Raw genomic sequence first — 114,958 nt, 5'->3', positions numbered from 1 at the left:
GAACGCGCCACCAAGGTGGAATGGGCCGTCGATCTCTGGCCACGCGGCTATCTGCAACCGCCTGATGTCATGACCGTTCCGCAGTGGGTGACGGAAGATTGAACGGCTGATCGCTTCTGCTGCGCGCGTTCCGTGGTGTTCCATCCGCATTCATTGTAGGGAAGGCGATCCGCGTCATTGACGCTGGAACCGAACTCGAAGGGGTCGAATCAACGTTCCGCGCCATCACCATAAGAACCAACTGACGCATTAAGACGGGCAGCATTCGGTCAACCCGAGGCTACGACATGCGTTCACGTTCGACCTGCATCGATGCCGCGATCAGCGGTGTTCGTTTCTCATTATTGCCCGCGCTTGCGCTGCTGTTGTGGCCTGCGCTCGCCGCCCCGGCCCGCGCGGGTGATGTCGAGGATTGCGGCGGCCCACCGACGGAAAAGGCCGAGGCTGCGTGTTCGGGCATCATCAACGATGCCGCGCGCTCCACGGAGGATCGGACCAAGGCGTTTACCGGCCGCTCGCGGTTCTACATCGCTCGCAACAAGATCGATCAGGCCTTGAGCGATACCGATGCGGCGCTGCAGCTGAACCCGCAATTCGTGCCCGCGCTGATCGCGCGCGGCTATCTTCGGCAGCGAAAAGGCAGTCTCGATCAGGCGCGTGCCGATTTCGATCGCGCGATCGAGCTCGAGCCGAAGAATCCGTTCGGCTTCCTGGCGCGCGGCAATCTGCGCGCCGACCAGCACGCCTGGAGCGATGCGATCTCCGATTACGGCGAGGCGATCACGCTGCGGCAGGATCTTCCCGCCGCCCATGTCGGACGCGCGCGGGCCTATGTCGAATCCGGCCAGCCCGATGCGGCGCTGGCCGACGCCAATACCGCGATCGCCGTCAATGCAAGCACGCCGAACGCGTTCTACTGGCGCGGTCAGGCTTATCGTCGCAAGGGCGACATCGATCATGCGATCGAGGATTTCTCGCGCGCGATCGCGCAGGCGCCGCAGACCGAACGCAATGCCTATTTCGCCCGCGCCCAGCTCTACAGCGCCAAGGGCGACTACGTCAGGGCCATCGGCGATTTCGACCGGCTGTTGACGTTTCTTCCCGACAACAAGGAGATCCAGCAGCAGCGCCAGCAGGCGCTCGCGATGCAGGCCGAGCTGGCCAAGGCCGGTGCGGCCCCGCAATCGCCGGCGACGCCGGCTCCAGCCGCGCCGACGGCGGCCGCGGCCAACCAGCAGGTCGAGCAGGCCAAGCAACTCGTCACACAGGGCAACTACACCGGTGCGATCGCCAATCTCAGCCGGCTGCTGAGCGGCGATCCCCGCAACGAGGCTGCGCTGCGGGTCCGCGCGCTGGCCTATTCACGGCTCGGCCGGATGGCGGACGCGCGCAACGATCTCACCGAATTGCTCAAGCTCAAGCCGAACGATCCGCAACTGCTGGCCTTCCGCGCGCTCAATGCCGCCGGAATGCGGCAGTTCGACGAGGCCATGACTGATGCCGGTCGCGCCATCACCCTCGATCCGAACAGTTCGCTGGCTTACCTGGCGCGCGGCCTCGTCAAGGCCGGCACCGGCAAGGTGCAGGACGCGCTTTCCGACTACGACCACTCGATCTCGCTCAATGCCAAGGAGACGCTCGCGTTCACCGAACGCGGCCTCGCCTATTTCGGCCTCAACCAGCTCGACAAGGCTCTGCTCGATTTCGATCAAGCGCTGGCGCTGGTGCCGACCAATCTGATCGCCAGATCGTGGCGCGGCCTTGCGCTGATGCTCAAGGGCCGTGCCGATGAAGGACTGGTCGATATCAACAACGTGCTGGAGCGCAGCCCCAACAATCCGACGGCCCAGCTCGGCCGCGGGCTCGCGATGCTGACGTCATCCCAGTACGACCGCGCCGTCGCCGCCTTCGACCAGATCATCACGCGGGCGCCCAACGATGCCTTCCCGCATGTGCTGCGCGCGCGGGCCTATCTCGGGCTGAAGAAGCCGGATGACGCGATGAAGGATCTCAACTTCGTCCTCGCCGCGCGGCCCGATTATCAGCCGGCGCTGACATTGCGCGGCATCACCTGGTCGGCGCTGCGCAACTACGACAAGGCGGTCGAGGATCTCGACCGGGCGATTGCGCAGAAGGAGACCGTGGAGGGGCTGTTCGCCCGCGCCAAGGCGCATGAGGCGCTCAATCACACCGACAAGGCGACCGACGACTTCCGCAAGGCGACGCAGCTCGCACCGTCGAGCGTGTTCGACGTGCTGGCGCAAGCGGAGTCGAAGCGCAAGATCGACCAATTGTCGAAGCGGGTGCCGTGCGGCACCGGGCAGGGCGGCGGCACCTGTCTGTGACGCGCCAACGCAGCCGCACGTCTTCACGGCGCAAAGGATAAGCGTCGGCACGCGATCGAAGGCGGCCCGAAAAAAGTACAATGCCGTGGCGCGCGGGCATCGTGCCCGCTCCGCCGAACGTCACGCATGTGATGTTGGATCGGCCCTCACTCCCGGATGGTGTCCGAGAGTGCGCCGCTGGATCTCGCGCGGAGCGCTAGACCTTGAGGTTCTCGGCTGACGTCTTGCCGCGATTGGCGATCTCTTCGTATTCAACCGACTGGCCTTCGTTGAGGCTTTGAAGACCAGCCTTCTGAACTGCTGAAATATGCACGAAAATGTCCTTGCCGCCCGTTGCGGGCTGGATGAATCCATAACCCTTGGTCGGGTTGAACCACTTCACTGTACCTTTGGGCATTCCAGTCGTCTCCGCGGAATCAATCGAAAACAGACCTGCCGGTCCCCGCACAAACCGGCTTGTCCGCGCCGCACAGGATAGCAGTTTGAAAAAAGCTGGGTAGATCAAACCACGGTGTGTTTTTGCCCGGAAACAACCCGCTTTGCAGGGTTTTGGTGCCGGATTGCCTGTTTCGTGGTCAATTGATGCAGTGCAAAAAGATCTGATTCCACTGACCCGAATTGGATCAAAGGCCCCGCGCGCTGCCTTGTGGCGGGCGCGCGGGGATTGATCGGCCCCGTCTCAATAGGTCGCGGAGAGATACTCGACGATCTTGCCGACGTCGGCCTGGTCGATCGGCGCACCGTAGACCTTGATCATCTTGGTCACCTCGGCCTGCCAAAAATCCTTCTTGAACTTCTCCCCCTGCGGCTGGGTCTTAATGTAGTCCGCCGAGTGGCAGCCGGTGCAATTGCTCTGCACCACGTCGAGGTTGGGACCTGGCTTGAACGCCGCGGTCTCCTCGGGAAGCGTGTAGTTGACGGGCGCAGCGATCGCAGCGCCGATCGAGAGTGCCGCGATCGCGGCGAGGGAGGCAAGCAGCTTGCTGGTCATGATGCTTCTCCTCACGCCGCGGTGACGCGCACGGTTTCGACGACGTTGCGCAGATAGCCCGCCGGATTCCACAACGGGTCCATCGGCTGGGTGTCGCCGGCATTGTTGGTGGCGCGCACCTTCAGCTCCGAGGCACCGGCCGGAAGCACGACCTTCAGCTTCCATTCGCGGAATGCGTATTTGCCGAGATCCCTGCCGAGCTTGGCCTGCGTCCAGCTCTTGCCGCCGTCGGTCGAGACCACGACCTCCTTGATGCCCTTGCCGCCGTCGAAGGCGATGCCGCGCAGCGTGGTGCGGCCGGCCTTCAGCCTGGCGCCGTCGGCAACGCTTGTCATGAACGAGCGCACCGTGAAGCGGTTGATCGGGATCGTCGCCTTCGGTGCGGTGCCGGGCTCGATCGCATTGTTCGGCGTGTCCGGAATCCGGTAGGCGGACTTCATCCAGAAGCCGTCGAACACGCTGTCGATCACGGTGATCTCGTTGAGGTGCTTCACCCAATAGGTACCGTAATAGCCGGGCACCACGAGGCGGAGCGGGAAGCCGTTGAGGAACGGCAGGTCCTCGCCGTTCATGCCCCAGGCCAGCATCACCTCGCCGTCGCGCGCATGGTCGATGTCGAGCGCCTTGACGAAGTCGGGCGTCGTCTCCATGACCGGACCGTCCATGCCGTTGAAGGTGACCTGTTTGGCGCCGGCCTGCACGCCGGCCATGTCGAGCACGGTCTTCAGCGGCACGCCGTGCCAGCGCGCGCAGCCCATCGCGCCGTTGGCGAGCTGGCCGCCGGCGACGCGCGGATTGAAGAAGCCGCGGCTGTTGCCGGAGCACTGGTTGACGGCAACGAGCTCGGTGGTCTTGAGCTTGCGGATGTCCTTCAGCGATAGCTTCAGCGGCTTGTCGACCTTGCCCTTGATCTCGAGCGTGAACTTGTCCGGATCGAGGTCGTAGGGGATGCCGGCGAGGTGATAGCGGACGAAGAACGCGTTGTTCGGCGTCAGCGGACCGTCGTTGAAGATCGCAAACGGGGTTTCGAGCTGCGGCGGCCGGCTGGTCAGGCCGATCATCGGGCGCTTCTGCGGGTAGCGCACCAGCGGCCGTTCGCCGTTGTCGAAGGGCAGTGTCACGGTGTCGAGGGCGAACGCGCCCCTTGATCCCAGCCCCGTCACCAAAGCCGCCAATCCGGCGCGCTTCATCAAGTCTCGTCGATCGAGCATTCCGCTTCCTCCGAAGCTGTTATGTCCCGAGCTGGTCATCACCAGGCTCAGATTGCCTTGCGCGCGTTCACGTCATGGAATGCGCGCGGCGACAAATGTCGCACCTGACAATCCCAAGTCAATTGAGCTTTCGCCGCGGTGCGTCGCAACAACGAAAAGCCCCGGCCGCATCAGGCGACCGGGGCATTTCGATTCCACAGTAAGGTTCGATCAGTAGCAGACGTTCACGGTGCGATAGCGATAGCCGTAGGGCGTCATCACCAGGCGGGTGACGTAGCAGCCGGAGTCGACGAAGCCGACGGAGATGCCCGGGCCACCCCAGAAGTGATGGTGGTACGGATGCCAGAAGAACGGTTTGGCGGACGCCGAGGTCGGCGCCAGCGCGGCGGCGCCGAGGGTTGCGGCAGTAGCGAGAGCAAGCGTGACTTTGCGAAGCATGGTCGTCTCCTTCAGATGCGCGTTGAGCTCTGTCGCGGCGCGGTTGCAGTGTTACCCATCGCCAGTCAGTCGCATCCGGCACGGGACGCGTTCGAGCATCTCCGCTGAACACATCCGCGGATGTGCGGCAGGTCACACTCAGTGAAGGGGGATGAACCGGTCAGGCCGCGACGGCACGCCGCTCGTCGACCAGCGCGGACAACACCCGCGTCGCCTCTACGGTGCGCACGGTCATCGGCTCGTTGCGGCCGCGGATCGCAGCCTCCTGCGCCGGCAGGGCATCGTCGGCAAGGCCTGCCGTGATGCGCACCTCGTCGGAAATGACGGCCTCGCAGGCCAGCGCCTTCGTCATGTCCTGCAGCCGCGCCGCAACGTTGACGGCGTCGCCAAGCGCCGTGAACACCATGTGGTCGCGATAGCCGATATCGCCGACGATCACCTCGCCGCCATGGATGCCGATGCCGAAGCGGATCGGCTCGCGCAAATCGTGGCTGAGAAACTGGTTCAGCTCGTCGATATTGGCGGCGATCAATGCCGCGGCGCGCAGCGCCTGGCGGCAGGCCTCGTGCCGGTCGGTCGAGAGCCCGAACAGCGCCAGCATGCCGTCGCCGATGAACTGGTTCGGCCGCCCGCCGGCTTCCAGCACCGCTTGCGACACCGCGCCCAGGAAGCGGTTGACGATGAACACGGTGTCGAACGGCAGCCGCTTCTCGGCAAGCTGCGTCGAGCCGCGCATGTCGACGAACATGCTGACCAGATAACGCTCCTGGCCGACCCGCGTCGGATTGCCGGCATGCGCGTTCGCCGACGTCGTGCTCGGCAGGAAAAGCTGGAAGAAGGTCAGGTCGCCTGTCGGTCGCAACTGGCAGGCCAGGCGGATCGACGGATCGTCGGTGCCGACCCGGTGCAGCACGAAGGCCTCGCGCGGCGAAGGCTCGGGCAGCGCGGCGTGATCGCCGATGATGCGGATGCGGCAGGTCGAGCAGCGCGCGCGGCCGCCGCAGACGCTGGCATGCGGCACGTTGTAGCGCAGGCTCGCTTCCAGCACGCTCAGTCCCTTCGGCACCCGCAGCGTGCGGCCGTTGCCATAGGACAGCGCGATCATGCCGCCGCGGCGTTCCAGCAGGGTCCGCGCCCCGCGCGCCAGCAGCACGAGGCCGAGCAGGCCGAGATAGCCGACCGTCAGGTCATCGGTGATCTTCTCGAGCATGGCCCCTTGCGCCGCCGTGCCGAGCTTCTGCACCGACAACTCCTCGCGCCGCCAGTCGGGATCCTGATAGTCGGCGATCGTGGCGCGGCCGGCCTGATAGATGCCGAGCATCGCCAGCGTCGGGATCAGCACGGCTGTCCCGAGCAGGAAGGGCGCCGCGCGCTTGAAGAACGCGCGCATCCGCAACCAGAAGTACAGGCCGATGCAACCATGTACCCAGGCAATCACCAGCACCGCCAGCATCGTCCACAGCCGGTTCGGCGACGCGATGAAGAACGTGTAGAGCTCCTGCGGATAGAGCTTCTCGTGCCCGTACAGGGTCTGGCCGAGCCGGACGCCGACGACGTGCGCGACGATCAGCATCGGGACGCTGAGGCCGAGCGTGAGCTGCAGCGGCTCGATCGCCTTCCAGTGGAACTCGCGTCGCTCAAACAGCGCCCAGATACCGAGCGCGGCATGCACCAGGCAGGCCGAGTAGAACACGACGGCGACCGGCAGGAACTGCCAGAACCTGGTGTGGTAGTGCACCCCGATCGCCAACGCCTCGGTCGAGATATTGCCCAGCGCATGGTTCAGGAAATGGCTGATCAGGTAGGCGAACATGATCGCCCCCGTGACTAGGCGGACCTGCCGCTGGCCGATGCCGCGGGCCATGTCCTGCAGGTGCTCGCGCGAGGGGGAGGCCATGTGATTCATGATCGGCAAGTCTAATGTTTAATTCCCGCGCTGAACACCACCACGGGTCCGGACGAGCCGCATGGCGGGCTGGGCGGAACGTTGACACTCCGTTAAGAGTCGAACAAAAAGCGCGCCGTGACGATAGCCCCTTCCGATAACATCGGTGTTAAACCGGCCCGTTCGCGCGCGCCGGACTGGCGCGGCGTCATCGCCGTGATCGTTGCCATGACCGCGATGCGGCTGGTCTATGCCCATGCGCTCGACCTGCGCACCGACGAGGCCTATTACTGGACCTGGTCGAAGGAAAACGTGCTGTCATTCCTCGACCATCCGCCGATGGTCGCCTGGTTCATCCGCTTTGGCACCGCTGTGCTCGGCGACACCAATCTCGGTGTCCGCCTCGGTGGCATCGTGGCGATGCTGGCCACCCAGCTCCTGCTCGCCGACATCGTCCGCCGCGTGACATCAGGCAATGTCCGCGCGGTGATGCTGGCGCTGCTGTTGCCGGAGGCGGCGCTCTATTACGGGCTGTTGATGGCCAAGGTCGCGCCGGACACGGCGCTGATCCCGTTTTCGGTGGCGCTGCTGTGGTCGCTGGTGCGGCTTGCGCAGAGCCATGACGGACGCTGGTGGCTCGCCGCGGGACTGTTCGCCGGGCTGTCGCTGCTGTCGAAATTCACCGCGATCATGTTCGCGCCGGCGGTGCTCGCCTTCGCGCTGGTACCGGACTGGCGGTGGCGCTGGCTGCGCAGCCCCTATCCCTACCTTGCCGCGCTGATCGCGATCATCGTGTTCTCGCCGGTGCTGATCTGGAATGCGGAACATGACTGGGCCTCGTTCCGTTTCCAGGCGGTGCGCGCCACCGTCGAGCGCGATCTCACCTTCCGCACGCTCGGCGAATTCGTCGGCATGCAGTTCGGTCTGGTCGGTTTCGTGCTGCTGCCGGTGACGCTGTTCGCAGCAGGGCTGACGGCATGGCGCGGCTATCTCAGGCGCGAGCCGGTCGCGATCCTGCTGGCGACAGCGGTGCTGGTGCCGTTCATCTACTTCCTCTGGAAGTCGCTGACCTTGCGGGTCGGTGACACCTGGCCGATGTTCCTGTGGCCGGCCGGCTTTGCGGCGGTTGCCATCAACGTGACGCGGATGCCGTTCGAGGGCTGGTCGGTCGGGCTGGTCAAATCGACGGTGTATTGGGCACGGACTGCGATTTCCACCGGCATCGTCTTCGTGGTCTGCGTCTTCCTCTATTACATGTTCGCGCCGTGGAATCTGATCGGCCGCACCGATCCGATCGGCACCGAGGCGGGCTACGACGTGGTGGCCGCGCGCACGCTGGCGCAGGTCGAGGCGACCGGCGCGACCTGGGTCGCGACCACGGACTACCGCACCTATGCGATGCTGCGCTGGATGCTGCGCGGGCGGGCGCCTGTCATCGAGATCAATGAGCGCGGCCGCTTCCAGGGCTTTGCCGATCCCGGCATGAGCCGCATCCGCGATCATGTCGGCATCTATGTCGGGCGCGAGCCCGAGAACAATCTGCCGCTGTGGAAGGAAACATCGGCGGTGCGCACGCCGCTGGAGCGCGTGACGCGGAGCTGGCGCGGCATGGTGATGGACACCTATGCGCTGGAGAAGATCTCAGGCTGGACCCCCGATCTCTCGCCGCCGCCGGACACGACGTTCTTCCGCTGGCGCGTGCTGGCGATGCTCTCAGAGCCTTGCGAGATCACCTTCTCCCCTTGTGGGAGAAGGTGGCAGCCGAAGGCTGCCGGATGAGGGGTCTCGCTCCGCGGGTGAGGTGCGCGTGGATGGATACCCCTCAGGTGGCTCCCCCACTCGCGTAACATACTCGATGTCGTCCCTGCGAAAGCAGGGGCCCATAACCACCGATGCTGGTTATCTTGCATCTCTGTAACGGCGAGCCCGCTCACAATATCCGCTGCGGCGTATGGGTCCCTGCTTTCGCAGGGACGACAGCTGTGTTTGTCGCGAGCACGACGTGGATGGTGGGCGCCGCGCAAACGTGTCTTTGCCGGCTCTGCGCCGCTATTCCTCTTCGTCGCGCTTGCGGATCAGGTCTTTTGCCAGATCGGTCAGCGCCGGGCGCGGCAGGGCGTTGAAGGGGAGCGGGCGGGTGACGTCGATCGCGGCGAGGCCGAGGCGGGCGGTCAACAGGCCGTTGAGCATGCCTTCGCCGAGCCGCTGCGAGAGCTTTGCCGCGATGCCGTGGCCGAGCATCTGCTGGATCAGGCTGTCGCTCGCGGCCATGCCGCCGGTGATCGCCAGATGCGCGATGACATGGCGCAGCAGGCGGATCATGCCGAGCGCGCCGGGCCGGCCGCCATAGAGCCGCGCCAGCTGCCGGATCATCCGCAAGCTCGCCACGAACACGAACAGCACGTCGAACAGCGCGCGCGGACTGACCGCGGTGACGACGGAGACGCGCTGCGCGGCCGAAGACACCAGCCGCCGGGCCTCCTCGTCGAGCGGCGTCATCAATTCGCGCTCGGCGAGACGGATCATGTCGGCACCGTCGATGATGTCGTCGGTGTGGCTCTGCAGCGCGCTGCGGGCGCGGGCGAGCTGCGGGGTCCGGTGCGCGAGCTTGAGCAGGTCGGCGACGACAGCCCGGCTCGCCGCCCGGTCGTCGCTGATCAGCACCTCGGCGGCGCGCAAATGCAGTTTCTCGATGGCTGCAAGTCGCGTGAGACCGACGAGCTCGCGCATGGTGACGACCGCGAGCGCCACCGCGGCGATGACGGCGAGCACGAGCCCGAGGAAACCGAGGCCTTCGTTGCGCGCGAACAGATCCTCAATCAGGTTGAGGACGCCAAGCCCGGTGCCGAGCACCACGAGGCCCGCGACCGCGCTCCAGAACAGCGTGCCCCAGCGGAAGCCGCGGCGCGCCGGCAGCAGCGGCGTATCGACCGGCACCGGCAGCTGCGCGGGCTCGCCCTCGGGCACGATCTGGATCGTGCCGCGCATGAGGCGGCCGCTGTCGTCCGGATCGATCACGACCACGCCGGGATCGTCGAGCTTGAACGTCGCCGGCCGCCGGGGAGGCGTCTTCTCGTTCATTGCAGTTTGTCTCCAATCAGGAACTGGAGGACGCGGTCAAGGCGGATGTGAGGCAGCGCCGGCTCCGCATCGCCGCTGCGTTCCAGCTTCGGCGGGCGGAAGCGCAGGAAACGATAATCGGCGGCCTCGGCGCCCGAGCTCGAGAGGCCGCGGAATCCGCCGTTGAACAGCTCCTCCGGATTGTCGGGCAGGTCGCCGGGAAAGGTCGCAACTTCCGTCTCGCCGTCCAGAATCTCGCCATTGGCGACTTCGCCCGGCGCCGGCGTGCCGAGGATCGACGGCAGCCTGTCGCGGCCGCGCTGAACCTGCGCCTCGCGGGTGGCGCGCACTGCGGCGAGCGCCACCACGTCGATCTCGGCGCCGGCATATTCGGCGCGCTCGGCGGCCCTGGCCACGATCCGCCGCAGCACGGCTTCGAGGCGGTCGTGGCTCTGGTGATGCAGGTGGTCCGCCTTGGTCGCCGCGAACAGGATGCGGTCGATGCGCGGCCGGAACAGCGCGCTCAGGATCGTGCTGCGGCCGATTCGGAAGCAGTCGAGGATCCCGGCGAGCGCGGCCTCGAGATCGTGCAGCGCCTCTGGGCCGGCATTGAACGCGGCGAGTGCATCGGCCAGCACGATCTGGCGATCGAGCCGCGCGAAGTGATCGCGGAAGAACGGCCGCACCACGACGTCCTTGTAGGCCTCGTATCGTCGCCGCATCATCGCCCATAGCGAGTGATCCGGCGCGCTGCCGTCCACCGGCACGTCGAGCGGCGCAAAGGTCAGCGCCGGCGTGTCGGCGAGGTTGCCCGGCATCAGGAAGCGGCCCGGCGGCAGCAGGCTCATCGCGAAACGCTCGTCGCGGCAGGCGCGCAGATAGTCGGTGAACAGGCGTGCTTCGGTGAGCGCAGCCTGCTCGTCCTCTCTCGCCTCGGGCTTTAGCGTTGCGAGATGGGCGTGCCAGGGCGCTGCGAGTTTTGCGCGCAGCGGCTCGCGCGACAATGCAAGGCTCTCCGCCGACCATTGCTCGTAGCTCTTGCTCAGCAGCGGCAGGTCGAGCAGCCACTCGCCGGGATAGTCGACGATGTCGAGGGTCAGCGTGCGGTCCGCGCCATTTTGCCGCTGATACTCGATCACGAGGCGAAGCTCGGAGATGTCGGTGGTCGAGTTCGGCCAGGTCCGCTCCTCGACCAATGTCCGGACATGGTTCTCATAGGCGAAGCGCGGCACCGCATCGTCGGGCTGCGGGGCGAGATAGGCGCTCGCGATCCGCCCCGAGGCATAGGCCTCGAACACCGGGAAGCGGCCGCCGCGGGTCAGCCCATGCACCAGCGCGGTGATGAACACGGTCTTGCCGGCCCGCGACAGGCCGGTGACGCCGAGCCGCACCGTCGGGTTGAAGAAACCCTCGCCATAGTCGAGCAGCGCCCGCGCCGAGAGACGGGCTTCCTCGACGATATCAGAGAAACTGGGGGGCATGGAGGGTTAACGACAAACCCGGCAGGAGGGACCTAAAGGGCGGGCGATCACCCGCAAGTTGGCGATTATCGGGCCAAAATCAAGCTTCACATTTCCGGCGCCTTTGCAGGCGAGGGATGGTGAGGGGATTTGAACGCGTCCCGCCACCCGCGCTACCCATAGTCAAACGGCCACAGGAAAGCCTGCATGACGGTCTTCCGCCTGAAGCAACTTGCCTCGACCTCGATCCACGCGGCCGGCGCCGCGCTGTGGAACTACGACCGCGCCGAGCTGATCGCCGACGGCGTCGTTCATCTTGTCGGCGTCGCTTTCGGGCTGGTTGCCGCCACCGCGCTGATCGTGCTGACCGCGGTCTATGCCGGCCCGTTCGACGTTGCCGTGGTGTCGGTCTATGTCGCAGGCCTGCTCGGGATGCTGACGCTGTCGGCGACCTATAATCTCTGGCCGGTGTCGCGCGCCAAATGGGTGTTGCGGCGCTTCGATCATTCCGCGATCTATCTGTTGATCGCCGCGACCTACACGCCGTTCATCGTGGAACTGAAGGACAGTTATTTTGCGATCGCGCTGCTGGTCGGCGTGTGGTGTGTGGCGATCGTCGGGATCTGGCTGAAGCTGCGCTATCCCGGCCGCTTCGACCGGCTCTCGGTCGGGCTTTATCTTGCGATGGGCTGGAGCGGCATCATGCTCTACGACCGCGTCGTCAAGGCGCTGCCCACGATGGCGCTCGGCTTTGTGCTGGCGGGCGGCATCCTCTACAGCCTGGGCGTGATCTTCCACTCCTGGCGGCGGCTGCGCTTCCAGAACGCGATCTGGCACTGCTTCGTGCTGCTCGGCGCCGCCTGCCACTATACGGCGGTGTTCGACGTCGTGCTGGCGAGCTGAGCGGCCGGCCGGCGTTACGCGCGGGGCCGGCTCTCGAAAAGATCATGCATCGGCAAAAGATGCGCTATCATGATCGCTCTTCGTTTGAGCATGAGACCGGCTTCCGGATCATGCCCTGAAATCAAGATATCGGGAGGATGGCCATGCAGGTGGCGGGTAAAGTCGTGGTGGTCACCGGCGGTGGCAATGGCATCGGCAAGGCGCTGTGCGAGGCGTTCCACGCCGCGGGCGCGTCCAAGGTCGTGGTGGTCGACCTTGATCACGCGGCGGCCGAAAAGGTCGCGGCCTCGGTCGGCGGTGCCGCCTTCAAATGCGATGTCGGGCAGGAGAAGAACGTCCTGCATGTGATCGAGGAGACCGAGCGCATGTTCGGCCCGATCGCACTGTTCTGCTCCAATGCCGGCATCGGCGGCGGCTTCGATCCGCTGTCGAAGAATGCCGGCGGCACCTCGGACGAGCCGTGGTCGCGGAGCTGGGCGATCCATGTGATGGCGCATGTCTATGCCGCGCGGCATCTGGTGCCGCGCATGAAGGCGCGCGGCGAGGGCTACTTCCTCAACACGATCTCGGCCGCGGGCCTGTTGTCGCAGGTCGGCAGCCCGGCCTATTCCACCACCAAGCACGCCGCGGTCGGCTTCGCGGAAAACCTCGCGATCTCGCATCGCGCCGACAACATCAAGGTCTCGATCCTCTGCCCGCAGGGCGTCGACACCAACATGCTGCGCTCGATCCCCAAGGGCCCGCAATCCGGTGACGGCGATCTCACCGCGGAGCAGGTCGCGCAGGATGCGCTCAAGGGCATCGAGCAGGAGACCTTCCTGATCCTGCCGCACCCGCAGGTGCTCGGCTACATGCGCAAGAAGACCGAGAATTACGACCGCTGGATCGGCGGCATGGCCAAGATCCAGGCCAAGATGCGCGAGAGCCACGGGAAGTGACGCGCGGAGCGTGTTCCGCAAGTCAGCCGCCCTGTGAGGTGAGCACGCTCGTCAGGCTCCCTCTCCCCTTGTGGGAGAGGGTGGGGTGAGGGGTGGCCCCCGGCGAGATGATTGATCGAAGCGTCGCTATCGCAATCTCGCTCGCGTGCCGTTGAGACAATCGAGAGAGCAACCGTGTGGTACCCCTCTCCCCAACCCTCCCCCACAAGGGGGGAGGGAGCCCGTCCGCTAGTGCGTCCCTCACTTCGGTGAGAAGCTGCGTATTGTTTGTGCTGTGATCGCTTCATCACTTGATCAGCGCAATCGCCTCGCGAAACCGGGGATGTTCGGCGGTTTTCAGCCATTCGAACACCACCATCTCGGTGGTCACGATCTCGGCGCCGTGCCGCTCCATGCGGCGGATCGCGGTTTCCTTGTCTTCGGTGCGGCGCGAGCCCAGCGCATCGCGCACGACATAGACCTTGCGGCCGGCGTCGATGAGGCCGAGCACAGTCTGCTGCACGCAGACATGCGCCTCGCAGCCGGCGACGACGAGGTGCCTGTGGGGCGGGACCGCGCCGAGGAATTCGCGCTCGCGGACGGCGTCGAAGGTCATCTTGTGGATCAGTCGCACTTCGGTGGTCGCAAGCTCGGCGACGGTCGCGCCGAGGCCCTTGGCATTCTGCTCGGTGAAGACCATGGGAATATCGACGAGCCCGGCCATGTCGATCAATCGCCGCGCATTCCTCACCGCTGTCGTGCCCTGATCGATCGCCGGCATCAGGCGGGACTGGAAGTCGACGATCAGCAGCAGCGACTTTCTCGGATCGATCGTCAGCATGGCCTCACTCCTTACCGAGTTGCGCGATCTTCTCGCGCAGATAGGCGTCCATCAGATCAGGCGCGGACGCACCGAACATTCGGATGCGGCCGGTGTGCAGCAACAGCAAGAGGCCGGTCGCATGCGCGAAGCAATCCACCATCACGGTGTTCGCCTTCTGCCGGGACGCGCCGAGCGCCTCTGACGCTTCCGCAATCGGATGCAGCGCCGCCTCCAGCGCGGCGTTCAGCTCGTGGTCGCGGTCATGGCCGAGCCCGGCCGGCTTCATGCCGCCGCGGAACAAATAGAAGCCGAGATCGAGATCGCGCGGGTTGTCCGCGTAATAGCGGAAGAAGGCCATCCCCGCCGCATGCAGCCGCTGCTTGGCGCCGCGCGTCGTCGCGACCGCGGCGCTGACGGCCTCGCCGAGCGAGGCCAGCGATTGCCGCAGCACCTCGGCATAGATCGCTTCCTTTGAATCGAAGTGGAAGTACAGCGCCGCCGGCGTGTAGCCGGCCCGCGTCGCAATCGCGCGCAGGCTCGCGCCTTCGAGGCCTTCTTCGGCGAACACGCTGCGCGCCGCATCGAGGATCAGCTCCCGCTTGTGGCGGCTGACCGCTTCCTTCCTGCTCTCGCGCATCTGCATCCGGCCGAATCCGTTCTTGACTCAATTCTAACAGCGTTAGATAATTTAACAGTGTTCAAATAAATGAGCAAGGGAGAAGCGCCATGCTGATGACGGCCGCGGACTACCGGGAATCCCTGCGCCGCTACAAGCCGCGGGTGTTCGTCAACGGCGAGGCCGTAGCGAGCGTCGCGGACGAGCCGTTGCTGGCGCCGGGCGTGGCGGGCGTGGGCGTGACCTACGATTTCGCACATCAGCCCGAGCACGCGCCGACCATGACGGCGCGGCAGGTGACCTCCGGCAAGACCGTCAATCGCATGCTCCATATCAATGCGAGCTCGCAGGATCTGCTCTACAAGCTCGAAGCGGTGCGGCTGGTGTGCCGGACCTCGGGCTGCGCCCAGCGCTATCTCACCCATGACGCGCTGAACGGGCTCTACCAGGCGACCAAGCTGACCGACGATCGCCACGGCACCGATTACAGCCAGCGCTTCCTCAACTACCTGCACGAGGTGCAGGACCAGGACCTGACGCTCGGGGTCGCGATGACCGACGCCAAGGGCGACCGCTCCAAGCGGCCGGGCCTGCAGGCCAATCCCGACGTCTACGTTCATATCAAGGAGCGTCGCCCCGACGGCATCGTGATCCGCGGCACCAAGGCGATCGTGACCGGCGCGCCCTACATGCACGAATTCCTGGTCATGCCGTGCCGTACCCACGTGCCCGACGACAAGGATTTTGCGGTCTGTTGCGCGGTGCCGGTCGATGCGCCCGGCGTCACCATCGTTGCACGCCCCGCCGGCCGGCCCGGCGATGCATCGGCAAAATTCTCGGCGAAGTACGGCCAGTCGGTCGGCGTCGTGATGTTCGACGACGTGTTCGTGCCGCACGACCGCGTGTTCCTCGCCGGTGAGACCGAGGAGGGCGGCTTCCTCACCACGTCCTATGCCACGCATCACCGCCACTCCTGCATCGGTGCGCGCGCCGGCTTCGGCGATCTCCTGATCGGCGCCGGCGCGTTGATGATCGAGGCCAACGGGCTTGATGCCGAGAAGCACGCCCATATCCGCGAGGCGATGGTCGAACTCATCACCATCACCGAGAGCTTCTATGCCTGCGGCGTCGCCTCCTCGGTCTATTGCACCAAGGGCCCGGCGGGCTCGGTGATGCCGGACGCTGTGTTCTCGAACATAGGCAAGCTGCTGCTGGCGACCAAGATCTACGACATGCACCGCGTCGCGCATTATGTCTCGGGCGGCTTGATCGTGGCGCTGCCGGGCCCCGACGAGGACCACAATCCGGAGACGCGCGCTTCGCTCGCCGCCGTGATGGGCGGACGTCCGGATATTCCGGCCGAGCAGCGCGCCGAGGTGGCGCGGCTGATCGAGGATCTCACGGTCTCGCATGAAGCCGGCTGGTACTCGGTGATCTCGCTGCACGGCGGCGGCTCGCCGGAGGCGATGAAGCGCGAGATCTGGCGCAATTATCCCGTCATGGAGAAGGCCGAGCTGGTCGAGAATTTGCTCGGCCGTGGCCTTGTCGACAAGGGACAGCGGGTGTCGAAGCAACCCGGCCGCTGCTGCGCCACCGGCTGCGAGGCGCCGGCGCCGTCAGCGGCTGTGGAGCAGGAGCGTGAAAATGCTCTCGTGAGGTGAGCATGCTGTTTGGGCTCCCTCCCCCCTTGCGGGGGAGGGCTGGGGAGAGGGGTAAGCCCCGGGTGAGGTATTGATATGAGTACCGCTTTCGCAATCCCGACCGCGTTTCGTTGAGACTCATACTGAGAGAGCATGCCGTGTGGCACCCCTCTCCCTAACCCTCCCCCGCAAGGGGGGAGGGAACCCAGCCGCCGGTGCCTTCCTTACGAGTGTGTGGGAGTCGCGGTTATCCCTAGCCCTTCTGCGTGTAAAGCAGCGGCACCGCGGAATCCACCATCACCTCGATCAGGCTGGCGCCTTGATGCGACAGGGCGCGCTTGTAGGCGCCGGGAAGCTCGGCCGACTTCGTCACCCGCATTGCGTCGCAGCCCATGCCTTCGGCGAGCTTGACGAAATCGATGCCGGGCAAATCGAGGCCCGGCACGTTCCGTACCTGCATGACCTGGCTGAATGAGCGCATCGCGCCGTAGCCGGAATTGTTCATCACGACGACCGTCAGCGGCAGCTTGCGCTGCGCGGCGGTCCACAGCGCCTGGATCGAATACATCGCCGAGCCGTCGCCGATCAGGCAGACCGTGCGCCCGGTGCTGCGGCCGAGCGACATGCCGACCGCGGCCGGCAGGCTGTAGCCGAGGCCGCCGCTCGCCATGGTGTAGAAGCTGTCCTGGCCACGCATCGGCATCGCCTTCTGCATCAATGGGCGATGCGACGGCACTTCCTCGACCAGTGCATCATGCGGCCCCATCGCAGCCGAGAGCGCGTGCAGCGCGTATTCGGCGGGGATCGGATCGCCGGCCGCGGGCGCCGGCGGCAGGATGCGACCGGCGGGCGCGGTCCGCCTGGTTTCGGGCAGCAGCTCGAGCAGCGCCGTCAGCGCCGGCTTCATGGTCGCGACGATGCTGTGGCCGGTCGGCGTCATCGCGGCGGCGTCGGGATCGTCGGTGATCTGGAAGATCGTGGTCGCGCCGTCGAAGATCGCGGCATGGCCCTCGACATGGAAGGTGAACACCGGCGCGCCGACCACGACGACAAGATCGTGCTCGCGCAGCGCATCGGAGAGCTGGCCCGGTGCGGCATGCAGGAAGCCGGCAAATTGCGGATGCCGCTCGGGGAACGAGCAGCGCGCCGAGAACGGGCTCGCCCACACCGCGGCCTTCGTCTTCTCGGCGACCTTGACCATGAGATCGACCGCCTCGGCCCGATCGACGGACGGGCCGACGACGAGGGCTGGGCGCTTGGCCTCGCCGAGCGCGGCCACCAGCGCCCGCATCGCGGCCGCATCGGGGCCGATTTCACGGCTGACCTGGCGCGCCTCGAGCGGCTGTGTAGCGTGCGCCCAGTCGTCGATCGGCACCGAGACGAAGGTCGGTCCGCAGGGCGGCTGCATCGCGACGTAATAGGCGCGCGCGATCGCGGCCGGCACGTCCTCGGCACGCGCCGGCTCGACCGCGAATTTCACGTAAGGCCGCGGGAATTCGGAGGCGCGCTCGGCATAGAGGAAGGCCTGCAGTGGCATGATCGAGCGGGCCTGCTGGCCCGCGGTGATCACCAGCGGGGTCTGGTTGCGATAGGCGTTGTAGATGTTGCCGAGCGCGTTGCCGACGCCGGCCGCCGAATGCAAATTGACGAAGCCGGCATTACGCGTCGCCAGCGCATAGCCGTCGGCCATGCCGACGACCGAGGCCTCCTGCAGGCCGAGCACGTAGTCGATGTCGTCGGGCCAGTCGCTCAGGAACGGCAGCTCGGTCGAACCGGGATTGCCGAAAACCTTCTTGATGCCCCACGCGCGCAGCAGGCCGAAGGTGGCGTCCTTGACGCTGACGGTCTTGCCTTTGCTGGCGGCGGGTTTGCGCGACGACATCGGGCGGCTCCCATTTCTGTCTTGTTTGGTTCCGTCATTGCGCGCGGCAAAAGCGGAAAGGCAATCCACCTGTCGATGGATTGCCTGACGATGTCAAGCCGCGGTCCGGATGTGTTCCGGCTTGGAAAAATTCGGGCGGCTATTCCACGTCATCCTGAGGTGCGAGCGGAGCGAGCCTCGAAGGGTGCCGTGGCCCGAGTGGGGCCGTCGATCCTTCGAGACGCGCGCTGAAGCGCGCTCCTCAGGATGACGGATCACCTTTCGCTGTAGTCTTTAATTGGCCTTCAGCGCGGCGGTCTGCTTGGTGAGCTGCTTGTCGAAATCCTGCTCCAGCCCCGCCACATAGGTGGCGTTCTCGCCCGGCTTGACGAACGGGTTCGGCGCGCCGTCCTTCATCTGCGCGCGCTTGGCCTGCATGTCGTAGACCTCCGGATGCGGCCCGAGCAGCACGTCGACCTTCATCGCCTTGACCTTGGCGAAGGTCGAACGGTAGTCGTCGACGATGCCGGGATAGGTCGGACGGCCAACCAGCCGGTTCAGCGCGACGGTCCCGCTGCAGAAGAACAGCACGTTGCGCTTTTCGTTGCCGTCCTTCACGGTCATCTCCCAGCTGGTGCAGCCGGGCGAATGGCCGGGCGTGGCGTGCGCGGCCAGCGTCATGTCGCCGAGCGTGACCTTGTCGCCTTCCTTGACGCTGCGGTCGACCTTCACAGGCGTAAAGGCCAGATCGGCGTTGCTCTCGTCGCCCGGATAGTAGCCGCCCTCGAGCAGGGGCTTGTCGCGCTCGCCGGCGATCATTTGCGCGCCGGTCTCCTTCTTGATCTCGGCAAAGCCGCCGGTGTGATCGAGATGGGCGTGGGTGTTGAGGATGATCTTGATGTCGCCTTCCTTGAAGCCGAGCTTGGCGATGTTGTCCTTGATCATGCCGGTCGACTGCTGCATGGCCGTGTCCATCAGGATCAGCCCTTGCGACGTCTTGATGACATAGACCGCGATCCCGTCGGTGCCGACATAGTAGATGTTGTCGATCAGCTGATACGGTTCGAATGGCGCGGTCCATTTCTTCATGACCGTGGCCATGAAATCCTTGAGCGTCTGTGCCTGCGCACCGGTTGCGATCAGCGCGAGCGCGCACAGCGCGGCTGCGATCGTCCTCATGGTTGCCTCCCTGCCCGTTATTGTTCGTGCACGGGCCGCACTATGCGTGCTGGCAACGTCGGCCGCAAGCGGCCGGCGGCCAGCCGCCGGTCAAGGCGACCCGCCGTCCGGCGCATGCCTTCCGCGGTCAGCTCGCGTATTGGGCGATGCCGTTGCCGAACGACCAGTTTTCCTTGGCGACCTCGACGAGGTTGATGAAAACGTCGTCCGGGCGTACCTGCAGCTGGCTTTGGAGGTCGTCTGCGATCCGCTTGTAGAACGCCTTCTTCATCTCGACCGTACGCCCGGCATTTAGGGTGATCTGGATGAAGACGAGATCGTCGCTGTAAGTGTTGCCGAGATAGTTGTCGGCGTAGTTCAGGTCACCACGATCATGCTCGGTGATGATCTGAAACTTGTCGTTCTCCGGCACGTTGATGATCTCGCGCATCGCATTGTAGACGATCTCGCCGAGGGTCTTGCGATATTCGGCGGACTTGCCGCGCTTCAGGTCGATGCGAACGAATGGCATGGTGGTCTCCTGTGTTGTGGGGGCTCGGCCGGATCAGCCCCATGTGATCGAGACGCTGCGGCGGTGCGAATGCTCTCGCGTCGTCCGCCTGCGCCGGCGGCGTCGGAAAAATTCAGCGGGTTGCCTTGAAAGCCTCCCATCGCGCATTGCGCTCTTTCTGGTATTTGGGCAGTCGCTCCCCGACCATGTCGGCGCGACGCACCGGCTCACCGCAGGACTCGCAGACCGGGCCGAGCCCGGCGGGCTTGCCGCAGACGAGGTGCGTGTAGTTCATCGCACGCCCCTCCTTTGGAGATTTGCACCAGGCCTCGCCCCAGGCGCGCAGCGCCATCAGAACAGGAAAGAACGCTTCGCCCTTCTCGGTGAGGTGATACTCGTGGCGCAGCGGGTGCTTGTTGTAGATGCGCCGCGTCACCAGACCGTCCGCCTCCAACTTCTTCAGCCGTGCGGTGATCATCTGCGGCGTGCCGCCGGTCTGCGCCTGGATTTCCTCGAAGCGATGACTGCGCGCGAACAGCTCGCGCAAAACCAGTACAGTCCAGCGGTCGCCCACGACGGTTTCGGCACGAGCGACCGGACACAGCGTTTGGTCAGTCGTGTTGTCCTTGATTTTCGCCATCACGATTTCTTCGTCGGGCTTGTTACTATGAATTTCATAGCAATATGGCCCGGCATCGTTGCAATTGCAATGGGCCGCATTCGGCCCGGTCTTTCATCACCAAGGAGTGGGCCATGTCCACCGAACCGGCGCCGGCAGCGGCCAAAGTCGATTTGAAGCTCGAGGTCGTCGTCATTCCCGTCGCCGACGTCGACCGCGCCAAGCGCTTCTACCAGGACTTGGGCTGGCGGCTTGATGCCGACTTCGTCAGGCCCGACGGCTCGCGCGCCGTGCAGCTTACGCCGCCGGGTTCGCCGACCTCGATCCATCTCGGCTCGGGAGCTGCGCTGCCGCGCTTCCTGATCGTCAACGACATCGAGGCGGCGCGCGCCGAACTGATCGCGCGTGGCGCGGACGTCAGCGAGGTGTTTCATCGCGGCGCCGAAGGCCGCATCAAGGGACCGGATCCGGCGCGCCCGAGCTACGGCTCGCTTGCCACCTTCAACGATCCCGACGGCAATGTCTGGCTGCTGCAGCAGGTCACGCAGCGGCTGCCCGGGCGTGTCGACGGAAACAGCACGACCTTCAATTCATCTGCCGATCTCGCCGCTGCGCTCCGCCGGGCAGCGGCGGTCCATGGCGCGCATGAGAAGCGGACCGGTGGGCACGATGCGAACTGGCCGGACTGGTACGCCGAGTACATCGTCCGCGAGCAGGCCGGCAAGCCGCTGCCCGAATAGTCAAACTGCAACGCGTGCAACGGCCGCGTCGCGGCCGATCCATTCTGACGACAACCGAGGTGATCGCGGCTTTGCCGGCGGAATCTCGTTCAAAGGAGCCAGTGCAATGACCAAGACATCTCGGACATCGGTAGCCGTCGCAGCAAGCCAATCCAACCAGGAAGCCATCGACCAGGACAGACGCAGGCTGCTTACCGGCGCGGCGCTGGGCCTGGCCGCCGCCGGCGCCGCCAGCCTGTTTCCCGCGCGCTCCGTTGCGGCGGCCGCTGATGATGCGATCCGCCCGTTCCGCGTCAATATTCCCGAGGAAGACCTGGTCGACCTTCGCCGCCGTCTGGCGGCGACCCGGTGGTCCGACAAGGAGACCGTCAACGACGACTCGCAGGGCGTTCCGCAGGCGTTGCTCCGCGATCTCGTCCGCTACTGGCAGACCGATTACGACTGGCGCAAGGTCGAGGCGCGGCTCAACGCCCTGCCGCAGTTCATCACCGAAATCGACGGGCTCGACATTCACTTCATTCACGTTCGCTCGAAGCACGACGATGCACTGCCGATGATTGTCACGCATGGCTGGCCGGGGTCGGTGATCGAGCAGATGAAGATCATCGAGCCCCTGACCAATCCCACCGCGCATGGCGGCAGCGCATCGGATGCGTTCCACCTCGTGATCCCGTCGATGCCGGGCTACGGCTTCTCCGGCAAGCCGACCACAGTCGGCTGGGATTCTCAGCGCATCGCACGGGCCTGGGTCCAGCTGATGAAGCGGCTCGGCTACAGCAAGTTCGTAGCGCAGGGCGGCGACTGGGGTTCGCCGGTCTCCAATGAAATGGCCAAGCTCGGTGCGCCGGAGCTGCTCGGCATCCACGTCAATCTGCCCGGCGTCGTTCCGCCCGAGGTCTTCAAGGCGGTTTTCACGGGTGGTCCGGCGCCGGACAATCTGTCGGCGGAAGAGCAGCACGCGTTCGAGCAGATCAAGCTTCAGTTCGCCAAGCGACGAGCCTATGCGCAGATCATGGGCACCCGCCCGCAGACGCTCGCGGCGTTCGCGGATTCACCGGCGGGCCTCGCCGCCTGGCTGCTCGATCATGGCGACGGCTATGCGCAGCCGGCCTCGGCGATGACGTCGGCGGTGCTCGGACATGCCGTCAACGGCCATTCCGCGGGCGCGCTGACCCGCGACGACGTGCTTGACAACATCACGCTGTACTGGCTCGCCAACAGCGCGATCTCCTCGGGCCGCCTGTACTGGGAAAACAAGACCAACCTTTATCTGCCCGCCAATGTCACGATCCCCGCCGCCGTCACCGCGTTTCCCGGCGAAAGTTTTGTGGCGCCGCGCAGCTGGGCCGAAAAGGCCTATCACAAGCTGATCTACTTCCATCAGGCCGAGGCCGGCGGCCATTTCGCGGCCTGGGAGCAGCCCGACATTTTCAGCAGAGAGGTCCGGGACGCGTTCCGGCCGCTCCGCAAGCTGATCTGAGAATAGAGGAGGAACATCCGTCATGCCGAAACTTGCACTCATCGCCACTGTCGAGGTCGCGCCGGAGAGGCGGGACCAGGTCTTGTCGCTGCTGTCGGCGCACGGCGCCCGCTCGCTCAGGGATGAGCCAGGCACGCTGCACTTCGACATCCTTGTGCCGCGCGAGGACGCGTCGAAGCTGCTGATCTACGAGGTCTATCAGGACGACGCCGCGTTCGAGGCGCATCGCCATGCGCGATCGATCGCACAGTTCCGCGAGGAGAGCGCCGGGCTCGGCATCAAGATCACCGCAACGCGGTGCACGCCCGCCGTCTAGCCATCGTTGCGAGCGGCGTCACGCCCGGCTGAGGCTGGCGCCACGCTCGGACAAAATCTTCTCGGCCTTGGGCGTCAGCTCGTAGAGGTCGCCGTCCTTGGCGACGTATCCCTCCTTGATGAGCCGGTCGACTTCGCCTTGCGCGTCACCGGCAAAGGCAATGGATTGGGCGATGTCGCAGAGAAGCGCGACCTGTTCGTCTCTAAGCATGGCGTCCTCCGTCAGGGCGGGGAACGCGCAGGCCGGCATTCGGTTCCAGCGGCGGCCGAAACGGGCTCAGACGATCTGGCGCAGCAGTTCGATCAGGCGGCCACATTCATCGTCCGTGCCGACCGTGATGCGCAGGAAATCCTCGATCCGCGGCTTCTGGAAATGGCGCACCAGGACGCCGCGCTCGCGCAGCTTCGCGGCGAGATCCGCGCCGCGATGGCCGTGATGGCGTGCGAACACGAAGTTCGCAAGCGACGGCAGCACCTCGAAGCCGAGCGCGGTGAGGCCGCGGACCAGCGCCTCGCGACTCCTGACGATCCGTTGCCGGGTCTCGTCAAACCACCCGTCGTCCTCGATCGCGGCGACCGCCCCCGCGATCGCAAAGCAGTCCAGCGGATAGGAGTTGAAGCTATCCTTGACGCGTTCCAGCGCCTCGATCAGCGGACGCTGGCCGATCGCGAAGCCGACCCGCAATCCCGCCAGCGCGCGCGACTTGGACAGCGTCTGGATCACCAAGAGATTGTCGTGATGGGCGACCAGCGGCACGGCGCTCTCGGCGCCGAAGTCGACATAGGCCTCGTCGACCACCACGAGACGGTCGGGATGCTCGGTGACCAGCGCCTCGATCGCGGCACGCGGCAGCGCGATGCCGGTCGGCGCGTTTGGATTGCACAGCAGGATGGCGCTGCCCGGCCGCCGGTAGTCGGCGAGATCAATCCGCATCGCGGCGTCGAGCGGCACCTGTTCGTATCGCGCGCCATAGAGGCGGCAATAGACCGGATAGAAGCTGTAGGTGATGTCGGGGAACAGCAGCGGCGCGTCGTGCTTCAGCAGCGCCGGGAAGCTGTGAGCCAGCACTTCGTCCGAGCCGTTGCCGACGAATACCTCATCTGATGTGACGCCGCAACGCGTCGCGATCGCCTCGCGCAGCGCGGTTGCGCGCGGATCCGGATAGAGCCGCAGGCGATCCGCGGTCGCTGCGATCGCGGCCAGCGCGCGCGGCGACGGCGGGTAGGGATTCTCGTTGGTATTGAGCTTGATGAGGCCGTCGATCTTCGGCTGCTCGCCGGGCACGTATGGCGACAGATTGTGGACGACCGAACTCCAGAAGCGACTCATGATCTGCGATCCAGGGATGAATGCGATCACAATAGGGAATACGAGGCGCTGATGAAAGCGCCTCGTTAGTTCCTCGCATGCTGATCGGCGTCGTGCGCGCGTGCCTTACCAGCTCGCCGTGCCCTTCATGGTCGGCTGGCCCTCGGCGTTAGCGGTCCACAGCTCCATGCCGCCGTCCTTGTCGTTGGCATTGATGGAGAACTCGCTGCCCTCGAACAGCGGCTGCACGCCGCGATAGGTGAGCTTCTTCGGCGGCTTGCCGCCGCGCAGCCTGGCGGCGAGCTCGACGATGAAGGAGGCCTGCAGCGGGCCGTGGAAGATCAGGCCCGGATAGCCCTCGACCTTGGTGACGTAGTCGCGATCGTAGTGGATGCGGTGGCCGTTGAAGGTCAGCGCCGAATAGCGGAACAGCAGCACGGGATCGGAGACGTGGCTCTCGCGGTGCTGGGCGACCGGGGGAGGCGGCGGCGCCTTGGCCGGCGCTGAGCCTTGCGTGCTCGTCATCTCGCGATAGACGATGTCCTGCCGCTCGCGGACCGCAAGCCCGCGCGAGGTCGTGATCTCATGGTTGACCGAGACGAAGCACAGCGTGCCGGTCGAGCCCGATTTCACCGTGACGTCGGCAATCCTGGAGGTGCGCTTGGCGTCGTCGCCGATGCGCAGTGCGTCGAAGAATTCAAGCTCGCCGCCGGCCCACATCCGGCGCGGCAGCGGCACCGGGGGCAGGAAGCCGCCGCGGGTCGGGTGACCGTCGGGGCCGAGCTGCGACATCGGAAACACCGGCTGCGCCAGGCACCAATGCGTGGTCCACGGCGCGGCATCGCCGGCCTTCGGCTCGCCGATCTCCTGGAACAGCGTCGCGCGCAGCCCCATGACGAGATATTTGGTGACGACGTCGGAGGCCTCAGTGGTCTTGCCGATCCACTGGCGGAAATGATCGAGGTCGAGATTGTCGGTCATGACTGTGTTGCCCGAAGTGAGAGGTGTCTTAGTTAGCCTGCCGGCAGGCTCGGTGCACCTCTCCCGCTTGCGGGGGAGGTCGGCGCGCAGCGCCGGGTGGGGGTTCTCTCCACGGTGGGATTCGTGGAGAGAGCCCCCACCCCAACCCTCCCCCGCAAGCGGGAGAGCGGGCGCAGCTCATTCGTCGTTGATATTTGAGCCAATCTCATTGCAGCTCAGGATCGTTTGATGCGCTCGCCGATCGCGGGCACCTTGCCGTAGTGCCTGTCCTCGCCGACCACGATCGCGCCCGGCGCCGGATAGCTGACCTTGCCGTTCGGCGTGTCGACCTCGATGCGGCGCAGATGCGGATGCTTGGCGAGGTCGTCCATGCTGTTGACCTCGGCAAAGGCGATGTCGGCCTCGACAAGCTTGGCCAGCAAATCCTCGCGCGTCAGTCTGCCAAAACTATCGCTAACGATCTGATCGGTCACGGCGCGGTTGCGCACGCGCTCGACCATGTTGGCAAAGCGCGGATCGTCGGGGAGAGTGGGCTGGCCCAGTACCTTGGCGCACAGCGCCTTCCACTCGCGCTCGCTCTGGACCGAGATCAGGATCTCCTTGCCGTCCTTCGAGCGGAACACGCCGTAGGGCGCGATCGAGGGATGGGCGAGGCCGATGCGTTTGGGCGCCTTGCCGTCCTCGGCGTTGAGCAGCGGCACGGTGAGCCAGTCGGCCATCACGTCGAACATCGAGATCCGGATGTCGGCACCCTCGCCGGTGCGGCCGCGGCCGATCAGCGCTTCGAGAATGGACGCGTGCGCGGTGGCGCCGGTCGCGACGTCGACGATCGACATGCCGACGCGCGAGGCGCCCTCGGGGCCGCCGGTGATCGAGGCAAGGCCGCTGTCGGCCTGGATCAGGAGGTCATAGGCCTTGCGGTCGGCATAGGGGCCGGTGTCGCCATAGCCCGTGATCGTGCACATGATCAGTTTCGGATAGTCCTTGCGCAGCCGCTCGCGCGAGAAGCCGAGCTTGTCCATCGAGCCGGGCTTCAGGTTCTGCAGCAGCACGTCGGCGCCTGCGATCAGCGCCTCGAGCTGCGCGCGGCCTTCCTTGGTGGTGAGATCGACCACCGCGGAATCCTTGCCGCGGTTGAGCCAGACGAAATAGCTGCTCTGGCCCTTCGCCGCGGCGTCGTAGCCGCGGGCGAAGTCGCCCTCGGGCCGCTCGATCTTGATGACATGGGCGCCGGCATCGGCGAGGCGTGACGAGCAGAACGGCGCGGCAACCGCCTGTTCGACGGCGATGACGGTCAATCCCTCAAGCGGCAGCATGATCTGAGAACTCAGTAGGAGCGGGGCATGCCGAGCACGTGCTCGGCGACGAAGGAGAGGATCAGGTTGGTCGAGATCGGCGCCACCTGGTAGAGCCGGGTCTCGCGGAACTTGCGCTCGACGTCGTATTCCTCGGCGAAGCCGAAGCCGCCATGGGTCTGCACGCAGGCATTGGCGGCTTCCCAGGATGCATCCGCCGCCAGCATCTTGGCCATGTTGGCCTCGGCGCCGCAATCGAGCCCGGCCTCGTATTTGCGGGTGGCTTCCTTCACCATCAATTCCGCCGCGCGCATCGAGGCGTAGGCCTTGGCGATCGGGAACTGGATGCCCTGGTTCTGGCCGATCGGCCGGCCGAACACGCTGCGTTCCTTGGCGTAGTTGGTTGCCTTGGCGATGAACCACTTGGCATCGCCGACGCACTCGGCCGCGATCAGGATGCGCTCGGCGTTCATGCCTGAGAGGATGTAGCGGAAACCCTTGCCTTCCTCGCCGATCAGATTCTCCGCCGGCACCTTCATGTCGGTGAAGAACACTTCGGTCGTCGCGTGGTTCATCATGGTGCGGATCGGGCGGATCTCCAGCCCCTTGCCCTTCACCTCGCGCATGTCGACGATGAACACCGACAGCCCGTCGGTGCGCTTCTTCGACTGCTCCTTCGGCGTGGTGCGCGCCAGCAGCACCATCAGGTCGGAATATTCAGCGCGGCTGGTCCAGATCTTCTGGCCGTTGACGACGTAATGGTCGCCCTCGCGCCGCGCGAAGGTTTTTAGCGACGACGTGTCGGTGCCGCTGGTCGGCTCGGTGACGCCGAACGCCTGCAGCCGCAACTCGCCGGTCGCGACCTTCGGCAGATATTTCGCCTTCTGCGCGTCGTTGCCATGCCGCAGCACGGTGCCCATCGTGTACATCTGGGCGTGGCAGCCGCCGCCATTGCAGCCGGCGCGCTGGATCTCTTCCAGGATCGCCGCTGCCGCCGACAGCTTCAGGCCGGCGCCGCCATACTCCTCGGGAATCAGCACCGAGAGATAGCCGGCCTCCGTCAGCGCATCGACGAACTCCTTCGGATAGGCCATCTGGCGGTCCAGCTTGCGCCAGTATTCGCCGGGAAACTGCGCGCAGAGTTTTGCCACGGCGTCGCGGATGTCTGAGTGGTCGTCGGTGTGCTGATCGTGTGTGGTCATTGTTTCGTCTTGCCGAGCGGTTGCGCCAGGGCGTTTTCAAGCGAAACGGAATTCGGTTCGCGTGAGGAAAACGCCCGCTGTTGTAGGGCCCCGGTAAACTCCCTATGCTGTTTTGTTATAGCGTATGAACCTGCCTTCCAGGATTGGCAAGTATGGATTTCCGCCAGCTTAGGACCTTTGCGTGCGTCGCGGAACTCGGCAGTCTGAGCAAGGCATCCGATACCTTGCGAGTCGCGCAGCCGGCGCTGAGCCGGCAGATCAAGCTGTTGGAACACGAGCTGCGCACCGAATTGTTCACGCGCAACGGCCGCGGCATGGTGCTGACCGATGCCGGCCGGCTGCTGCTGGCGCGCACCGGCGGTATCGTCCGGCAGATCGACCAGATCCGCGACGACATCCAGTCCGCGGGCGGCGCGCCGTCCGGGCGCGTCGTGCTCGGGCTGGTGCCGACGGTGAGCTGCGTGATCTCGGCGCGGCTGGCGCGGCGCACGGTGGAGCGTTATCCCGGCATCTCGCTGTGCATCGTCGAAAGCTACAGCGGCCATCTGATCGAGTGGCTGCATCGCGGCGAGATGGACCTTGCGGTGATCTACGGCCCGTCGGTCGACCTGCATCTGGCGGTGCAGAGCCTCGGCCGCGACTCGATCGTCGCGGTCGGCCCGCGCGGCAGCGGGCTGAAGCAGAAGAAGCAGGTCGATATCGGCTGGCTGCTGCGCCAGCGCCTGGTGCTGCCCAGTCATTCGCACGGGCTCCGCGCCATGATCGAGCATGCGGCGGCGAATAAGAAGGTCACGCTCGACGTCAAGCTGGAGGCGGATTCGTTCCGGGTGCTGACCAGCCTGGTCGAGGAGGGGCTCGGATACACCATGCTGCCGCCATCCTCGGTGCGCGGCGAGGTCGCGGAGGGCCGGCTCGAAACCGCGCCGATCGCACGTCCGGCGCCGCGGCGCGAGCTGACGCTGGCTTCGCCGGTCGAGCATCCCGGCTCCAACGCGATCACGCTGATCGCAAGATTGCTGCGCGACGAGGTCGCCGCGTGCCGCGCCGAAGGGCTCTGGGATATCCAGCTCGCCTGAGTGCGGCTGCACTCATTTCCGTCATTGCGAGCCACCCGGTCGGCGCGTAGCGCCGCCGGATGACAGGCTCCGCGAAGCAATCCATTCCTCCACACGCGCGGAAAGATGGATTGCTTCGTCGCTATCGCTCCTCGCAATGACGGTGGTGGATACATTATCCGCTTTCAGTTCACCTTGAAGCCGAGATGGCCGCGGAAGCGGTTCTTGAGGTACGTGCCGTCGCGCGGCGGCAGCGCGCGCTCGACTTCGCCGGCCGCGATCCTGATCCGCGCCAGCCGCGGGCCGCCGTTGAGATCGCGCAGGCTGTTGCGGAAATTCTCGACGCCGGCCATGTCGGCGATATCGGAGACATTGCCGATGCCCGCGCCGCTCGCGATCACCTCGAGCTTCGCCCCTAAGCCGGAGTGGCTGGGCTGCATGCCGGTCTCACCGAAATGGCCGTTGTCGAGCACTGCGATCGAGAGATTGCCGGGTTGCTTGGTCGCGATGGTCAGGAGGCTGCCGATCCCCATCAGCTGCTCGCCGTCGCCGGTGACGACCAGCACCGGGCGCTTCGGCTGTGCCAGCGCGAGGCCGAGCCCGACCATCGCGGCGCCGCCCATCGCGCCCCAGAGATAGAAGTTGCCGGGATGCTCGCCGGCATCGAACACGTCGTAAGAGGAAGAGCCAAGCCCGGAGATCACGAGCAACTCGCCGCGGTCGGCAAGCAGCGCCTTCACGGCGGCGCGGCGATCGAGAGTGCCTGTTGGCGCTGACATCAATGCGTCTCCCTGGTCCACTTCTTGCGGCCGATCATCCGCTGCGAGATCAGCACCGCGACCTGCTGGTCGCCGTCATAGGCGAGCGAGGCGGCGGCCGAGATCACCTCCTCGGCGTCGTCGGGGTTCTCGAGCCGCAGCACTGTGGTGCCCATGATCTCGAAGGCCTGCGGCGTCGCCCGGCCCATCGGGATCTGCCAGGGATTGAACTCGGCCCATTCGCCGCGCATCGTCACCAAGGTCAGCAGCGGGAAGCGGCAGCTCGCCATCAGCGACAGCATGTTGACGCAATTGCCGACGCCGCTCGATTGCATCAGCAGCACCGCGCGATCGCCGCCGAGCCAGGCGCCGGCGGCCATCGCCACGCCCTCTTCCTCGGTCGTCAAAACGGTGGTCTTGATGTCGGCATCGGCGTGCGACAGCTTGATCAGCCTGGAATGTCCTGCATCTGGAACATAGGACACTTGCGCCACGCCAAAGCTCTTCAGCGTGCGGTAGATCGCAACCGGCCAGTCGGTGCTGGTCGCGCTGTCCTGGTGAACGGCAATCTGGTCCATCATGGCCTCGGCTAGGGGACGCGCAGTGGCGCAGTCCTCACACCGGGAGGCTTAGCGGGTGGGGGAGCTCAAATCCCGTCGCATCTGTTTCGCGCAGCTATGCCAGAATTGTATATCCCGTCATTGCGAGCCAACGGGTCGCGCGAAATGCGCGCCCGATGACAGGCTCCGCGAAGCAATCCATCTCTCCTCGCGCGCGGAGGGATGGATTGCTTCGTCGCTTCGCTCCTCGCAATGACGGGGAAGCAGCGCGGCCGGCGATCTGCGAATTCAGGCATTCGGCTGCAGGAACGTGCCGTATTGCTTGCTGGCCGCGACCGCTGCGGCGGCCTGTCCGATGACGCGCATCGCCGCCATCATGGGCCAGGGCCCGAGGCTGATCCTGCGCACGCCGGCACGGGCGAGATCGCCGATTTCGGGCACCCCCTGCGTCACCATGATGTTGACCGGCAGGGGCGTCAGTTGCACGAACCGCTCGATCAGCGCGAGGTCGATCAGTCCAGGCACGAAAATTCCATCGGCGCCGGCATCGGCATAGACCTGCGCGCGCCTTCCCGCCTCATCCAGGCATTGCTCCGGCGAGCCGAACTTCAGCAGAAACGGATCGGTGCGCGCATTGATGAAAAGATCAATTCCGAGCTTTTGTGCCGTGGCCCGCACCGCCTTGATCTTCGCGGCATGCTGCGCGGGATCGACGAGCTGCCGTTTTCCGCCAACAAGCCCGTCCTCGAGATTGATGCCGATGGCGCCGGCTTTCAGGATCCTCGCCACCGAATGCGCGGCGGCCTCCGCCGTATCGCCATAGCCTGCCTCCAGATCGATCGATACTGGAACCGGGACGGCGTCGGTCATCCGCGAGACCAGACCTTCCACCATGTCGAGCGGGGCATTTTCTCCGTCGGCATAGCCGAGCGCGGCCGCGACCGCGCCGCTGCTGGTCGCGACCGCCGGCGAGCTCTTCGCGATGGCCTTGGCGGTGGCGACGTCCCAGGCGTTGAACAGGACGAGCGGATCGCCCTGCTTGTGCAGACTGCGAAACGTTTCGGCGTGGTGTTGCTGTGTCGTGGCGTCCATTGCGCGCACTCCTGTTCAAATGTGAAAAACGCTTTGGTTGGCACGGCCGCTGGTTGCGGCGCGCCTGCTCAGTCGGCGGCGTGCGTCGTGAACCAGTCCATGATCAGACTGGTGACCTCGGCCTCCCGCTCGAGGTGCGGGAAGTGCCCGACATCGGGCAGGACAACGCGCTGATGTGGCCCCTTGAAGAGCGGCTCTTCCTGCATCGAATACCGCGCTGTCGGATCGTTGCCGCCATAGATCGTCAGCGTCGGCGTATGCATGTCCTTGATCGGCAGCCGGCCCGCAACTCCCGCATCGACCAGGCCGTTGTAGTATTTCAGCGCCGCCTTCATGGTACCGGGAGAGCTGAGCGTCTGCTTGACCGAGCGGAGATGCTCGTCGTTCTCAAGGGTCGGCGACCACAGCTTCCAAAGGTAGTCGACGAAGGGAAGTCCCTCGATGTTGACCGCCGAGTGAGCGCCGGGCACCGTAAAGAAATAGACATGGAAGACCGATCGAACGGCATCGGGATCGCTCCTGAGGCTCGGGATTGTGATCGGGTGCGCGGTGTTCATGACCACCGCCGCCTTGATCGACGACGGCGCCGTGGCCAGCGCCTGGAAGGTCGATGTGCCGCCCCAATCCATGCCGACGACGCAAGCCTGTCCGTCGTCGCTCAGCGCCGCGATCAGCGCTTCGAGATCCTGGCCCAGTGCGATCGGATCGAAGATGCCGTCGGCCGGAATCTCGGTCGGCGCATAGCCGCGCAGGAACGGCGCGACCGCGCGATATCCGGCATCCGCGAAGGCCTGCAGTTGCTTTCGGTATGACCAGGCGTTGTCGGGAAAGCCGTGCATGAACATGACCAGCGGTCCGCTGCCCTGTTCGAGATAGGCAAACCGCACGCCGTTGGCCTGCACATATTTCAGGGCGGGTTCGCTGCCTGCGGTTTCAGGCGTTGCCAGTGCGCTGCTTCGGGTCGTCATCGCCGCTCTCCATTTTTGGTCGTTGTTGCTCTCCCGGTTAAATATGTGCGCAGCGCACATATCAGGTCAAGTTGTTTTTTGTGCGCAGCGCACATATTGTTGACCGCATGGAAAACGGAATCGCCAATCTGCTGGGCGCGCTATCGCTCGCCGTCATGGATCGCATCGAGCAGGGCGCGCGCGAAGTCGTCGGCCGCGGCGGCGAGACGCCTGCGGCGCTGATCGTCATCGGCTATGGCCAGGGCATGACCAACGACAAGCTGAGGCGGATCCTCGGCCTGTCGCATTCCGGAACGGTCCGGCTGGTCGATCGCCTGGTGTCGGATCGGCTGGTCGAGCGCCGGGCAGGAAAGGACGGCCGCGAGGTCGCCTTGCACCTGACGCCGTCAGGCACTGCATCTCGCAACGAGCTGCTGGCGTCGCGGATATCGGCCGTCACGTCGCTGCTGGATGTGCTGACATCGGCCGAACGGAAGCAGCTCGCAACGCTGATCCGCGAGCTGCTGGCAAGGCAGGACACCTCCGAGATGGATCGCTTCACGATCTGCCGGATGTGCGACGACCGGGTCTGCACCAATTGCCCCTTGCCGACCAACAAAGGCCAGCACGGCTGACGCCCCACAGCATCGCGGTCGTTCAGCGGCGATGGAGTTACGAAAGCACCCGCAAGCGACCTTGCGTTTCTATCTCGGCTCGATAGCGAAGATCGCGACCCCGCACGATCGTTGGCGGACGGTCGATATCCAGCGCCCGGTAAAGCTCCGAGATCGACGTTGCGTCGGGATGCTGAAGCGAGAACGACATGAGCCGCGCACCGAGGTCGGCAATGTTGGCCATGGAGCGCTCCCTGCCACGCCTGTCGATGAGGGAGGGGGCCGCGCCGTCGAGAGGAAGGGAGCCGTCTTCAGGAATGGCGAAATCAAAGGAGGAGTTCGTCCACGGCAAAGCGATCTTCCTTCCGAAAATGTTCCCCCAACTTGCGAGCACTTCGTCCATCGCATCCGTCCGCGCGACCCATCCTCTCAGACGGCGGCCTGCGTCCCAGTCGGTTGCAATGTTCCTGCTATCGTCCAGCCCAAACCATCGCGCTCGAAGCGGAGGTTGAGCATCGGGGTCCACGGCAACGATCTCCAGATAAACTGTACCGCCCAATCGAAGGAGGTGATTATGGGTCCCCATGTACTCGTGGCGCTGTCCAAAGCTGACATCGAGATCAAGGCATGCTCGGACATGTGTGACGCCTTCTGCCAGGGTAGGCGCGATGACAGTCAGATGATCCAGCTTCAACATGGCCTTGCCGTCAGTGCGCGCGTTTCTGCGCCGTGAAGACGTACATGTCCCAGAACGTCTCGGGGTGATCGATCTCGAAGCGATGCCACTGCTCGAGGTTGCTCTCGTCGGCCGCGCCCGCAAACTGCTTGCGAAATTTTTCCAGCACCGCCGGATCGTCGAACGGCTCGAATCCCCCGAACGTCAGGCCATGTTCGTTCAGGAATGCCGCGATCTCCGGAATCGTGAGGCGATGTTCCATGACGTTGAACAGCAGGTCGCGGCAACCGCTCATGCTGTAGAAATCCTTGGCGCCGATCAGCGGTCTCCATTGCTCGGCTTCGCGGAAAATCTCCTGCCGGCACCGCCTGATGTCGTTGGCGGTAGCGCGATAGTTGCGCGCTGCGATGCGGGCGCGCGCTTCCACAATGACGCGGCGCGCCAGCTCGCTGTACAGGCCGATGCGCATCGTGCCGCCCGGCCGCAGCAGCGAGACCAGCACGCGCCAGCCGGCGAAGGGCTCGGCGAGATGATGCAGCACGCCGACCGACTCGATGCTGTCGAAGCTGCGGCCGATCGAGCCCAACTCCAGGATGTCTGCCTGCGCATAGTCGATGTTGCGCAAGCCCAGCTCGCGCGTCTTGCGGCGCGCATAGGCGAGGCTGGTCATGCTGATGTCGACCGCGAGCAGGCGTGCATTCGGATAGACCTGCGCGATCTGGATCGCGTGCGAGCCGGTGCCGCAACCGGCGATCAGGATATCCCGTTCGGCTTGCTGTTCCGCGGTCGCGACCGTCTTTCCCCGCGCCCGATCGGCGACAAATGCCGTCAGCGGGTTCACGGTCCAGCGCGGATAGGGATTTTCCTCGTACTGGCGCATCACCTCGACCGATACGTCGTTCTTGATCGAGGTGAGCGTTGCAATGGCGCGGCGCTCTTCCATCTCTTCGCGCGGCTCGCGAAGCTGCGCCCGCAACAGGCCGGCTGTGGCCGCAGGCCAGTCCCGGCGCAGCAGCGCGTCCGCCGCCGGCAGGGCATGAAGCGGAAAGTAAGCCGCGACGACAGCGAGCGTGAGCGGCGTGATCGCCGCGCCCGATGCCAGGCCCTGCAGCAATCGTTCGCGCAGCGCGCCCGCGCGTTCGGCTTCCGCCTCGGTCTGTGCGAGGACATATTCGTTGATGAAGCATTGCCGGGCGAGCGCGCATGCAAAGCCAATAATGTCATCGTCGGCTTCATGCTGCTCCTGCTCGCTCGCGAGTCGCAGCAGTTCCGCCCGTGCATGTCCGAGCAGCAGTTCGAGCCGCATGCTCGCCAGCGTCGTCGCTTCCATCGCGCAGCGCAGGAACAGGTCGCCGATAAGCGGGGCCAAGCTTTCGGTGCCGAACAATTCGGCGTTCGTCACCGGTAGCGGCCACTTGCCGGCAATCCGCTGGACATAGCGGGTGACGGTCGGGCTCTGCAGGATGAAGCCGACGGCCTTCGCGTCCATGCCGAGCGCGAGCGCCTTGCTGAAATGCGCGGCGGCTTTGCCGCGATTACCCAGTGCCTGGTATGAATTGCCGGCATTGTAGTGGCAGGCGGCATTCACCTCGTCCGCAGCGATTGCCTTCGCGAAGGTTTTCACGGCTGCCCGATGATCGCCGGATGCCTGCGCCATCAGGCCGAGCAGGTTCAGGCTCTGCACATGGGCAGGCTCGCGCGCAAGAATGTCCCGGCAGATCTGCTGCGCCTCGTTGAAGCGGCGCGTCCCGTAGAAGCGGCTGGCCTCGGCGGCGAGGTCGGCAATGCTGACGCCCGCGGAGCCGAGAGCAGATGTGTTCTTGCCGGACGCGTCCCGCTGCTTACCGGCCGCGCGCCGTTCTTTTCGGTTCATGGTTCGTCAACTGGCCAGTCTGCAAGACGCGGCAAGACATAGGGCCGATCGCAATTGCAGCCAAGGATTATTCAGCCCGGGATCCGAACCGGCAGGTTCTCGATGCCGCGGACGAAGCTGGAATAGACCCGCTTCGGCTCGCCGACCACCTCGATGCGGTCGAAGCGCTTCAGCATCTCCTGCCAGACGATCTTGAGCTGCAACTCGGCGAGCCGCATGCCGACGCAGCGGTGGATGCCGAAGCCGAACGACAGGTGGATGCGCGGCCGGGCGCGATCGATGATGAATTCGTCGGGACGGTCGATCACCTCGTCGTCGCGGTTGCCGGAGACGTACCACATCACGACGCGGTCGCCCTTCCTGATCGTCTTGCCGCCGATCTCGGTGTCGACAAGCGCGGTGCGCCGCATATGCGCCAGCGGCGTCTGCCAGCGGATCACCTCCGGCACCATGGTGTCGATCAGCTCGGGGTTCTCTTTCAGTTCCTGGAACTGGTCCGGATGCTCGTGCAGCGCCAGCACCGAGCCGCTCATGGTGTTGCGGGTGGTGTCGTTGCCGCCGACGATCAGCAGGATGATGTTGCCCATCAGATTGTCGGGATCCATGTGCCGCGTGGCGTCGCTATGCGCCATCATCGACAGCAGATCGTTGCGCGGGGCCGAGTTGACGCGCTCGTTCCAGAGCTTGGAGAAGTAGGCGTAGCACTCGTCCATCTCCTGCCGGCGCTGTTCCGGCGAGTCGACAATGCCGCTCTTCGGCAGCGCGGTGGAGACGTCGGACCAGCGCGTCAGCTTGCGCCGCTCTTCCCAGGGGAAGTCGAACAGCGTCGCCAGCATCTGGGTGGTCAGTTCGATGGAGACGCGCTCGACGAAATTGAAGGTCTCGTTGCGCGGCAGATTGTCGAGCACGCTGGCCGAGCGCTGGCGGATCAGCTTCGCCAGTTCATCCAGGTGGGTCGGCGTGAACATCGGCGACACGGTCTTGCGCTGATGGGCGTGCTTGGGCTGGTCCATCGCGATGAAGCTCGGATAGTCGTAGCCGGGCGGCACGTCGCGGATCGAGATGCCGCCGAGCGTGGAATCCGAGGAGAAGATGCCGTGGCTGGTGTCGACATGCATGATGTCGTTGTACTTCACCACAGACCAATAGGGCTCGATCGGCGCATTGGTGCAGTAGTGTACCGGCTCTTCCTTGCGCAGCCGCTCGAACCACGGCCACAGCGTGTCGTTCTGGAATAGCCGCGGCGCGCCGGGATGGAAATCCTTCAATGGCGTCGCATAGGCTTCCTCGCGCGCCTGGCGCTTTAGCTCGGCCCGGTCGGCACGGATGGCGGTCTGGACGTTCATCTTCATTGGCTCCGGCGGCGGTTCCTACCTCTCCCGCTTGCGGGGGAGGTCGCTGCGCTCGAAGAGCGCGGCGGGTGGGGGCTTTCTCCACTCAGAGACTGTTTCTGCGGTGGCACCCCACCCCAGCCCTCCCCCGCAAGCGGGAGAGGGAGCACAGTCCCGTCGTGGTCGTACTTCAATTTCATTTCGCCAAACGTCAGGCGGCAATGCGCACGGGCAGCGTCTCGTAGCCCTTGATGAAGCTGGAATACACCCGCTGCGGCTCCTCGACCACCTCGATCGTGTCGAAGCGCTTGAGGATTTCCTCCCAGATAATCTTCAGCTGCAGCTCGGCGAGGCGCAGGCCGACGCAGCGGTGGATGCCGAAGCCGAACGAGATGTGGGTGCGCGGCCGGGCGCGGTCGATCAGGAACTCGTAGGGCTTCTCGATCGCCTCTTCGTCGCGGTTGCCCGAGACGTACCACATCACGACCTTGTCGCCCTTCTTGATCTGACGGCCGCGGAATTCGAAGTCGGCAAGCGCGGTGCGCCGCATATGCGCGAGCGGCGTCTGCCAGCGGATCACCTCGGGCACGAAACTGTCGATCAGCGCCGGGTTCTCCTTGAGCTTGCGGTACTGCTCCGGATGCTTGGCGAGCGCATAGATGCTGCCGGACAGCGTGTTGCGCGTGGTGTCGTTGCCGCCGACGATCAAGAGGATCAGGTTGCCGAGGAAGTTCTTCGGATCCATGTTCCGAGTGGCGTCGCTGTGCGCCATCATCGAGAGCAGATCGCTCTTCGGCGGCTGGCCAGAGCGCTCCTTCCAGAGCCGCGCGAAATAGCCGGCGCATTCCATCAGCTCGGCCTGCCGCTCGTCCTCGGTGGCGACCAGGCCGCCGGCGCCGGGCAGGGTGGTCGCAACGTCGGACCAGCGCGTCAGCTTGCGGCGGTCCTCCCAGGGGAAGTCGAACAGCACCGCGAGCATCTGCGTCGTCAGCTCGATCGAGACCTTGTCGACCCAGTCGAACACTTCGCCGCGCGGCAAATTGTCGAGGCATTCGGTCGAGCGCTTGCGGATGTTGATGGCGAGCTCGTCGAGATGCGTCGGCGTGAACATCGGCGCCACGGTCTTGCGCTGCGCCGAATGGCGCGGCTGGTCCATCGCGATGAAGCTCTCGCGGCGCAGATCCGGCGGCACGTCACGGATGGTGATGCCGCCGAGCGAGGCGGCCGAGGAGAACACCGAATGGTTGGTCTCGATGTCCATGATGTCGTTGTAGCGGGTGATCGACCAATACGGACCGAACATCGAGTCCTTGCAATAGTGCACCGGATCCTCGCGGCGCAGCCGGTCGAAATACGGCCAGAAGGTATCGCTCTTGAACAGCTCGGGATGGCCGGGATCGTAGTCCGACAGCGCCAGCGTGTTGGCGCGTTCGCGTGCGGTGTCCAGATGGGTGGTGTCGACGAGATCGATGGTCCCGTGCATGAGCGGCTCCTCAACCGTTGCAGCAGCCGGGGCATCGCCGGCGCGCCATGTTTTACCGAATTACATTCTCATTCCGCGGTTTGCGCAAGGGGCCTCAACGCGCTTTTGGCCGCATTGATGTCAGGCCAAAGCGGCCGAATCCGGGCCTTTCGCGGTGGCAGAGGGGCATGGCGGTGACCACGCCCGTTTGAAACGCCGTTTGATTTGGTCTGATGGTGTCGTGCGATCGGTGCGGGGGCGGCTATTGGCTGGCGGGCTTTTCGCCGCCGGGTTTTTCGCTGGCGGGTTTTTCACAGGGGTAGGTGTCCTGCATGCCCCACAGCAGCAGCGACGCGATCGCCACATCGCCCTTCGCTGCCCGCTTCTCGGCTGACTTGAGCATGATCTCTTCGGTTTGCTCGGTGGTCAGTGCGAGGTCGCCGGGCATGCAGAACAGCATTTGGCCGCCATGGCGTTTGAGCCAGGCATTGGAAGCCATCATGCCGCCCCTTGCGCCGTCCAGGTACATATAATTGAAGATGCGATAGTTCTCGCTTTTCGGATTGCGGTAGGAGTCGAGGCGTATATCGGCGGCCGCGGCGGGAGCAGCCGCAAGCGCCAAAATCCACGCCGACAAGATCCACTTGTTCATCGCCATCTTCCCTCGCGTGCGGCGGCGCGTTCCTTCATCGCCTGATTCGTAAGTCATGCGATTGCCTCCCTGGGTTCGAAGCTCGCGCCCGACCGGCAATCGGGCAGGACAGACTGCGCCGTTTCCGGCAGTCCCGTTAAGGCATAGCCAACCGCGCCCGGCCAAAAACCACCCCCGGCTCTCGACCCCGTGTGAAACCTGGATCACACTCGCAGCGACAAACCTGTGGTTTTGATGCGCAGACATTGTCCCGTCCTGGAGCTGTTCCGTGAACGACATGAGCTGGACCCCGCCGGGGCCACCGCCGCCGCTGCCGCAACCGGTTCCGCCGCCGATGCCGGTGGCGTTTTCAGGCAGCCGGAAGGAGTTCTTCCGCCTGGTCGCGCGCGGCGCCGGGCTCGAACTCGTCACGGTCGGCTTCTACCGGTTCTGGCTCACCACCGACATCCGCCGTCACCTGTGGTCGAACACCCTGATCGACGGCGACGGGGCGGAATATACCGGCCGCGGCAAGGAACTCCTGATCGGCTTTTTGGTCGCGCTCGCGATCCTGGTGCCGGTCTATCTCGGCTACGCCCTGCTCGTCATCGAGGCCGAGCACGGCCAGACTTTCTCCTCGTTTCCGCTGGTCGCCTTCTTCTATGTGTTCGGTCAGTTCGCGATCTACCGCGCGCGGCGCTACCGGCTGACCCGCACGGTGTGGCGCGGCGTCCGCTTCTGGATGAGCGGCTCGGGCTGGATCTATGCGCTGAAGGCCTCGCTATGGGGCTTGCTGGTCGTGATCACGTTCGGCCTTGCGCTGCCGTGGCGCGAGGCGGCGCTCGAACGCTACAAGATGCGGCACTCCTATTACGGCGATTTGCAAGGCTCGTTCGAGGGCCGTGGCTGGGATTTCTTCAAGCGCGGCTGGTGGCTCTGGCTCCTGATGCCGTTCGCGATGGTGACGATCTTCGCCCCGTTCGCCTATGCCGCGTTCAAGGCGATCGAGTGGCGCTGGTGGCTGTCGGGCATCCGCTTCGGCGAGGTCCGGCTGGAATCCACCATGCGGCGCAGCGCGCTGATCGGCCTGTACTGGAAGGTGATCGGCTGGGCCATGCTGCTCGGCGCCGTGTTCTCGGTCTATCTCGTGCTCTGCATCTTCCTGGCGGCCAGCATCGACGGCTCCTCGATCGAGACCTTCTTCAAGACCGAGGCGTTCGCCAAGAGCATTCCGCTGATGGTCATGCTCGGCATCGGCTATCTCGCCCTTGCACTCGCGATGAACGTCGTGATGCGGGTCTATCTGATGCGCGATCTCTGGGTCCGGGTGCTGTCGACGACCATCGTGCACAACATCGGAGCCGCCGCCAACGTCACCGCGCGCGGCGATCTCGCCAATGCGCTCGGTGAAGGTTTTGCCGACGGCCTCGACGTCGCGGGATTCTAGCGTCATGGAATCCGATCTCAACCAGGCCAATTCCGCGGCGTCGCCGGTCCCGGGCGCGGTGTTCTTCGACGGCGCATCGAGCCGCCGGCGCGTCGTCGCGCTCCGACTGTCCGATGCGCTGGAGATCAGGGAAGGCGGCGAACTGCTCGCGCGCTGGGCGTTTGCCGACATCCGCCGTGCCGACAGCCCGTCCGGCCTGCTGCGGCTGAGCTGCCTGACGGCGCCGGCGTTGGCGCGGCTCGAGATCCGCGACGCGCAGCTGATCGCTGCGGTGGTCGCGCGCTGCGACAAGCTCGAGCAGGACCTGCCGAACCGCAAGGGCGTCGCCGCGATCGTCGGCTGGTCGCTCGCGGCCGCGGTGTCGATCGTGCTGGTGGTGCTGTTCGGCGTGCCGCAGGCCGCCGAGCGGTTGACGCCGCTGGTGCCTGATTCCTTCGAGCGTCGCCTCGGCGACGTCGCGGAAGCGCAGGTCAAGGTGGTGTTCGACGGCAAGCCGTGCAGCAACGCGGCCGGACAAGCGGCATTCGCGAAGCTGATCGGCAAGCTGCGGGAAACCGCGGGCCTCGACAATTCGGTGCAGTCGGGCGTGCTGGCAACGCCGGTGCCGAACGCCTTCGCGTTGCCCGGCGGCAAGGTCTATCTGTTCGAGGGGCTGCTGGAGAAGGCCGAGAGCCCCGACGAGATCGCCGGCGTCCTGGCGCATGAGCTCGGCCATCTCCGCCACCGCGACAGCATGCGCGAGCTGATCCACAATGGCGGCACCTCGTTCCTGATCGGGCTGTTGTTCGGCGACATCACCGGCTCCGGCGCGCTGATCTTCGCCTCGCGCTCGCTGGTGACGTCGTCCTATTCGCGCGACGCCGAGACCAACGCCGACACGTTCGCGATCGAAACCATGCACAAGCTCGGCCGCCCGGCGAAGCCGATGGGCGAACTGATGTTCCGCGTCACCGGCAAGGAAGGCGGCAAGGGACTCTCGCTCGTCTCCAGCCATCCGCTGACCGAGGACCGCCTCGAACGCATGGGCAAGGCGGACGCCGACACTCTGACGATCGGCAAGCCACTGCTGTCGGCCGCCGAATGGCAGGCGCTGAAGGGCGTGTGCGCATCGGGCAAGAGGTGAGGCGAGGGGATTTCGACGCTGGAGCAATCCCATGCCGCGTGATGACAGATACTGGTTTCCCGCCAAGTGCTACGGCTGGGGCTGGGGACCGCCGAACAACTGGCAGGGCTGGGCGGTTCTCGTAGGCTTCGTGGCGCTGGTCGCGGTCGGCGGCGCGATGAACCTCCCGCACGCGCCGGCTCGCTTCATCGGTTATGTGGTCGTGCTGAGCGCCCTGCTCACCGCCGCGTGCTGGTGGAAGGGCGAGCCGCCGCGCTGGCGATGAGGCGGCGACTAAAGCGCGATGAGACAAGTTGATAGCAGCCGTGCAGGCGGTACGCTCCCTCGCAAGCGGGAGAGGTGCAGCAAGTCTGCCGCGAGACCGATCCAACCTGACTACCATTCTGCTGTAGCGCGCTTTGTACGCCTACTTCACCTGCCGGAACTTGCCGCCCTCGACCTTGATCAGGAACGCGGAGCGCTCGTCGTAGCCGTTGTGATCGGTCGGGCTCATGGTCGAGAGGCCGTTGTTCAGATAGACGTCCTTGCCGCGCTCCAGTTCGTCGCGCAGCGCGGCGCGGAATTCAGCCGTGCCGGGCTTTGCGGTCTTCAATGCATTCGCGGCCGCCCGCTTGAACAGCGTGACCGCGTCCCACAGATGCGCGCCGAAGATATTCGGGCTCGAGCCGTTGGCCTTCTCGTAGGCCGACACGAACTCGTCGCGCGCCTGGCGGAACGGATCGCTCGCCGGCAGATCGTCGGCGATCGTGAAGGCCTCGCCGGTGAAGATCGCACCCTCGACATTGGCGCCGCCGAGCTTGATGAATTCCTCCGATGCGACGCCGTGGGTCTGGAAGATCTTGCCGGCATAACCTCTGCTGCGCAGCGCCTCCTGCGGCAGCACGGCCGGCGTGCCGGCGGAGGCGATGAACACCGCCTCCGGGTTGGTTGCGATCACCTTCAGCGCCTGGCCCATCGCGCTGGTGTCCGAACGCGCATAGACCTCATGCGTCGTGACGGTAATCCCGAGCGGAGGGGCGAGCCGCGACACCTCCTTGTAGTAGCCTTCGCCATAGCCGTCGGAGACGCCGATATAGCCGAGCGTCTTGATGCCGGATTTCGCGATGTATTTCAGGATCGCCGCCGCCATCAGGTCGTCGTTGGGCACCACCTTGAACGCCCAGCGGCGGCGCTCGTCCATCGGCTGCACGATCGCGGTCGCCGCCGCGAGCGAGATGATCGGCGTCTTGGCTTCGAAGGCGACGTCCAGCATCGGCATGGTCACGGGGGTGAGCGAGGAGCCGATCAGGATGTCGACGCCGTCCTGGATCACAAGGCGGCGCGCATTCTGCGTGCCCTTGGTGGGATCGGACTCGTCGTCGAGCGCGATATAGGTGACCTTCTCGCCGCCGATCTCCTTCGGCAGCGCAGCGATGGTGCGCATCTGCGGCTGGCCGAGCGCCGAGCCCGGTCCGGATCCCGACACCACGACGCCGACCTTGATGTCGGCACGCGCGTCCGGCGCAATCAGCATCGCGCTCGCGAGTACCCAGAGTCCGGCCACGGCCAGCTTCATTGCAAATCCTCCCAGCAAGTTCTTTTTTGTATGACGCGGCCGATGATAGCCGACCGGTGTCCGGGTTCGCATCATATCGATTCCGCCGGATGCGTCTGTCCCCCTGATTGGGGACACTCGATTGGGGCGCCGGATCGACCGCCGGAATTGCCGCGTTGCAAACCCGTCCTGAAACTTCGCGTTTACCACTTCCCTAAAGGCCGTGAGAACCAGTTTCCCTAATCGGGCGGCAACGACCTCCTGCTATTGATGGACGGGAAAAGGGAGTACGAACCATGTTCAGCATCGTTCGGATCCTGGTCTTGATCGCATGTGCGCATGCGGGATCCGCGTACGCGGAAATGCCGTCTAACGGCTCGCGGCCTTTGCAAGCAGTCCACGTCCACGCAGTCGATGCCGATGCGTGAACCTCATCCGATCGCGCCCGAGCACGCGCGCGCCATCTGCGACGAGATTGGCGAGAGGCTGCGCTATGCCCTGCGCGGCGATTACGCCGATCTGCCGCCGAGGCTGCGCGAACTCATGGACGAACTGTCGCTGCAGGATTGCGAGGCGCCGTCGCTGGTGCCCGCGATGGCGGACATGACGCGGCCGCTGGTCGTTGCAGCGTAGAGCATGATGAATCTAGATCGAATCCACTTCACCTTCTCTCAATCGGGTGAGGGGACGAAATTGGCCCGGCCGGCCCAATCTTCGGATAGGAGATGCCCATGACTCTGCGCGCGATTGTTGCAGCATGCTCGATGGCAGCTCTTGGAGTTCTCACGATGACATCCGACGTGCTGGGCCAAAAGCAATCTTTCAAAGAGCAACTGGTGGGGACCTGGACCCTGCTGTCCTGGGAGCAGAAGAGGGCCGACGGTGCCAGGCTCGAGCATTATGGGAAGGCTCCTAAGGGTATCGCCTTCTTTGATGCGGATGGACGGTACATCATCACGGTCATGAAGTCGGACCGCGCCAGGTATGCGAGCAATGCCCTCAGGCAGGGCACCGCTGAAGAATACAAGGAAACTGCCGAGGGCACGATAACCTACTTCGGGACCTATTCGGCGAACGAGGCCGACAGCAGCATCTCGATTCATGTCGAGGGCAGCTCCTTTCCGAACTGGAATGGCTCGGATCAAAAGCGCTTTGTCGCGATTACTGGAAATCAACTGACGCTGACTGTCCACCCTCCGGGCGGTGATGTCGTTGAAGTGATTTGGACGCGGGCAAAGTGATCGAGCCGGGTCGATCCGCTTCTGAGCCCCGAGCGGACCTGCCGTCGGTGGCCTCTGGTTCACAATCGAGACCAGGGCTTGAACGTTTCCTGCCGCCTACACGTTCTTCGCGACCTTCCGCGTCCGTGTCGGGCCGGCACCGGCGATTGCCGGCTTGATATTCCACACCGCGCGCACGCTGGCGAAGGCGTGGGCGATCACCGGCTCCTGGCGGCGGGCGGCGAGGCTGACGAAGGAGAGATCGCAGGTCAGCTTCACCTTGTCGGCGACCACGAACTGATGCGGTCGCGCCATCCGCGGCGCCAGCACGCTGTCGCGCGCGAGGCTGAGACAGAGACCGGATTCGACGAAGTCGATCATCGCCTCTTCCTGGTCGGTGTAGCCGATGCGCTTCGGCAAGGCGCCGAGCGGGCGGAATATGTCGTCGAGCAGCCGCCGGTGACCGGAATGCGGCGGTGTCGCGAGCCAGGGCAGCTCGGCGAGCTCCGCCCAGCCCTTGCCGATGACGCGGTCACGCCAGCCGATCGGCGCGATCACGCGGTAGTCGTAGCAGAGCAGCGGCGCCAGCTGGTAGCGGCCGTCGGCAATGGTTCGTTCAGCGAAGCTGTGATGGATGAGCTGCTCCTGCGGGGTGGCGTCGACATAATAGCCGACGTCGAGCTCGCCCCTGCCGATCTGCGTCAGCACGTCGTCGCTGACGCCATGGCGCAGGAAGACCTCGGTGCGTTGCGAGGACATCGCAAGGCTGCGCACGAACGGTCCGAGCCGGGTGAATTCGGGGTCGAGGATGGTGCCGACGCGCAGCGTGCCGCGCTGCGCCTCGTTCAGCGAATCCGCCATCGCCTTGAAGTCGGATGCCGCCGCCACCGCCCGGTGCGCCAGCGGCAGCAGCGCGGCGCCGGCCTCGGTGAGCGTGAAGCCGCTGGGCGTGCGGTTGAACAGCTGCAGTCCGGTGCTTTCCTCGAGCGCCTTGAGTTGCAGGCTGACCGCCGGCTGGGTCAGTTTCAGCATCGCTGCAGCGCGCGATACAGTGCCCTCACGGGCAACCGTGATGAAGCAACGCAAGGCCTGGGTACGGGGAAGCTCGGTCATCGCGTGTGCTTATAGCACACTTTTCCGAAGTGCATCCGACCTGCGTCGTGCATTGTCATGTAATGATAATACAACCAATGCGAGAAGTCAGGATGGCAGCCACGCCACCATGCCTTCGGTGCGCGCGCGCACCTCCGGCGAGGCGAGGCAGGTCGCGACCGCTTCATAGCCCGCCGCACCGGGAATCGGCCTGACGCAGATCGGCAGGCTGTGATTGGCCGGGCACAGGATGATCGCTTCGTCGTCGCCGACGGCGTCGAGGTCCAGGATCGTGCTGGAGCGCGTCAGGAAGAACAGCGGCCGTGCCTCCGGTCCACGACGGCGCAGATGCGCGATCACGGCCTCCTGGCTGGCCGCATCGAGCCCCTGCTCGAGCATGTCGATCACGGGGATCGCGCCGTCGTTGGCCTCGATAACCGCGAGCAGGGTGGTGAGCGCGGCAGAGTCCACGGCGCCATCTGCCAGCAGGACGGCAAGGCTCGCCTCGACCCGCGCCTTGTGCGCCGGGTCGGCCTCGAGCCGCGCACGAACGGCCGCGCCGCCATCGGCTGCACGGTCTAGTCCCACGAAGGTCGCGCCGGGCAGCGCTTCGGCGAGCCGCTGCGCGAGGCGCGTCTTGCCGCTGCCGAGCGGGCCGACGATGTAGTTCAGCGACTTGACGTCGCGCAGCTCGAAGCGCTCGCCGTCCCACGGCCATGGCAGATCGAATGCGACGCCGAGTGCCGGCCGCGCCCTGACCGCACCGATGAGATCGCGCGTCGCGGGCATTTTGCCGCAGCCGAGATCGGTGCGCAGCCGCCGCACCCGGGCGATGCTGTCGCCACACTGGCGGATGCGTGCTTCGAGCGTGGCCTCGTGCGCGGTCAGCACCCGGCCGAGGATGGCGGCGTCGCCGTTCAGGATCCGCGCCACTTCACCGACACTGAGGCCGAGCGCGCGCAGCTCGACGATCTCGGCGCAGCGGGCCATCTCGGCCGGACCATAGGCACGCCATCCCGCCGGCGTGCGGCCGGGCGCGACCAGGCCGCGCTCCTCGTAGAGGCGCAGCGCTTTCGCCGAGATGCCGAGCTGCCTTGCAGCTTCGGACGGGCTGAGGAAACGGGCAGCAGGAGCATTCATCGAATCACCTCGCGTCGTCTGACCGCGCCTCTATGGAGGCGGCCGCAGGGGTCAGGTCAAGCGGGGAGAGGGACATTCTTCTTTGATGGGATGGCAGGATGGGACCAATTCCTCGTCATTCCGCGGTGCGCAATTGCGCACCAACACTGTCATCGGCCGGCTCGACCGGGCGATCCAGTACGCCGCGGCCTCTCCGCTCAAGCACAACCGCCTCTGGAATACTGGATCACCCGCTTTCGCGGGTGATGACACCGCGTGTTTGACGTCTTGAATCGAGTGCATCCTCAGTGTCGTCCCGGCGAAGGCCGGGACCCATAACCACGAATGGCTATCGTTGAACGATGCTGGTACGACGAGTCTCTCCCACCACATCCGCCGCGGAGTATGGGCCCTGCTTTCGCAGGGACGACGCGTGGAGACAATCTTGTCCCCAACTACAGCTGTCATCGCCCGGCTCGACCGGGCGATCCAGTACGCCGCGGCCCCTCGATTCAACAACGACTGCCTCTGGAATACTGGATCACCCGCTTTCGCGGATGATGACACCGCGTTGGTTGGCGGCTTGAATCGAGAACCATCCTCATCGTCGTCCCGGCGAAGGCCGGGACCCATAACCCCAAATGCTGTTTGTTGCGCGACGCTGGAGCGACGAGTCCCTTCAACAACATCCGCTGCGGCGTATGGGTCCCGGCCTTCGCCGGGACGACGTGAGGAGAGAGTCTTGTCTCACCCCGGTGTCATCGCCCGGCTCGACCGGGCGATCCAGTACGCCGCGGCCCATCGATTCAACAACGACTGCCTCTGGAATACTGGATCACCCGCTTTCGCGGATGATGACACCGCGTGTTTGACGGCTTGAATCGAGAACCATCCTCAGTGTCGTCCCGGCGAAGGCCGGGACTCATAACCACCGATTGTCATTGTTGCGCGGTGTCCGAACGACGAGTCCCTCCCACAATATCCGCCGCGGAGTATGGGTCCCTGCTTTCGCAGGGACGACAGCCGTGTTTATCGCGAGCGTTCGTGGCCATTGCAGCAAGCCGCCACCTCACTCCAGATGGTTCACCTTCGCCACCCAGGCGCGGACGTCGGTGAGTACGTCGGGCAGCGCGGCCTTGACCTCCTGCACGTTCATGCCGGGCTTGATGCGGGGGTCGTAGAGCAGATTGAGCAGATATTGGTCGTAGACGTCGAAGAAGCCCATCGAGACGCTGTCGTTGAACATGGTCCACGGCACCGTTGCGGTGTCGTTGATCGGGCCGAGCGATTGCAGCAGCTCCTCATAGGCGCAGTCGAGGAAGACGAAATCGCCATTGTCGACGGTGAGGATGACGTCGGAATGCTCGATCTCGTAGCTCTCGTTCTTGCGGAAGCCGGACAGGCATTGCGGGTCGAGCGAGGAGCGGATCTCCTTGGCGCGCTCCTGCCCGTAATAGGTTGCGATCGTGCGGTAGAGTTCGCGGTCGCGCACCAGCTTGACCACGACATTGGCGGCCTCGCTGTTCTCGGTCATCGCGATGTCGAGATGCTGCACTTTGGCGCGGATGTCGGCGACGACCTTGCCGAGCTGGGCCTTGCGGTCGGCGCGGTTGCCGTCGGCAAACACGCGCACCGCCCTGTCGTATTTGCGGATGCGGTCGACCCGGCCGGCGAGATGATATTCGGCGCCGAACGCGGTCTTCAGGAAACCCTCGACGATCTCGGCGTCGGTGAACACCTTCTTCTCGCTGCGCTGGCGCGCGACGATGGCCGGCACCTCGGCGGCGGCAGGCACGGGGATATCACTGAGGCAAGCGGCGAGCGTTGCGGCGAGAAGGAGCAGGATCGAAGGGCGGTGCTGGGACATCATGACAACGCTGCCGCAAGGTGTGCGGCAGCGCAAGGCGGGATCGGCGAACTTGCCGGATGGCGGCGCCCGATTCCGTTGAAATCGTCGCGATCAGTTCTTTACGACGACGGTGGCGCCGACCGAGACCCGATTGTAGAGGTCGGTGACGTCGTCATTGGTCATGCGGAAGCAGCCTGACGAGACCGCCTGGCCGATCGTCTCCGGCTCGTTCGAGCCGTGGATGCGGTACAGCGTCGAGCCGAGATACATCGCGCGCGCGCCGAGCGGGTTCTCGATGCCGCCGTTCATGTGGCGCGGCAAATCCGGGCGGCGGTGCAGCATCTGCGACGGCGGCGTCCAGGACGGCCATTCCTTCTTCGCTGAGATGCGGTGGACACCGCTCCAGCGGAAACCGTCGCGGCCGACGCCGATGCCGTAGCGCAGCGCCTGGCCGTTCGCCAGCACCAGATAGAGCCGGCGCTCGGCGGTGTTCACCACGATGGTGCCGGGGGCGTAGTTGGTCTCGTAGTTGACGGTGGTGCGCGGGATCGGGCTCGCACCGCCGCCGCCGAAGAAGCTCGGGGCGTCGGACTGGTAGCCGCGGGAGTCGAAGAACTGGGCTTGGGCCTGGCCGGCACCCGCCAGGATCGTGAGCGCGGCAAACATCAAGGCAATCGGGCGCATGGTCGTCCCCCTCGCGAACAATCAAATATGTGCTCAGAGAGGCCACAATTGCCGGCGTTTCGCAAGCGACGAAGCTGTGACTTTATGCACTTTCGAACAACACGGTTTAAAAAGGCAACAGACCGAAGGCGATACCTGCATTGTCCGGTCAAACCTTTGACGAAGCGGATGAAGAATGGTTGATCTGGAGCGGCCACAAGAACATCTCGAAACGGGAGCGAGAGCATGAACGGTGCGGAAAGTCTGGTACGGACATTGGTCGCGGGCGGCGTGGATGTCTGTTTTACCAATCCGGGCACCTCGGAGATGCATTTCGTCGCGGCGCTGGACAAGGTCCCGGGCATGCGCTGCGTGCTCGGCCTGTTCGAAGGCGTGGTGACCGGCGCGGCCGACGGCTATTTCCGCATGAAGGGAACACCGGCCTCGACGCTGCTGCATCTCGGGCCCGGCCTCGCCAACGGCCTTGCCAATCTGCACAACGCCAAGAAGGCGCATTCCGGCATCGTCAACATCGTCGGTCAGCACGCCACCTACCACATCGGCTACAACGCGCCGCTGACATCAGATATCGAGGGCCTGGCGCGGCCGATGTCGTCCTGGGTGCGCACCTCGCCGGATGCCAAGTCGGTCGCGGCCGATGGCGCGGCGGCGATCGCCGCGGCGAAGAGCGCGCCGCCCCAGATCGCAACGCTGATCCTGCCGGCCGACACCGCCTGGAACGAGGCCGACGGCATCGCCGAGGCGCCTGTCGACACGCAGCGCCCGAGCTACTCGCCGCAGGCGGTCGACACCGCGGCGAAGATCCTGCACGGCGATGCCGCGCACACGCTGCTGCTGGTCACCGGCAGCGCGCTGACCGAGCACGGGCTGGCGCTCGCCGAGCGCATCGCCGGCAAGACCGGCTGCACCGTGATGGGCCAGACCTATCACCCGCGGATGGCGCGCGGCCGCGGCCGCTTCTCGATCAACCGCATCCCCTATGTGATCGAGCAGGCGCTGCCGATCCTGAAGAGTTTCCGTCACATTGTACTGGTCGAGGCCAACGATCCGGTGGCGTTCTTCGCCTATCCGAACAAGCCGAGCATGCTGAAGGCGGAAGGCTGCGAGGTGCATCGCATGACCGCCTGGGGCGAGAATTCGGTCGCGGCCCTCGAGGCGCTGGCCAATGCGCTGCATGCGACGGCGCAGGACGTCAAGCCGCAGCAGCATCCGGAACTGGTCAAGCCGACCGGCGCGCTCAACCACTCGACGATCGCGCAGGCGATCGCCTGTGCGATCCCCGACAACGCCATCATGGTCGATGAATCCGTCACCACCGGCCGCGGTTTCTTTCCGCCGACGGCGGGGGCTGCGCCGCATGACTGGTTGCAGAACATGGGCGGCTCGATCGGCTTCTCGACGCCGGTGGCGACCGGCGCCGCGATCGCCTGTCCGGACCGCAAGGTGATCTGCATGGTCGGCGACGGCAGCGCGATGTATACGATCCAATCGCTTTGGACGCAGGCGCGCGAAGGGCTCAACGTCGTGACCATCGTGTTCGCCAACCGCATCTACCAGATCCTGCGCGGCGAGTTCGACGGCGTCGGCGCCGGTGAGCCGGGCAAGCGGGCGCAGGACATGCTGAAGATCGATCGGCCGACGCTCGATTTCGTCGCGCTCGCGAAGGGCATGGGCGTGCCGGCGGTGGCGGTCACGTCAGCGGATGAGTTCAACAAGGCGCTGGCGAATGCCGTTGCCGAGCCGGGGCCGCAGCTGATCGAAGTGCAGATGTAGCAGGGCAGTCTTCAACGGCCGCGGTGGCGGTCTAAAGCGGGATGAATTCTTGATTGAAGCGGCTTGGTGCAGTCCCGGTCCACCTCTCCCCGCCGGGGAGAGGTCGGATTGCTCTCGGCGATGCGAAGCATCGTCCGGTGCAATCCGGGTGAGGGCTCTTGCTCTCTCGATAAACCGTCACCCCTCACCCGATTTGCTGCGCAAATCGACCTCTCCCAAGGGAGAGGTGAACTTGCGACGCCACTCCAGCTCAACCTAGTCTCATCAGGGTCCAGTCGAGTCGGAGGCGCCAATGCAGACCGAGCTGAACAAGGTGATCGCCGCCGTGCAGGAGTTTTACGCGCAGGAGACCTTCCTGCTGGAGCGCGATCTCGGCGAGCGAACGCTTACTCACCGGCTGGCGGTCTATGTCGAGCGGCAGTTCTCCGGCTGGCAGGTCGATTGCAACTATGATCGGCTCGGCGAGCGCACGCTGCGGCTGCCGCGTGGCTCGGGGAGTTCGACCGATGACCATCTCGGCAAGTCGATCTATCCCGATATCGTCGTGCATCAGCGCGACATCCCGAACAATCTCCTGGCCATCGAGCTGCGCAAGGACAGCAATCACCAGCCGCTCGAGCATGATCAGCGCAAGCTGGCCGCGCTGACCGATCCGAACGTGTGGTTTGCCTATGCAATGGGCGTGCTCGTGATCGTCGGACAGGACGGCGTGAGCTTTTCCGAAGTCTATGCCGGCGGCGCGATCGACAGCGCCACGTCGCGCTGGTTTGCCGAGCGCATCCACGAGAGCGGGCTCGCGGCACGGCACGACGATGGCGCTCAGCATTAAGCCTATCGACGATTCTCGCTGCGGATTGCGGTGATAGCCCGTTTGGATCATGCGTCGCCGCTGCACGCACGGCAGAACAGATGGTGCGGGAGGTGGAGCAATTCCTGGAGCCGGTGGTCAATTTTCAGAACGATCCGATGGCGGTGCGGATTATCGGCTCTGCGCCTGTTTCGCTCCCTCTCCCGCACTTCAATTCGCTGGCCCAGCTCCCACTGGTCCAAGCTCTCCTGTTTCAAGCCGGCGGCGCAGCTGAATGCGACGTCAAAGGCCGAGGCAGCATCCGCACCGAGACAGTAAAAAGGCCGCCTTCGGGCGGCCTTTTCCGTTTCGTCTGTCCGCGATCGCGGTGTGCGATTGTTTCTATTTATTGCTTGGTCGCATCGTCGCCGGTCGCGGCGGCGGCGCCGGATTTGGCTTTCGATTTCTTTGCGGTCTTCTTCGCTTTCTTCTTTGGCGCCATCTTGGTCGCCTCGCCCTTGGCCGCCGTGTCGCCGCTTTGCGCGGCAGGGGCCGTGGTACCGCCTGCCTTGTCCTGCGCGAGTGCGGCGGACGAGACGAAGGCGAGTGCGGTGGCGGCGAGGATCAGTGTTCGCATCGGATGGTTCTCCCAAGTTGGTTTCCGGCGCCCCTCAACGGGACAGAATGTCGCAGGTTCCGCACGGCTGATCAGCAGTCCGTGAGCTCGGCGTGAACGGAGCGGCTGGCGCGATGTGGGCGGAACCTGGAACCGGGTGCCGCGTTATGCCGCTGGGCAGGAGTTCCGAGGAGAGACGCCATGCGTTGGCGGTCAATGACGGAAACCACCAATACGGTGCTCGATACCGCCCCGGAGAACACATTCTACGCGGTGGGCTGGACGGTTAGCGGCGTGGCGACGCTCGCCACCATCGTCGCGGTCTGGATGTTCGGGATCTGAGGGCGAACGATCGCCGCGGGCAACCGGTTTGCCACCGCCGGCGGGGAGCTGGGGCCCGCGCCCGGGCGCCTACTTTCGCAGGATGACCAGCGCTTCCCGATAGAGCTGCGAGAAACACACCAGGAGCGCGCTCGACAGCAGGAACATCGCCATGCTGTCGTAATCGGCGGCGGTCGGCCAGGCGAACTCGAAATAGGGCGGCATGAACGCCCACCAGACGATCGGAACCGTGATGATCGTGGCAAAGGCGCCGGCCGGCGCGCCGCCCATCAGGCCGGCGATCAGGATCGCCGGCACGAAGCCCGCAAAATAGAATTGCATGCCGAAGCTTGCGAACATTTCCTGGGTCGCGGTGGAGAGCACCACGGCCAGCAGGGCGACGACAAAGGTCGACAACGACCAGGGCCGCAGCTTCAGAATGTAATCATTGCCCTTGCGCATCGAGACGTCCCGGCCCCCTCGCGAGTTCCGGGAAGGTAGCCGAGGAGGCCTGCAAACAAAACCCCGTATGACTCCGAGGAGAGGGGTGTTCTGTTCGATACAGTGAAAAGGAACCCGCTTGGCCAAGCCCCTGCCGCATTGCCGCGCTTATTGCACCGCGGCAGAGTGATTGTGGGACAGCACAATGCTGGAAATTCTGATTGTCGTTGTCGTCACCGCAATCGGGTTCGCAGCCGGGTACGGCGTCCGCGAGCTGATCTCCCGCCGCCGACGGCGGTCGCCTCCGCGCGTTCGCGCGCCGCGGCTTCGGGCCGCGAATGACGACGTTTCCGCCCGCGGCTGGTATCGGCCGACCGGCACGCCACCCGCCGATCAAGCCACCCCGCCATCCGACGAACTCGACGGCGTCGTGCGCGACCTCCTCGGCGAACTCAGCCGACGTACCGCCAACCCGTCACCCGCCCCGCACCGCCGCCGGCAGTGACCCGGATTGCCGGCCGCATCGCATCCGCGTCGACTCCTTTGCATGGGGTTGTTTTCGACATTTTGGATGAGGCGGTCCCGAAGGACGCCAGAATGTCGACAATCGTCCGGACCCGGCGGTTCAGGAAGGGGAATGGTGGACGCACAAGGGATCGAACCTTGGACCTCTCCCGTGTGAACCACAATCTGTAGATCCGACCCGACCACGCCCGGCCACAGTTTTGTCTGAATAATTCATTTTATTACAGTGGCTTGTGTTTGGTTTAGCCTCAGTGGGCCATAAGCGACCATACTGCATTTTGTGTGCCCCTGTTGTGCCCACGACAGATTTTCCCGTGGGGCACACAATTCGTGGAAGGGTCTGTGCCTCCTTTGTTCTCGAAGGCACCGTCCTTCCACGCTCGTGTGCCCCGGGGCGGAAAAGCGAAGAAAAATCAATGCTGCTTTCTCGCCACTTGAATGATCCGGGCGCCCGCGGGGGCACACCGTGAGGAGGAGCGTAGGGATCATGCCGGAGCCGAGCAACCAACTGACACTGACCGACGCGGTGATCCGCAGCGCCACGATGCCGGTCGGCAAGCCGCAGCATTATCTCCACGACGACAAGCTGCCCGGCCTGGCCTTACGCATGCGCGCCACCGGCGGCCGGACTTGGGTTTACCTCTTTACCAAGCCAGGGGTGAGAGGGACCCAGCGCAAGACCCTCGGCCCCTGGCCCAAGTATAATGAGAAGGCCGCGCGCAAGGCGGCGACCATCGCCGCAGGCGAGGTGGTCAAGGGCATGGACCCAAACGACGCGAAACGCGAGGCGAGGCGGCAACAGGCGGCCGAAAAGCAGCGCACCACGCTAGTGGACCTCATCGTCGAAGATGGTCCCTACCAGACGTCGTTAACCGGGCGGCAGGTCGTCAACTGGAAGCCAGCCATGTCGGCGTTGCGGCGCGGGCTCAAGGAGTACACTAAGAGCGGTGTGGGGGACCTTACTCGGCGGCAAATCATGGCGGCGGTTGGGAAGGTTACCAAGACCGGTAAGCGTGGCGCGGCCAAGGACCTGCGCAAGCACACCCACACGTTCCTCGAATGGTGCGTCAGCGAGGGCTATGTCGACCACAATGTGCTCGCAGGTTATCGCGAGCCCAAGGAAACCCGTGCACAGAGGGTGGGACGCCGAACGAAGGGCCGTGCACTCACCGATGAGGAAATCGTCAAGGTTTGGCACGCGTCCGGTAAGCTCGGTACCTTTGGGCTGCTGACGAGGACGTGCCTACTCGGCGGCCCGCGCCGGAGCGAGCCAACTATGATCGAGTGGAAAAAGCACATCATGGATGATCGCATCACCTTCGATGCGGCCTGGACCAAGATGGGTTTGCACCACGATGTACCGCGCACTCATCTTGTTGATGAGGTGCTCGCGGGCGCGAGGCATTTCCAGCGCGCGACGTCCGACTATGTCTTCCCCTCACCAAAGACCGGTGGCCAGATGTCGGGCTTCACCAAGATGGTCAACCGCTTGGTCAAGGAAGCGGGTGTCGAAAAATTCACGATGCATGACTTGAGGCGCAGTCTGCGTACCATCATGTCGCGCTGCGGCTACGACAACGAGATCCAGCGGCTGTGTGTTGGACAAAAGCCAAGCGGAATCGATCAGGTCTACAATCACGACGAACAGTGGATCATCCGCAAGATGGCATTCGAAGCGGCTCATGATTACATCGCGGAGCTGGTCGGCGCGATACGGGTAGGCAAGGTCGTGCGCCTGCAGAGAACGAATCCGCTCGATCCGATCAAGGTCGAACTGCTCGGCCGTCTCCGGGAACACTATGCGGCTGAGCTGGCTTAGTGCTTTTGTCGCATCCGGCCAAATAGTCCCGGACAGCGTCGACACGGTAGAGCGGGCGGCCGTCGACGTAGCGCCATTTCAGCGGGTGGTTCGGATCGCGCCGCCACTGCTCCAGCGCTCCCGGCGTGCGCCGGATAACGGCGGCCGCCTCTAACACCGTCAAATTTGAGCTGCCGGGCAGCGAATCTATATCGAACGTCGCGGGCGGCGGCATGCCACGGTTCTTGCGACGGCGCTTCGTGGCGGGCGGCATTTTCAGATTACCCAGCGACTCTATTGCCTCGATCCGGCCCTTTTCGTCCTTGCCACTCATGCCTCCGCCCCGAACCGTGATCGGTCTGAGACAATAAGATCGTAGGCTTCTCAACGAAGAAAGAGAGCTAGAGCGCAGGTAAGGTTGCCGGGTAGCTGTGGCGTACTAATAGGACGAATCACACCCCTTTTGCCGAGAGCTTGACGAGCAATTGTGAATCATTGGGGGGCGATCGGCATCCGATGCACAAATATGCGATCCGCCAATTATTCAGTCCGCGCATGGGATCCGTGTTCGACAGGCTTTGACGCCTCAAGCGACGCCGCCCCTTCGGTCCGCAATCCGTTCGTCTCCTAAAACGCACCAGAAGCCGAGGTGACCAGCGGACGGTTGACCGCAATCCGTGCGCGGCGAACCTAGGGGGAGCCCTAGCTTGACTAACCCGGCCGGCTCGCGCCACTTCGCGTTGGGCGCAAGAATCTGCGACGGTTTGCTCCCTACACACTGCGCCGAGCGGAGGTCCGCGCGGTCTCGCCACCCGCTGGGTTGCGGCCAGCATGTTGGTGGGCGATGGTGTTTTCAGTGGTCGCATAGGACGAGGAAGGCGAATGGCCAGGCGCGTGTTTTTTAGCTTTCATTTCGACAACGACTTTTGGCGGACGCAGCAAGTCCGAAACATGGGCGCCTTAGAGGGTAACGCTGCTGTCTCGGCGAACGTGTGGGAGGCCGTCAAGGCAAGGGGCGACGCAGCGATCGAGCGATGGATCGAAGAGAACATGCACGGCAAGAGCTGCGTCGTTGTGCTGGTGGGATCGCAAACCGCGTCGCGACCTTGGGTTATCCACGAAATCAAGAAGGGCTGGAACGACGGGAAAGGCGTGTTGGCCGTCCGCATCGACAAGCTGCTCGATAAGGATGGCAAATCCTCCACGGCCGGAACGAATCCGCTTAGCAAGGTAAAGCACGGCATAGGAACCCTCGCCGACGTGGCGCCGATCAAGACTCCAGCAGGTTTCGACAGCAAAGCTGCGTACGCCAGCATATCCTCGAATATCGAGACTTGGATCGAGGAAGCTATCAAGATCCGGAATAACGCCTAAGGGACGGGCCTGAATTCCCAAACCTTGGAACGGCGGGCACCGGCGAAGGGCAATTTTCGATGTTCTCCGCCGGGTGTCCGACGTCAACGTGATTTCGACCATATGCCGAGGATCGGAGCGACCCAGCGATAACTATAGGGCGCTCAACTGAGCTATCGTCCCGATGATTGTGGTGCTTTATCAAAAAGGTTGCTTTCGGATTGCGCGGTCTATTGCCTCCGACCTCAAGACTGCCTTCGCTGAGTTTGTTTCCGTTCGGCTGATCCCCGCGGACGCGCCATCCAAGTGGCTCGAAGACCCGTCATGGGACGATCTACTGGTTGCAGTCTATCGCGATAGCCAAACGTTCAGCGATTCCGGTAACGGTTTTATCGAAGAGTACATCAATCAGCGAAACGGTCAGGCCACGCTTCTTCCTGTTTCTCTTTCCTCGGAGCCGCAAAAACCTCCGGCGGCAGCAGCAGCGATCAAAGCGCTTGAGTTCAATGCGGCGGCATCTGGACCATCCGGTAGGCTTGTGAACCGGATCGGCGGAATGCTTGGTCTCCGATGGCAAGGACGTGACAGCAGCGTATTCATTTCCTACAGAGCGCAGGACGGCGCAGAAATCGCAACGCAGATTCAGGAGTATCTAGCCTCTTTGGGACATTCGGCATTTTTGGACCAAGCCAAAGAAGACGATCATGAGACCATGATTCTTCCTGGCCGCGCGGTTCAAGAAGAAATCGATCATGCGTTGGAAAATGCAACGATGGTCTTGTTGATCGATACCCCGTCGGCTCCCGACTCAAAGTGGATCGATCACGAGGTGAACACCGCGGGTTCGCTCTTGTTGCCGGTGCTTCCGATTTGCTTTCGTGAACTCGCCGATCGTAAACGCGGTCCAAGATTTCCATCCCTTTTCGCATTGCAGCGATGGGTGGAAATGCCATTGCCGGCAAAAAGTTCACAACCATTGTCTCAAAAGCAGCTCGAGGAAATCGTAGAAGAAGCTGAACAATACCTGTGCGAGGTTTTTCAGCGAAAGTGTCGCGTGCCCTTTCTCGTGGAGCGGGAATTTGTATCCCGCGGGTTTGCATGGAATGTGCTCGATAAACGTCTTCTGATGTTTCAATCGACCAAGAACGTCCCTCGCATTGCCACGAACGTGATAAGTCATTGCTCTGTCTTCGATCCGAACTATGGGCCGGCAATGAAGCGCTTTATGGAGTTTCTCAAGGAGGCTATCCGGTGTAACTTCTCCCTCTTTATTTATGACGGAAACTTGTTGCCGACCTCACAGCTCGAAACGATAGCCGATATGCACGATGAACCAGTCGTCATCCTTCACCATCAAGAGCTTGCTACCCTCATAGACTCCCACTTCACAACACTAGCGACCGCATGAGTCTCACGAAGCTTAACGTCTCCTTGGAAGAGTTCGAGATCGGTCTATCTGGAGCCGTGCCGGATCGGCGCGATTGGTCCGAACCTGCAATGGATCGCGGTATTCTGGAGTTCGTTTCGCTCTTCAGCGGTCTCGTTCTGAAGTACGGAGGCCGAATCGTACACGGATCACATCCTACCTTTACGCCCATAATTCTGCGCCAGGCGCGCTTACATGCTGGCGAACGATTTCGGAAGCCCGTCACGCTCGTAATGTCTGAACTGTGGGCTGCCGATCTCCAGGTCGACCAAATTCAGGCGATCACGGATGTCGCAGAGCTCATCATCACCAAAAAGGTCGGCACTGGTAGTGCTTCGGACAACGAAACCAGGAACCAAAGCCTGACGGCTATGCGCCGCGTCTTGGTGGACACGCAGAATATAATGGTGGCGGTCGGTGGAAAGTTGCACAGCGGTGATGGGAAGCGACCCGGGGTCGGCGAGGAGATGGACCTAGCGCAAAGAAAGAAAGTTCCAAGATTTTTGGTAGCTGGACTGGGAGGCTATGCTCGAAAGCTGGCCAAAGACCTGACTCCGGACTCGCTGGGAAATGGCCTGCCTCGCCGGGAAAACGTTCGTCTTTTCAGGACGGATGACGTTGCAGCTTGCGTGAATGTGCTCTTTGACCATCTCGCTCTTTCGAAATCACTACGAAAAGCTGCGCTTCAACCTATCAAGTGGAATCCGGATCTGCGGGCGATTGTCGATCATCGCAATGGGAAAATCGCTTCGGCCAGTGAATGTATCATGCGAACCGAAGGTGTTGCCGGAATGAGTATGCAGGATGGCGCCCAAGATCTTCTTTAGTTTCTCTTACCATGATCTCTGGAGAGTGAATGTCGTGCGCAACAGCGCCGTTCTCGATGGTATTTGCTTGGCCGGTTTTCACGACCCGTCTAATTGGGAGGAGACCATGGGGCGGGGCGATGCCGCGGTCAAGGCGTTAATAGACGACGCGTTGAAGGCAACGGCTGCAACGGTCGTTCTAATCGGCGCGAGAACGGCGGATCGAGCCTACATTTCTTATGAGATCGAACGCTCGGTTGAACTTGGCCATGCCCTTCTGGGTGTGCGCATAAATCGAATAAGGGACGAAAGCGGGAGAAGCGACCCGGCAGGACATGTCCCCGCAGCGCTGCTCAGAGCGAACGCTCCGATCTACGATTATGAGTTTGGCAGGCTGGGGGGGTGGATTGAAAAGGCACAGGGGAACGCAAAATCTTAGCGTGGCCACAACCGACCTTCCAGGGGCGAGGAATCTGCGGATTGCAGACCTCCAGTCGCATTGCGGTGCATAGCCAGAGGCGGGGTGCCTACTCCATTCCGTTAGGCCGACGCCCGACTTCGGATCGTCCGTCACACGGAAGAGGCGCCAACTGTGTCGAGAACGGCCGGATCAACATTGTGGTGAGTCGACCAATTCGCTCACAAAAGCCGAGCTCGACGTCAATGTAGGGTTTTCCAGACGCTGCTGTCTGGTACATTAACTGAACTGTTTGATTTGGTTTTCCTGCATGGCTCTTTCACAAGAGGTTCTCGATTTTTGCATCCAGTTCGCAACGGAACTGCGTGAGGATGGTGTCGGGATATTCGCAGGCGCCGGCTTGTCCGCGTCCGCGGGCTTCGTCGATTGGCGAGGCTTGCTTACGAAGTTCGCGAAGGAGTTGGGGCTGGACATCGACCGTGAGGGCGAACACCTCGTTCGTCTCGCGCAGTATTCGCACAACCATCGCGGCACCCGCGGCCACCTAGATGCTGCGATAATCAAATCCTTTCCGGTCATGAAGGCCCCGTCGGTAAATCACGAGATCCTCGCGCGGCTGCCGATCTCGACGTACTGGACGACGAACTACGATCGGCTAATCGAGACGGCACTTGGGAATGCCAAAAGATGCGTCGATGTGAAACACGCCGACAATCAGCTCCCTCAGAGCATGCCTGGGCGTGACGCGATCTTATACAAGATGCATGGCGACGTTGGGCATCCCTCAGAGGCAGTTCTCACGCGAAACGACTACGAAAGCTATCCGACTCGCCGTCCTGGTTTTCTCAATGCGCTATCAGGCGATTTGACCGGCAAAACGTTTCTGTTCCTCGGCTTCAGCTTCACCGATCCTAATCTAGATCACGTGCTCAGCCAGCTCCGTCTGCGGTATCATGACAGCCAGCGACAGCACTACTGCCTCATGAGGATTCCGAAGAAGGCTGACTATTCCTCCTCAAAAGAACATGCTTACGCGCAAGCGCGGCAGAGGCATTTCATCGCTGACCTGAAGAGATTCGGAATCAAAGTACTTCTTATCAAGGAGTACAGCGATGTCACGGAAGTCCTCGAGACGATCGAAAGGCTTTACAGACGCCGCGCCGTGTTCGTTTCTGGTAGCGCAGCCGAGTTCTTGCCTTGGGACGAGGCTTCCTCAAAAGTCTTCTTCCGGAATCTTGGAGCCAAGCTGATCGATCATGATTTCCGCATCGTTACTGGTTTGGGGCTTGGTGTCGGCGACGCTCTGTTGAGCGGAGCCATCGAACGTATCCACGATCGCGGGTACACCCGGCTCGATCATTTCATAGATATTAGGCCGTTTCCGCGGGATTTCTCGGACGCGGCCAAGCGGCAAAAAGTCTGGCATGCGTACCGCGAGGAGATGATTTCAAGGGTGGGCATCGCGATATTCCTGTTCGGCAATAAAATATCGGCAGGCGTCTTGGAGACTGCTTCTGGCATGCGGGAAGAATTCGATATCGCGCTTGCGCAGGGAGTCGCGCCGTTGCCGGTGGGAGCTACTGGCTATTTGTCTCAGGAACTGGCGAAGAATGTCCTCAAGGCGAAGCCAGACCGTTTCACAAAGATAAATCTGACGTGCGTAAAAAAGCTGAATTCGACCCCGCGCGGCGGTCTTCCGGCCTTGCTGTCGACAATTATAGGTTCGCTCGACAAGATGGCCGCGGAATAGCCGCGAGCGGAGCGGCACTTTTTTTGAATTGAGGTTCGTGAATGACCATTTCCCAAGACACGCTTCGACGGCATTCGCATGTGAGCGCGCCCCAAGGGCCAAGGACGATCATCGAAGCGCGTATGCGTGCAGCACCGACGGCGTTCCTCTCGCATAGTCATAAGGATGCCGAACTTGCGAGAGGACTTCAGAATTATCTGCAAACTCAAGGTTGGGATATCTATATCGATTGGGAAGACACGGCGATGCCAGAGACGCCCAATCGAACGACCGCGAGCAAAATTCAAGAAAAGATCAGAGATCTGGATCTGTTTCTTTTTCTGGCCACCCGTAATTCGACCGCCAGCCGATGGTGTCCGTGGGAGATCGGCTATGCTGACGGTGTGAAACAGATCGATCGCATTCTGATAATTCTTACGTCAGATAGCCAAGGCGCGACGTACGGAAACGAGTATCTTCAATTGTACAATCATATTGATCACGTCGCAAACATCGGGATCTACGCATACAACCGCGCTGGCGGAGGCCGGGCTCTGCGGGGAAGAGCGATGCCCTGACGATCCCGATCGCTCCGTTCATCGATGCTCTGGGCAGTGATCTAGCCTTTCGGAGTTTTCTCGACTACGCAACTGAAATTAGAGCCGAAATCGCTGAGCTCTGTCTTTCGACATCTGCGCAGGCAATAAATGAGTGGGATGACTTACGGACAATCCAAGAAACGAAACGTTTTCTCCTCTTTCCACTACGCCGATGTCATGCGCGTGAACAATGTTCGGAAATCCGGCGAGTTCAAACAGACATCGTCCGACGATGGTCGTTCGATCGAGGGTTTCTACGACTACAGTCTTTGGGAGAACCGTCGGCTGAATGGTGAAGACGCACTCATGCGCTTGATCCGCGAATATCCGTTAGAAATGGGCACGCAGCCGCAACGTATGACGAGTCCTCGAAATGTCCGATCGTGACGTCATATTCATCAGCCATGCCACACCGAACGACAACGAGTTTGTTCGCTGGCTCGGAACCAGGCTAACGGGCTTCGGCTACAAGGTGTGGGCTGACATTTTCGATCTGGCCGGCGGGACGCCGTTCTGGAACAGCATCGAAGACGCATTGCGAAAGCGAACGCTCAAGGTCATATTCGTGGTCTCGACGGCCAGTTGCGATCCGAACCGCAGCGGGGTTCAGAACGAAATTTCCGTGGCCGACGCGGTCAAGAAGTCACTCAAGGATCCCGATTTCATCATCCCCGTCCGGATCGACGACATCGCCTTCAGCGATCTGCCGATCCAGATCCATCGACTCAACGCCATCGATTTCACGACGGGATGGGGTCGCCAGCTTGCGGCGCTCGTCGACACGCTGTCGAAGGCCGGCGTGCCGCGCGCGGTGACGGATCTCTCCGCCGAATTCGACCGCTGGCGTCAGGCATCGGTGCGGTCCGACGTGGTCCTAGAGCGTGGTGACGAGCCTTTGCTGACGAGCATTATGCCGATTGTCCGACTTCCGGAGGAGATCTCATTCTACGAGTACGAGGGCGAGAATACGAAATTCGAGCAGGTACTGGAGAACATCCCGCATCCGAATGCCATGCACAATCGTCTGCTGGTGGGCTTCGCTGCCGCGCACGAGATCCAGGCGCATCTGCCGCCCGAATTGACCGTTTCGCTCCGCGGGGCCGCGAGTTTTGGGACATTCCTGGAGGGTAAGGTCACGGACCCGGTCGGGCCCCAGCGTCGTGACGCGAACGCCTCGGCGGTCCGCATGCTTCGGGAGTCATTTGAGGCGCATCTCGCCGCGCGGGGCTTGCTTCGCTACGAAGCGTCCGCCGGCACGGTCATTTTTTTCCGAAGGATTTGCTCGCGGACGATCGTGTCTACTACACGAACGCGAAAGGCAAGCGTACCTACAAGCAGGTTGTCGGAGAGAGCAAGGTACTCAAGGCGAACTAGCATCTCGGTATGCGAGCGGTCGTTCGCCTCGGCGAAGCGCCCACGGTACGGTTGCGCCCCTACGTTGTCTTCACCCGGGACGGCAAGACTCCGCTGCAGGACGCCGGAGAAATGACCAAGCTTCGCCGGCGATTCTGCAAGAGTTGGTTCAACCACGTGTGGCGACCGCTCTGGCAAGCCTTCTTCGAGTTTTTCGGCGCGGGCACCGAGAGTGTTCTGATCGCGTTGGGCGAACATCGCAGTTGGGCCCTTGCCGGCGGCGGTTTAGAGCTCACCGCCGGAATGCGCATGCCGTTCGATCTGGACGTCGCCGACGAACAGGGCGAACCAGAGGAGCCCGACGATGCGGACGACGACGGCGACGAGCTCGACGAGGACATGGACGGCGAGGACGAGGAATGACGGCGGCTTGGCGGGCGATCCGCATCGATGAGCCGCGGTTGTCCTTCGGGCACGACCAGGGCGCCGAACATCCAAAGGACGGTCTCTTCCTGTTCGGACCGGTCGCGTCCGGCCAGAACCCCGCGCGCATGGACGTCGGCGTCATCGCGACGCCGGCCGGTCTCGAGAAATATTCGAAATGGATCGCGTCGATCGAGAAGTTCATCGACGTGCCGGCGCCGAATCGCAAGCGAAATGACGCCAACACCTTCGTCTGGCCCGGCTTCGAGGCGGTGTACGGCGCCGCCTGGCCGAGCAAGCCGTTCGCGACGTGCATGATCGACGCCGTCGAAATCAGCCGCCGCATTCTTGGGGCCGACAGGCATCAGGCGATCTATGCCGCGGTCGCGCTGTATGAAGAGGCGCTGAGAAAGTATTTCCGCGAGGAGGAGGCGCGCCCGCAGTTGTGGTTCGCGGTCGTACCCGACGACGTCTACAAGTACGGCCGGCCCAAATCGACGGTTCCGGTGAAGCTCCGCACGCCCGGCACGCGCAAGCTCGGGATGAAGGCGGCACGCGCGATCTTGACCGGTGGTTCGATGTTTCCTGAGGAGATGGAGGCGGCGGCCGTCTACGAATACGAACTGAACTTCCATAACCAGCTCAAGGCGCGGCTGATGGACACCGGTCAAGTCATTCAGGTCGTCAAGGAAGTCACGCTCGATCCCCCGACCGAGAAGGCAAAGGCGCGGATGCAGGATCCCGCGACCATCGCCTGGAATCTGTCGACCACCAGCTTCTACAAGATCGGCGGCCGTCCGTGGCGCCTCGCCGACCTGCGCGACGGCGTCTGCTACGTGGGCTTAGTGTTCAAGCGGATCGATCGGCCCAGCGGGCGCAACAACGCGTGCTGCGGCGCGCAGATGTTTCTTGGGTCCGGAGACGGGCTCGTCTTCAGGGGAGCCGTGGGGCCCTTGGTATTCTGAGACGAACGACGCCTTCCACCTCGATCAGGATCAGGCGGCGAAGCTGATGGCGATGATCGTCCGCGCGTACAAGGACAATCATGGCGAGGCGCCGAAGGAACTCTTCATTCACGGCAAGACAAACTTCGAAGCCAAGGAATGGTTCGGATTCGCAAGTGCGGTCCCGCAGTCGACAAAACTTGTCGGGATCCAGATTCGCGACAACGCTGACGTCAAGGCCTTCAGGTACGGCGCCAACGCCGTGCTGCGCGGCACGGCGGTCGTGACATCGGAAACGTCGGGTTACTTGTGGACGCGAGGATACATTCCGCGGCTGCGGACTTATCCAGGCCGCGAGGTACCGAACCCGCTGACAGTCGAGATCAGGCGCGGTTCCGCAAACATTGAGCAGGTGATGCGGGACGTGATGTCGCTGACGAAACTCAACTTCAACGGCGCCGAATTCTGCGACGGCCTGCCAGTCACCCTACGTTTTGCTGATCTGGTCGGCGAAATTCTGACGGCGGGCCCGATCACTCCCCACGCGCCGCTGCCCTTCAAGTTCTACATCTGATGCGAGTGAGAAATCTCGCGCAGGCAAAGATCGATCAGCGGCACCGACCAGTTCAGGGGGGCAGGCTTGGACACGGGCCCTAGGGGCTGCTTCTGCCGACGACAGGCGTCTCGGTAGCTAGGTCCTCCCTTTGACGAAGCCAGCCGCCAAGTCGCAGCGGAAGTCCGCCTAGTCTTAGACGGGGAAGATCGGACGTCTTTCGGTGATGCGCCAAGGAACGCTGCCGCGCATCGAGTTTCCGCGGCAGATGAGCCGGAATTCCGAGCGAGCGCTTTTTCGCGACTGACAGACGGGAGGTGTCAGCGTGCGCCAGCTGTCGTCGAAGTGACGAGGCACTCTCTCCGTGGTATATAGTGCGCTATCGGCCTCGCGCCTTTGCATCGGTACGGGCTTGCCCGATGCACATGTCTTGGCGATATCAGGATCCGCCGGCCCTCCTAGAGCGCTTTCCTCAAGCTATTCCCGCAGCACTCAAGCAAGCCCAAGCGACCTCAGGATGCAGAATATCGCTGTGGGCTCCGGACGGCAGGCCACCGGTCTTGATGACCTTGTTGCCGTCGAGATTGTGCCACTTGCCGTTCTGAAAAGAATATGGCCGGCCAGCGGCGACAAGTCCGGACGTGACCGCACCAACGGCCTGCGCACCATCGTTTCCCATCGCCCCCCAGCGTGAAGCGTTGTCGTCTAAGCCGCTTGCGTCCTGATGACCCAAAAAGGATGCGAGAGGATAGGCTCGTCCCACAGCAAAATCGAAGCCGGAAAACGTGGTGACGAGAGGACCGTCGACCTTTCGGGCGAATTCGTGAAGCTCTCCCGACCGGTTCGGATCGAATGGCAATGTTGGGGCAAACGTAAAGTGGGAAAACGCGCCCTGTATGAGCAAGAGCGACTTCACGGGTGAGGCCTCGCCCTGCAGACCGGATAGCGCGAACGAAACCAATCGGGCACCGAACGAGTGACCGATAAGATGGCACGCCATATCCGACTTCGCCGCGGCCAGTTGCGAGAGGAGAGGCCCAAGGCCGGCTTGCCCGACGACGCCGGCGCGCTCCTTCATCTGCCAATAGGTCGCGATCCTCAGAGCACCCTTGGCACCATCCCACAGTTTGCCGAGTTCATCACCCACGCCAGCGGCGCCTCCGCGCGTTTGAGGCTGCTCCCGTGTCGACAATTGCTTGAGGATATCACGCCACTGGTCCGGTTTGTTCTCGATTGCGTCACGTTCCAATGAATCTTCGGGCGAAGGGGACCTTGATGATTTCGACATCACCGATCTCAATTGTTCGAAGAACTCCTTCAAAGCCGCCTCATCGCGTTTGCGCTCGGTCAATAGCGAATGGAGGCGCTCGACTTCCGCGCGATCCGCCTGCTTAAAAACGTTCGCCAGATCATCGACCGATGCGACCTGGGCTCTGGCCTTCGGTCGCGCGACGGCGGCAGCTTCGCCGCCTCCCTGAGCAGCAGGCACTTCATCGGGCCAAAGGATGGACGGCCAGAATATCCCGAGGATCCCTGCCTTAGGATTTCTCTTCTTCATGAACTTCGCGTTGTCGAGGACGAGCCGAACCTGCTTGAAGAAGCCCTCGTAGAGCGAGCGGGCGTAGGAGCGATCGTTATTCCATCCGTGAGAGAACACGAAAAGGTCGGTCAGATTTTCGGCGACGATTTCGGATACCGCCTTGTCGATGGCATTGCGATTGGTTGTACGCCCATCCTCGTCGAATGACGGTTCCCAGAAGGGAAAGCCTGCGAGTTGTTCGGTCATTATTGGTCGCGCTCCTAAACGCTTTGAATGGCTCTCATCAGATCGACCAGTCCATTGCCCTGAAAATATCGTTCTCGACCTAGACACGTCGCGGTCTCGAGGAAGATCTTCTTCACGCGTAGCGGGTTTTGAATGAACTCGCGCCTTATCGAGAGAAAGGCGGCAACGGCGCCGGACACGTGCGGTGCTGCCATGCTCGTTCCGGTCTCGTCGATGTAACCCGGTATTTCGTCCGGCACGCTTCCACCGCGGCTCGCTAGATATTTTCCTGCGGCGCAGGAAGTGATCCGCTCGCCTGGCGCGACCAGATCGGGTTTGAGCCTTCCGTCTCCGGTCGGGCCTTTCGAGGAGAAGTACGAGATCCCGTAGGTATGCGGCGAGTCCCGATGGGTCGAGCCCACTGTAATGGCTAGGTCTGCATTTCCGGGGTCGTTGATCGTATTCAGATAGCCGGCGCTTGTCTGACGGTTGCCTGCCGTCAAAGCGCCGTAGCCGGTATTACCCGCCGCGGCGACCACGACCACGCCGCTATTCACCAAGCGGTTCACCTCCACGCAAAGCGGGCTCTGTCCGCATCCGAACATCTCGGGATCGAAGTCGTATCCGACGCTCAAATTGACCCCGTGAATACGGAGTAATTTGGGATCCCCGTTGACGCTCTCGCGAACGTAGGTCAGTGCGGCGATGATGTCGCTGACATTTCCCTCACCGCCCTCGTCGAGAATTTTGAGACTCACGAGCCTGCAGAGAGGAGCCACTCCGGTCAGCTTGTCGCCCTTCTTCAGCCGCCGGCGCTTGATGACGGTCGACGGTTGTCCGTTTGCGTCCGTGTCGTACGTTCTTTGATAGACAGCGTACTGTTCGGGATCGTCGGTTGTGAGCCCACCTGCGATGATGCCGGCTACGTGAGTGCCGTGGCCGTACTCGTCGGTCAGCGCGCTTTCGCCTTGCAGAGCCGTCGTGAAGTTGCGATGCAGTTGGACTACCGAAGGATGGTCCAACGTCTCGTTTGCTTGGAAGTGCGCATGGCGCGCATCCACGCCGGAATCGATGACGGCCCAAACGATGCCCTCTCCGGAGGCGGCGAAAGTGCGAGCCGCAGCATCGGCCTTCACCGTTGTGATCGATCGATCCAACGTCGCCCGCACCGGAAAGTCCGGCCATACCTTGTAGATCGACAGTTTCGCGGGGTTGTTCGCTGCCGCGTCTTCGTCCGATCGCACCAACCGCCGCAAATCAACCAGGCTAACGAAACAACTGTAGTAGGATTTCGAAATCTGCTTCGGATCATGTGCACTCGGCAGACCCAGCGCCTTGTAAAGCTCCATGAAGCCAGCGGCTGCACCAACTACCCCTGCCTCGTGCATGATATTGAGCTCTATCATGTACTTGCCGGGCTTATCGGCCTCGGGGAGCTTCCATTCCGCACGGCGGTCCGCATCGTCTAGCGCGGGCGGGATCGTCGCCCTCTCCATCAGGAGCCGCGGACGGTTCGGCAATACGGGAGCTTCCATCGAAGGGGTCGAGCCAGCGGGCGGTCGCCGGGACGGACGTCGGCTCCCTGCCTTCCGCTTCTTCGTCGTGCGCTTAGCCATGGTATTTTCGACGACCTAGCCTAGCCGTGCTCGCGGGTACTGCGTTGCGATGCTTGCACAAGGATTGCGCGCCAACAAGCTAGTGATGCTCCTAGGGCGATCGGTAAGTCGCTTCGCGTCTCGTCGAAGAGCGTTTTGCCGAGTAACGCGGTCGCCCGCGCACGAGCGGACTCGACCTAGTGGAATTCCTAGGAGGATGCTGCATTTGAATAGGTCATTGTCCCGAAAATTTATACGCTCGCGGATGACCGAAATGGCAATCCACTTCTCAATCGAACGGAATGGTCACGTATGTAGTTCTAGAGCGGACGGAGGGTCACCCTTCTTCGTCGGATGCCAAACGAGCTATCACGACAAGTCGTCGGGCGAAGACTTCGAGGGGCTTTACAATGTGCCCCGGAGAGAGCTTCCCAAACTGAACTATCGGGCAAGCGACTACCGCGCGATGTATAAGTTCTGGGCCGACTTCATCGAGCCAACCTCGAAATGCGAAGGCGGCAACTTTTTGACACTGAACACGTATGACCGGGCAAGATTCACATGGGGATTCGGCCAATTCGGAGCACACATTCCCGACGGTGACTTCGTAAGGTTTTTTCGAGATCTGATCGGGCGTCCGGAAAACGGCGATTATTTCCCTGATCTCGCGGTAAAGGACGGACGTATCGTCAAGGTGACCGGCGCCGCATCTTTGCCCATGGAAACGGCCACGTCGACCGCTCCGCTCATGGATTACTTGAATCCGACGGTGTCTTCCGTGGAGGATACCGAAGTCGTCGCCGCCGCCAAGTTGATCCATTGGGCCACCAATGTCGAGCAGGCGAGAGACCTTCAGGTGATGCACATGATCGCCGTATTCAAGAGCTCGATGAGGGACTCGGATACGAGACTCGGGCTCGACGGACGTGGTGCCGACATCTGCTTGGCCATCTGCGACATACGACATCAAGGTCGTGCGAGAATGCCGGCTATTCAGGCAGCGCTAAGCTCCTCCAGACCTTTAAACAACCTCCTAGCGCTCGGTAGCATCGCCTATCCGGAGCGCTGCGCCACCCTCAAGGACGAGATCGCGGCAAAGGGATCGCTTCTCACTTCCATGCGATGGAATCGCCAGCGGGGGGATTTCGTTTGAATGACCATACGACCAGCACTACTTGCGACGGCGGCCGACGAATGGAGACGGTGGGGCTTCTCGGCCATCCCGATCCACGGGACCAAAACGATCGGCGGCCGCGAAAGCCAGCCACCGTATGTCGAGTTCGTAAGCGACTACTGGGCCTCAGTCGGAGAACCTGCTCGAAACGGCAAGTCCGCCTCTCCGTGGTCCGCTGCATTCGTCTCCTTCTGCTTCAAAACGGCGGCGGCCGGAGACGGATTTCCATATAGCGAAGCGCATTGGAACTACTGCGAGGCGATTGTCTCCAAGCCTAAGGCCTATCCGCGATTGAAGCTCGTCGATCCCACAAATGGCACTCTCGGCCTAGGCGACTTGATCTGGGCCGCACGAGGCGGAGCCGATTGCCCCCTCGCTCCCAAATCGTTCGAAGCGGCAATGCAGGCTCTCAAGAAAGGTTCGTGGTTCTGCTCCCACGCCGATATCGTTGTTGCATTGCGTGATGGCGAGGTGGATGTCATCGGCGGGAATGTCTCCGACTCAGTCACCAAAACCACCTACAAAACGGTCAGAGGAAAGATCCGTGACCCCCGCCACAACTGGCTTGCGGTCGTCAAGAATAGCCTCTAGCTCGGCCCCTCGAAGCTAACCGAAGTGGAAGGCGCATTCGCAAGCGCAGTCGACCTGACCGGCCGGAGAGACGGAGTTTCCACTTTCGTGGCTTTCCTCGGCCTTTCTTCCGATCGTCCGGCTGGATCCCAGGCCCGCCAGCCTCGTGCACCGGGCGGGCGTGGGGCGCAACTTTGCCTTCCTTCGGCCGTCGGGCGCGAAAGCTCCCACCTAGGGCATGCCCTAGCTTTGCTAGGGAGGAATTTCCGCCAGATTGGTGCTCGCGAGCCGAGGGGATCGGCGCGCCGCGGTGCACAGGGGGCGAGCATGGCGCTAGGTACGCCGACGGATTGGATCGTCTATATTTCTCTTTCGGGCTTGATGGGCGTAACCGGGCAGTTCATCCGAGCCGCCGGCGGAGCAAAGAAGACCAATGATCAGGCGGCCGCTCTCAACGTGAGCTTCGGCACCGTATTCGACACGCCGACCTTTCTTACATCGCTCGCGATAGGGTTCACGGCGGGTGTGCTGGCGGCGCTGGGCACGCAACCGGACACGATCAGCGCGTCATTCCTTCTAGGGATCGTTGCCGCGGGCTATGCAGGCGCGGACTTCATCGAAGCCTTCCTCAAGAAAAGCCTGCCGGACATGCGGACGGCCGCCAACGTTTCGGCCGAGAGGGTGAATCCCAACGTTCAGACCATCTCCGCGCTCGTCAGATCGTCTCCTTCGGTGGCAACCGGCGTTCGGACCGTAATCGCAAACAGCAAGGGCTACGATCTCGACGAGATCGAGGACGGAAAAAAGCTGTCGGAACTCAACTTCACCGGGCCGGACTGCATTGCGCTCGAAGCAGCGATCAACCTGTACTTCTTCAATTCGTTAGGGTTGGCGTTCGATCGCCTCCTCGAAGGCCCGAACGACATCAAGCCCGGACATACCGTCAGGAACGTCATTTCTCTCGTCGAGTCGCTCCACCCGAGACCGCGAGGAGTTATGGTATGAGAATTCTCTCGTTCGGTGCGATCATACTCGCAACAATCGCACCTGCCTTTGCAGCCTCCGAACGTCCGGCCGAGATGTTGGACGAGGTGCTCGCCAAGTACGGCTCGTCGTCCGGAGACGTGGATTGGGCAAGATTGAAGCGAGACATAGCGGCGCGGAAAAAGGCATCCGCCGAAAACCGAAGGACGCCAACAGCCCGCGCATACCTGTCGCCGGCCCCCGTCAACAACGTGGCGCCGGTAGTGCCACCGTCCTTCGATACGCGACCGCACGGTGTCTTGCTCTTGCGCGACGCCTATTCCAACCAGACCTTCATCTCGGAACAGGACACGCTGAGCGACAACGGAGCTTCGCTGTCGTACACCGGAAACGAAATCGACAAGACCCGTATCGTTGCAGGGAAGGGAGCTCTGTTCTACGCGATGGACCAATGGATCGCGCCCACTACGGTCGATCCGAACGTGATAAGGCTGGCTCACTACAGCCTCGTGCCAGGTATCGAGTGGGATATCAAATCCAAAAAGACCACAAGCGACTTCGGGGGATCCGCCTCGGCGCTGTTCGGCAGCGAGTTCCTGGTAAGGACGCCCTGGTTTGACGCATCGTACTTCAAGTTCAATGGTAGCTATACGACCGACGTTTCGTCCGGAAAGGCGCAGGTCTACGGCGGGGAATTGACCTGGCAGCCCGTCCTGCTGAATTCCGGGATTGGGACGACGAGAAGGCTGAACCGACAGTTGGACATGTGGGTCGAGTTCGTTCCGACCTTGAACATGAATTTCTCGCACGTCGGAGACAGCGGTGATTTCGCCAATCTCATCCAAGGTCGCGACTATCTCTGGACCGGTACCGAATTGAGCGGCAGGTTGTTCTTCCAAAGCGGAGTCCTCGCACCGTACAGCCTCTTCGCCAAGTACTACTTCCTGTATGACGCTCTCCATCGCGGCAACCAGAACGTCGACTACAAGCAAGTAGGAGGATCGGCGAAGCTGCTCTCATGGCGCAATCCACTTCAGGAAACCGACACCGCCGATTTATCACTTACGGTTCGATATACCAACGGCACATCTCTTCGAACGCTTGAGAGGAATGACGAGATCTACGCGGGTCTGACATTGAAGCTCGGCAGCATTCCCACCTCCCCAGCCGCAGGCCCCAAAAGGAGCGATTGAGATCGGCGGTAGCTCCGGCGGCCTTCACTATTGCGGCAAGCGGAACTCCAGAGATGTCGTTGGACGGATTGTTCAATCGCGCAATAGACCGTGTCGTCTCCTTGTCGGACGAGGCAGTCGTTTCGGAGCTCATCGAAGCCCTGCATAGCGAGGACGTCACACTCATCGTCGGAAGCGCCGTATCGCTGTTTCCTCCGGCTTCGGTCGTGAACGGCCAGTACGTAACTCAGGCGATCGCAAAGCATCTCTCCAGAGGATTGCCGAGGGAGGACGTCCTACGTAAATTCATCTCCAAAACAGCTTTCGAAGTCATACTTCAATACAACGGCAATGACGCCGCTATCCGAAAATGGCTCGTGCAGATGTTCGCGTCGGCCCCTCCGCGAGCGCCCAACTCGATTCACCGGGCGATAGCCGCCTATCTAGCTGCAAAACCCGGGCACGTGGTCACGACGAACTACGATCGATTCATCGAACAAGCTCTCGAAGCGACTGGTGTCAGGTTCGAAACCATCATTTCCGAAGACCGCGCGAAATCCGCATGTTCTGATGTCAGGTACTTCAAAATCCACGGCTGCACCAGCGATCCGGTGTCTCTGGTCTTTAGGCTGGATCAGGAGCGGCCGCTGGAAAATTGGAAGGCGACGACGTTTCGGTCGTTGACCGAAGGCCGTACCGTCCTCGTGATCGGCTATTCGGGCAAGGATTTCGAGATTTGTCAGGCCTTGCTGCAAAACAATCCGAAAGCACTGCTTTGGAATGCCTACGAGCTCGACGTCGGCGAACGCCGCTTTCCGTCGGAGAATTCCCAGGACCTGCTCGAGCATCGCCCGAACATGTTGTTTATCAAGGGGGACATGTACGATATTTTTGAAGTCGATCCGCTACCCCGCAGCAAGGTTGACGAACGCCGGACGGCGTCACGCGATGGCGTGCCGCGGTCTTGGACGCGATCGGTGCGCCTCATCAAACAGAAAAGTTGCTCAAGGACAGCCGGGGTAGCTTCGATCGCAAGAGCCGGCTTGAACGTCTCACGGGGCATTGCCTATCGCCAGAGGAAGTACCGTACAGCGATCTATCATGGGGTTCGGCTTGCTGCCGCCCGGTCCCGTGGCGGAACACGGCACAACTTCGCGTTACGCGCGGGATTGGACGCCGCATTCAAGCTGCGTAACCGCGGCAATCATTGTCTCGCGAAGCTCGCCTTCGGTATCGCCGCAAAGGGATCGCGCCGAAGCAGTTTCGTTTTGCATCGGGAATATGCCATGAACATGGCGTGGTTTCAGATATTGGATCTTCTGCGTTTCACCGGCGTGGAGGAACGCCTGCAGAGACTCGTTGCGCAGATGGAGTTCATCAGTCTGCATCAGGGATTTGGGGTTCGTACTACTTGGTCAGGGACGTAGCCGAAGAAATCGGGCTCTCTCATAAACCTAGATCGAGGCGATCGGCTCCGGCGATGCCGTCGCAGTTGGGTTTCAAGCACATCGGGAGCATTCCCGGGCAGATCGATGCATTCAAAAGTTTCCGTCTTCAGGCCGGCGCGACGTGGCGCCAAGTGCAGGAGGAGATCGCTCTCGCTTGAGACGCGCAATTTCATCCGGAAAGACGGAAATGCGCCCTGGCTCCGTTGGAGGCCGGCGGTTGGACACTTCGCGAAAATCTATCTCTGCTGCGGCACGTTCTTTGCGGGCTCTGGAAATGTGAGTACACGACGTCGTACGAGGCCGGCATCGTCTGGAGGGCGTTCCGAAGCTTCTTGCGCGGACGCATCGCCACGCGCCTGGCTTGTTAGCGTCTGATGCGACGCGCAGCCATAGTACCCGGATCGAACGGATGACGCTCGAGAGCGATGGCGTGTTCACCTGTCTCGACTCGCCGGTGATCGGAATGCTCGGCATCGGGGCGCTGCTCGAGCAACATGCGAGGCGAGTCCTAGCGCTAGGGACTTCCCGAGTACTCACGGCTCCCTCGCGCGCGTATTTTCGTTTGGGCCAGCTGGTCAGGGAGGTATCGATGGCTAGAACAGCGATCAGACTCAAGTCAGCGCCAGTTGCTTCGAGGATGTTCGCGGGTGGATCACCGTCGCCGGATACAAGGGTGGACATTCCTCCGCCGAATTCCTTCAATGAGGATCTGACTTCGGCGAGCGAGGCGACGATGCTCGATCTCTTCGGAGAGCCTGGCGCCAAGAGCAGGGAGTGCGGTCCCGTTACCGGCCGCTTCAAGAATAGAATCGTATCCGGCGTAAACGTCGGTCCATTCAAAGTCAGCGGTCTTGATGCCGCAGTCGATTCACTGAAACGTGTCTTCGAGGAGGCCGAACAGCAGATCCCCGACGTGGTAGCAGCGGTCAAGACCGCCGGAATGCTATGCGTCCGAGCGAAGCGGACGAGCCGCAACTCCTTCTCCAATCACAGCTGGGGAACGGCCATCGATCTCTACTTCGGAAGAGACGTCGTGCCCCAAGGATCGCAACAATGCCACCAAGGCTGCCTGCAATTGGCTCCATTCTTCAATAAAGAGGGATGGTATTGGGGAGCTGGCTTCAGCGGAAGATCCGTCGACAGCATGCATTTCGAAGTTGCAGACGAAACGGTCGAGAGGCTATTCGGCCCCCGCGCCTGACCAAAGGCGAAAAGCGCAAACGACATCCTTAGAGTGCCCGCTTAGAGTGCCGGCGACGACTTTCGGCCCTGCAAAGTCGAGAGTAATCACAGGCGATTGGTTTCCGGAGATAGCGCGGATTCGGCGGAGGCTCTCGCTGGTCGCGCTCAATGTTCGATCATTCTCCCGTGGAAAGATCGGAAAGAAGCGCTTCGTTCTTGGATGTGATTGCCCCGGGGAATCCCCAGCTTCGCGACCGGTCTTTGCGTGGCAGAATTCTCCCCGATGGAGGATGCTGGATGGCGACCGAGGCACCCGAGACCAAGCAGAAGCTGAAGACGCAGGTATTCATCTCTTATGCCAGCGAAGACGCCTTGATCGCCAACGCTCTGGAACAGGCGTTTCTCTCGCTTCGCGGGACCGAGAACCCGAACCTGACGATCATTCGGGACATCCATAGCTTCGAGCAGGGGCGTTCGCTCACGACGCAGGTCTACGACGACCTTGAGGGGAGCGATATCCTGTTCATCATCTATACGGAACGATTGAAACTGAGCCACTCGTTCACGGGAATGGAAGTCGGGGCATTCGGCTTCCAGATGAACCGTGAGATCAAGCGGGACGGCAGCACCGACAAAAGGATAGTGACACTTTTCTTCGACGAGCCGCCGGGTCCTCAAAAGGGCGTTCTCGGAATAAAGCTGGATGTAAGTGCGCTTGACAGACGGGTCGACGGACAGGCTGCGGCCGACATCGACCCCGATGGCGAGCTCGCAAAGTTCCTGAACGAACTGTCCGACCTGGTCGTTTCAAGGCGCCACGCCGCGCTTGCGGCGGCGAACATCGAAGTCGACGATCTCGTCGCCGCAAAGAAGGCGGGCCAAGCGAAAGTGGGCACGGAGATCGTTCCACGCCTGATGGCGAGTCTGACCGAGGCGATTTCCAGCGTCGTGGAGCGGAATCAGATCGAGCAGCACTTCGTCCATCTTCAATGGGGGGCGAATCCTGGCAATGCCGTAAAGCAGCTCGAAGACGACACCTCGATGTCCATAGGGTCCGAGGAAGTCTACGCGATCTTTGGCATCTTGCCGCGTCGAGGCAAGACCACGAACTGGCTAACATTTAAGGATGAACTTTCGAAGAAGAACTCCCAAAACTCCCAATTCGTCACCGAAGCTATCGGACGGGCGGTGCAATCGGCCTTCGACGAGGGGCCGGTGGATAACGACCAGATCTTCTTATCCGCGAAGGGCGAATTGTACCGGGTGATTGTGACGCGATACTACGTCTACTACGACGGTAGCCGCACGATGCACATGTATTTCATTCCCTTCCTCAGCAACAAGCTGGAAGCGGACATCGACGGCGCCCTTACTCTCCTCAGGTTATCCTCGCATCTGCGCAGCAAGTTCCTGACCGAGCACAGCGAATTTCATCCGACGCATTTCGATCTTTTCGTGGCCGACATCGACGCGATGAAAAGGAATGTGAAATCCGCGGTCAAAACGCTGCAAGTCATCGCGTCGGCCTCGCACAATGTGGGCTTCGACGATCCCGCCAATTTCGAGCGGTTCTTCGGCAAGGACCCCACCATGTCCAACGTAACGGTTGCTGGCCTGTACGCGAGTTGGAAGAAGGAAGTCGGAGCGCTGCGCGACACGGCAGCGTTGGTTCTCGACTCGTCGGATGCCGACGTCGGTCGCACATGGAAGGAGGCGCTGACGACGTTCATAACCTACGCCGAACCCATTAACAGGCGGATGGGCGAAAAGGCCTTGGAACGCATCACCAATTGGTTTTCGAAGGGAACTTTGGATCCTTAGCTTCACCGGACTAAAACGCCCAAGCGCTTCGCTTAGGCGGGCGACTAAGAATTTCGACCTGCTGTTCGATTAGTCCTTGTCGGCCCAAGTGGTGGGCAAACCTAGGGGAGCGTAACATGGAAGAACTCGCGGCCGTCGCTGCGTTTGTGGGAATGGCACTATTGCAGGGCGCCATCAGCTACGTCGGCGGCCAGATGATGTCGAACGCTCTCGGAGATCCGACAATCACGGACGTGAAGACGTGGATCGAAAATGCGGTCGCGGAAATCGAAGCTTTTGTGTCCGCCGAACTTAGGCGTCAGTTGGACGAAAAAGTCCTGGAGCAGATGCGCGCAAACCTGCAGGGGATCGTCACGGATATCTACCAGTACGCAAGCCTGGATCCATCCAATCGCAAGCAGAACAGATATCTCCTCGAGACTTGCGATACGACGACCGCCGCTTTGGTGCCGCTGTCCTTGAACTACGACCAGGCTTTGTTCGTGACGACCACGGCAATGGCCTATCGGCTGTTCAATCTCTATGCATTGTACGAACTCGACAACGACCCCGGCCACATCCGCAGTGCGCGCCCGATGATGGACGACTTCGTCGTTCGGTCGGCCGCCATCCGGAATAGGGTAGAGATGCAGATGTCGCCGGCTACTCATTTCAAGATAAATTGCTCGATCAAAGGAGAAACCGACTACACGTGCATCGGGCTCCAAGATGGGCAGCCGATAACCCCGCCATACCATGCCCCGCCCACGATCAACGGCAAGGATTCCTTTCAGGTAATGCGAGACTCTATAAAGCAGCGTATGGCTCCGCTGACTGATCCGATGCAGCGTCGGCACGACGATTTTCTAACATCCGCGAACAATTCCATCCAACTTGCGATCGAATGCTTCGATAAGATGTGTCGGAAAATCGGCGATACATACTCTCCGCCTCCGAATTTCACGGCATTATCGAGTGCCGAGGTTGCGGTGGTACCCGCGATGCTCGTCATGCCGGGCGCCATCATAGCCCGGTCGCAGTAATTGCTTGCCCGTGTGAGACATCGATTGATGTACGATATACGTTTACCGCTTGGGGCCAGCCATTTTCGATGACGCCACGACAGCGCGTTTGCATGCGGTGCTCGACGAGGTTTGCCAAAGCGTTCCCGGTTCGAAACCGGAATCGATGTCCACGTTGCTCTCCACGGACCGAGATTGCTTTGGCTGCCCCCCAAGAAGCCTCCCTTTGCGCACGCATACCCCGTTTGAAGTCGACAGAAGCCGGCGCAACCGGCGGCAGGGCCGGCGAGCGGCCCGCGAATGGGGGCACGCGAAGGCGTCCTGAATGAGGCTCGAAGCGTTTTTCCGTTCAACCTCAGTCAAACTAAGCCGCGCGTGCTACTCGAAGGTAGGAGTTGCGGCTCCAGCTGCTCCAAAAGAGAGAACTTCGGACTCGCCATGACAGACCGTCTCTATCGCTTCCGTCCCCTTTGCCGCCTCCTCGATAAGAACGAGCTCCTCAATCAGGAAATCTTCTTTGCTGCGCCCGACAATTTGAACGACCCGATGGAAGGATTTCGGGACATCTTCTGGAAGGGAGACGAGATCGCGTGGGCGAACCTCTTTCGGCACTATCTGCTTTGCCTCGAATGGGGGTATTCGATCGTATCCCTCGGGGGCGAGAGCGAACCTCTTTCATGGAGAAACATACCGATCCTGAACGTCGACGCGATCTCCTTCACTCCCCAGTATGCCGAACGGATAAACAAGCTGATCGAGGCATTCCTCGCAAATGAGAGTATCAAGAAGCTGGTCCGGTCGCTGTCGGCCATGACCCATCCGATCCGGCGAGAGGAGCTTGCCGCCTATCTGCAACCTGTACACACCCTGGCTCTGTCGATCATCAAACGGAATTACAGCGACCACGGGCTCGCCCGGAAGGCGGAGCCGGATTCCGGTGTTGACGAGTATCTCAAGCACACGATGGAGCAGGTGGATCTCGTACTCCAGAGCGCAGCGCGGCTGGCAGCCGAGGCTCCTGACGCCGAGCGCGCCGTCGCCGGACTCTTCGAAGCGCAACGATACATGCTCGACGAACTCAAGTTCATCGATCGATACAACAAATCAAACGAGCCATTCGAGCCGAATCGTGCCTTCGTCCTCTTCGAGTTTCCGATCGAATACGTCGGAAAGCTCGAAACGCTGGTTTACCCCGACTGGTACACGGCCTGCTTCATGAAGGAATGCCGCGATTCCTCGGTCTGGGGGAGCTACGGCGACAATCACACCGCGGCGTGTCTCATCTTCAACGTGGGTGACGGCAAATCGCCTCCGTCCCTGCGTCTTAGGCGGATTGCTGGCGCAAATGGCTCCGATCCAGTCGTCGACTACGTGCCTCATTACTTTCAAGAAGTCGTCTACGAGAATGAACACCTTCCGGTCGACTTCTTTCGCTCATTGGGGCGTGTGCCAGTCCCCGATCTCTCGCGCGGCTGGTTTACCGACCGGGCCGGTCGGCGCAGCATTTGCGCGGACGATATGTTCAACGATGAAAAGGCCTGGCGCGAGCGATATTGGGAGGCGTTCAATCACGGTATAACGCGAAAGCTGCAAGCTTGGCATTATGAGAAGGAACAGCGTCTTATCCTGACGGGGATGGGTTATGATTTTATGGAGCCATCAAGCCGCCTCACACATTACGACTTCAAGGATCTCGAGGGAATCATTTTTGGTATCAAGACGCCGATCGACAAGAAGATCGCGATTTGCAGGGTCATCGAAGAGAAGTGCCGCGCCTCCAATCGAACAGATTTCAGATTCTTCCAAGCGTATTACGCACAGGGGAAGGGGTGCATCGAGCATCGAGAGATGAAATTTCTGAGATTCAATCTTCCTCGAACAAACACTGCGATTGACGAAGATGGATCTGAAGCCATGGGCAAGCTATAACGTCGCACTATTGACCCAATGCAAAGCCCGTCGAAATCACGGGGCGGTCGAGCTGTGAATGGGGATCAGCTACCGGCGAAGGTGCCCAAATGTCCCGGTCGTCCTCCCCATCTCCCTTGTCGCAGAGACGGCGGCAGAGGAAGCGATCGTTTCAGTCAGGTAGCCGGCTTCCGAATGTATACTGCAAATAAAAGCGCCCGCGTTTTCACGCGGGCGCTAAAAAGAGCCGAAGGGGCCTCACGGCCCCTCGGTAGGTAGTTCCCTCTCGGGAAGCGGATCGTAACATGAAGACATCCATACAATGGGCGTCTCCCTGTTCACCCACCCCGGCTATTCGGACTGCCTTTCGGAGCTCTTCCGCAACGGGAGGCGCGCCCCTCACTCGCGGCGCCGGCGCCAATATGGTCTTGTCCGGCGAATCATTCGATCTACAATGTTCTCGATATGTTCCTATGGGGCTGTCGCAACGTTGCCGTCGGCTCAGCATCCATCCGTCGGTGCACCAAATTCCAGCGAGATGAGGAACATGGCTTCGCCGGCTAGGCGCTTTTGCGCGGCGGCGGCGCGGGTGTGGACCTCAGCCGTCGTCGGCGAAGCCCAATCGAACATCGCCATCAGCTGGCGCGTGGTGGCGCCGGTCTCGGCCGCGATCGTGGCGCCGGCCTTCTTCAGGCCATGGGCGGTGCATTGGGGCAGGCCAGCCTCGTCGCAGCGATCGCGGAACCAGTTGCCTAAGCCTGCCTCGGTGAACGGCTTGCCATAGTCGGTCACGAGGAAGGTGAGATCGCCCAGGATGTCGGCGTGCTCGACCAGTGCGGCCTTCAGGGACCAGCAGGAGCGGCTTCTGCGAGACCGTGTGGCGCTTTCTTGATGGTTTTTTCGGGATGTACCTGATCCAGTCGCCCAGCTCGCCGGGCACAGCGTCGCGGCAATGCTACCTGCCGAGGGTCACCATGTCTTAATGCCGCATGCCGCCCAACAGGAGCAGGGAGGGCGCCAGCCGAGCCTTGCGGGCCTTCCGGCTCGCTCCCTGATGGAAGTCGACGAACTGCTGCACGTCCGGGATCGGCCACGTATAGAAACCGACGCCTTTGACGGCCCGGCCGGCCGGCGGACGCGAAAGCGACGAAAACCCTCGGTTAGACCGCAACCGGAACTGAATGTCGGTATCGGTGGTTGCGCCCCAGGATTTGAACCTATTGGCAGACCATTCCTCGGCGGCGAGGGATTGCGTACGAACGGCGGGTTTTGACGAACTACCAACGTTCCACTTCGCGAGTTAGGCTACCCTCCGATAGGAAAACGGGGCTTCGAAAATAGTGGGTCTAGCGATGTAGCGGACCCCCGCTACCATGCGTGACCCACTATCCTCAAAAGTGGGTTTCGGGCTGTAGCGGTCTCCCGCTACCAAAAAATATATATAAATCAGTCAGTTCCCGACATCATTGTGCGCGCCCGGATGTAACCGTAGCGGATCGGAAGCGCTTTCATCGTCAAACGACGGTCATTTAATCCTCGAATTTGGTGTGGCACTCGAATCCTTCGCCGCTTGCTCGTTCGGATTCGTAGCCTCAGTCAAACAGCCGCTTTATTGCGATGGGTGGACCCGAGCCCCGGTGCTCGGAAACGCGACCTGGCGGCAAAAAGCGATCCTTCTTGTCGCAATCGCCGCCAGTCCACACGTTAAGGCGAATTTCTATCGGCCCCTTACTCGGGGGTATTTCTGATGAATTCCTCGACGCGCGGCAAAACATTGTCAATGTCGCTCATTTCCATTTCGTGCGTCAGTCCATCGATCGTGCATAGCGACACCTTGGAATTCGTCAAAGCGGACCCGATGCTCCGGGCGTTTTCCAGCGCCACCGAATTTTCCTCGCCTAAGATCCAAAGCGTTGGACAGCGCAGTTGCGCTGGGACGATTTCGCGCCAGTCGAGGATGGCGGTCAGCCAGGGAACTTCGTGCTGCGCACGGGAGCTCTGAAGATAAGCGCACTCAGGATGTGTAAGCGAATCCAAATCGAGTGTCCCCTCGCTTTGCGCGCGCAGGATCGGTATCCAGCGATCCCGAACACCCATCACCATGCGGCGGAAGTCGCCGGAGGCCCCAGGACCGAACGGCACACCGACCATGACGAACCGAGCTACACGCTCGGATTCGGCAGCAAGATAGCGGCCAACATTTGCTCCAAAAGAATACCCCCAAAGCGAGAATCGTTCGATGCCCGCGTGATCGACAACCGACAAAATGTCTTGGCAGTGGCGCTCAATGCCGTATGCCTCTACCCTTGCGGGCTTGTCGCTGTCACCGTGACCGCGAAGGTCCATAGTCAGAACGGTGAAGTTCGGGCTCAACCTATCCAGATAGCCAGCAGCTCGCCACGTTTGGCGTGACTGAGCCCCACCGTGCAGAAGCACGACAGCTGGACCTGAGCCAGTGATTTCATAGGCAATGCGCGTTCCGTCGTTTGACGTAGCGAATTCTGCGAACATGTTTTCTTGTTTCTTTGAGATGTGGTCGAAATTGGGGGAGTGCATAGGCGTCTCAAGGCGCATCGCCCTGCAGACGTATCGCTCTGGTCAAAGATTGCGCGCTGTTGGCGTGCGGCCAATCGGCAAGCGACCACGGGTCGCCGTCAGGCGAGCCGAGCAAAGGGCCCGCCAGGCGGGGGTGCCATAGCTTGTGAAAAGATCGTTCCCCGTCTCCTTCCAGAGAGGTGACGCGGGATCCAGTCCTAGCATTCGAACGAAATTAGCATCGCCGACGACGATCTGCCTTGCGAACGGGAACAGAAACCGCTCACCACCTTGGCGACAGAACGAGCGGGCGTCAGCATAGGTTGCGAACCAACTGTTGAGCAGGAATTGACAACGAAGATCGTACCAAAGGCCGCCCAAATCATCGGACAGTTGGGCTCGCCCTTCCAAAACGCGGCGAAGGTGCTCCCAATCCTGAAATCCAAGTTCTGTGGAAACGATATTGAGCGCCTGCGCAAGCTTCCAGGATGCCGGCAAAGCCCAACGTCGTTTCCTTGAGATCCAGCGTGCATAGAAGATCGCATCTGGCACTTGGTTGGACAGATCATTCAGGCGAATTCGGGCACGGATTTTGACTTCGCGCAGGAGCTCGCTAGCGGCGACATGTGTCGACGCAAGCTCGATTTCTTTTGATGGAGATAAAGGCACGACAACCCTCCGTTGGGATTTCGGCATTCCCGCTCTGCCGAACAAAGGGTCGAGTGAGTCGTCGTAACCCCGATGCCTTTCGAAGCATGTGTCGCAACGGGGAAAGCGAACCAGTGTCGAAGGGTGAGAGCCTCTTGCGCGGGAAGGCGCCCCTTCGGCACCTTGGATGAACCAGTAAGGCCGATCTGGAAATAATGCAAGTTCGCTTCGAGAACGATATTGCTGCTTCGCAGCCTCTACGGTTGGTGCGAGACGAGGCACTGAACCTTTCCTAGCCAGCACTCGGCGCGCCGCAGCTCGATCGATCAACGCGTCATGTGAAGCCGACCATGGTCGGCCGCGATTTCCTGCCCAGGATGCACCGGCGGGATTGCAGCTTATGACGCTGGGTTGGCGTTTGAGTGTATCGTGCAGCAGTCACCTGCTGGCCGCTGTGATCGTTCGTATGCCAGCCATTCGATCTTCCTGACATGAGACTGTTACACGGTCTGCCTATGGTCCCCGCCCGACCATGACAATCTTGTAACGCGAGGAGTCGAGTTGACCCCGGATGCGCGAGCGCAGGCCCGGAGCGCCCGGCTGTGCCGTGCGCTGATGTTCGGTGCCATTGTCTTGGCGGCGCCGAACGCATCGGCGGAGGGGAAGCAAATCGACTTCGATATCGCAGCCCAGCCGCTGGCGGCCGCGCTGGAGCAGTATGGTGACGTGGCTGGTCGGAGCGTCCTCTACAACAGCAACCTGACGGCCGGACGGCATTCCAGCGCCGTGCGGGGACCCATGACCGCGGGCGTGGCGCTCGCGCGGCTGCTCGCAGGAACCGGTTTGTCGGCGCGGGTGCTCGGAGAAACGTCTTTCGTCCTCTATCCGATACCGGCCACGACGCAGGCGGCGCTGCCGGCTCCCGTGAACCATTATTATGCACGGCTGCAAACCGGGCTTCGGGCTGCGCTGTGCGGGGAGGCCGATGCGCGGCCGGGCGGTTATCGGATCGCGTTGCAGTTCTGGATTGATCCGGCCGGTAATGTGGAGCGGTTCGAGCGGCTGGGCTCGGCGGGCAGCGCCACCGTCGATGCAGGCATCGATCGCGCTCTGCGTCGGATGCAGGTCCACGTGGCGCCGCCGGTCGGCATTGCCCAGCCCGTGACCCTGGTGGTCGTTCCGCAGGGATCCGGCGTCACGATGGCTTGTAACGGTTCTCCGGTACGCCCATGACCGAAGCGTCCCTTGCCTTGATAAGACGTCTGCTGGTCGAGCGCTATGATGAGCTCAAGCGCCGGCTGACACGGCGGCTGGGATCATCCGAGCTCGCGGGTGACGCGCTGCACGATGCCTGGCTCCGTATCGCCCAGGTGGATTCGGTCGGTACGGTCGGCAATCCCGGCAACTACGTCTTTGGCGTCGCCATGAACGCGGCGCGTGATCGCCAGCGCAATGCGGATAGCCGCACCCTGAGCGCCGCCGAGGTCGACGGGCTGCTGGAGATCGCCGATGGCGCGCCCGATCCCGAGCAGGTGGCGCGCGCGCGTTCCGACCTGCGCAAGCTCGAAGCCATTCTGCACGAGCTGCCGGAGCGCCGCCGTGAAATTCTGCTCGCGGCACGGCTCGACCGGATGCCGCGGCAGGAGATAGCCCGCCGCTTCGGTATTTCCTTGCGCCTGGTGGATCTGGAGCTGCAGCGGGCACAGGAATATTGTCTGGCGCGGCGTGGTCGGAGCGGCGGATAACATGCGGTTTCGCCGGGCAGGAAACGTCATTGGGAGAGGGGTGGTGAGAAAAGCCATATCCCGGCCTGGGCAGGCACGCGGCGGACGCCGGCCATGAGCGCAACGGATAACGACGATATGAGATTTGATCCGCTCAAGCGGGAGGCGGTCGGCTGGGTGCGGCATCTCACCTCCGGACAGGCCACCGCGGCTGATGCCGAAGCGCTGCGGAGCTGGTGTGCCCAGAGCGCAGAGCATGCTGCCGCGTTCGCCGCCGCGAGCCGCCTGTGGCGAGACCTTGCACCGGCCGGCCGCAATGTGCGGGCGGCTGCGTTGGCGAGACAGTCGAGCAGCGCGTCGCGGCCGCTCAATCGCCGTGCATTGCTCGGCGGCGGGCTCGCGGCCGCGGCCTCGGCGGCGGGCGTCTATGCACTGGCGCGTCCGTCGCTCGGCCTGTGGCCGTCCTGGTCGGAGTTCGCTGCCGACTACCGGACCGGCACCGGCGAGCAGCGCAGCGTGGCGCTGCCGGGCGATGTTTCAATCCGAATGAACGTACAAACCAGCATCGCGCTGCGGCCCGCCGATCCCGGCGTTGCGCGGATCGAGCTGCTCTCCGGCGAGGCGGCGTTCGCCACAACCGGGCGCAGCTTTGGCGTCCGCGCGGCCGACCGCTGGATTCTTGCGGACAATGCGCAGTTCGATGTGCGCTATGTGGCGACCGGCGGCGAGCGGCCGGTCTGCGTGACTTGCCTCAAGGGCGCGCTGAAGGTCGAGGGCGGCGCAGAGGTGACCGCGATGAAGGAAGGGCAGCAACTGCGCTACGACACGCGAGGGGAGAGCCTTGCCGAAGCCGATATCGAGGTTGCCTCGGCCTGGCAACGCGGCTTCCTGCTGTTTCGCTTTACGCCGCTGGCCGATGTGGTCGAGGAAATCAACCGCTACCGGCCCGGCCGCATCTTCATTGTCAACGCCGAGATCGCGCGGCTACCCGTCAGCGGCCGTTTTCGGATCGATCGCATGGACGAGATCCTGACCCAAATCCAGCAGGCGTTCGATGCGCGTGTGCGGTTACTGCCTGGCGGGATCGTGCTGCTGAGCTGAGTTCGATTCCTCGATCGACCGTTCTGCAGCGACACGAAACTTTCACAAAAAATCCATGCAGTTTTGAGCGTGGCTTCCCGTCACGTTGGTGTGACCTCTGCGATGTTCGCTGGAAGGACGTGTCATGCCGGTTCGAGCCCAAGCCACCCATCATCCCCATACACGCGGTGAATTGGCCGTGACCGCACTGCTGCGGTCGTCGCGGGTGTCCCGTGGCGGGTTGATGGCCGGCACGAGCCTGTTGACATTGTTACTCGCCGCGCATCCTGCGGATGCGAGGCCGTTCGGGAGCGCATGGGCGGTCGCGGCGCCGCAATACGCGGCCGATGCGGCGAGCACTTCGGCCCAGCAGGCGGCAGACGCGGCTGCGAAGAGTTCGGGAGCACTGACCCGGGCGGCCCAGGCTATCCAGGCGATGCAGGCGGCGCAGGCGGCCGCGCGCAATGCCGCACAGGCGGCTGGTACGTCGCGGACGTTGCCGCAGCTGGCGGTGCCCAATGGTCTTGCGCCGGGAGGGCTGCAGGTTGCGCCTGGATCAGGCCTCTGGTCTGGTGCCAACCTTCCGACCCAGGCGAATGCGAACGGACGCACCAGTGTCGGGATTACCCAGACCGCGCCGCAGGCGATCCTCAACTGGCAGAGCTTCAATGTCGGCGCCCAGACCGACGTCGTCTTCAATCAGCAGGGTAACGGCAGTTGGGTCGCGCTCAATCGCGTGACCGGCAATGTCGGGCCGAGCCAGATCCTCGGCAACATCAGGGCCGACGGCCAGGTGCTGCTGATCAACCAGAGCGGCATCATTTTCGGCGGCGCAAGCCAGGTCAATGTCGGCTCACTGGTGGCCTCGACGCTCAATATCACCGATCAACAGTTCAAGGCCGGCCTGCTCAATCGCTCGCCGTTTGACAATGCCGGTAATTTGCAAGCGCCGATCTTCGGCAACAGCAGCGGCCCAACCGGCAACGTCATCGTCGAGGCTGGTGCCGTGATCGTCACGGCGCCGCCCGCATCCGTCACCACGGGAGGCGGGAACGTATTTCTGCTCGGCGCCAATGTGCAGAACGGCGGCAGCATCGTGACGCCGGGTGGACAGGCCGCGCTCGCCGCCGGCACGTCGGCTTATGTCACGACAAGCGGCAGCACGAGCCAGCAGGGTCTGGTTTTGAATGTGCTCAATGGCGGCGCGGTCAGCAACACCGGCCTGATCGCGGCACCGACCGGAAACATCACGCTGGTCGGTATGAATTTGCAGCAATCCGGCGTGCTGGTGGCGACCACCTCGGTCAATCAGGCCGGTTCGATCCTGTTGTCCGCGCAGCAGGGATTGCAGGGGGAGTTCGGCTACGACAGCTCCACGCACTATGCTGTGTCGACGCAGACCGGTGCGGTGCAGCTCGCGCGTGGCAGCGTCACCGCGGTGCTCCCCGAGGAGGATGGTCTCACCGCGAAGGACACGCAGCCCCAGGCGCAGTCGAAGATTACCGTCGAAGGCGGCTTCGTCAATGTGCAGTCGGGGGCTGCGATCATCGCGCCGTCCGGGCGCGTGGCGCTGCAGGCATCGAGCTACGGAGACCAGCTCTACCTGCAAGATAATCCCACTGCCAAGATCAACGCGAACTCCAACCGCGATGGTGCCCGTGTTCTTGTCGACGCAGGGTCCCTGATCGACGTTTCAGGATTGCAGGGCGTGCCGGTCGCGGCGGCGGGCGATGTCGTGCAGGTCAACGTGCGCGCCAACGAGCTGCGTGACTCGCCATTGCAACGCGGCGGCATCCTCTCCAGCAAGAACGTGTGGGTGAACGTCCACGAACTCAACCCGGTGGCTTCGGATCGGGTCTACACCGCGGGCGGCCTGCTGGAGGTGTCGGGATGGCTCGGTCAGGTCGACCGGCCGATCGACCAGCGGCTGACCACGGGAGGCACGGTGATCGCCTATTCCACGGGCGATGCCATTCTGCGATCTGGCGCGTCGATCGATATTTCCGGCGGCTCGCTCGCGCATCAGGCCGGCTATGTGCCGGTTACCTGGCTGGTCGGCTCGGATGGCAGGATCTACAGCGCCAATCAGGCCCCTGCCGATCTGACCTACGTCTCGATCGGGGTCGGCTTCACCGTCGATCATGCCCACTGGGGCGTCACCGAATATTATGCCAATCCATTTTTCTCTGATCAGCGCTATCAGCCGGCCTATCTCGAAGGACGCGCCGCCGGCGCCCTGAGCGTGATTGCGAACGCTGCCGAGGTCGACGCCTCGGTTGTCGCGACGACGGTCAACGGGCCCTATCAGCGGACCGCCAACACGCTTCCTGCCGGCGCCGCGTTCACCCTCGGGGCATCCGATGCGAGCATCATACCCGCCAGCGTGGTCGTCACGCCGTCGACCGCGCCGCCGGCGCTTTCGAGTGCGACGTCGCCGCTTCCGCCGTCCTGGCAGCAGATCGTCTATTTGTCGGCCGATCTGCTCGACCAGGCGAACTATGGCAGCATCACCATCAATGCCGGGGGCGGCGTGACCGATCCGGTCAGCAAAGCCATATCTCCCGCCATCAGGGTCGTGAACGGCGCCAGGCTTCAGGTTGCTTCCGGCGGTTCGATCGCCCTGAATTCGAGCATCGGCTTGATCGGCGGCGGAATTTCGATCGATGGCCAGCTGATGGCGCGTGCCGGTTCGGTCACCGTCAACGCCGCGCACGGGGGAACGACTGTTATCACCGGCGACGTCGAGCTGCATTCCGGCAGCTTGATCGATACGCGCGGCTTGTGGGTCAACGATTTCGTCGGCGGCAGCGCCACCACACCGACGCTCTATAACGGCGGCAACGTCAGCCTGGCAGCCTATGGCAATGTTCGGATCGATGCCGGCGCGGTGATTGATGCGTCGAGCGGCGGCTGGATGCAGAGTACGGGCAAGATCAAGACCAGCAACGGCCTGCCGGTCGGAACCGGTGGCAACATCACGCTAATCGCTGACGGTTTCGGCGCGACGCTGCGCAACTCGACGGTCGCGCAGACCTATCCGGGCCGAGTCTATCTCGACGGCACTCTGCGGTCCTACGGCTTCACCCGTGGCGGCGCGCTCAGCGTCGCGACGCCCACGATCCAGATCGGCGGAGACGCCATCCTCCCGCTCAACATGGTCAGCTCGATCAACGCCGACGGGACCAGCAACCTCACGCCGGTCGATCCCGCCGGCGTGCTGCGGCTGTCGCCGGGCTTCTTTGCCGGCGGCGGCTTCAGCCAGCACGCGCTCTACAGCTACCAGAACCTGACGGTTGTTGCCGGCACCGATCTTGAGCTGCATGGGGTCAATCTGATTCCGAATCCGCAAGCCGTGTCGGCGCCGACCGGCAGCGATGTCGCGAGCGTCGCGACGGTGCGGACGCTGTCCTCGTATCAGCTGCCAGCGCCGGTGAACCTGGTCCTGAGCGCGATCGACGCCTTCAACGGCAATCTCAATGTTCAGCGGGGCGTCGTGATCAACGCCGATCCTCAGGCGGCGATATCCCTGCACGCGCGCAGTCAACTCACGGTCGACGGCACGATCAACGCGCCCGCCGGGACCATCAACCTCGATCTGACCGGCGTGCCCGGACCCTGGGTCCCGATTGGATCAGTGGCTGGTACGCCGCCCTACAATGGGCCGTTCTATGCCGCGACGCAGACGCTCTGGATCGGAGCAGACGCGCGGTTGTTGGCGTCTGGGCTCGTGACCTCGACGCTCGACCCGTTGGGGCGCCCGGTGAACACGGTGCTCGGTGGCGGACAGGTCAACATCAATCAGGACACTCAGCCGTCGCTCTACTACCCCTATGCGGCCGCCCAGCCTTACGGCGAGCAACCGCTCGGCGTCGTCGTGGCACAGGCGGGGGCGATCATTGACGTGTCGGGCGCGTCGGGAACGATCCTCCAGGTCGCAGGTCGATCCGGAGCGACCCAGTCACCCGTTGCGACGCCGGGCGGCAGCGTCGCGATCCGGGCATCGCTCGGCCTGCTGCTCGACGCCACCATGAAGGCGCAGGCGGGTGGGGCCGGGGTTGCGGCCGGCAGTCTGACGATCGATCAGATGGCCGGGACCTATGTCGCCGACAGCTCCGGGGCCTCGCAATTCGTCCAGCCGATCTTTCAGACCATCGTGAGTCAGGCGGCGCCGCTGATGTCGGCGGGTCTGTCGCCGGGGCAAGCGATCCCGGGCAACCTGCTCGGGAAGCTGTTCATCGGCGCCGACCAGATCTCCGGCGGCGGTTTCGCGTCGGCGTCGCTCGGCGCCGTCGATGCGCTGGTGTTCGACGGCAGCGTCAATCTCGTCTTGCCGCGCAGCCTGACCATCAACGCCACCAACATCAGCGCGAAGCCGGGCGCCAGCGTCCGGCTCAGCGCGCCCTATGTCGACATCGGCGGCGGCCAGCGTAACGTCAACGAATATACCAGCGCCAGCTACGTCGCCCTCGGCAGCTACGGCGCGGTGCCCATGGCTGGTACGGCGCATCTCGAGGTCGATGCCAACCTGATCGACATCGAAGGTACGCTGCGCAGCGGTGCGAGATACAGCTATGTCACCAGCTTCACCGATTTCTCCACCCCGGTTCAGCAGGCGGTATCGCTGCCTGGTTTCGCCAACATATCGTTCAACAGCCTGGGTGACATCCGCCTGGTGCCGGCCTCCAGAAATTCACCCGGTTACGCCAGTAACAGGCCCACCCCGCTGGCGACTGCTGGCGACCTGACGTTCACCGGGACGGAGATCTATCCGATCAGCACTGGGCCGATCACCAATGGATACGCGAGCATACCCGCTGGTCAGTTCGTGATTCAGGCGACCGGGCCGAACAGCGTGGTCAGCTTTATCAGCAACGGCAATACGCCCTACATACCCCTGTCGGCGGGCGGATCCGTGCAGATCATCGCGCCGACCATCAATCAGGATGGCGTCCTGTTGGCGCCGCTCGGGCAGATCACCTTCGGAGACCCGAATAATCCCTCCGGCACGAAAGCGATCAACCTGCTGGCGGGCAGCATCACGTCGGTGTCGGCGGGGGGCACGTTGATCCCCTATGGCGCGCCGCTCGGCAATACCGACTGGATCTACGGCTACGACAACAGCGGCACGGCGAACACGATGAGCGCGCCACCGGCCAAGACGATCTCGTTCTATGGCCGGGCGCTGACGGTCCAGGGAGCATCCGGTACGACGGCCTCCGCGCGCATCGACGAGTCCGGCGGCGGCGACATCTACGGTGCGCAGTTCGTCAGCGGTGCCGGCGGCTCGGTCGATACGCTGAGCGGCACCCAGACATTCGCGATCCTGCCGAGCCTCGGTAACCGCTATGCGCCGCGCGACCCGCAAATGCAGCTCAGCGATCCGACACGGAGCGCGTCGGCACCGGTTGCCCTGCAGGTTGGCCAGCAGGTCTATCTGAGTGGAAGTCCCGGGCTGCCGGCCGGCACCTACACCTTGCTGCCGGGGCACTACGCGTTGTTGCCCGGCGCCTTCAAGGTCACCGTCGCGGTGAACCAGACCTCCGCCACCGGGCTGTCGAATTTCGTGCAGCGTGACGGCTCTTACCGCGTACTTGGCTACGGCGAGGTCGCCAACACGGGCTTCCGCGATCCGCTTCCCTCGGTCTACATCGTCACGCCCGGATCAGTCGTCCGCCGGCAGTCGCAATATGCCGAAACCACGGCGACGCAGTTCTATGCGTCCAAGGCGGCCGCGAGCGGCATCGCGGCGCCCTATCTGCCGATCGATGCGGGGCAACTCGTCATCAGTGCGACCAACAGTCTGTCGTTGCCGGCTACCGGCGGGTTCGGTGACTTCACGGCCCCGGCGGGCGGCCGGGGCGGGCAGGCCGATATCGTCGCCTCCAATCTCGAGATCCTCGCGCCGGGGGGCACCGCAGCGCCGGGCATGACCGGGCTGCAGGCCAATGCGCTCGACAGCATCGGCGCGCAGAGCATTCTGATCGGCGGCACGCGCAGCTTGTATGGCAACGTGCTGACCATCACGCCGGCGGCGCAGAGGCTCCAGATCGATAGCGGGGCGGTGCTGACCGCACCCGAAATCATGCTGACGGCGAGCAGTGCGATCACGATCGGCGCCGGCGTGCAGATCGACACGACGTCGTACGGCGCGATCCCGACTCTGTTCCCGAACGATCCGAAGACCGGCAAGACCTTGGGATCGATTGCGCTGGCGCGTGTCAGCGGAGGCGGAGCGGGGGCGTTCGTGCTGGCGTCCAACGCACCGGTGCTGCCGGTCACGTTGCCGACGGGGAGCGGCGGCGCAAGCAAGCTGAGCATCGGCGCGGGCGCGCAAATCTTCGGCGGCAGCGTGCTGGCGTTGAGCACCTCGAACACCATCACCATGGATCCTTCCGCCCGCCTCGCGGCGCCGACCGTCATGGTCAGCGTGCCGGTGATCAATTTCGGCACCGGGGGCGCTTCGGGCTTCAACCTGAGCTCCAGCCTGCTCGCGCGATTGTCCGAAGGCGATCCGCTGCGTCATCTGCCGGCAACCGGCAACCTGATGCTGTCGGCGTCCTCCGCGGCCAACGTCTATGGCTCCGTCGATCTCGGTGATCTGGATCCTGTGACCGGTCAGCCTTTGCTCGCGGCGCTGACGTTGAGCGCGCCAGTGATCAACGGATTTGGTGCCGCCGCCGACAGCGTCAGGCTCCGCGCCAACACGATCACGTTGAACGGCGGCGCAACGGACGCTGCGGCGACGGGAACCGGGCACGGCGCGTTCGAGATCGATGCGACTCAACTGACGCTGGGTGGCGGCGGCAGCCTTGCGTTCGGCGGCTTCAACACCGTGACGCTGGCGGCGTCCCAGCAGGTGATCGGCGGCGTCGCCTTTGCGGGGCCGATCGCTGCGGGCACGATGCAAAAGATCGGCTCGGTGTCCTACGCCCCCGGCGAGGTGATGCCGGGCACCTTCAGCGTCAGCGGAGGTCTGACGATCGCGACGCCGCTGGTGACGGCGCAGGCCGGCGCGCTGACGCAGCTCGTCGCCAATGCCGGCACGGTCACTTTTGCCGCGCTGCCGGGCGGTGCCGGCCAGCCGGTCGCCACCTCCAACGGCGCGACGCTCTCGGTCTCGGCGCAGAGCATCGTCCAGGGCACCACCATCAACCTGCCGTCCGGCGCGATCACCTTCACCGCGCAGAACGGCATCACGCTGCAGGCCGGGTCGGTCACCAACGTCGCCGGGGCGGTGACGCCGTTCTTCGACGTGGTGCGGATCGCGCCGGCCGGCAGCGTGACGCTGCAGACCGTGAACGGCGATATCGCCGTCGCTTCGGGAGCGGTGGTCGATCTGCGCGGCGGCCGGCTCGGCTCGGTGACGTTGCCCATGCTCGACGTCGTGGATTCCGACCAGGGCGGCAACGCCGGGACGCTCACCATCGTCGCACCGAACGGGACTGCCCATCTCGACGGGCAGTTGCTGGCCAGCGCCGATCCACGCTACGCCGGCGGCAAGGCGATCATCACGGTCAATTCGGGCAACGCGAGCGCGCTGCTCGGCAGCATCGCGGGTTTCTCGGGCGAGCAGGCGCTGACGCTGGCGAACGGCGACATCAATGTCGGCAACGTCACCGCCCGTGACGTCGAGCTGACAGCGAGCAGCGGCAACATCACCATCGCAGGCCTGATCGATGCTAGCGGCGGCAGCGATGCCACCATCCGCCTCATCGCCGGCGACAACCTGAAGCTCGGTGCGCATGCGGTGCTCAATGCGGGCACGACCGCGGCGAAGGGCGGCACCGTGTTCCTCGGCCTCGCCGGTACCAGTACCGGCACGATGACGTTTGATGCGGACGGCAGCAGCACGCCGGTGATCAATGTCGCGGGTGCCGACCCGAACATCGCGCTTAATGGCGGACAGGTCTGGCTGCGCGTGCCACGAATGGCGAACGGCGACGGCACCACCGGCGTGCGCATCAGCAACAACGGAGTCCAGGTCGTCGGCGCACACGAGATCGATGTCGAGGCGGTCAAGGTCTATGACGTCACCGGCACGCCTTATGTCGACGCCAGTCTGGCGACGGCCGATACCGATGCGCAGGCCTATATCGCTGCTGCAAGCATCAAGACCGGGATCGGGACGCTGGCCGGCACCGCCGTCACCGCGTTCCACCTGATGCCGGGCATCGAGCTGCGCAGCAGTGGCGATCTCCAGCTGTTGCAAAGTCCGTCCAAAACCAATTCCGGCATCGATCTGCACACCTACCGCTACAATGGTGAAGCGATGGTGTTGACGTTGCGCGCGGCCGGAAACCTGCTGATCAATGGCAGCCTCAGTGACGGCTTTGCCGCGCCGGTGGACTCGCCGGACGGCAAGATCTTCGCCATCGCGGCACCGCTGCCGGCAGGCTCCGGATCAGCAACGCTGCGCCTGGTTGCAGGCGCGGATCTCACCGGCGCCGATCCGCTGGCGATCGTGCCGACCGTGCTGCGTCCCGCCGCGACAGCGGCCAATCCCGAGCCAGGCTCGATCGTGTTCGCGGCACCTTATCTGATCGACGCCAATGTCAATGACAGCGGCATCATCGTGCAGATTCCAAGCGTGGTGCGCACGGGCACCCGCAACCTCGAACTCGCTGCGGCCGGCAACATCGACGTCCAGACCGCGTTCGGCATCTATACCGCGGGTGAGCAGGCCACGCCGAATTTCGCGGTACCCTCGCGCTCCCCGATTCTGTCAGCCTTCACGTACGTGTACGATACCTATCTCGGGTATGGCTATGACGCAAACTTCAATCAAGTGCCGTACGATGCGTCCTATCCGGTACAAGCGTTCCATCCAAGTTATCAGACTGGCGGCGGCAATCTCACGGTCAAGGTGCATGGCAGCCTGATCGGCGCCGACACCCACGACGGTCAGGTGAACGACTACGCGGCCACTGCGCTCGATACCTATTGGTTGTGGACTGAACCGTTAGCCGCCAGCCCGACCTGGTTCCTCAATTTCGGCACTTACTATCAACCTTATCTCGACTACGGATCTGATTCATTCCCGTCGGTGGCCGCGTTCAGGGGACTTGGTGCGTTGGGAGGAGGTAACGTCCGGGTCGCTGTCGACGGCGACCTCAGGAATGTCGACATCAGCGTGCCGACGACTGGCGGATTGACCGCCGGCGGTGCATTGTCGGTGTACGGCGGCGGCAGTCTCTCGCTGACGGTCGGGCGCGGCATCAACTACGCCAATCTGCTGGTCGGGCAGGGGACAGCCGACATCCAGGCCGGCGAGATCGGGATGGCGCCGCTGAGCGCCAGTTCTCTGGCGATTGCACGCGTGGATCTGTTGATCGGGGACGCCCAGTTCAATGTGGTGTCTCGCCGGGGAATCAATGCGATCGTCGGCGATCCCACGCGGATGACGCAGCAGCGCGATCCATCGAGCAGCGGCGGCTATCCCATCCCGGCCGGTCTCGAAGGAAATGGGCCTCCCTCATTCTATTATACCGCGCAGGCGCCCTACGGCTTCTTCACCAGCATGACGGCCAACAGCGCCCTGAGCGAGTTCACGTCGGGCGGCGACATCACTGTGCATGGTGATTTCGCGCCACCAATCTTCGAATTGACGGCGGCTGGCGGCTCCATCCGGGCCGGCAAGATTCAGCAGAGCAGCTTCGGCTTCAATTACTTGGCTGCGTTGGCGGCGCCGACGGCCCGCGTCGATTTACTGGCCCAGCAGGACATCGTCGGTTTCGGCGTCAGCATGACGGCGGCCGATCTGACCGCCCAGGTCAACGGCGCCTCCGCGCCGGCGGGCAGTGATTACGCGAGCACATTCTTCAATCCGTCTCCCTCCGACACGTTCAGCGGCCCTTTGTCGGTGCCATCGAACCTGGTGCAGTTCAACGATCCGCATACCGTCCATGTCTATGCGGTTCAGGGCAGCCTGACAAAGCTCGCGCTGGCGACGTCGGAGCGCACGCAGGTGCGCGCCGGCCTCGATATCATCCAGCCGATCATCAACATCGAGAATGCCGGGCCCGGCGACGCCTCGCTGGTGCAGGCCGGGCGCGACATTGCGAGCTGCCAGCCCTGCAGCCTGGCCTATCCAGACTTCTTCAACATTCGCGTGGAGGGACCCGGCGCGCTGTCCGTCCTTGCAGGTCGCGACATTGTCGCGCAGTTGGGCCAGTTTAAAACGCAGGGCGTTGGCATCACGTCGGTCGGCAACGCGGACAATCCGCTGCTGCCGGCGACAGGTGCCTCGATCGGTGTTGCGGTCGGCATCGGCGCCAACGGCCCCGACAACGCGGCCTTCATCAACCTCTATTTCGATCCGCGCAACACGGATGCGACGACGCAAGGCTATCTCGCGCAGCTCACCAGCTACATGACCATGATCGAGGGCGCCGCGCTTGGTCGCGACCAGGCTCTCGCCGACTTCCGCGCGCTCGCCCCGGCCGCACAATTGCCGTTCATCGAGCAGGTGTATTTCGCCGAGCTCAAGGCGGGCGGCGAGACGGCGGCAAACGGAAAAGGTGCCGGCGGCAAGGGTTACGATCGCGCCTACCGGGCGATCCAGACCCTGTTTCCGGGCAGCGTGATCGGAGGTACCACCACGGCCTATGCCGGCAACCTGTCGCTGTTCCAGCTCGCACGCATCCGCACCGAGCAGGGTGGCAGCATCAACATCCTGGCGCCCGGCGGCGGCGTGTCGCTTGGCATCGAAAACCAGACGCCCGATTTGACCGGGCAGACCGACACCGCGCGCCCCGGTCTGCTGACGCTCGAAGGCGGCGACGTCAACATCTTCACCGATCGCAGCGTAGTGGTGGCGCAGTCGCGCGTCTTCACCGAACTCGGCGGCGATATCCTGATGTTCTCGACCAATGGCGACCTCAACGCCGGCAAGGGCAAGCAGACCTCGATCGTGACATCGCCGCCCCTGGTCGTCTACGATCAGTATGGCCGCGCAGCCAAGACGCCGAACACGCCGCAAACCGGCGCAGGTATCGCAACCCTGATTGGTGTTCCCGGTGTTCCCCCCGGCAACGTCGATCTGTTCGCGCCGCACGGTACGATCGATGCCGGTGAGGCCGGAATTCGCGTGTCGGGCAATCTCACCCTCGAAGCGCTCCAGGTGCTCAACGTCGCCAACATCCAGGTGCAGGGCACGTCGGTCGGTGTGCCGGTGGTGCAGGGGCCACCGGTGGGCGCGTTGACCGCGGCGAACAACACTGCGGGCGCGGCCCAGCAACCAACGACGGCGGCACCGGCCGCCAATACTGGACAGCCCTCGGTCATCATTGTCGAGGTGCTCGGATATGGCGGCGACGACGGGGTGTCGGATCCTGGCGGCAACGAGCGACGCCGCGACGGCAACGAGCGGCAGAGCTATGATCCGAACAGCATGTTTCGCGTGGTCGGCAGTGGCAACCTGACCGCGGAGCAGGCGCGGCAGCTAACGGATGAGGAACGGCAGCGCCTGACGTCGCGATAGTCGCACCGGAGCATGTCATGGCGCGCGAGGCTGCGGGCGCAACGATATCCAGTTGACCGAACTCCCTGATGGATCGTGCAACGGCGGTGTCAATGTGTGCCTGATTTCCAACGTCGCGCGGGACAGCGATGGCTTTGCCACCATCCGCGACAATCGCGGACGCAACGTCGTGTGCGGCCTGTTCGTGAATCTCGGCGACCACCGTGTTCAGCTGCTCGCTGATATGAAGAGAGGAGAGCGCTGTCGACCAATCGTGCCGATACAATCGCCGAGCGCATTCATCGGCTTCGACTTGAGATCATCGATCCAATTGCCGCTTCTCTTGCTGCGCGATCGTACTATCTAAAGCTGTATTAGTTAAAAGTAGAAGCGATAAGCGTTGTGGCGACAACGCGATCGTGCAATAGTTTCGTCGCTTACCCAATATCGTTTTCGTCAGTCAATCTCTATTGGCAGTACCGCGGACTCTCCGGGCAGGAGATTCCGCGAGGAGAAGTGCATTGTAGCAACTTGATTTTTCATCAATGATCGAGGGAGGCTGAGATGGCGTTGGTCCTCAAGAGCAAGGACGGCTTCTGGTACTGGTCCGATGGAAATCCCTTAGACCCTACCTTCCCTGCAGCGCTCTACGGAAGCATCGACGGAGTCTTCCTTCCCACCGATCCGACCTCGCCACCCAAGAGCGAAGTCGTATGCCCCCGGAGCATCACTTTCACAGTGCCGGGCTCACCCGGAGCAGAAGTCACTGTTGTCGAAGATGGCGGCAACCTTGATTTCACAGTGACGATGCAGGGGCCCAAGGCCGATCTGTCGGGCCTGTTCTTCGATCTGACGAACGGAAAGCTGTCCAGCCTCCAGGTCACCGGCGATCCCGACGTCACACAGTTCGTCACCGGGGCCGGGAGCGTGATCAACCTGAAGAACGGCGTCAACATGAACGGCGCCAAGGTGCCGGCGTTTGACGTTGGGATGGAGTTCGGGCTGGCCGGTATCGGCAGCAATCATCTGGATATCCACACAACCAGCTTCGTCTTGAGCGACGCTGCGCACGATCTGTCAATCGATGACCTCCACCCGACCGGGGAAGCCGGCATCGTCGGCGTCAGAACGCTGAGTGTCGGCCAGAAGCTCGAGACGGTCGCGCCTTATGCGCCGACGGCCACGCTCGACACGGTGACAACGCTGGAGGATCAGTCAATCACCATTCCGGTCAGCGCGCTCGCGACCGACAAGAACAGCGGTGCGATTCTGAGTATTGGCGAGATCGGTTCTGGCCCCGAGGGGCCGCAATACGGCACGGTGACCATCGCGCCCGACCGAAAGAGCCTGATCTATACGCCGACGACGCTTGACTATTATGTTGACGGCATTCTGACCGGCAACCGGGACGCGTTCCAGGTCTGCGTGACGGACAGTTTTGGCGGCGAGGTCACAAGCTTCGTCACCGTGAATGCCGTGCCCGTTGCAGATCCGCCGAAGGTTGTCGATCAAATTGCCGCGCCACATGCCGGCGACGCTGCGACGCTGGTGCGGTTCGACATCACCGTCACGTCGGATGATTTCGCGACGATCAATCAGATGTCGGATTACATCAAGCGCTTCAGCCTTTCGCTGACCGGCACCAACACCAGCGGCATAACGGTCACTGACAGCGACGGCTTGTTGTCTGGTAACCAGATTACGCCTCCTGCGAACCAGGGGCAGTTCACGGACGAACTGCTCGTCTCGTTGCCGGCCGGATCGACGTTCAGCGACACCCTGTCGATGACGGGGACCAATGCGGAAGTCGAAAACACCGGCTCCCCGGCCACCGCGTCCACGACCATCACCCAGACGATTACCGCCGATACCGAAACCACGCTTGAGGATACCGCGATCACTATTCCGATCGGAAACCTGGTCAGCGGCGCGAACATGAGCATTACGGGGGTTGCTCCGGGGCCGCTCGGACCGAAATACGGCACGGTCACCATCGCAGCGGACGGACAGAGCCTCATCTACACTCCGACGACGCTCGACGATTTCGTCAACGGGACGCCGACCGGTGATCAGGATGTTTTCCAGGTCTATTCGTCCAACGGCGCGGGCAACAACGCGGTAACCCTGGTTACCGTGAAGGAGACGCCGGTGGCGGACACGCCCAGCGTGAACGTGACGGTGCTTCCGATGCAGCCGGGTGACCCGATCAACGAAGTCCGTCTGGAAATCACCTCCCAATCAGGCGACTTTGGGACGGTGAACCAGGGCTCGGATTTTATTCAGAGCATCGCGCTGAACCTGACCGGAACGACGGGCGCCACTTCGATCATAGACAAGCTCGGATTGCTGTCGGGCAATACCATCAACCTCAACCCTTCCAACCAGGGCAGTTTTCAGGACGAAGTCGACATTCTGATGCCGACGAACACGTCCATCGTCGACTCGTTGGGGATCACTGCGACGGCGGCCGAGACGGAAAACCCGACTGTGTCCGCCTCGAACACCACGAGCCAGTCGATCGTGATCGACAACGCTCAATCCTCGACCGATCTGACGTTCCAGACCTCCGGGCAGAGCATCTGGGATACCGGGGCAGCCTTCAGCAAGGATTTCAACACCGGATTCCTCGGTCTCGACAAGAGCTATAGCACGTCGAAGAAGGCCGTGATCGGTACGCTTGGTGTCTCCACCACGATCGCCAGCGCCGGCGCCAACCTGCACGTCAGGGCAGGCGTTCAGGCCGACTTGAAGATCACGGCAGGTGATATCAGCGCAACGTTGCCGTTCAACGTCGGGCTGGACTCTACCTACAACAAGACCACCGACACGATGCAGATCATGGCGACCGACGTGCAACTCGGAGGTGGGCACTTCACGGCGCACGGACCAAGCGGCTCATTCACCTTTGGGCTGGATCTTGGCCTTTCGGCCGGCGCGCACGCCACCGTTTTCGGCACCGGCCCAAGTACGCATGTGAGCGTCGGGTCGTTCACCAAGCCGGTGTTGGGCTTCAGTCTGAAGAGCAGCCAGCTGAGCACGACGATCAACCTGCCCGGCGGTGCGCAACTGACCCTGGCATTCCCCAATGTGAACACCAACGGCAGCAACGCCGGCCCCGGCACGATTTCCGGTACGGGGACCAGCAACGATATCGTGAACCTGTCGGGCGACCTCGTCGCGATCGCCAGCAATATCATCTTCGGCACCGACGTGACCGACATCAACATCGGTCCGTTGTCGATCGATGTCCTCGACCTGATTCTCGGTATCGGACTAAACGTGGTGCAGAAGTTCGATCTGAACTCCTCCGGACTGGTGCCTGCACTGGTCCTGGAAGATGGGACCGTCGAGCCGCTGTCGTTCGGTACTCCGCTGACGATTCCGAACGCGTCAACTCACGACGCAAACCACGACGGGAAGATCGAATTCGGCCTTGGTCTGGTGCCGACGGCAACGTTGACGAACAACACCTCGCTTGGCGCCACGATGAATGCCTCGATCACCGCGCTCGCGCTTTCCGTCAGCCATATCGGCTCGTTCACGGCGTTCAAGGCCGGCACGACTGTTCAGCTCGGCACGTTCCCGCCGATCTACAACAAGACGTTCGCCTTGAACGGGTTCGGGCAACAGACCGTGACCCAGACCGTATAGCCATCGCTGCGATTTACGGCTTAGCGCTGTGGAAACCGTCAACGATGGAAAATCGGAGCCTGTATCAGTCCCGCCCAGGACTGATACAGGTCTCGTGGCGCTCTGTCAGATCGCGCGACATCTGGGGATGCCGGCAAATCCGGTGACCCTGGGGCGCCATCACCTGGTGGCGGGCGCGATCGCGAGCAAGGAAGATCTGATCCGTATCGCGCGGCGTCTCGGATTGCGCGCGCGGCTGGTGAAGACCAACTGGGACCGGCTTGAGAAGACGCCGCTGCCTGCAATTCTTGTCAACGAGAACGACCAGTTCAGCATCGTCAGCCGTGTCGTTGATGGTCGCGCCGCCGTGCACGCCGCAGGAACTGCGCTCCCGAATCTGCTGGAACGCGCGGATCTCGATGCGGTCTGGACAGGCGAGCTGATCCTGCTGAGCAGACGGCTCTCGCCGGCGATGCTGGCCAATCGTTTTGATATCCGGTGGTTTCTGTCGGCGGTGCATCGGTATCGCTATGCGCTCACGGAGGTGCTGATCGCGTCATTTTTCCTGCAATTGCTCGGCCTGGTCTCGCCACTGTTCTTCCAGGTGGTGGTGGACAAGGTGCTGGTGCATCGCGGGCTGTCCACGCTCGATGTATTGATGATCGGCCTGGCATTTGTGTCGGTGTTCGAAGTGACGCTGGGTGCGCTGCGTACCTATGTCTTCAGTCACACCACGAACCGCATCGATGTCGAACTGGGCGCGCGTCTGTTCGACCATCTTCTCGGTTTGCCGCTTTCCTACTTCGCCAATCGCCGTGTCGGCGACTCTGTTGCGCGCGTGCGTGAACTGGAGAACATCCGCAATTTCATCACGGGTTCCGCGCTGACGCTGTCGATCGACCTGTTCTTCACCTTCATCTTCCTCGCGGTCATGTACCTCTACAGTCCGCTACTGACGTGGATCGTCATTGCCTCGCTGCCGGCATATCTGATCATCAGCGTGATCTTGACGCCGGTGCTGCGTCGCCGCCTCGATGAGAAATTCGCCCGCGGTGCCGACAATCAGGCTTTTCTGGTCGAGTCCGTCAGCGGCGCTGAAACCATCAAGGCAATGGCAGTCGAGCCGCAGATGTTGCGGCGATGGGAAGATCAGTTGTCGGGTTACGTTCGCGCCAGCTTCCGCGCGCAAACCTTGGGAAACATTGGTGGTCAGGTTGTCCAGTTCATCAACAAGTTCACGATCGTCGCCACGCTCTATCTGGGCGCAAAGGCGGTAATGGCGGGTGAACTTACCGTGGGCGAGCTGGTCGCCTTCAACATGCTGGCCGGGCGAGTCGCCCAGCCGGTGTTGCGCATTGCGCAGCTCTGGCAGGATTTCCAGCAGACCCGACTCTCGATCGCTCGTTTGGGCGATATTCTGAATGCGCAGCGCGAGCCTGCCCAGACAGGTGCGGCCTCGCTGCCGGCGATCAGGGGCGAGGTCCGGTTCGAACATGTTACGTTCCGCTATGTGCCCAACGGGCCCGCAGTGCTCTCCGATGTATCGCTACATGTGACACCGGGGCAGGTCATCGGTATCGTTGGGCCATCGGGATCGGGCAAATCCACACTCGCCAAGCTGGTGCAGCGCCTCTACACGCCGGAGTCCGGTCGCGTGCTGATCGACGGGATCGACCTCAGCATGGTCGATACGGCCTGGCTACGTCACCAAATCGGCATCGTGTTGCAGGACAACGTTCTGTTCAACCGCTCGGTGCGTGAGAATATCGCGCTGGCCGACCCCGGCGCGCCGATCGAGCAGATCATTCGCGCCGCGACCTTGTCGGGGGCGCATGACTTCATCGTCGAGCTACCGCAAGGCTACGACACGACGATCGGCGAACGCGGCGCGTCCTTGTCGGGCGGTCAGCGCCAGCGCATTGCGATCGCCCGGGCGCTGATGGCGAATCCGCGGATCCTGATCTTTGATGAAGCGACCAGCGCGCTGGACTACGAAAGCGAACGTGTCATCCAGGAGAACATGCGCCGCATCGCGGCAGGACGGACCGTGCTTGTCATTGCACATCGGCTCTCGACCGTCCGCGGCGCCGACAGTCTGATCACGCTCGACCACGGACGAAAGGTGGAAGAAGGCACGCACGAAGAGCTGCTCCGGCGGTCGGGACGTTACGCTCATCTCTATCGGTTACAGTCGGGGATCTCCAATGCGGTCTAACGGCGTCTCCGCTGCGGATCACAAGGCCGGCGAGGTGGTGCGTTTTCAGCGCCGGTCGGCGCAGCGCCGCGCCTCGGAGCGGGAGTTCCTGCCGAGCGCACTCGAGGTGATCGAAACCCCGGCGTCGCCCGCCGGTCACCTCATGATTGGAACGATCGTCTTGCTCGTGACGGTGGCGGTGATCTGGGCCTGTCTTGGCAAAGTGGACATCATCGCAGTGGCGAACGGGCGATTGATCCCGGCCGGGGAAGTGAAGCTGATCCAGCCGCTCGAAATCGGCGTGGTGAAGCGGATCGCGATCAGCGAAGGCGATGCTGTCCGGCGCGGCGATGTCCTGGTCGAACTCGATCCGACAGCGACCGCCGCGGACGTCGATCGGATTGCGCGCGATCTGATGCAGGCGAGGCTGGATGCGGTCCGGCTGTCCGCACAACTCGCCGGAGACGCTGGCGCCTTCGTTGCGCCAACGGACGCGGAGCCGGCGTTGGTCGACGCGCAGAAGCGGCAATTGTTGACCGAGCTGGCACAGCACCACGCCAAGCTCGACGGGATTGATCAGCAAGTCCTGGCCAAGGTCGCGGAGCGGGACGAATCGAAGGCAACCATCGCCAAGATCGACGCGACGTTGCCCCTGCTCGAAGAGAAGGTGCGGATGTACAGGGAGCTCCTGGAAAAGAGCCTGACGTCAAAGGTCAACCTGCTGGAGTCCGAGCGCCAGCAGGTTGAGGCGAAACATACTCGGATTGCGACCGAGCACCACGTCGAAGCGACGGTTGCGCAGATCGCCGCATTGATCCAACAGCGGAAGCAAACGGAAGAGGAATTGCGGGACCAGGACATCAAGGAGCTCGCGAAGGCGAACCAGACTGCGGCCCAACTGGCGCAGGACAGCATCAAGGCCCGACAACGCAGCGGCTTGCAGACCCTCAGATCACCGGTTGACGGAACGGTAGAACAGCTGTCGGTCCATACGATCGGCGGCGTCGTGACGCCGGCCCAGACGCTGATGGTCGTGGTTCCCCATGGCTCGAAGCTGGAGGTCGAAGCGACCCTTCCGAACCGCGAGGTGGGGTTCGTTGAGGTGGGGCAGCAAGCCGAGATCAAGGTCGAGACCTTCAACTACACGCGTTACGGTCTCCTCCACGGCAATGTTCGCCTCGTCGGCCGAGACGCTCTACGTTACACGCGCCCTTCCTCGGAGACATCCGACAAGGATCCGTTTGCAGCGAAACAGCAAGTTGCCGGGAGTCCTTCCGAGCGCGAGTCCTCCTACATGGTTCGCATCGCGTTGAAGGAGACCACGATCGGTACCGAACAGGGAGAAATGCAGCTGGGGCCAGGCATGGGGGTGACGGCGGAGATCAGGACCGGGCAACGGCGCGTGATTGAGTATGTGCTGTCGCCGATCATGCGTTACAGACACGAAAGCTTGCGCGAGCGATGAGTGCGGCCACACCAGCGACTGCCTTGACGGGCGCGGCACTTGGTCCTGCCGAAGAATTCCGCGCGAGACTAGCCAGGTTGTTCGACGAGAACGAGGGTTTCCGCAACCAGATGACGGAGATCATGGACGTTCTCTCGGCCGCGATCGCTGCTCACAAACTGGGAGACCTGGCCGAGGCCGAGGTCGGCTATCGCAGCGTCCTGGCGAGACTGCCAGACCACCCCCAGGCGTTGCACATGCTGGGGGCCATCGAATTGCAGCGCGGCAACGTTCGAGGCGCGATCGATCTGATCCGGCGGTCGATCAAGGTTCATCCCGGACATCCCGAGGCGTGGGTCAATCTCGGGAGCGCGCTGCGGACGATCCATGAGCACGACGAGGCGATCGCCGCGTATCAGCGCGCAATCAACATCAAGCAGGACATGGTCCTCGCCTATACCGAACTTGCGAGATTGTTGTCGGATCTCGGTCGCTATGAGGCGGCAGTGTCCTACTGTGAAGCGGCGGTCGCAATCGCGCCTGCTTCCATGCCGGCGCAGATTCAACTCGCCATCACGCTAAGATCCGCGGGGCGATTGCAGGACGCGACGCGTCATTGGTCGAAAATCATTGCCCTGTCTCCCAACCGGGCGGAATCGTACTACGTTCTGGGAACCCAGTTTCGAGATATGGGACAGTTGCCGGAGGCGTTGCGCTGCCACAACAAGGCGTTGGCCTTGAAGCCCGACGTTCCGGAGTTTCTGTGCGCTAAAGGTGCCACGCTGATCTATCTGAACCAGGCCGACGAGGCTTTGGTGTGTTTCCAGCGGGCAGAGACCATCTCGCCCGGCCTGCCTGACGCCCTGGCCGGAATCGGTTGGGCACTACGATCGCTAGGTCGGTTCGAAGAGGCTGACGGTTATTCCGACAAGGTTCGCGCCCTCAATCCGGGCGATCTGCGATCGTACAAGCACGTCTCCAGCGAGGGGGCTGCGCTCGAGATCCAAGACGAGCAACGTCTTGCCGATGCGCTGGAGCAGCCAGACACAAGCATAGACGGGCGGATCACCGCAGGGTTTGGCCTTGGACGTCTGCTGGACAAGACCGGACGATACGATGAGGCGTTCGCGCGGTATTCCGCCGCAAACAGCCTGGTCCGCGACATTTGGCCCAAGGTGGCCGATCTGTTCGACAAGGAGAGCTTTACCGCCCGGATCGAACAATTGATCGAGCGCTATCGCGACCGATCCCGCGTCGAACCGACGGACTTCAGCAACATGTCGGAATTGCCGGTGTTCGTCGTCGGCATGCCGAGGTCCGGCACGACGCTGGTGGAGCAGATCTGCGCCAGCCACTCGCGTGTGTTCGGTGCGGGTGAACTCGGTGATGTCATTCGGATGGACAGCGTCTTGAGCCGCCCCGACATTGCCGGCGCAACGCAGGCGTTTCACGACACAGCGCGGAGACTCGCGAAGGAGCACATCGTCAAGCTGCACGGTGATGCGAAAGGTGCCCATCGCGTCGTCGATAAGATGCCGGACAACATTCTTCACGTTGGGCTTCTTGCGCAGCTGTTTCCCCGGGCACGATTTGTCCTGTGTAGCCGCGATGATCGCGATATCGCGTTGTCCTGCTATTTTCAGATGTTCGCACCTGGAGCCCAGCATTTTTCCTACGATCTGGCGGACTGTGGCCACAGGGCGCGGCTGATCAGACGACTGGCCCAGCACTGGATTGGCCTGTTGCCCGATCGGATCATCGAGATGAACTACGAGACTCTTACCGACGATCTCGAAGGCCAGAGCCGGCGCCTGATCAAGTTTCTTGGCTTGGACTGGGAGCCGGCTTGCATGAACTTTCACCTCACCGAACGGCCGGTGTCGACCTTGAGCTACTGGCAGGTTCGGCAGCCGCTCTATCAAAGCTCAGTCGGGCGGTGGCGGAATTACGAGAAGCACCTAGATCCCTTGTTCGCAGCGTTGACCCGGCATGAATGACGAATTCGCCATGTGGATTGAGGAGGCGCCAGCGACCGCTCCGTCGTCCAGCGATATTCAGGCCCTGCTGCGGGACGCGATTGGGGCGTACACCGACGGCCGAGGCGATGATGCCGAGCGGCGAGCTCGCGAGATCCTGGTCCAGCAGCCTGATCACCTTGCCGGTCTGCAGATCCTGACCGCCGTGGCGGGGCAAACCGGCCGACTGCCACTCGCGCTCCGCATCGCGCGGCACGCCGTATCATTGCATCCAAACCATGTTTCGCCTCACGTTCAATTGGCTAATCTGCTGCGCGAGGACGGCGATCTTGCCGGGGCAGCCAACGAGCTCGATCTCGCGCTGCAACTTCAGCCGGACAACGCCGGGGCGCACAATGACCGTGGACTTGTGCTTCTGGCGGAGAGCCAATTCGAGCGAGCCATCGATTGCTTCGCCGAGGCCTTGCGGATCGATCCATCGTGCGGGCTGACGCACTACAACATGGCGCTTGCATTGGAGGCACTGGGTTCGCTTCCCGCAGCCATGGAACGGTATCAAGAAGCCGCGGGGTTGCGGCCAAATCTGGTGGAAGCGCACTACAAGCTCGGTCTGCTCCTCGAAGAGGAAGGCTACCGCAAACGGGCCATCGAATGCCTTGGTGCCGCTGCTGCGCTCAGACCCGGCACGGCCTTTGCGCTGTTGTGCGAGGCTAGGATACTCGGCTTCGAGGGCGATGATTTGGCTTCGGAGGAACTTGTCAGGCGGGCGATTTTGCTCGAACCGCGCAAGAGCGATGCACATGCAATGCTGGGCACGATCCTGATGCAGCAGGGGCGCTTCGATGAAGCCGCCGCGTCATTCGACCTGGCGAACGCGCTGAACACCCACGACGTCTTGGGCCCTGTCGGCCTGGTTGAGGTGAAGCGCCTCTCGGATGCCGATCGGCCCTTGATCGGCCAGTTGGAGCGAAAGTTGGGAAATCCGGCGATCACCGGACACGAGGCGTCACTGGTCCATTTTGCGTTGGGTAAGGCCTATGACGATATCGGCGAATACGGTCACGCCATCGGACATTTCGACCAGGCGAATTCACTGAAAAAGCGCGTCAAGAATAAGTACTACAATCCGGCGGCGCACGCTGAGCTTGTTGATCGACTGATCCGGCGTTTCACGCCACAATTCTTTGCCTGCAACAAGGACGCCGCGCATGCGTGGGACGCGCCGGTGCTGATCGTCGGAATGCCGCGCTCCGGCACGACGTTGGTCGAGCAGGTGCTCTCAAGCCATCCCGATGTCGCGGCGGGGGGCGAGCTGGCTTTCTGGCCTGATCATGCCCCGGAATTCGGAGTGGACCGTGAGGGGAGGATCGATCCGGCCTGGATCCGGGAGACGCAAGCAGCCTATCAGAGCAGGCTGAAGCAGATCTCTCCTACCGCGCGCAGGATCACCGACAAGCTGCCGCAGAACTTCCACAACATCGGACTGCTGTATGCAACATTCCCCGGGACGCGCGTCATCCATTGTCGCCGCGATCCGATCGATACCTGCCTTTCGGTCTACTTCAACAACTTTGCGAATGGCATGGATTTTTCGTTCGATCGGCAATGGATCGTCGACTATTACCGGCAATACGCGCGGCTGACCGAACACTGGCGTAACGTGCTGCCGCCGACATTCCTGCTTGAAATCAGCTATGAAGATGTGGTCGCGGCTCCCGAGGCCTTCATACGACGGATCATCGAATTTTGCGGTTTGCCATGGAACGACGCCTGTCTGCGGCCGGAGCAAAACCAACGAGTGATCAAAACCGCAAGCGTGTGGCAGGCGCGGCAGCCGATCTATCGGACCTCCGTCTCGCGCTGGCAACGTTATGAACCCTGGCTCGGGGTATTCAACAGCCTGCCGCGACAGGCGAACCTTAATGTAGAGGCCTCGTGAAGCGGGTCGCCGATCCGCATCCGGCAGCAGTTCGGTGTCTTCCAAGAGGAACAAGATGCGCAAGATATTGATCATGGGGCTACCTGGCGCGGGCAAGACCACACTGGCAAAAGCCCTTGCGCCGCTCATCAATGCCGTCGTGTTCAACGCGGACGCAGTGCGGGAGAACCTGTCACGCGATCTTGGCTTCAGTCACGAAGACCGTGTCGAGCACGCCAGGCGGATGGGATGGATGTGCGATCGCGTCGTCGAAGCCGGCGGTACCGTGATTGCCGATTTCGTCTGCCCGACCGATGAGACGCGAGCGGCCTTTGGCAAGGCATTTATCATCTGGGTCGATCGCATCGATGCAGGGCGCTTCGAAGATACCAACCGCATGTTCGTTCTTCCCGGTAATTTCGATCTCCGCGTGAATGGAAATGGAACGCCGCAATTCTGGGCAGAAAAGGTGCTTGCCAGATTGCGTCCGCCATTCGATCCGCGGAAGCCGACCGCACTCTTCGTCGGGCGCTACCAACCGTTTCACGCAGGCCACCGCCGGCTGATAGAGGAAGGCATCCGGCGGGTCGGGCAGGTGTGCGTGGCTGTACGCGACACACACGGAACCGACGAGAAAAATCCGTTCTCGTTTTCTGAGATCAGGCAACGCATCGAAACAGGCCTCGCGGATCACGTCGGCCGCTTCGTCGTCGTCGCTCTACCGAACATCACCAACGTGTTCTACGGGCGCGACGTCGGCTATGTGGTGGAGAAGCTGGTGTTGGATGAGGGCACGGAAGCGATCTCGGCGAGTGAAGTGCGGCGCTTGATGAACTGCTCTCTATAGCAAGAATCAAAGCTCGGAACATGCGCAAGGGGCCGCGCGGCTCGGTGCGCTCTGGGTCTTGAATCGTTCGTCGTAGTGATCTGAAGCCGATCAAGTGAGCTTGCAAGGGGCCTGACAGAAAAATAGGCGCCGACGACGGGTCCTACGCCGGAACACGGATGTGTCGCGATCCGCGAAATGGAAACGATGAGGCTCGGCCTCGAACGCGGCGTTGCTAGAGAATGTAGCCTTCGAAGAGCGATGGGCGTTCGGAAGACTTTGTGCGTATCTCCACGATCCGCTCAGTATTTCAACTTCCCGAAAGCCAGCACGGTGCGTCCGTCGGCCGGCATGGTGTATCCGGAGCCGCTCGCGTACGGCACGAAGTAACGATGATCGGCGAGATTCTTGCCGGTCACGCCCAGGCTCCAGTGATCCGTCTCGTAGGCGATCTTGCCGTCGAACGTGATGTATCCCGGCGTGAAATAGATATTGTCGAGCGCCGTCGCCTGCGCGGAGGCTGCGTAAAGGCCGGCCCCGACCGCGATATTCTGAAGCCATCCATCCTGAAATTTGTAGTTGACCCAAAGCCGGCCGGAGTCGCGCGGCACACGCTCGAGAACGGTGCCGGGCGCGAAGAGTTGATCTTGAATGACAAAGGCGTTCACATGCGCGTAGCTCGCAAGGATCGAAAGACCCGCCAGTGGCTGCCAGGTCAGGTCTGCATCGAACCCTTCTGCGCGCTGCTCGCCGACCTGCGTGGCGAGGAAGAGGCTCCCCGGGAGCAGGTTCATGACATTGCGCCGCGTGTTGGTGAACCAGGCGAAGGTGGCGGAAAAGCCGGTCGGCAGCGCGAGTTTCAATCCGGCCTCGGTCTGTTCGGCCTCCTCCGGCTTCGGTGCGCCGGTGGCATTGAAGAATGGCACGCCGCGGTAGCCTTGCGAGTAGTCCGCGAAGGCCGATACGCCCTTCACCAGATCGACCACCGCACCGAATCGCGGCAACGGCTTCCAGGCATCGGTGATGAAATCGCTGCCCGCCACCGTGTCGGTGCCGTGGATATAGACATTGGCAAGACGCACGCCCGCAAGCAGGTGCAGCCGCTCATAGATGTCCGACTGCCATTGCGTCGTCAGCCCGCTGTTGACGTAGAGGTTGTTGGAGTTGAACGCGCTCGTGGGCGCTGGCGTGTATGCGGGAAACACCGGATTGGCGAAGTCGACGAGGCCGGCGAAGCCGATATCGTCGCGGATCTTGTCGGCGACGTGATCGCTGTCCGCCCCGAACAGAACCGTGTTGGTGGTCGGTCCGATCGCGAATTTGGCAACCAGGTTGGCGTTCGAGGCGATCTCGCGCGTATCCACCGGCAGGTGGAAGCTGAGAAGCGGGAACGTCGAGCCGAACAGCGGGGTGTCGGTACCGAGGACATGTCCAAACTGCTCGAGCCGCATCTCGCTGACGCGGGTCGCGGCATTCGCCGACCAGACCGCATTGAATTCGTGATCGAGACGCACCGTCAAGCCGTTGTAGGTTGTCCAACTGCGGCCGAGATCGGGCCGGTCGGGAAACAGCGTCGGCGATATAGTGAACAGCGACCGATCGAGGGTGCCGGCGCCGGGCAGTCCGGTGTAGCTCTGGAACGAACGCGACGAGAAGCTGCCCTGGATGGTGATGCGTGTACCGTCATTGTCGTTGAGGAGAAGCGTCGGATTGAGCGCGTAGCGGCGGTGCTCGATTACATCGATGACGTCGCCGGATTTCTCGAAATCGCCGGTCATGCGGAATAGCGCTGTGCCACCGCTCGCGATCGGCTGATTCACGTCGAACCAGGCGTTCCACAGCCGGTAACCGCCGGCCGTGGAGCCGATCTCGGTGAAGCGGTTCTCGACCGGCAGCTTAGAGACGGTGTTGATGATGCCACCGACGGGGCCGATGCCGCCCTGGTAAAGGATCCCGGCCGGCCCCTTCAGCACTTCGATCCGCTCGGTGTTGGCGAGTGAGGTGTTGTCGCCGCCGTCATAGTAGTTCGGCAGGCCATCGACATAGCGGTCGGCCGGAAAGCCGCGCACCTTGTAGGCATAACCGATGAAGATGTTGTCCGACATCGGCGTCACGGCCGAGATGTTGCGCAGCGCATCCATCTGCCCCAGCGGCTGCTGGTCATCGAGCACGGCGCGCGGCATGACCGCGACCGCCTGCGGAATGCGCTCGATCGGTGTGCTGGTCCCGGTCGCCGAGGCCGACGTCAGCGCGCGGTAGCCGCTCACTGGCCCGGCAGTGGTCTGCGTCACGGGGGGCCCGCCGTTCAGCGCGACGCCATCGGATAGCGCGGGCGCGTTAGTACGTTTCGTCGTGGGCGCGGCTGGTGCAACCACAAACGCTGGCTTGGCGGGCTTAGCTTTGGGCCTGGCGATGCGCTCGCGCTTGGCGCTAACAGTCACCGGCGGCAGCAGCGCGGGCGGTTCGACGCCACCGGATGAATGTGCTGTGCGATCGGCGGGCACATCCTGCGCTTGGATCGGACCGATCTGTCCGGCCGCAATGATGGCTGCGAGCGCCGTGAATTGCGCCAAGGAAGCAGAAAAGCGCATGTCACGCCGACCCCGGACGACGTAAGAGTCGCCCGAACTCAAGCCCTTACCCATCAGGCTGTCCCAGCCGTCTTCCGAACCAGCCCAAGATCGGCTGCTTGTCCGCAACGTATCAGGGCGAACAGCGAAATTCAAAGTCGCCGATGTCCCGTAATTTTACGGTGGAGCGCCTGGCCCGACCGCAATCCCCAACGCTGTAATCCTTGTGTTGCAAGTGATCGCCGAAGCAGGGCGTCACGGCACTCAAGAAGGCGACGACCGTGGCCGAGCCGTACCGTCCCGCGAGCTGAATTCCATCTGAGAGCAGGCAAAGGGCGCGATGGCGATACGGCATCGTACGCCCAGGTTGAGTGCCGCGGCTCGCGCTGCGGACCGCGTGTGCGTTGAAGGGTTTGGCGAGCGGACCCCCGCTACCAGGGGTCCGGATCCTGTGTGCCAAACCGCAATTTTCCTGGAATGCGTGACGCCGCCTGCGGGTTGCGCAGCTCCTACTTCAGCATCGCCGCTACGTTGTCCTTTGTCACAACGTCGAGACCGGTGTGGATGATCTCCGGTACCTTCTGGCCCTTCTTGATGGCAAGCAGCGTATCCATCGCCTTCTCGCCCATCTCGAACGGACGCTGGCCGATCAGCGCATTGACGTAGCCCTCGTTCAGGAGCTCCAGCTGCATCTTGAGGGTGTCGGCCACGACGAGCGAGAACTTGCCGGCGTCGATGTCCTTCTTGCTCTTGCTGGCGAACGCCTTGAAGCCTTCCGGCGCGAACATCGGCCAGCCGCCGACCGGGATGATCGCCGCGAGGTCGGGCGTCGCGGTGCGCAGATCGGTCATCTGCTGGACGCCGAGCGCGGGGTCGTCGTTGCAGAAGGTCGGCGATCCCCCGACTTCGGTCCACTTCGAGCCCTTGAGCGCTTGGCGGACGCCGTCGACGCGCTCAGCGAGGTTCTCCGCACCCGGCCCGCCGGAGATCATCGCGTATTTGCCGCCATCGGGCCGGAGCTTCAGCAATTGCTTGCCGAGCGCTGTGCCGAACTCCTTGTTGTCGGTGCCGATATAGGCAATCCGCTTCGAGCTAGGTGCATCGGCGTCGAACGTGATGACGGCAATGCCGGCGGCCGTTGCCGCCTCGATCGACTTGGTCATCGCCGCAACGTCGGCGACCGAGATGGCGAGACCGTCCACTTTCTGGGTGATGAAATCCTGGATGATCTGCGCTTGCGTCGCCGGCTCGTGCTCGACAGGACCCTTGTAGATGCATTCGATGTTGCCGAGCTCCTTGGCTCGCTTCTGGCACCCGTCGCGCGCGAAGTCGAAGAACGGATTGTTCATCGCCTTGGGCACGATCACGAATTTGTAGCTCTGGGCGAAGCCGGGCGTCGCCGTCATGGCGAGCACCGCGGCGGCAAGAAGTGCCTTCCTCATTGTTTCCCTCCGCATTCTTATTGTGCCTATCCCTTCAGGTGTCGGCTCCAGGAGGCGGATAGGCGGACATCACGATCCTCCAGGATGAATTTGTCAGGCCATGCGCGAGCGAAGGCGGTCGACCAGCACCGCTGCGATGATGATCACGCCCACCAGGGTCTGCTGCCAATAGGAGTTGACCTGCGCGAGCACCAGGCCGTTGCGGATCACCTCCAGCAGCACGCAGCCGACGATGGCCCCGAGCGGGCCGCCGGCGCCGCCGGCAAGATTGGCGCCGCCGATCACGGCGGCCGCGATGACGTTGAGCTCGTAGGACGTAGCCATGTTGGCCGGCGCGGATCCGAGCCAGCCGCAGATGATGATGCCCTGCAGACCGGCCGCGAGCGCACAGATCACGTAGACCTCGATCTTGACGCGGACGACCGGGATTCCAGTCAGGGCCGCCGCCTTCTCGTTGCCGCCGAGCGCAAAGACGTGGCGGCCGAAACCGGTGTGGTGCAGCACCACCGCCATCGCCGCCGCGAGCACCACCAGATAGATAAATGGCGCGGGCAGGCCGAACACGACACCCGATGTCAGCGTGTAGAAATAGCTGGCTTCGGGGCCGCTGGGAAAGCTGCCGCGGCCGTTGGAAACGACGTAGCCGAGGCCGCGCACGATCGAGAGCATGCCGAGCGTGGTGACGAAGGGCGACAGCCCGAGCACCGCGATGCAGAAGCCGTTGACGAGGCCGACCACCAGCGCGACGCCGAGCCCTGCCAGCACCGAGACGAGCAGGATCAACCCGGGCATGTTGGCGATAACAGTCTTGCCGTCGTCGGCCAGATGCACGAACCACTCCGCGCCGGGCATGCCCGGCGTCGAGATGGACGTCATGACCATCGAAGTGATCATGGCGGAGAAGCACATCACCGAGCCGACCGAGAGATCGATGCCACCTGTGATGATGACGAAGGTCACACCGAGCGTAGCGATGGCGATGAAGGAAAAATTCTTCGCCACATTCTGCAGATTGCCCTGGGTGAGGAAATAGGGGCTGGCGAAGTTCATCACCACGAACAGGGCCACCAGCGCCAGCAGGACGTAGCCGGTCTGGGAGGCGAAGAGGCCGCTTCGCCACCATTTGGCCTTGCCGACATTGGTGAAGGTGAGGGGAGATTCCAGGGGCGTGGCCATCACGCAGCCTCCTTCGCTCCCGTAATGAGGGAGGTGACTTCCTCGGGGCTGGTATCGCCGATCGCCTTGTCGGCCCGCTTCTCGCCGCGACGCATGACGACGACGCGGTCGCAGACCGCGAACACGTCAGGCATGCGGTGCGAGATCAACATGACCGCGACGCCCTGTTCCTTCAGGCGATGGATCAGGCTCAGGACCTGTTCGACCTGGCGCACCGAAATCGCGGCCGTCGGCTCGTCCATCATCACGAGCTTGGCATTGGAGAGCCGCGTCCGCGCGATCGCGACCGCCTGACGCTGGCCGCCCGACATCTGCTTGACGAGATCGTGCGGCCGGGTCTCCGAGCGCAACTCGCCGAACAGTTCCAGCGCGCGGGCTGCCATCGCCTTGTGGTCGAGCAACGCGAACGGACCAAGCTTACGCTTGAGCTCACGGCCGAGGAACACATTGGCCGCTGCCGTGAGATTGTCGGCCAGCGCGAGGTCTTGATAGACCACCTCTATGCCGACCGCGCGGGCATCGATCGGACGGGCGAAGTGAACCGGCTTGCCGTCAAAGCGGATCTCGCCGTGAGTTGGCGGGAAATTCCCGGCGATGATCTTGACCAGCGTCGACTTGCCGGCGCCGTTGTCGCCCATCAGGCCGACAACCTCGCCGGGGGAGACGCGCAGGTCGACGCCATGTAACGCGCGAATGGCGCCGAACTCCTTGCCGATGCCCTTCAACTCCAGGACTGCTAGCCCGGCGTCGTGAGCGACTATCTGGATAGTCAAGTTGCATTGACGTATGCGGCACGCGCATCGCGTGCTTTTGCGTTGAGGCGGACCAGGAGTTTGCGTGCGAGGGCAATGCGAATGACCATTTTCTCCTTGCCGGCCTTGAGCAGTCTGTCGCGGAACTCGCCGAGGCTTTTGTCGTAACGAGCGACAGTGGCCGCGACGAGGAAGAGGATGGAGCGGACGCCGGCGCGCCCACCGCGGGTGGGTCGCTTCCCCTTTCGCTTGCCGCTGTCATTGGCGATCGGG

96 protein-coding genes and 1 pseudogene (1 of these 97 cut by a window edge) are annotated in these 114,958 nt (G+C 62.8%); 51 read left to right on the top strand and 46 right to left on the bottom strand.

The annotated features are described in order from the left end of the window. Both QMZ05_RS05410 and QMZ05_RS05405 read left to right on the top strand, forming a co-directional pair. A protein-coding gene (locus QMZ05_RS05410; RefSeq protein ID WP_353699853.1) for a hypothetical protein crosses the window boundary here: on the top strand, window positions 1-102 show its 3' portion. 480 nt of this gene lie to the left of the window's left edge; the window shows 102 of its 582 coding nt (coding positions 481-582); its start codon lies beyond the left edge, outside the window; its stop codon occupies window positions 100-102. Between the two features lie 185 nt (window positions 103-287). Next, window positions 288-2,345: a tetratricopeptide repeat protein gene (locus QMZ05_RS05405; RefSeq protein WP_353699840.1), complete on the top strand. Its 2,058-nt coding sequence runs from the start codon at window positions 288-290 to the stop codon at window positions 2,343-2,345. A 196-nt stretch (window positions 2,346-2,541) separates the two neighbouring features. On the opposite strand, the gene QMZ05_RS05400 is transcribed toward QMZ05_RS05405, so the two are convergent. The 5 genes from QMZ05_RS05400 to QMZ05_RS05380 form a co-directional block, all read right to left on the bottom strand. Next, window positions 2,542-2,742, bottom strand: coding sequence for a cold-shock protein (locus QMZ05_RS05400; protein WP_021079749.1), 201 nt, complete (start codon window positions 2,740-2,742; stop codon window positions 2,542-2,544). Between the two features lie 282 nt (window positions 2,743-3,024). Then, window positions 3,025-3,336 carry a cytochrome c gene (locus QMZ05_RS05395; RefSeq protein WP_353699839.1) on the bottom strand — a complete coding sequence of 104 codons (312 nt, stop codon included), beginning with the start codon at window positions 3,334-3,336 and terminating at the stop codon, window positions 3,025-3,027. Between the two features lie 11 nt (window positions 3,337-3,347). Next, the gene (locus QMZ05_RS05390; protein WP_353699838.1) at window positions 3,348-4,547 is read right to left on the bottom strand and encodes a molybdopterin-dependent oxidoreductase; all 1,200 of its coding nucleotides are present in this window, start codon (window positions 4,545-4,547) and stop codon (window positions 3,348-3,350) included. A 210-nt stretch (window positions 4,548-4,757) separates the two neighbouring features. Further along, entirely contained in the window at window positions 4,758-4,985 is a 228-nt protein-coding gene (locus tag QMZ05_RS05385; protein ID WP_021079752.1) for a hypothetical protein, read from the bottom strand. A 160-nt stretch (window positions 4,986-5,145) separates the two neighbouring features. Then, window positions 5,146-6,882, bottom strand: a complete 1,737-nt coding sequence (locus QMZ05_RS05380; RefSeq protein WP_353699852.1) for an adenylate/guanylate cyclase domain-containing protein — start codon at window positions 6,880-6,882, stop codon at window positions 5,146-5,148. 216 nt (window positions 6,883-7,098) lie between these two features. Between QMZ05_RS05380 and QMZ05_RS05375 the strand changes: the two genes are divergently transcribed. Continuing rightward, window positions 7,099-8,649, top strand: coding sequence for a glycosyltransferase family 39 protein (locus QMZ05_RS05375; RefSeq protein WP_353699851.1), 1,551 nt, complete (start codon window positions 7,099-7,101; stop codon window positions 8,647-8,649). Between the two features lie 270 nt (window positions 8,650-8,919). Here the strand turns inward: QMZ05_RS05375 and QMZ05_RS05370 are convergent, their stop codons facing one another. Both QMZ05_RS05370 and QMZ05_RS05365 read right to left on the bottom strand, forming a co-directional pair. Then, a complete protein-coding gene (locus QMZ05_RS05370) occupies window positions 8,920-9,951 on the bottom strand; it encodes a TIGR01620 family protein (RefSeq protein ID WP_353699837.1) in 1,032 nt (343 codons plus the stop codon). Continuing rightward, window positions 9,948-11,411 (bottom strand): YcjX family protein, encoded by a 1,464-nt coding sequence (locus QMZ05_RS05365; protein WP_353699836.1) that lies wholly within the window; start codon window positions 11,409-11,411, stop codon window positions 9,948-9,950. Before QMZ05_RS05365 ends, QMZ05_RS05370 begins: the two co-directional genes overlap by 4 nt. 186 nt (window positions 11,412-11,597) lie before the next feature. Between QMZ05_RS05365 and QMZ05_RS05360 the strand changes: the two genes are divergently transcribed. Together QMZ05_RS05360 and QMZ05_RS05355 are read left to right on the top strand one after the other, a co-directional pair. Next, entirely contained in the window at window positions 11,598-12,293 is a 696-nt protein-coding gene (locus tag QMZ05_RS05360) for a hemolysin III family protein (protein WP_050423782.1), read from the top strand. A gap of 143 nt (window positions 12,294-12,436) precedes the next feature. Further along, window positions 12,437-13,231 (top strand): SDR family oxidoreductase, encoded by a 795-nt coding sequence (locus QMZ05_RS05355; protein ID WP_353699850.1) that lies wholly within the window; start codon window positions 12,437-12,439, stop codon window positions 13,229-13,231. A 286-nt stretch (window positions 13,232-13,517) separates the two neighbouring features. Here QMZ05_RS05355 and QMZ05_RS05350 read toward each other — a convergent pair whose 3' ends face one another. Beyond that, entirely contained in the window at window positions 13,518-14,051 is a 534-nt protein-coding gene (locus QMZ05_RS05350) for an isochorismatase family protein (RefSeq protein WP_353699835.1), read from the bottom strand. Between the two features lie 4 nt (window positions 14,052-14,055). Then, window positions 14,056-14,670, bottom strand: a complete 615-nt coding sequence (locus tag QMZ05_RS05345) for a helix-turn-helix domain-containing protein (protein ID WP_353699834.1) — start codon at window positions 14,668-14,670, stop codon at window positions 14,056-14,058. Between the two features lie 89 nt (window positions 14,671-14,759). Here QMZ05_RS05345 and QMZ05_RS05340 point away from each other — a divergent pair, with 89 nt between their 5' ends. Continuing rightward, the gene (locus QMZ05_RS05340) at window positions 14,760-16,310 is read left to right on the top strand and encodes a 4-hydroxyphenylacetate 3-hydroxylase N-terminal domain-containing protein (RefSeq protein ID WP_353699833.1); all 1,551 of its coding nucleotides are present in this window, start codon (window positions 14,760-14,762) and stop codon (window positions 16,308-16,310) included. 232 nt (window positions 16,311-16,542) lie between these two features. Here QMZ05_RS05340 and mdlC read toward each other — a convergent pair whose 3' ends face one another. The 4 genes from mdlC to QMZ05_RS05320 form a co-directional block, all read right to left on the bottom strand. Further along, window positions 16,543-18,171: a benzoylformate decarboxylase gene (mdlC, locus tag QMZ05_RS05335; RefSeq protein WP_353699832.1), complete on the bottom strand. Its 1,629-nt coding sequence runs from the start codon at window positions 18,169-18,171 to the stop codon at window positions 16,543-16,545. Between the two features lie 273 nt (window positions 18,172-18,444). Next, window positions 18,445-19,329: a BJP family subclass B3 metallo-beta-lactamase gene (gene blaBJP / locus QMZ05_RS05330; protein WP_353699831.1), complete on the bottom strand. Its 885-nt coding sequence runs from the start codon at window positions 19,327-19,329 to the stop codon at window positions 18,445-18,447. 127 nt (window positions 19,330-19,456) lie between these two features. Beyond that, on the bottom strand, window positions 19,457-19,840 hold the full coding sequence (locus QMZ05_RS05325; RefSeq protein WP_353699830.1) for a tautomerase family protein: 384 nt from the start codon (window positions 19,838-19,840) through the stop codon (window positions 19,457-19,459). 112 nt (window positions 19,841-19,952) lie between these two features. Then, a complete protein-coding gene (locus QMZ05_RS05320; protein WP_353699829.1) occupies window positions 19,953-20,459 on the bottom strand; it encodes a helix-turn-helix domain-containing protein in 507 nt (168 codons plus the stop codon). A gap of 113 nt (window positions 20,460-20,572) precedes the next feature. Here QMZ05_RS05320 and QMZ05_RS05315 point away from each other — a divergent pair, with 113 nt between their 5' ends. The 3 genes from QMZ05_RS05315 to QMZ05_RS05305 all read left to right on the top strand — a co-directional run bounded on the left by QMZ05_RS05315 (window position 20,573) and on the right by QMZ05_RS05305 (window position 22,974). Next, a complete protein-coding gene (locus QMZ05_RS05315; protein ID WP_353699828.1) occupies window positions 20,573-21,178 on the top strand; it encodes a VOC family protein in 606 nt (201 codons plus the stop codon). Between the two features lie 106 nt (window positions 21,179-21,284). Beyond that, window positions 21,285-22,658, top strand: a complete 1,374-nt coding sequence (locus QMZ05_RS05310; RefSeq protein WP_353699827.1) for an epoxide hydrolase family protein — start codon at window positions 21,285-21,287, stop codon at window positions 22,656-22,658. Window positions 22,659-22,680: 22 nt separating this feature from the next. Then, on the top strand, window positions 22,681-22,974 hold the full coding sequence (locus QMZ05_RS05305; protein WP_353699826.1) for an antibiotic biosynthesis monooxygenase family protein: 294 nt from the start codon (window positions 22,681-22,683) through the stop codon (window positions 22,972-22,974). Between the two features lie 18 nt (window positions 22,975-22,992). Here QMZ05_RS05305 and QMZ05_RS05300 read toward each other — a convergent pair whose 3' ends face one another. The 5 genes from QMZ05_RS05300 to QMZ05_RS05280 all read right to left on the bottom strand — a co-directional run bounded on the left by QMZ05_RS05300 (window position 22,993) and on the right by QMZ05_RS05280 (window position 27,760). Continuing rightward, on the bottom strand, window positions 22,993-23,184 hold the full coding sequence (locus QMZ05_RS05300) for a hypothetical protein (protein ID WP_353699825.1): 192 nt from the start codon (window positions 23,182-23,184) through the stop codon (window positions 22,993-22,995). A gap of 66 nt (window positions 23,185-23,250) precedes the next feature. Then, a complete protein-coding gene (gene hisC / locus QMZ05_RS05295; protein WP_353699824.1) occupies window positions 23,251-24,303 on the bottom strand; it encodes a histidinol-phosphate transaminase in 1,053 nt (350 codons plus the stop codon). A gap of 105 nt (window positions 24,304-24,408) precedes the next feature. Beyond that, window positions 24,409-25,263 (bottom strand): MaoC family dehydratase N-terminal domain-containing protein, encoded by an 855-nt coding sequence (locus QMZ05_RS05290; protein ID WP_353699823.1) that lies wholly within the window; start codon window positions 25,261-25,263, stop codon window positions 24,409-24,411. A 215-nt stretch (window positions 25,264-25,478) separates the two neighbouring features. After that, window positions 25,479-26,579 carry a CaiB/BaiF CoA-transferase family protein gene (locus QMZ05_RS05285; RefSeq protein ID WP_353699822.1) on the bottom strand — a complete coding sequence of 367 codons (1,101 nt, stop codon included), beginning with the start codon at window positions 26,577-26,579 and terminating at the stop codon, window positions 25,479-25,481. 11 nt (window positions 26,580-26,590) lie between these two features. Beyond that, on the bottom strand, window positions 26,591-27,760 hold the full coding sequence (locus tag QMZ05_RS05280) for an acyl-CoA dehydrogenase family protein (RefSeq protein ID WP_353699821.1): 1,170 nt from the start codon (window positions 27,758-27,760) through the stop codon (window positions 26,591-26,593). Window positions 27,761-27,912: 152 nt separating this feature from the next. On the opposite strand from QMZ05_RS05280, the gene QMZ05_RS05275 reads away from it, so the two are divergent. Then, complete coding sequence (locus tag QMZ05_RS05275) at window positions 27,913-28,836, top strand: LysR substrate-binding domain-containing protein (protein WP_353699820.1); 924 nt, start codon at window positions 27,913-27,915, stop codon at window positions 28,834-28,836. 164 nt (window positions 28,837-29,000) lie between these two features. Here QMZ05_RS05275 and QMZ05_RS05270 read toward each other — a convergent pair whose 3' ends face one another. From QMZ05_RS05270 to QMZ05_RS05255, 4 genes are all read right to left on the bottom strand, one after another. Then, window positions 29,001-29,594, bottom strand: coding sequence for a thiamine pyrophosphate-dependent enzyme (locus QMZ05_RS05270; protein ID WP_353699819.1), 594 nt, complete (start codon window positions 29,592-29,594; stop codon window positions 29,001-29,003). Then, entirely contained in the window at window positions 29,594-30,154 is a 561-nt protein-coding gene (locus tag QMZ05_RS05265) for a thiamine pyrophosphate-binding protein (RefSeq protein WP_353699818.1), read from the bottom strand. The genes QMZ05_RS05270 and QMZ05_RS05265 overlap by 1 nt, the downstream gene beginning before the upstream one ends. 267 nt (window positions 30,155-30,421) lie before the next feature. Beyond that, window positions 30,422-31,225 (bottom strand): isocitrate lyase/phosphoenolpyruvate mutase family protein, encoded by an 804-nt coding sequence (locus QMZ05_RS05260; protein WP_353699817.1) that lies wholly within the window; start codon window positions 31,223-31,225, stop codon window positions 30,422-30,424. Window positions 31,226-31,293: 68 nt separating this feature from the next. Further along, window positions 31,294-32,193, bottom strand: a complete 900-nt coding sequence (locus QMZ05_RS05255) for an alpha/beta hydrolase (protein WP_353699816.1) — start codon at window positions 32,191-32,193, stop codon at window positions 31,294-31,296. A 107-nt stretch (window positions 32,194-32,300) separates the two neighbouring features. Here QMZ05_RS05255 and QMZ05_RS05250 point away from each other — a divergent pair, with 107 nt between their 5' ends. Further along, window positions 32,301-32,807 carry a MarR family transcriptional regulator gene (locus QMZ05_RS05250; RefSeq protein ID WP_353699815.1) on the top strand — a complete coding sequence of 169 codons (507 nt, stop codon included), beginning with the start codon at window positions 32,301-32,303 and terminating at the stop codon, window positions 32,805-32,807. 37 nt (window positions 32,808-32,844) lie between these two features. On the opposite strand, the gene QMZ05_RS05245 is transcribed toward QMZ05_RS05250, so the two are convergent. From QMZ05_RS05245 to QMZ05_RS05225, 5 genes are all read right to left on the bottom strand, one after another. Beyond that, window positions 32,845-33,483 carry a VOC family protein gene (locus tag QMZ05_RS05245; RefSeq protein ID WP_353699814.1) on the bottom strand — a complete coding sequence of 213 codons (639 nt, stop codon included), beginning with the start codon at window positions 33,481-33,483 and terminating at the stop codon, window positions 32,845-32,847. A gap of 10 nt (window positions 33,484-33,493) precedes the next feature. Further along, complete coding sequence (locus QMZ05_RS05240) at window positions 33,494-35,335, bottom strand: methyltransferase domain-containing protein (protein WP_353699813.1); 1,842 nt, start codon at window positions 35,333-35,335, stop codon at window positions 33,494-33,496. A 71-nt stretch (window positions 35,336-35,406) separates the two neighbouring features. Then, window positions 35,407-36,681, bottom strand: a complete 1,275-nt coding sequence (locus tag QMZ05_RS05235) for a cytochrome P450 (RefSeq protein WP_353699812.1) — start codon at window positions 36,679-36,681, stop codon at window positions 35,407-35,409. A gap of 196 nt (window positions 36,682-36,877) precedes the next feature. Beyond that, a complete protein-coding gene (locus QMZ05_RS05230) occupies window positions 36,878-38,149 on the bottom strand; it encodes a cytochrome P450 (RefSeq protein WP_353699811.1) in 1,272 nt (423 codons plus the stop codon). A 241-nt stretch (window positions 38,150-38,390) separates the two neighbouring features. Further along, window positions 38,391-38,837 carry a hypothetical protein gene (locus tag QMZ05_RS05225; protein WP_353699810.1) on the bottom strand — a complete coding sequence of 149 codons (447 nt, stop codon included), beginning with the start codon at window positions 38,835-38,837 and terminating at the stop codon, window positions 38,391-38,393. A gap of 220 nt (window positions 38,838-39,057) precedes the next feature. Between QMZ05_RS05225 and QMZ05_RS05220 the strand changes: the two genes are divergently transcribed. From QMZ05_RS05220 to QMZ05_RS05210, 3 genes are read left to right on the top strand one after another with little or no spacing between them, the layout of a single operon-like run. Next, window positions 39,058-40,206, top strand: coding sequence for a DUF898 family protein (locus QMZ05_RS05220; RefSeq protein ID WP_353699849.1), 1,149 nt, complete (start codon window positions 39,058-39,060; stop codon window positions 40,204-40,206). 4 nt (window positions 40,207-40,210) lie between these two features. After that, on the top strand, window positions 40,211-41,329 hold the full coding sequence (locus tag QMZ05_RS05215) for a M48 family metallopeptidase (protein ID WP_353699809.1): 1,119 nt from the start codon (window positions 40,211-40,213) through the stop codon (window positions 41,327-41,329). Between the two features lie 31 nt (window positions 41,330-41,360). After that, a complete protein-coding gene (locus QMZ05_RS05210) occupies window positions 41,361-41,594 on the top strand; it encodes a hypothetical protein (protein ID WP_353699808.1) in 234 nt (77 codons plus the stop codon). A gap of 141 nt (window positions 41,595-41,735) precedes the next feature. On the opposite strand, the gene QMZ05_RS05205 is transcribed toward QMZ05_RS05210, so the two are convergent. Further along, a complete protein-coding gene (locus tag QMZ05_RS05205; protein ID WP_353699807.1) occupies window positions 41,736-42,884 on the bottom strand; it encodes an ABC transporter substrate-binding protein in 1,149 nt (382 codons plus the stop codon). A 399-nt stretch (window positions 42,885-43,283) separates the two neighbouring features. Here QMZ05_RS05205 and QMZ05_RS05200 point away from each other — a divergent pair, with 399 nt between their 5' ends. Further along, complete coding sequence (locus QMZ05_RS05200) at window positions 43,284-43,496, top strand: hypothetical protein (protein WP_353699806.1); 213 nt, start codon at window positions 43,284-43,286, stop codon at window positions 43,494-43,496. 98 nt (window positions 43,497-43,594) lie between these two features. Beyond that, window positions 43,595-44,104 (top strand): lipocalin-like domain-containing protein, encoded by a 510-nt coding sequence (locus QMZ05_RS05195; RefSeq protein WP_353699805.1) that lies wholly within the window; start codon window positions 43,595-43,597, stop codon window positions 44,102-44,104. A gap of 96 nt (window positions 44,105-44,200) precedes the next feature. Here QMZ05_RS05195 and QMZ05_RS05190 read toward each other — a convergent pair whose 3' ends face one another. From QMZ05_RS05190 to QMZ05_RS05175, 4 genes are all read right to left on the bottom strand, one after another. Then, window positions 44,201-45,196, bottom strand: coding sequence for a LysR family transcriptional regulator (locus QMZ05_RS05190; protein ID WP_353699804.1), 996 nt, complete (start codon window positions 45,194-45,196; stop codon window positions 44,201-44,203). A gap of 87 nt (window positions 45,197-45,283) precedes the next feature. Continuing rightward, window positions 45,284-46,315, bottom strand: coding sequence for a MerR family transcriptional regulator (locus tag QMZ05_RS05185; protein WP_353699803.1), 1,032 nt, complete (start codon window positions 46,313-46,315; stop codon window positions 45,284-45,286). A 1,048-nt stretch (window positions 46,316-47,363) separates the two neighbouring features. Beyond that, window positions 47,364-48,161: a DUF2927 domain-containing protein gene (locus QMZ05_RS05180; protein ID WP_353699848.1), complete on the bottom strand. Its 798-nt coding sequence runs from the start codon at window positions 48,159-48,161 to the stop codon at window positions 47,364-47,366. A gap of 93 nt (window positions 48,162-48,254) precedes the next feature. Beyond that, on the bottom strand, window positions 48,255-48,827 hold the full coding sequence (locus QMZ05_RS05175; protein ID WP_353699802.1) for a L,D-transpeptidase: 573 nt from the start codon (window positions 48,825-48,827) through the stop codon (window positions 48,255-48,257). A gap of 225 nt (window positions 48,828-49,052) precedes the next feature. Between QMZ05_RS05175 and QMZ05_RS05170 the strand changes: the two genes are divergently transcribed. Together QMZ05_RS05170 and QMZ05_RS05165 are read left to right on the top strand one after the other, a co-directional pair. Further along, window positions 49,053-50,600 carry an acetolactate synthase large subunit gene (locus QMZ05_RS05170; RefSeq protein WP_353699801.1) on the top strand — a complete coding sequence of 516 codons (1,548 nt, stop codon included), beginning with the start codon at window positions 49,053-49,055 and terminating at the stop codon, window positions 50,598-50,600. A gap of 292 nt (window positions 50,601-50,892) precedes the next feature. Further along, complete coding sequence (locus QMZ05_RS05165) at window positions 50,893-51,429, top strand: hypothetical protein (protein WP_353699800.1); 537 nt, start codon at window positions 50,893-50,895, stop codon at window positions 51,427-51,429. Window positions 51,430-51,793: 364 nt separating this feature from the next. Here QMZ05_RS05165 and QMZ05_RS05160 read toward each other — a convergent pair whose 3' ends face one another. After that, the gene (locus QMZ05_RS05160) at window positions 51,794-52,024 is read right to left on the bottom strand and encodes a hypothetical protein (protein ID WP_353699799.1); all 231 of its coding nucleotides are present in this window, start codon (window positions 52,022-52,024) and stop codon (window positions 51,794-51,796) included. A 180-nt stretch (window positions 52,025-52,204) separates the two neighbouring features. Between QMZ05_RS05160 and QMZ05_RS05155 the strand changes: the two genes are divergently transcribed. After that, a complete protein-coding gene (locus QMZ05_RS05155) occupies window positions 52,205-52,345 on the top strand; it encodes a hypothetical protein (RefSeq protein ID WP_157863344.1) in 141 nt (46 codons plus the stop codon). Window positions 52,346-52,414: 69 nt separating this feature from the next. Here QMZ05_RS05155 and QMZ05_RS05150 read toward each other — a convergent pair whose 3' ends face one another. After that, entirely contained in the window at window positions 52,415-52,786 is a 372-nt protein-coding gene (locus QMZ05_RS05150) for a DUF4118 domain-containing protein (RefSeq protein ID WP_353699798.1), read from the bottom strand. A 184-nt stretch (window positions 52,787-52,970) separates the two neighbouring features. Between QMZ05_RS05150 and QMZ05_RS05145 the strand changes: the two genes are divergently transcribed. Next, window positions 52,971-53,270 (top strand): hypothetical protein, encoded by a 300-nt coding sequence (locus QMZ05_RS05145; protein WP_353699797.1) that lies wholly within the window; start codon window positions 52,971-52,973, stop codon window positions 53,268-53,270. Window positions 53,271-53,777: 507 nt separating this feature from the next. Then, a complete protein-coding gene (locus QMZ05_RS05140) occupies window positions 53,778-55,109 on the top strand; it encodes an integrase arm-type DNA-binding domain-containing protein (RefSeq protein ID WP_353699796.1) in 1,332 nt (443 codons plus the stop codon). Here QMZ05_RS05140 and QMZ05_RS05135 read toward each other — a convergent pair. Then, window positions 55,054-55,422 (bottom strand): hypothetical protein, encoded by a 369-nt coding sequence (locus QMZ05_RS05135; protein WP_353699795.1) that lies wholly within the window; start codon window positions 55,420-55,422, stop codon window positions 55,054-55,056. The two genes, QMZ05_RS05140 and QMZ05_RS05135, sit on opposite strands and share 56 nt — an antisense overlap. A gap of 548 nt (window positions 55,423-55,970) precedes the next feature. Between QMZ05_RS05135 and QMZ05_RS05130 the strand changes: the two genes are divergently transcribed. From QMZ05_RS05130 to QMZ05_RS05080, 11 genes are all read left to right on the top strand, one after another. Next, window positions 55,971-56,462 carry a TIR domain-containing protein gene (locus QMZ05_RS05130; protein WP_353699794.1) on the top strand — a complete coding sequence of 164 codons (492 nt, stop codon included), beginning with the start codon at window positions 55,971-55,973 and terminating at the stop codon, window positions 56,460-56,462. Between the two features lie 163 nt (window positions 56,463-56,625). Continuing rightward, window positions 56,626-57,849, top strand: coding sequence for a toll/interleukin-1 receptor domain-containing protein (locus QMZ05_RS05125; RefSeq protein ID WP_353699793.1), 1,224 nt, complete (start codon window positions 56,626-56,628; stop codon window positions 57,847-57,849). After that, window positions 57,846-58,694, top strand: a complete 849-nt coding sequence (locus QMZ05_RS05120) for a hypothetical protein (RefSeq protein WP_353699792.1) — start codon at window positions 57,846-57,848, stop codon at window positions 58,692-58,694. The genes QMZ05_RS05125 and QMZ05_RS05120 overlap by 4 nt, the downstream gene beginning before the upstream one ends. Continuing rightward, complete coding sequence (locus QMZ05_RS05115; protein ID WP_353699791.1) at window positions 58,672-59,112, top strand: TIR domain-containing protein; 441 nt, start codon at window positions 58,672-58,674, stop codon at window positions 59,110-59,112. Before QMZ05_RS05120 ends, QMZ05_RS05115 begins: the two co-directional genes overlap by 23 nt. A 289-nt stretch (window positions 59,113-59,401) precedes the next feature. Continuing rightward, window positions 59,402-60,841, top strand: a complete 1,440-nt coding sequence (locus QMZ05_RS05110) for an SIR2 family protein (RefSeq protein WP_353699790.1) — start codon at window positions 59,402-59,404, stop codon at window positions 60,839-60,841. 41 nt (window positions 60,842-60,882) lie between these two features. After that, window positions 60,883-61,398: a toll/interleukin-1 receptor domain-containing protein gene (locus QMZ05_RS05105; protein ID WP_353699789.1), complete on the top strand. Its 516-nt coding sequence runs from the start codon at window positions 60,883-60,885 to the stop codon at window positions 61,396-61,398. A 129-nt stretch (window positions 61,399-61,527) separates the two neighbouring features. Beyond that, window positions 61,528-61,806, top strand: a complete 279-nt coding sequence (locus QMZ05_RS05100; protein WP_353699788.1) for a TIR domain-containing protein — start codon at window positions 61,528-61,530, stop codon at window positions 61,804-61,806. Next, the gene (locus QMZ05_RS05095) at window positions 61,793-62,908 is read left to right on the top strand and encodes a toll/interleukin-1 receptor domain-containing protein (RefSeq protein ID WP_353699787.1); all 1,116 of its coding nucleotides are present in this window, start codon (window positions 61,793-61,795) and stop codon (window positions 62,906-62,908) included. The genes QMZ05_RS05100 and QMZ05_RS05095 overlap by 14 nt, the downstream gene beginning before the upstream one ends. Beyond that, entirely contained in the window at window positions 62,905-63,195 is a 291-nt protein-coding gene (locus QMZ05_RS05090) for a hypothetical protein (RefSeq protein ID WP_353699786.1), read from the top strand. The genes QMZ05_RS05095 and QMZ05_RS05090 overlap by 4 nt, the downstream gene beginning before the upstream one ends. Further along, on the top strand, window positions 63,192-64,160 hold the full coding sequence (locus QMZ05_RS05085; protein ID WP_353699785.1) for a hypothetical protein: 969 nt from the start codon (window positions 63,192-63,194) through the stop codon (window positions 64,158-64,160). Before QMZ05_RS05090 ends, QMZ05_RS05085 begins: the two co-directional genes overlap by 4 nt. 46 nt (window positions 64,161-64,206) lie before the next feature. Then, on the top strand, window positions 64,207-64,713 hold the full coding sequence (locus QMZ05_RS05080) for a hypothetical protein (RefSeq protein ID WP_353699784.1): 507 nt from the start codon (window positions 64,207-64,209) through the stop codon (window positions 64,711-64,713). Between the two features lie 451 nt (window positions 64,714-65,164). On the opposite strand, the gene QMZ05_RS05075 is transcribed toward QMZ05_RS05080, so the two are convergent. Then, window positions 65,165-66,478, bottom strand: coding sequence for a hypothetical protein (locus QMZ05_RS05075; protein ID WP_353699783.1), 1,314 nt, complete (start codon window positions 66,476-66,478; stop codon window positions 65,165-65,167). A 14-nt stretch (window positions 66,479-66,492) separates the two neighbouring features. After that, window positions 66,493-67,992 (bottom strand): S8 family peptidase, encoded by a 1,500-nt coding sequence (locus QMZ05_RS05070; RefSeq protein ID WP_353699782.1) that lies wholly within the window; start codon window positions 67,990-67,992, stop codon window positions 66,493-66,495. A gap of 334 nt (window positions 67,993-68,326) precedes the next feature. Between QMZ05_RS05070 and QMZ05_RS05065 the strand changes: the two genes are divergently transcribed. The 9 genes from QMZ05_RS05065 (at window position 68,327) to QMZ05_RS05025 (ending at window position 79,333) form a co-directional block, all read left to right on the top strand. Then, window positions 68,327-69,205 carry a hypothetical protein gene (locus QMZ05_RS05065; RefSeq protein ID WP_353699781.1) on the top strand — a complete coding sequence of 293 codons (879 nt, stop codon included), beginning with the start codon at window positions 68,327-68,329 and terminating at the stop codon, window positions 69,203-69,205. Continuing rightward, a complete protein-coding gene (locus tag QMZ05_RS05060; RefSeq protein WP_353699780.1) occupies window positions 69,206-69,817 on the top strand; it encodes a DUF2272 domain-containing protein in 612 nt (203 codons plus the stop codon). A 306-nt stretch (window positions 69,818-70,123) separates the two neighbouring features. Continuing rightward, a complete protein-coding gene (locus QMZ05_RS05055; RefSeq protein WP_353699779.1) occupies window positions 70,124-70,801 on the top strand; it encodes a hypothetical protein in 678 nt (225 codons plus the stop codon). After that, a complete protein-coding gene (locus tag QMZ05_RS05050; protein ID WP_353699778.1) occupies window positions 70,798-71,973 on the top strand; it encodes a hypothetical protein in 1,176 nt (391 codons plus the stop codon). Before QMZ05_RS05055 ends, QMZ05_RS05050 begins: the two co-directional genes overlap by 4 nt. A 59-nt stretch (window positions 71,974-72,032) precedes the next feature. Further along, entirely contained in the window at window positions 72,033-73,379 is a 1,347-nt protein-coding gene (locus tag QMZ05_RS05045; protein ID WP_353699777.1) for an SIR2 family protein, read from the top strand. Window positions 73,380-74,073: 694 nt separating this feature from the next. Then, window positions 74,074-74,601 carry a M15 family metallopeptidase gene (locus QMZ05_RS05040; protein ID WP_353699776.1) on the top strand — a complete coding sequence of 176 codons (528 nt, stop codon included), beginning with the start codon at window positions 74,074-74,076 and terminating at the stop codon, window positions 74,599-74,601. A 278-nt stretch (window positions 74,602-74,879) separates the two neighbouring features. Further along, on the top strand, window positions 74,880-76,403 hold the full coding sequence (locus QMZ05_RS05035) for a hypothetical protein (protein ID WP_353699775.1): 1,524 nt from the start codon (window positions 74,880-74,882) through the stop codon (window positions 76,401-76,403). 116 nt (window positions 76,404-76,519) lie between these two features. Next, on the top strand, window positions 76,520-77,425 hold the full coding sequence (locus QMZ05_RS05030) for a hypothetical protein (RefSeq protein WP_353699774.1): 906 nt from the start codon (window positions 76,520-76,522) through the stop codon (window positions 77,423-77,425). A gap of 417 nt (window positions 77,426-77,842) precedes the next feature. Beyond that, window positions 77,843-79,333: a hypothetical protein gene (locus QMZ05_RS05025; RefSeq protein ID WP_353699773.1), complete on the top strand. Its 1,491-nt coding sequence runs from the start codon at window positions 77,843-77,845 to the stop codon at window positions 79,331-79,333. Between the two features lie 480 nt (window positions 79,334-79,813). Here the strand turns inward: QMZ05_RS05025 and QMZ05_RS05020 are convergent, their stop codons facing one another. The 3 genes from QMZ05_RS05020 to QMZ05_RS05010 form a co-directional block, all read right to left on the bottom strand. Further along, entirely contained in the window at window positions 79,814-80,104 is a 291-nt protein-coding gene (locus tag QMZ05_RS05020) for an integrase (RefSeq protein WP_353699772.1), read from the bottom strand. A 936-nt stretch (window positions 80,105-81,040) separates the two neighbouring features. Next, window positions 81,041-81,868: an alpha/beta hydrolase gene (locus QMZ05_RS05015; protein ID WP_353699771.1), complete on the bottom strand. Its 828-nt coding sequence runs from the start codon at window positions 81,866-81,868 to the stop codon at window positions 81,041-81,043. Window positions 81,869-81,910: 42 nt separating this feature from the next. Continuing rightward, window positions 81,911-82,543, bottom strand: a complete 633-nt coding sequence (locus QMZ05_RS05010) for a hypothetical protein (protein ID WP_353699770.1) — start codon at window positions 82,541-82,543, stop codon at window positions 81,911-81,913. A gap of 513 nt (window positions 82,544-83,056) precedes the next feature. On the opposite strand from QMZ05_RS05010, the gene QMZ05_RS05005 reads away from it, so the two are divergent. The 4 genes from QMZ05_RS05005 to QMZ05_RS04990 all read left to right on the top strand — a co-directional run bounded on the left by QMZ05_RS05005 (window position 83,057) and on the right by QMZ05_RS04990 (window position 96,778). Beyond that, the gene (locus QMZ05_RS05005) at window positions 83,057-83,728 is read left to right on the top strand and encodes a secretin and TonB N-terminal domain-containing protein (RefSeq protein WP_353699769.1); all 672 of its coding nucleotides are present in this window, start codon (window positions 83,057-83,059) and stop codon (window positions 83,726-83,728) included. Beyond that, window positions 83,725-84,240 carry a sigma-70 family RNA polymerase sigma factor gene (locus tag QMZ05_RS05000; RefSeq protein WP_353699768.1) on the top strand — a complete coding sequence of 172 codons (516 nt, stop codon included), beginning with the start codon at window positions 83,725-83,727 and terminating at the stop codon, window positions 84,238-84,240. Before QMZ05_RS05005 ends, QMZ05_RS05000 begins: the two co-directional genes overlap by 4 nt. A gap of 93 nt (window positions 84,241-84,333) precedes the next feature. Continuing rightward, window positions 84,334-85,320 (top strand): DUF4880 domain-containing protein, encoded by a 987-nt coding sequence (locus QMZ05_RS04995; RefSeq protein WP_353699767.1) that lies wholly within the window; start codon window positions 84,334-84,336, stop codon window positions 85,318-85,320. Between the two features lie 178 nt (window positions 85,321-85,498). Next, window positions 85,499-96,778, top strand: coding sequence for a filamentous haemagglutinin family protein (locus QMZ05_RS04990; protein WP_353699766.1), 11,280 nt, complete (start codon window positions 85,499-85,501; stop codon window positions 96,776-96,778). A gap of 82 nt (window positions 96,779-96,860) precedes the next feature. On the opposite strand, the pseudogene QMZ05_RS04985 reads toward QMZ05_RS04990, so the two are convergent. After that, window positions 96,861-96,980: pseudogene (locus tag QMZ05_RS04985) on the bottom strand (hypothetical protein); the annotation flags it as partial. Between the two features lie 341 nt (window positions 96,981-97,321). On the opposite strand from QMZ05_RS04985, the gene QMZ05_RS04980 reads away from it, so the two are divergent. The 6 genes from QMZ05_RS04980 (at window position 97,322) to QMZ05_RS04955 (ending at window position 108,766) form a co-directional block, all read left to right on the top strand. Further along, window positions 97,322-100,408, top strand: coding sequence for a hypothetical protein (locus QMZ05_RS04980; protein WP_353699765.1), 3,087 nt, complete (start codon window positions 97,322-97,324; stop codon window positions 100,406-100,408). 28 nt (window positions 100,409-100,436) lie between these two features. Next, window positions 100,437-102,602: a type I secretion system permease/ATPase gene (locus QMZ05_RS04975; protein WP_353699764.1), complete on the top strand. Its 2,166-nt coding sequence runs from the start codon at window positions 100,437-100,439 to the stop codon at window positions 102,600-102,602. Continuing rightward, window positions 102,592-104,046 carry an HlyD family type I secretion periplasmic adaptor subunit gene (locus QMZ05_RS04970; protein WP_353699763.1) on the top strand — a complete coding sequence of 485 codons (1,455 nt, stop codon included), beginning with the start codon at window positions 102,592-102,594 and terminating at the stop codon, window positions 104,044-104,046. Before QMZ05_RS04975 ends, QMZ05_RS04970 begins: the two co-directional genes overlap by 11 nt. Window positions 104,047-104,123: 77 nt before the next feature. Then, window positions 104,124-106,022: a sulfotransferase gene (locus tag QMZ05_RS04965; protein WP_353699762.1), complete on the top strand. Its 1,899-nt coding sequence runs from the start codon at window positions 104,124-104,126 to the stop codon at window positions 106,020-106,022. Next, complete coding sequence (locus tag QMZ05_RS04960) at window positions 106,015-107,940, top strand: sulfotransferase (protein WP_353699761.1); 1,926 nt, start codon at window positions 106,015-106,017, stop codon at window positions 107,938-107,940. Before QMZ05_RS04965 ends, QMZ05_RS04960 begins: the two co-directional genes overlap by 8 nt. A 55-nt stretch (window positions 107,941-107,995) precedes the next feature. Then, window positions 107,996-108,766 (top strand): adenylyl-sulfate kinase, encoded by a 771-nt coding sequence (locus QMZ05_RS04955; protein ID WP_353699760.1) that lies wholly within the window; start codon window positions 107,996-107,998, stop codon window positions 108,764-108,766. Between the two features lie 281 nt (window positions 108,767-109,047). On the opposite strand, the gene QMZ05_RS04950 is transcribed toward QMZ05_RS04955, so the two are convergent. The 5 genes from QMZ05_RS04950 to QMZ05_RS04930 all read right to left on the bottom strand — a co-directional run. Continuing rightward, window positions 109,048-111,036: a TonB-dependent receptor gene (locus QMZ05_RS04950; protein ID WP_353699759.1), complete on the bottom strand. Its 1,989-nt coding sequence runs from the start codon at window positions 111,034-111,036 to the stop codon at window positions 109,048-109,050. Between the two features lie 788 nt (window positions 111,037-111,824). Next, a complete protein-coding gene (locus tag QMZ05_RS04945; RefSeq protein ID WP_353699758.1) occupies window positions 111,825-112,757 on the bottom strand; it encodes a sugar-binding protein in 933 nt (310 codons plus the stop codon). A gap of 93 nt (window positions 112,758-112,850) precedes the next feature. Beyond that, the gene (locus QMZ05_RS04940) at window positions 112,851-113,933 is read right to left on the bottom strand and encodes an ABC transporter permease (protein WP_353699757.1); all 1,083 of its coding nucleotides are present in this window, start codon (window positions 113,931-113,933) and stop codon (window positions 112,851-112,853) included. Beyond that, on the bottom strand, window positions 113,933-114,706 hold the full coding sequence (locus QMZ05_RS04935) for an ATP-binding cassette domain-containing protein (RefSeq protein WP_353699756.1): 774 nt from the start codon (window positions 114,704-114,706) through the stop codon (window positions 113,933-113,935). The genes QMZ05_RS04940 and QMZ05_RS04935 overlap by 1 nt, the downstream gene beginning before the upstream one ends. Continuing rightward, window positions 114,703-114,958: transposase (locus QMZ05_RS04930; protein WP_353699755.1), on the bottom strand; the 256-nt coding region annotated here is incomplete at its 5' end. The genes QMZ05_RS04930 and QMZ05_RS04935, both read right to left, overlap by 4 nt.

The organism is Bradyrhizobium sp. INPA03-11B (assembly GCF_040446015.1).
Classification (GTDB): domain Bacteria; phylum Pseudomonadota; class Alphaproteobacteria; order Rhizobiales; family Xanthobacteraceae; genus Bradyrhizobium; species Bradyrhizobium macuxiense_A.
This window is presented reverse-complemented; position numbering and strand designations above follow the sequence as displayed.

What these genes read in the sequence shown, in the direction of transcription:
- QMZ05_RS05355 (WP_353699850.1), top strand. Translation starts at nt 12,437, where the DNA reads ATGCAGGTGGCGGGTAAAGTCGTGGTGGTCACCGGCGGTGGCAATGGC.
- QMZ05_RS05110 (WP_353699790.1), top strand. Translation starts at nt 59,402, where the DNA reads ATGGCTCTTTCACAAGAGGTTCTCGATTTTTGCATCCAGTTCGCAACG.
- mdlC (WP_353699832.1), bottom strand. Translation starts at nt 18,171, where the DNA reads ATGTCGTCGCGCAAACCCGCCGCCAGCAAAGGCAAGACCGTCAGCGTC.
- QMZ05_RS05105 (WP_353699789.1), top strand. Translation starts at nt 60,883, where the DNA reads ATGACCATTTCCCAAGACACGCTTCGACGGCATTCGCATGTGAGCGCG.
- QMZ05_RS05385 (WP_021079752.1), bottom strand. Translation starts at nt 4,985, where the DNA reads ATGCTTCGCAAAGTCACGCTTGCTCTCGCTACTGCCGCAACCCTCGGC.
- QMZ05_RS05285 (WP_353699822.1), bottom strand. Translation starts at nt 26,579, where the DNA reads ATGCTGCCGCTTGAGGGATTGACCGTCATCGCCGTCGAACAGGCGGTT.
- QMZ05_RS05175 (WP_353699802.1), bottom strand. Translation starts at nt 48,827, where the DNA reads ATGCGCCCGATTGCCTTGATGTTTGCCGCGCTCACGATCCTGGCGGGT.
- QMZ05_RS05350 (WP_353699835.1), bottom strand. Translation starts at nt 14,051, where the DNA reads ATGCTGACGATCGATCCGAGAAAGTCGCTGCTGCTGATCGTCGACTTC.
- QMZ05_RS05315 (WP_353699828.1), top strand. Translation starts at nt 20,573, where the DNA reads ATGTCCACCGAACCGGCGCCGGCAGCGGCCAAAGTCGATTTGAAGCTC.
- QMZ05_RS05100 (WP_353699788.1), top strand. Translation starts at nt 61,528, where the DNA reads ATGAGTGGGATGACTTACGGACAATCCAAGAAACGAAACGTTTTCTCC.
- QMZ05_RS05015 (WP_353699771.1), bottom strand. Translation starts at nt 81,868, where the DNA reads ATGCACTCCCCCAATTTCGACCACATCTCAAAGAAACAAGAAAACATG.
- QMZ05_RS05190 (WP_353699804.1), bottom strand. Translation starts at nt 45,196, where the DNA reads ATGACCGAGCTTCCCCGTACCCAGGCCTTGCGTTGCTTCATCACGGTT.
- QMZ05_RS05390 (WP_353699838.1), bottom strand. Translation starts at nt 4,547, where the DNA reads ATGCTCGATCGACGAGACTTGATGAAGCGCGCCGGATTGGCGGCTTTG.
- QMZ05_RS05055 (WP_353699779.1), top strand. Translation starts at nt 70,124, where the DNA reads ATGGCGCTAGGTACGCCGACGGATTGGATCGTCTATATTTCTCTTTCG.
- QMZ05_RS05170 (WP_353699801.1), top strand. Translation starts at nt 49,053, where the DNA reads ATGAACGGTGCGGAAAGTCTGGTACGGACATTGGTCGCGGGCGGCGTG.
- QMZ05_RS05345 (WP_353699834.1), bottom strand. Translation starts at nt 14,670, where the DNA reads ATGCGCGAGAGCAGGAAGGAAGCGGTCAGCCGCCACAAGCGGGAGCTG.
- QMZ05_RS05120 (WP_353699792.1), top strand. Translation starts at nt 57,846, where the DNA reads ATGAGTCTCACGAAGCTTAACGTCTCCTTGGAAGAGTTCGAGATCGGT.
- blaBJP (WP_353699831.1), bottom strand. Translation starts at nt 19,329, where the DNA reads ATGAGGACGATCGCAGCCGCGCTGTGCGCGCTCGCGCTGATCGCAACC.
- QMZ05_RS05195 (WP_353699805.1), top strand. Translation starts at nt 43,595, where the DNA reads ATGACTCTGCGCGCGATTGTTGCAGCATGCTCGATGGCAGCTCTTGGA.
- QMZ05_RS05240 (WP_353699813.1), bottom strand. Translation starts at nt 35,335, where the DNA reads ATGAACCGAAAAGAACGGCGCGCGGCCGGTAAGCAGCGGGACGCGTCC.
- QMZ05_RS05200 (WP_353699806.1), top strand. Translation starts at nt 43,284, where the DNA reads ATGCGTGAACCTCATCCGATCGCGCCCGAGCACGCGCGCGCCATCTGC.
- QMZ05_RS05395 (WP_353699839.1), bottom strand. Translation starts at nt 3,336, where the DNA reads ATGACCAGCAAGCTGCTTGCCTCCCTCGCCGCGATCGCGGCACTCTCG.
- QMZ05_RS05340 (WP_353699833.1), top strand. Translation starts at nt 14,760, where the DNA reads ATGCTGATGACGGCCGCGGACTACCGGGAATCCCTGCGCCGCTACAAG.
- QMZ05_RS04995 (WP_353699767.1), top strand. Translation starts at nt 84,334, where the DNA reads ATGAGCGCAACGGATAACGACGATATGAGATTTGATCCGCTCAAGCGG.
- QMZ05_RS05245 (WP_353699814.1), bottom strand. Translation starts at nt 33,483, where the DNA reads ATGTTGAAGCTGGATCATCTGACTGTCATCGCGCCTACCCTGGCAGAA.
- QMZ05_RS05290 (WP_353699823.1), bottom strand. Translation starts at nt 25,263, where the DNA reads ATGACCGACAATCTCGACCTCGATCATTTCCGCCAGTGGATCGGCAAG.
- QMZ05_RS04945 (WP_353699758.1), bottom strand. Translation starts at nt 112,757, where the DNA reads ATGAGGAAGGCACTTCTTGCCGCCGCGGTGCTCGCCATGACGGCGACG.
- QMZ05_RS05075 (WP_353699783.1), bottom strand. Translation starts at nt 66,478, where the DNA reads ATGACCGAACAACTCGCAGGCTTTCCCTTCTGGGAACCGTCATTCGAC.
- QMZ05_RS04960 (WP_353699761.1), top strand. Translation starts at nt 106,015, where the DNA reads ATGAATGACGAATTCGCCATGTGGATTGAGGAGGCGCCAGCGACCGCT.
- QMZ05_RS05320 (WP_353699829.1), bottom strand. Translation starts at nt 20,459, where the DNA reads ATGGCGAAAATCAAGGACAACACGACTGACCAAACGCTGTGTCCGGTC.
- QMZ05_RS05150 (WP_353699798.1), bottom strand. Translation starts at nt 52,786, where the DNA reads ATGCGCAAGGGCAATGATTACATTCTGAAGCTGCGGCCCTGGTCGTTG.
- hisC (WP_353699824.1), bottom strand. Translation starts at nt 24,303, where the DNA reads ATGAGTCGCTTCTGGAGTTCGGTCGTCCACAATCTGTCGCCATACGTG.
- QMZ05_RS05255 (WP_353699816.1), bottom strand. Translation starts at nt 32,193, where the DNA reads ATGACGACCCGAAGCAGCGCACTGGCAACGCCTGAAACCGCAGGCAGC.
- QMZ05_RS05300 (WP_353699825.1), bottom strand. Translation starts at nt 23,184, where the DNA reads ATGCTTAGAGACGAACAGGTCGCGCTTCTCTGCGACATCGCCCAATCC.
- QMZ05_RS05050 (WP_353699778.1), top strand. Translation starts at nt 70,798, where the DNA reads ATGAGAATTCTCTCGTTCGGTGCGATCATACTCGCAACAATCGCACCT.
- QMZ05_RS05010 (WP_353699770.1), bottom strand. Translation starts at nt 82,543, where the DNA reads ATGCCGAAATCCCAACGGAGGGTTGTCGTGCCTTTATCTCCATCAAAA.
- QMZ05_RS05270 (WP_353699819.1), bottom strand. Translation starts at nt 29,594, where the DNA reads ATGTCAGCGCCAACAGGCACTCTCGATCGCCGCGCCGCCGTGAAGGCG.
- QMZ05_RS05025 (WP_353699773.1), top strand. Translation starts at nt 77,843, where the DNA reads ATGACAGACCGTCTCTATCGCTTCCGTCCCCTTTGCCGCCTCCTCGAT.
- QMZ05_RS04955 (WP_353699760.1), top strand. Translation starts at nt 107,996, where the DNA reads ATGCGCAAGATATTGATCATGGGGCTACCTGGCGCGGGCAAGACCACA.
- QMZ05_RS04980 (WP_353699765.1), top strand. Translation starts at nt 97,322, where the DNA reads ATGGCGTTGGTCCTCAAGAGCAAGGACGGCTTCTGGTACTGGTCCGAT.
- QMZ05_RS05000 (WP_353699768.1), top strand. Translation starts at nt 83,725, where the DNA reads ATGACCGAAGCGTCCCTTGCCTTGATAAGACGTCTGCTGGTCGAGCGC.
- QMZ05_RS05220 (WP_353699849.1), top strand. Translation starts at nt 39,058, where the DNA reads ATGAGCTGGACCCCGCCGGGGCCACCGCCGCCGCTGCCGCAACCGGTT.
- QMZ05_RS05275 (WP_353699820.1), top strand. Translation starts at nt 27,913, where the DNA reads ATGGATTTCCGCCAGCTTAGGACCTTTGCGTGCGTCGCGGAACTCGGC.
- QMZ05_RS05325 (WP_353699830.1), bottom strand. Translation starts at nt 19,840, where the DNA reads ATGCCATTCGTTCGCATCGACCTGAAGCGCGGCAAGTCCGCCGAATAT.
- QMZ05_RS05160 (WP_353699799.1), bottom strand. Translation starts at nt 52,024, where the DNA reads ATGCGAACACTGATCCTCGCCGCCACCGCACTCGCCTTCGTCTCGTCC.
- QMZ05_RS05380 (WP_353699852.1), bottom strand. Translation starts at nt 6,882, where the DNA reads ATGGCCTCCCCCTCGCGCGAGCACCTGCAGGACATGGCCCGCGGCATC.
- QMZ05_RS05145 (WP_353699797.1), top strand. Translation starts at nt 52,971, where the DNA reads ATGCTGGAAATTCTGATTGTCGTTGTCGTCACCGCAATCGGGTTCGCA.
- QMZ05_RS05185 (WP_353699803.1), bottom strand. Translation starts at nt 46,315, where the DNA reads ATGAATGCTCCTGCTGCCCGTTTCCTCAGCCCGTCCGAAGCTGCAAGG.
- QMZ05_RS05305 (WP_353699826.1), top strand. Translation starts at nt 22,681, where the DNA reads ATGCCGAAACTTGCACTCATCGCCACTGTCGAGGTCGCGCCGGAGAGG.
- QMZ05_RS05280 (WP_353699821.1), bottom strand. Translation starts at nt 27,760, where the DNA reads ATGACCACACACGATCAGCACACCGACGACCACTCAGACATCCGCGAC.
- QMZ05_RS05140 (WP_353699796.1), top strand. Translation starts at nt 53,778, where the DNA reads ATGCCGGAGCCGAGCAACCAACTGACACTGACCGACGCGGTGATCCGC.
- QMZ05_RS05155 (WP_157863344.1), top strand. Translation starts at nt 52,205, where the DNA reads ATGCGTTGGCGGTCAATGACGGAAACCACCAATACGGTGCTCGATACC.
- QMZ05_RS05035 (WP_353699775.1), top strand. Translation starts at nt 74,880, where the DNA reads ATGGCGACCGAGGCACCCGAGACCAAGCAGAAGCTGAAGACGCAGGTA.
- QMZ05_RS05095 (WP_353699787.1), top strand. Translation starts at nt 61,793, where the DNA reads ATGTCCGATCGTGACGTCATATTCATCAGCCATGCCACACCGAACGAC.
- QMZ05_RS05180 (WP_353699848.1), bottom strand. Translation starts at nt 48,161, where the DNA reads ATGTCCCAGCACCGCCCTTCGATCCTGCTCCTTCTCGCCGCAACGCTC.
- QMZ05_RS05135 (WP_353699795.1), bottom strand. Translation starts at nt 55,422, where the DNA reads ATGAGTGGCAAGGACGAAAAGGGCCGGATCGAGGCAATAGAGTCGCTG.
- QMZ05_RS05165 (WP_353699800.1), top strand. Translation starts at nt 50,893, where the DNA reads ATGCAGACCGAGCTGAACAAGGTGATCGCCGCCGTGCAGGAGTTTTAC.
- QMZ05_RS05375 (WP_353699851.1), top strand. Translation starts at nt 7,099, where the DNA reads ATGACCGCGATGCGGCTGGTCTATGCCCATGCGCTCGACCTGCGCACC.
- QMZ05_RS05085 (WP_353699785.1), top strand. Translation starts at nt 63,192, where the DNA reads ATGACGGCGGCTTGGCGGGCGATCCGCATCGATGAGCCGCGGTTGTCC.
- QMZ05_RS05265 (WP_353699818.1), bottom strand. Translation starts at nt 30,154, where the DNA reads ATGATGGACCAGATTGCCGTTCACCAGGACAGCGCGACCAGCACCGAC.
- QMZ05_RS05070 (WP_353699782.1), bottom strand. Translation starts at nt 67,992, where the DNA reads ATGGAAGCTCCCGTATTGCCGAACCGTCCGCGGCTCCTGATGGAGAGG.
- QMZ05_RS05210 (WP_353699808.1), top strand. Translation starts at nt 41,361, where the DNA reads ATGCCGCGTGATGACAGATACTGGTTTCCCGCCAAGTGCTACGGCTGG.
- QMZ05_RS05310 (WP_353699827.1), top strand. Translation starts at nt 21,285, where the DNA reads ATGACCAAGACATCTCGGACATCGGTAGCCGTCGCAGCAAGCCAATCC.
- QMZ05_RS05400 (WP_021079749.1), bottom strand. Translation starts at nt 2,742, where the DNA reads ATGCCCAAAGGTACAGTGAAGTGGTTCAACCCGACCAAGGGTTATGGA.
- QMZ05_RS05090 (WP_353699786.1), top strand. Translation starts at nt 62,905, where the DNA reads ATGACCAAGCTTCGCCGGCGATTCTGCAAGAGTTGGTTCAACCACGTG.
- QMZ05_RS05215 (WP_353699809.1), top strand. Translation starts at nt 40,211, where the DNA reads ATGGAATCCGATCTCAACCAGGCCAATTCCGCGGCGTCGCCGGTCCCG.
- QMZ05_RS05115 (WP_353699791.1), top strand. Translation starts at nt 58,672, where the DNA reads ATGGCGCCCAAGATCTTCTTTAGTTTCTCTTACCATGATCTCTGGAGA.
- QMZ05_RS05405 (WP_353699840.1), top strand. Translation starts at nt 288, where the DNA reads ATGCGTTCACGTTCGACCTGCATCGATGCCGCGATCAGCGGTGTTCGT.
- QMZ05_RS05235 (WP_353699812.1), bottom strand. Translation starts at nt 36,681, where the DNA reads ATGAACGTCCAGACCGCCATCCGTGCCGACCGGGCCGAGCTAAAGCGC.
- QMZ05_RS05225 (WP_353699810.1), bottom strand. Translation starts at nt 38,837, where the DNA reads ATGACTTACGAATCAGGCGATGAAGGAACGCGCCGCCGCACGCGAGGG.
- QMZ05_RS05130 (WP_353699794.1), top strand. Translation starts at nt 55,971, where the DNA reads ATGGCCAGGCGCGTGTTTTTTAGCTTTCATTTCGACAACGACTTTTGG.
- QMZ05_RS05080 (WP_353699784.1), top strand. Translation starts at nt 64,207, where the DNA reads ATGGCGATGATCGTCCGCGCGTACAAGGACAATCATGGCGAGGCGCCG.
- QMZ05_RS05125 (WP_353699793.1), top strand. Translation starts at nt 56,626, where the DNA reads ATGATTGTGGTGCTTTATCAAAAAGGTTGCTTTCGGATTGCGCGGTCT.
- QMZ05_RS04940 (WP_353699757.1), bottom strand. Translation starts at nt 113,933, where the DNA reads ATGGCCACGCCCCTGGAATCTCCCCTCACCTTCACCAATGTCGGCAAG.
- QMZ05_RS05365 (WP_353699836.1), bottom strand. Translation starts at nt 11,411, where the DNA reads ATGCCCCCCAGTTTCTCTGATATCGTCGAGGAAGCCCGTCTCTCGGCG.
- QMZ05_RS05260 (WP_353699817.1), bottom strand. Translation starts at nt 31,225, where the DNA reads ATGGACGCCACGACACAGCAACACCACGCCGAAACGTTTCGCAGTCTG.
- QMZ05_RS05065 (WP_353699781.1), top strand. Translation starts at nt 68,327, where the DNA reads ATGGCAATCCACTTCTCAATCGAACGGAATGGTCACGTATGTAGTTCT.
- QMZ05_RS05250 (WP_353699815.1), top strand. Translation starts at nt 32,301, where the DNA reads ATGGAAAACGGAATCGCCAATCTGCTGGGCGCGCTATCGCTCGCCGTC.
- QMZ05_RS04970 (WP_353699763.1), top strand. Translation starts at nt 102,592, where the DNA reads ATGCGGTCTAACGGCGTCTCCGCTGCGGATCACAAGGCCGGCGAGGTG.
- QMZ05_RS05205 (WP_353699807.1), bottom strand. Translation starts at nt 42,884, where the DNA reads ATGAAGCTGGCCGTGGCCGGACTCTGGGTACTCGCGAGCGCGATGCTG.
- QMZ05_RS05230 (WP_353699811.1), bottom strand. Translation starts at nt 38,149, where the DNA reads ATGCACGGGACCATCGATCTCGTCGACACCACCCATCTGGACACCGCA.
- QMZ05_RS05030 (WP_353699774.1), top strand. Translation starts at nt 76,520, where the DNA reads ATGGAAGAACTCGCGGCCGTCGCTGCGTTTGTGGGAATGGCACTATTG.
- QMZ05_RS05360 (WP_050423782.1), top strand. Translation starts at nt 11,598, where the DNA reads ATGACGGTCTTCCGCCTGAAGCAACTTGCCTCGACCTCGATCCACGCG.
- QMZ05_RS05060 (WP_353699780.1), top strand. Translation starts at nt 69,206, where the DNA reads ATGACCATACGACCAGCACTACTTGCGACGGCGGCCGACGAATGGAGA.
- QMZ05_RS05370 (WP_353699837.1), bottom strand. Translation starts at nt 9,951, where the DNA reads ATGAACGAGAAGACGCCTCCCCGGCGGCCGGCGACGTTCAAGCTCGAC.